This window comes from Paenibacillus sp. BSR1-1, from assembly GCF_030403775.1.
GTDB lineage: Bacteria > Bacillota > Bacilli > Bacillales > Cytobacillaceae > Neobacillus.
Map to the genome: position 1 here is coordinate 115343 of NZ_JAQMWQ010000004.1, position 115343 is coordinate 230685.

115 protein-coding genes, 1 tRNA gene and 1 other annotated feature (2 of these 117 running past the window's edge) are annotated in these 115343 nt (G+C 38.7%); of the genes, 26 read left to right on the top strand and 90 right to left on the bottom strand.

Going from position 1 to position 115343, the window contains the following annotated elements:
• The 4 genes in view from phnW to PH210_RS08510 are tightly spaced (at most 21 nt apart) and all read right to left on the bottom strand, a layout consistent with a single transcriptional unit that may run on beyond the window.
• A protein-coding gene (gene phnW / locus PH210_RS08495; protein WP_289984603.1) for a 2-aminoethylphosphonate--pyruvate transaminase crosses the window boundary here: on the bottom strand, nt 1-559 show its 5' portion. Its footprint begins 536 nt before the window's first position; the window shows 559 of its 1095 coding nt (coding positions 1-559); it begins with the start codon at nt 557-559; its stop codon lies off the left edge, out of view.
• 21 nt (nt 560-580) lie between these two features.
• Entirely contained in the window at nt 581-1570 is a 990-nt protein-coding gene (locus PH210_RS08500) for an extracellular solute-binding protein (protein WP_289984604.1), read from the bottom strand.
• The gene (locus PH210_RS08505; protein ID WP_289984605.1) at nt 1570-3243 is read right to left on the bottom strand and encodes an ABC transporter permease subunit; all 1674 of its coding nucleotides are present in this window, start codon (nt 3241-3243) and stop codon (nt 1570-1572) included. Before PH210_RS08505 ends, PH210_RS08500 begins: the two co-directional genes overlap by 1 nt.
• Entirely contained in the window at nt 3236-3988 is a 753-nt protein-coding gene (locus PH210_RS08510) for an ABC transporter ATP-binding protein (RefSeq protein WP_289984606.1), read from the bottom strand. The genes PH210_RS08505 and PH210_RS08510 overlap by 8 nt, the downstream gene beginning before the upstream one ends.
• 248 nt (nt 3989-4236) lie before the next feature.
• Here PH210_RS08510 and PH210_RS08515 point away from each other — a divergent pair, with 248 nt between their 5' ends.
• The 3 genes from PH210_RS08515 (at nt 4237) to PH210_RS08525 (ending at nt 6666) form a co-directional block, all read left to right on the top strand.
• Nucleotides 4237-4998: a DeoR/GlpR family DNA-binding transcription regulator gene (locus tag PH210_RS08515; protein WP_289984607.1), complete on the top strand. Its 762-nt coding sequence runs from the start codon at nt 4237-4239 to the stop codon at nt 4996-4998.
• 509 nt (nt 4999-5507) lie between these two features.
• Nucleotides 5508-5996: a DUF1259 domain-containing protein gene (locus tag PH210_RS08520; RefSeq protein ID WP_354669970.1), complete on the top strand. Its 489-nt coding sequence runs from the start codon at nt 5508-5510 to the stop codon at nt 5994-5996.
• Nucleotides 5997-6030: 34 nt separating this feature from the next.
• Nucleotides 6031-6666, top strand: a complete 636-nt coding sequence (locus tag PH210_RS08525; protein ID WP_289984611.1) for a DUF1259 domain-containing protein — start codon at nt 6031-6033, stop codon at nt 6664-6666.
• 62 nt (nt 6667-6728) lie between these two features.
• Here the strand turns inward: PH210_RS08525 and PH210_RS08530 are convergent, their stop codons facing one another.
• Both PH210_RS08530 and PH210_RS08535 read right to left on the bottom strand, forming a co-directional pair.
• Nucleotides 6729-7154 (bottom strand): DoxX family protein, encoded by a 426-nt coding sequence (locus tag PH210_RS08530; protein WP_289984613.1) that lies wholly within the window; start codon nt 7152-7154, stop codon nt 6729-6731.
• A 797-nt stretch (nt 7155-7951) separates the two neighbouring features.
• Nucleotides 7952-8215, bottom strand: a complete 264-nt coding sequence (locus PH210_RS08535; RefSeq protein WP_289984615.1) for a metal-sensitive transcriptional regulator — start codon at nt 8213-8215, stop codon at nt 7952-7954.
• Between the two features lie 194 nt (nt 8216-8409).
• On the opposite strand from PH210_RS08535, the gene PH210_RS08540 reads away from it, so the two are divergent.
• Together PH210_RS08540 and PH210_RS08545 are read left to right on the top strand one after the other, a co-directional pair.
• Complete coding sequence (locus PH210_RS08540; protein WP_289984617.1) at nt 8410-8676, top strand: ferritin family protein; 267 nt, start codon at nt 8410-8412, stop codon at nt 8674-8676.
• A gap of 35 nt (nt 8677-8711) precedes the next feature.
• Nucleotides 8712-9086, top strand: coding sequence for a spore coat protein (locus PH210_RS08545; RefSeq protein WP_483312091.1), 375 nt, complete (start codon nt 8712-8714; stop codon nt 9084-9086).
• 44 nt (nt 9087-9130) lie between these two features.
• Here the strand turns inward: PH210_RS08545 and PH210_RS08550 are convergent, their stop codons facing one another.
• The 4 genes from PH210_RS08550 to PH210_RS08565 are packed head-to-tail and all read right to left on the bottom strand — an operon-like array spanning nt 9131 to nt 11404.
• Nucleotides 9131-9742: a ferredoxin reductase domain-containing protein gene (locus PH210_RS08550; protein WP_289984619.1), complete on the bottom strand. Its 612-nt coding sequence runs from the start codon at nt 9740-9742 to the stop codon at nt 9131-9133.
• Entirely contained in the window at nt 9678-9932 is a 255-nt protein-coding gene (locus PH210_RS08555; RefSeq protein WP_289984621.1) for a flavodoxin domain-containing protein, read from the bottom strand. The genes PH210_RS08550 and PH210_RS08555 overlap by 65 nt, the downstream gene beginning before the upstream one ends.
• Before the next feature lie 46 nt (nt 9933-9978).
• Nucleotides 9979-10557 carry a GNAT family N-acetyltransferase gene (locus PH210_RS08560; protein WP_289984623.1) on the bottom strand — a complete coding sequence of 193 codons (579 nt, stop codon included), beginning with the start codon at nt 10555-10557 and terminating at the stop codon, nt 9979-9981.
• 43 nt (nt 10558-10600) lie between these two features.
• Nucleotides 10601-11404: an RDD family protein gene (locus PH210_RS08565; protein WP_289984625.1), complete on the bottom strand. Its 804-nt coding sequence runs from the start codon at nt 11402-11404 to the stop codon at nt 10601-10603.
• Nucleotides 11405-11517: 113 nt separating this feature from the next.
• Here PH210_RS08565 and PH210_RS08570 point away from each other — a divergent pair, with 113 nt between their 5' ends.
• Complete coding sequence (locus PH210_RS08570; protein ID WP_289984628.1) at nt 11518-12498, top strand: stage II sporulation protein M; 981 nt, start codon at nt 11518-11520, stop codon at nt 12496-12498.
• On the opposite strand, the gene PH210_RS08575 is transcribed toward PH210_RS08570, so the two are convergent.
• Genes PH210_RS08575 through PH210_RS08595 form a run of 5 tightly spaced genes read right to left on the bottom strand, consistent with a single transcriptional unit; the run spans nt 12476 to nt 17431 of the window.
• Nucleotides 12476-13834 (bottom strand): DUF58 domain-containing protein, encoded by a 1359-nt coding sequence (locus PH210_RS08575; RefSeq protein WP_289984630.1) that lies wholly within the window; start codon nt 13832-13834, stop codon nt 12476-12478. The two genes, PH210_RS08570 and PH210_RS08575, sit on opposite strands and share 23 nt — an antisense overlap.
• The gene (locus PH210_RS08580) at nt 13785-14714 is read right to left on the bottom strand and encodes an AAA family ATPase (RefSeq protein WP_289984632.1); all 930 of its coding nucleotides are present in this window, start codon (nt 14712-14714) and stop codon (nt 13785-13787) included. The genes PH210_RS08575 and PH210_RS08580 overlap by 50 nt, the downstream gene beginning before the upstream one ends.
• Complete coding sequence (locus tag PH210_RS08585; protein ID WP_289984634.1) at nt 14711-15838, bottom strand: DUF4350 domain-containing protein; 1128 nt, start codon at nt 15836-15838, stop codon at nt 14711-14713. Before PH210_RS08585 ends, PH210_RS08580 begins: the two co-directional genes overlap by 4 nt.
• Nucleotides 15835-16488 carry a DUF4129 domain-containing protein gene (locus PH210_RS08590; RefSeq protein ID WP_289984635.1) on the bottom strand — a complete coding sequence of 218 codons (654 nt, stop codon included), beginning with the start codon at nt 16486-16488 and terminating at the stop codon, nt 15835-15837. Before PH210_RS08590 ends, PH210_RS08585 begins: the two co-directional genes overlap by 4 nt.
• Nucleotides 16489-16516: 28 nt before the next feature.
• Nucleotides 16517-17431: a DUF7847 domain-containing protein gene (locus tag PH210_RS08595; protein WP_289984636.1), complete on the bottom strand. Its 915-nt coding sequence runs from the start codon at nt 17429-17431 to the stop codon at nt 16517-16519.
• 214 nt (nt 17432-17645) lie between these two features.
• Here PH210_RS08595 and PH210_RS08600 point away from each other — a divergent pair, with 214 nt between their 5' ends.
• Entirely contained in the window at nt 17646-18506 is an 861-nt protein-coding gene (locus PH210_RS08600; protein WP_289984638.1) for a TetR/AcrR family transcriptional regulator, read from the top strand.
• A gap of 111 nt (nt 18507-18617) precedes the next feature.
• Complete coding sequence (locus PH210_RS08605; protein ID WP_289984639.1) at nt 18618-20222, top strand: MDR family MFS transporter; 1605 nt, start codon at nt 18618-18620, stop codon at nt 20220-20222.
• Nucleotides 20223-20284: 62 nt separating this feature from the next.
• Here PH210_RS08605 and pepF (PH210_RS08610) read toward each other — a convergent pair whose 3' ends face one another.
• Entirely contained in the window at nt 20285-22072 is a 1788-nt protein-coding gene (pepF, locus tag PH210_RS08610; protein WP_289984640.1) for an oligoendopeptidase F, read from the bottom strand.
• Between the two features lie 171 nt (nt 22073-22243).
• Nucleotides 22244-23203, bottom strand: a complete 960-nt coding sequence (trhO, locus tag PH210_RS08615) for an oxygen-dependent tRNA uridine(34) hydroxylase TrhO (RefSeq protein WP_289984641.1) — start codon at nt 23201-23203, stop codon at nt 22244-22246.
• 180 nt (nt 23204-23383) lie between these two features.
• On the opposite strand from trhO, the gene PH210_RS29750 reads away from it, so the two are divergent.
• Together PH210_RS29750 and PH210_RS08620 are read left to right on the top strand one after the other, a co-directional pair.
• The gene (locus PH210_RS29750; RefSeq protein WP_354669971.1) at nt 23384-23923 is read left to right on the top strand and encodes a CBO0543 family protein; all 540 of its coding nucleotides are present in this window, start codon (nt 23384-23386) and stop codon (nt 23921-23923) included.
• Nucleotides 23924-24014: 91 nt separating this feature from the next.
• Nucleotides 24015-25187, top strand: coding sequence for a glycosyl hydrolase family 18 protein (locus PH210_RS08620; RefSeq protein WP_289985000.1), 1173 nt, complete (start codon nt 24015-24017; stop codon nt 25185-25187).
• Between the two features lie 37 nt (nt 25188-25224).
• Here the strand turns inward: PH210_RS08620 and PH210_RS08625 are convergent, their stop codons facing one another.
• Both PH210_RS08625 and PH210_RS08630 read right to left on the bottom strand, forming a co-directional pair.
• Nucleotides 25225-25635, bottom strand: coding sequence for an acyl-CoA thioesterase (locus tag PH210_RS08625; protein WP_289984642.1), 411 nt, complete (start codon nt 25633-25635; stop codon nt 25225-25227).
• 1 nt (nt 25636) lies between these two features.
• Complete coding sequence (locus tag PH210_RS08630; RefSeq protein ID WP_289984644.1) at nt 25637-26797, bottom strand: iron-containing alcohol dehydrogenase; 1161 nt, start codon at nt 26795-26797, stop codon at nt 25637-25639.
• Nucleotides 26798-27029: 232 nt separating this feature from the next.
• Here PH210_RS08630 and PH210_RS08635 point away from each other — a divergent pair, with 232 nt between their 5' ends.
• Nucleotides 27030-27377, top strand: coding sequence for a hypothetical protein (locus tag PH210_RS08635; RefSeq protein ID WP_289984645.1), 348 nt, complete (start codon nt 27030-27032; stop codon nt 27375-27377).
• Between the two features lie 83 nt (nt 27378-27460).
• On the opposite strand, the gene PH210_RS08640 is transcribed toward PH210_RS08635, so the two are convergent.
• The 5 genes from PH210_RS08640 to PH210_RS08660 form a co-directional block, all read right to left on the bottom strand.
• Entirely contained in the window at nt 27461-28399 is a 939-nt protein-coding gene (locus PH210_RS08640) for an MBL fold metallo-hydrolase (protein WP_289984646.1), read from the bottom strand.
• On the bottom strand, nt 28389-29438 hold the full coding sequence (locus PH210_RS08645) for an NADP-dependent oxidoreductase (RefSeq protein WP_289984647.1): 1050 nt from the start codon (nt 29436-29438) through the stop codon (nt 28389-28391). Before PH210_RS08645 ends, PH210_RS08640 begins: the two co-directional genes overlap by 11 nt.
• A 25-nt stretch (nt 29439-29463) precedes the next feature.
• A complete protein-coding gene (locus tag PH210_RS08650) occupies nt 29464-30444 on the bottom strand; it encodes an NADPH:quinone oxidoreductase family protein (protein WP_289984648.1) in 981 nt (326 codons plus the stop codon).
• Between the two features lie 164 nt (nt 30445-30608).
• Nucleotides 30609-31388, bottom strand: coding sequence for a dioxygenase family protein (locus tag PH210_RS08655; RefSeq protein WP_289984649.1), 780 nt, complete (start codon nt 31386-31388; stop codon nt 30609-30611).
• A gap of 22 nt (nt 31389-31410) precedes the next feature.
• Entirely contained in the window at nt 31411-32055 is a 645-nt protein-coding gene (locus PH210_RS08660; protein ID WP_289984650.1) for an alpha/beta hydrolase, read from the bottom strand.
• 147 nt (nt 32056-32202) lie between these two features.
• Here PH210_RS08660 and PH210_RS08665 point away from each other — a divergent pair, with 147 nt between their 5' ends.
• Nucleotides 32203-32742 (top strand): helix-turn-helix domain-containing protein, encoded by a 540-nt coding sequence (locus PH210_RS08665; RefSeq protein ID WP_289984652.1) that lies wholly within the window; start codon nt 32203-32205, stop codon nt 32740-32742.
• A 26-nt stretch (nt 32743-32768) separates the two neighbouring features.
• Here PH210_RS08665 and PH210_RS08670 read toward each other — a convergent pair whose 3' ends face one another.
• The 3 genes from PH210_RS08670 to PH210_RS08680 form a co-directional block, all read right to left on the bottom strand.
• The gene (locus PH210_RS08670; RefSeq protein ID WP_289984654.1) at nt 32769-33560 is read right to left on the bottom strand and encodes an alpha/beta fold hydrolase; all 792 of its coding nucleotides are present in this window, start codon (nt 33558-33560) and stop codon (nt 32769-32771) included.
• A gap of 83 nt (nt 33561-33643) precedes the next feature.
• Nucleotides 33644-33892 carry a hypothetical protein gene (locus PH210_RS08675; RefSeq protein ID WP_289984656.1) on the bottom strand — a complete coding sequence of 83 codons (249 nt, stop codon included), beginning with the start codon at nt 33890-33892 and terminating at the stop codon, nt 33644-33646.
• Nucleotides 33893-34020: 128 nt separating this feature from the next.
• The gene (locus PH210_RS08680) at nt 34021-34302 is read right to left on the bottom strand and encodes a DUF1292 domain-containing protein (protein ID WP_289985002.1); all 282 of its coding nucleotides are present in this window, start codon (nt 34300-34302) and stop codon (nt 34021-34023) included.
• 137 nt (nt 34303-34439) lie between these two features.
• On the opposite strand from PH210_RS08680, the gene yxiS reads away from it, so the two are divergent.
• Together yxiS and PH210_RS08690 are read left to right on the top strand one after the other, a co-directional pair.
• Nucleotides 34440-34739, top strand: coding sequence for a protein YxiS (gene yxiS / locus PH210_RS08685; protein ID WP_289984658.1), 300 nt, complete (start codon nt 34440-34442; stop codon nt 34737-34739).
• Between the two features lie 29 nt (nt 34740-34768).
• Nucleotides 34769-34852 (top strand) — tRNA-Val (locus PH210_RS08690).
• A gap of 49 nt (nt 34853-34901) precedes the next feature.
• Here the strand turns inward: PH210_RS08690 and PH210_RS08695 are convergent.
• The 8 genes from PH210_RS08695 to PH210_RS08730 form a co-directional block, all read right to left on the bottom strand.
• Nucleotides 34902-35951 (bottom strand): alpha/beta fold hydrolase, encoded by a 1050-nt coding sequence (locus PH210_RS08695; protein WP_289984660.1) that lies wholly within the window; start codon nt 35949-35951, stop codon nt 34902-34904.
• Nucleotides 35952-35975: 24 nt separating this feature from the next.
• Nucleotides 35976-36524, bottom strand: coding sequence for a hypothetical protein (locus PH210_RS08700; RefSeq protein ID WP_289984663.1), 549 nt, complete (start codon nt 36522-36524; stop codon nt 35976-35978).
• An 18-nt stretch (nt 36525-36542) separates the two neighbouring features.
• Nucleotides 36543-37157 (bottom strand): hypothetical protein, encoded by a 615-nt coding sequence (locus tag PH210_RS08705; protein ID WP_289984665.1) that lies wholly within the window; start codon nt 37155-37157, stop codon nt 36543-36545.
• 94 nt (nt 37158-37251) lie between these two features.
• Nucleotides 37252-38520 carry an MFS transporter gene (locus tag PH210_RS08710; RefSeq protein ID WP_289984666.1) on the bottom strand — a complete coding sequence of 423 codons (1269 nt, stop codon included), beginning with the start codon at nt 38518-38520 and terminating at the stop codon, nt 37252-37254.
• 143 nt (nt 38521-38663) lie between these two features.
• Nucleotides 38664-40568: an alkyl/aryl-sulfatase gene (locus tag PH210_RS08715; protein ID WP_289984668.1), complete on the bottom strand. Its 1905-nt coding sequence runs from the start codon at nt 40566-40568 to the stop codon at nt 38664-38666.
• A 144-nt stretch (nt 40569-40712) separates the two neighbouring features.
• Nucleotides 40713-41921: an iron-containing alcohol dehydrogenase gene (locus PH210_RS08720; protein ID WP_289984669.1), complete on the bottom strand. Its 1209-nt coding sequence runs from the start codon at nt 41919-41921 to the stop codon at nt 40713-40715.
• A gap of 45 nt (nt 41922-41966) precedes the next feature.
• Nucleotides 41967-43487, bottom strand: coding sequence for an aldehyde dehydrogenase family protein (locus PH210_RS08725; protein ID WP_289984670.1), 1521 nt, complete (start codon nt 43485-43487; stop codon nt 41967-41969).
• Nucleotides 43488-43556: 69 nt separating this feature from the next.
• Nucleotides 43557-45074, bottom strand: coding sequence for a long-chain-fatty-acid--CoA ligase (locus PH210_RS08730; RefSeq protein ID WP_289984671.1), 1518 nt, complete (start codon nt 45072-45074; stop codon nt 43557-43559).
• A gap of 134 nt (nt 45075-45208) precedes the next feature.
• Between PH210_RS08730 and PH210_RS08735 the strand changes: the two genes are divergently transcribed.
• The 4 genes from PH210_RS08735 to PH210_RS08750 all read left to right on the top strand — a co-directional run bounded on the left by PH210_RS08735 (nt 45209) and on the right by PH210_RS08750 (nt 50034).
• Complete coding sequence (locus PH210_RS08735; RefSeq protein WP_289984672.1) at nt 45209-46135, top strand: LysR family transcriptional regulator; 927 nt, start codon at nt 45209-45211, stop codon at nt 46133-46135.
• A gap of 236 nt (nt 46136-46371) precedes the next feature.
• The gene (locus PH210_RS08740) at nt 46372-47856 is read left to right on the top strand and encodes a spore germination protein (RefSeq protein WP_289984673.1); all 1485 of its coding nucleotides are present in this window, start codon (nt 46372-46374) and stop codon (nt 47854-47856) included.
• A 20-nt stretch (nt 47857-47876) separates the two neighbouring features.
• Nucleotides 47877-48962 (top strand): GerAB/ArcD/ProY family transporter, encoded by a 1086-nt coding sequence (locus PH210_RS08745; RefSeq protein WP_289984675.1) that lies wholly within the window; start codon nt 47877-47879, stop codon nt 48960-48962.
• Nucleotides 48955-50034, top strand: coding sequence for a Ger(x)C family spore germination protein (locus tag PH210_RS08750; RefSeq protein WP_289984676.1), 1080 nt, complete (start codon nt 48955-48957; stop codon nt 50032-50034). Before PH210_RS08745 ends, PH210_RS08750 begins: the two co-directional genes overlap by 8 nt.
• A 77-nt stretch (nt 50035-50111) precedes the next feature.
• Here the strand turns inward: PH210_RS08750 and PH210_RS08755 are convergent, their stop codons facing one another.
• The 7 genes from PH210_RS08755 to PH210_RS08785 form a co-directional block, all read right to left on the bottom strand.
• Nucleotides 50112-51230 (bottom strand): Ger(x)C family spore germination protein, encoded by a 1119-nt coding sequence (locus PH210_RS08755; RefSeq protein ID WP_289984677.1) that lies wholly within the window; start codon nt 51228-51230, stop codon nt 50112-50114.
• The gene (locus PH210_RS08760) at nt 51227-52336 is read right to left on the bottom strand and encodes a GerAB/ArcD/ProY family transporter (protein ID WP_289984678.1); all 1110 of its coding nucleotides are present in this window, start codon (nt 52334-52336) and stop codon (nt 51227-51229) included. Before PH210_RS08760 ends, PH210_RS08755 begins: the two co-directional genes overlap by 4 nt.
• A complete protein-coding gene (locus PH210_RS08765; RefSeq protein WP_289984679.1) occupies nt 52326-53804 on the bottom strand; it encodes a spore germination protein in 1479 nt (492 codons plus the stop codon). Before PH210_RS08765 ends, PH210_RS08760 begins: the two co-directional genes overlap by 11 nt.
• Nucleotides 53805-53927: 123 nt before the next feature.
• On the bottom strand, nt 53928-55301 hold the full coding sequence (locus PH210_RS08770) for a nucleoside recognition domain-containing protein (protein ID WP_289984680.1): 1374 nt from the start codon (nt 55299-55301) through the stop codon (nt 53928-53930).
• Nucleotides 55276-55992 (bottom strand): FeoB small GTPase domain-containing protein, encoded by a 717-nt coding sequence (locus PH210_RS08775; protein WP_289984681.1) that lies wholly within the window; start codon nt 55990-55992, stop codon nt 55276-55278. The genes PH210_RS08770 and PH210_RS08775 overlap by 26 nt, the downstream gene beginning before the upstream one ends.
• A complete protein-coding gene (locus PH210_RS08780) occupies nt 55982-56236 on the bottom strand; it encodes a FeoA family protein (RefSeq protein WP_223590403.1) in 255 nt (84 codons plus the stop codon). Before PH210_RS08780 ends, PH210_RS08775 begins: the two co-directional genes overlap by 11 nt.
• Before the next feature lie 172 nt (nt 56237-56408).
• Complete coding sequence (locus PH210_RS08785; protein WP_289984683.1) at nt 56409-58685, bottom strand: ATP-dependent DNA helicase; 2277 nt, start codon at nt 58683-58685, stop codon at nt 56409-56411.
• A gap of 126 nt (nt 58686-58811) precedes the next feature.
• Here PH210_RS08785 and PH210_RS08790 point away from each other — a divergent pair, with 126 nt between their 5' ends.
• Nucleotides 58812-59543 (top strand): YqcI/YcgG family protein, encoded by a 732-nt coding sequence (locus PH210_RS08790; protein WP_289984685.1) that lies wholly within the window; start codon nt 58812-58814, stop codon nt 59541-59543.
• Between the two features lie 20 nt (nt 59544-59563).
• Here the strand turns inward: PH210_RS08790 and PH210_RS08795 are convergent, their stop codons facing one another.
• The 3 genes from PH210_RS08795 to wrbA all read right to left on the bottom strand — a co-directional run bounded on the left by PH210_RS08795 (nt 59564) and on the right by wrbA (nt 63211).
• Entirely contained in the window at nt 59564-60805 is a 1242-nt protein-coding gene (locus tag PH210_RS08795; protein ID WP_289984686.1) for a glutamate-5-semialdehyde dehydrogenase, read from the bottom strand.
• Between the two features lie 7 nt (nt 60806-60812).
• Nucleotides 60813-61925 (bottom strand): glutamate 5-kinase, encoded by a 1113-nt coding sequence (gene proB, locus PH210_RS08800; protein ID WP_289984687.1) that lies wholly within the window; start codon nt 61923-61925, stop codon nt 60813-60815.
• 342 nt (nt 61926-62267) lie between these two features.
• Nucleotides 62268-62491 (bottom strand) — a binding site (T-box leader).
• A gap of 108 nt (nt 62492-62599) precedes the next feature.
• Nucleotides 62600-63211, bottom strand: coding sequence for an NAD(P)H:quinone oxidoreductase (gene wrbA, locus PH210_RS08805; RefSeq protein WP_289984688.1), 612 nt, complete (start codon nt 63209-63211; stop codon nt 62600-62602).
• Nucleotides 63212-63375: 164 nt separating this feature from the next.
• Here wrbA and PH210_RS08810 point away from each other — a divergent pair, with 164 nt between their 5' ends.
• The gene (locus tag PH210_RS08810; RefSeq protein WP_289984690.1) at nt 63376-64611 is read left to right on the top strand and encodes an MFS transporter; all 1236 of its coding nucleotides are present in this window, start codon (nt 63376-63378) and stop codon (nt 64609-64611) included.
• A 42-nt stretch (nt 64612-64653) separates the two neighbouring features.
• Here the strand turns inward: PH210_RS08810 and PH210_RS08815 are convergent, their stop codons facing one another.
• From PH210_RS08815 to PH210_RS08855, 9 genes are read right to left on the bottom strand one after another with little or no spacing between them, the layout of a single operon-like run.
• A complete protein-coding gene (locus PH210_RS08815; RefSeq protein ID WP_289984692.1) occupies nt 64654-66384 on the bottom strand; it encodes an AMP-binding protein in 1731 nt (576 codons plus the stop codon).
• Nucleotides 66385-66421: 37 nt separating this feature from the next.
• Complete coding sequence (locus tag PH210_RS08820; RefSeq protein ID WP_289984694.1) at nt 66422-67978, bottom strand: acyl-CoA carboxylase subunit beta; 1557 nt, start codon at nt 67976-67978, stop codon at nt 66422-66424.
• 40 nt (nt 67979-68018) lie between these two features.
• Nucleotides 68019-68981 carry an ABC transporter ATP-binding protein gene (locus tag PH210_RS08825; RefSeq protein WP_289984695.1) on the bottom strand — a complete coding sequence of 321 codons (963 nt, stop codon included), beginning with the start codon at nt 68979-68981 and terminating at the stop codon, nt 68019-68021.
• A complete protein-coding gene (locus tag PH210_RS08830; protein ID WP_289984696.1) occupies nt 68974-69987 on the bottom strand; it encodes an ABC transporter ATP-binding protein in 1014 nt (337 codons plus the stop codon). Before PH210_RS08830 ends, PH210_RS08825 begins: the two co-directional genes overlap by 8 nt.
• Before the next feature lie 12 nt (nt 69988-69999).
• Nucleotides 70000-70839, bottom strand: a complete 840-nt coding sequence (locus PH210_RS08835; protein WP_289984697.1) for an ABC transporter permease — start codon at nt 70837-70839, stop codon at nt 70000-70002.
• 15 nt (nt 70840-70854) lie between these two features.
• Entirely contained in the window at nt 70855-71802 is a 948-nt protein-coding gene (locus tag PH210_RS08840) for an ABC transporter permease (RefSeq protein ID WP_289984698.1), read from the bottom strand.
• Nucleotides 71803-71829: 27 nt separating this feature from the next.
• On the bottom strand, nt 71830-73395 hold the full coding sequence (locus tag PH210_RS08845; RefSeq protein WP_289984699.1) for an ABC transporter substrate-binding protein: 1566 nt from the start codon (nt 73393-73395) through the stop codon (nt 71830-71832).
• Complete coding sequence (locus tag PH210_RS08850) at nt 73382-75025, bottom strand: AMP-binding protein (protein ID WP_289984700.1); 1644 nt, start codon at nt 75023-75025, stop codon at nt 73382-73384. Before PH210_RS08850 ends, PH210_RS08845 begins: the two co-directional genes overlap by 14 nt.
• Complete coding sequence (locus PH210_RS08855) at nt 75012-75224, bottom strand: acetyl-CoA carboxylase biotin carboxyl carrier protein subunit (RefSeq protein ID WP_289984701.1); 213 nt, start codon at nt 75222-75224, stop codon at nt 75012-75014. Before PH210_RS08855 ends, PH210_RS08850 begins: the two co-directional genes overlap by 14 nt.
• 193 nt (nt 75225-75417) lie before the next feature.
• Here PH210_RS08855 and PH210_RS08860 point away from each other — a divergent pair, with 193 nt between their 5' ends.
• Both PH210_RS08860 and PH210_RS08865 read left to right on the top strand, forming a co-directional pair.
• On the top strand, nt 75418-77457 hold the full coding sequence (locus PH210_RS08860) for a helix-turn-helix domain-containing protein (protein WP_289984702.1): 2040 nt from the start codon (nt 75418-75420) through the stop codon (nt 77455-77457).
• Nucleotides 77458-77553: 96 nt separating this feature from the next.
• A complete protein-coding gene (locus PH210_RS08865) occupies nt 77554-78192 on the top strand; it encodes a hypothetical protein (protein ID WP_289984703.1) in 639 nt (212 codons plus the stop codon).
• Between the two features lie 42 nt (nt 78193-78234).
• Here the strand turns inward: PH210_RS08865 and PH210_RS08870 are convergent, their stop codons facing one another.
• From PH210_RS08870 to PH210_RS08985, 24 genes are all read right to left on the bottom strand, one after another.
• Nucleotides 78235-80478 carry an AAA domain-containing protein gene (locus tag PH210_RS08870; RefSeq protein WP_289984704.1) on the bottom strand — a complete coding sequence of 748 codons (2244 nt, stop codon included), beginning with the start codon at nt 80476-80478 and terminating at the stop codon, nt 78235-78237.
• A 101-nt stretch (nt 80479-80579) separates the two neighbouring features.
• On the bottom strand, nt 80580-80780 hold the full coding sequence (locus PH210_RS08875; RefSeq protein WP_289984705.1) for a helix-turn-helix domain-containing protein: 201 nt from the start codon (nt 80778-80780) through the stop codon (nt 80580-80582).
• A 158-nt stretch (nt 80781-80938) separates the two neighbouring features.
• Entirely contained in the window at nt 80939-81586 is a 648-nt protein-coding gene (gene deoC / locus PH210_RS08880) for a deoxyribose-phosphate aldolase (protein WP_223590917.1), read from the bottom strand.
• 174 nt (nt 81587-81760) lie between these two features.
• Nucleotides 81761-82024: a EutN/CcmL family microcompartment protein gene (locus PH210_RS08885; protein WP_289984708.1), complete on the bottom strand. Its 264-nt coding sequence runs from the start codon at nt 82022-82024 to the stop codon at nt 81761-81763.
• Nucleotides 82024-82299: a BMC domain-containing protein gene (locus PH210_RS08890; RefSeq protein ID WP_223590451.1), complete on the bottom strand. Its 276-nt coding sequence runs from the start codon at nt 82297-82299 to the stop codon at nt 82024-82026. Before PH210_RS08890 ends, PH210_RS08885 begins: the two co-directional genes overlap by 1 nt.
• A 3-nt stretch (nt 82300-82302) precedes the next feature.
• Complete coding sequence (locus tag PH210_RS08895) at nt 82303-82587, bottom strand: EutN/CcmL family microcompartment protein (protein WP_289984711.1); 285 nt, start codon at nt 82585-82587, stop codon at nt 82303-82305.
• Nucleotides 82588-82601: 14 nt separating this feature from the next.
• A complete protein-coding gene (gene rpiB, locus PH210_RS08900; protein WP_223590456.1) occupies nt 82602-83057 on the bottom strand; it encodes a ribose 5-phosphate isomerase B in 456 nt (151 codons plus the stop codon).
• On the bottom strand, nt 83057-83893 hold the full coding sequence (gene tpiA / locus PH210_RS08905) for a triose-phosphate isomerase (RefSeq protein ID WP_289984713.1): 837 nt from the start codon (nt 83891-83893) through the stop codon (nt 83057-83059). The genes rpiB and tpiA overlap by 1 nt, the downstream gene beginning before the upstream one ends.
• An 11-nt stretch (nt 83894-83904) precedes the next feature.
• Nucleotides 83905-84183 (bottom strand): BMC domain-containing protein, encoded by a 279-nt coding sequence (locus PH210_RS08910; protein WP_223590918.1) that lies wholly within the window; start codon nt 84181-84183, stop codon nt 83905-83907.
• A gap of 112 nt (nt 84184-84295) precedes the next feature.
• Complete coding sequence (locus tag PH210_RS08915; protein WP_289984715.1) at nt 84296-85723, bottom strand: aldehyde dehydrogenase family protein; 1428 nt, start codon at nt 85721-85723, stop codon at nt 84296-84298.
• A gap of 2 nt (nt 85724-85725) precedes the next feature.
• Nucleotides 85726-86025 carry a EutN/CcmL family microcompartment protein gene (locus PH210_RS08920; protein ID WP_289984717.1) on the bottom strand — a complete coding sequence of 100 codons (300 nt, stop codon included), beginning with the start codon at nt 86023-86025 and terminating at the stop codon, nt 85726-85728.
• A 14-nt stretch (nt 86026-86039) separates the two neighbouring features.
• A complete protein-coding gene (locus tag PH210_RS08925; protein WP_289984718.1) occupies nt 86040-86762 on the bottom strand; it encodes a hypothetical protein in 723 nt (240 codons plus the stop codon).
• Nucleotides 86763-86767: 5 nt separating this feature from the next.
• Nucleotides 86768-87427 (bottom strand): phosphate propanoyltransferase, encoded by a 660-nt coding sequence (pduL, locus tag PH210_RS08930; protein WP_289984720.1) that lies wholly within the window; start codon nt 87425-87427, stop codon nt 86768-86770.
• Nucleotides 87420-88382, bottom strand: a complete 963-nt coding sequence (gene deoR / locus PH210_RS08935) for a DNA-binding transcriptional repressor DeoR (RefSeq protein ID WP_289984722.1) — start codon at nt 88380-88382, stop codon at nt 87420-87422. The genes pduL and deoR overlap by 8 nt, the downstream gene beginning before the upstream one ends.
• A gap of 328 nt (nt 88383-88710) precedes the next feature.
• Nucleotides 88711-90066 (bottom strand): aspartate aminotransferase family protein, encoded by a 1356-nt coding sequence (locus tag PH210_RS08940; RefSeq protein ID WP_289984723.1) that lies wholly within the window; start codon nt 90064-90066, stop codon nt 88711-88713.
• Between the two features lie 42 nt (nt 90067-90108).
• Nucleotides 90109-91575 carry a CoA-acylating methylmalonate-semialdehyde dehydrogenase gene (locus PH210_RS08945; RefSeq protein WP_289984724.1) on the bottom strand — a complete coding sequence of 489 codons (1467 nt, stop codon included), beginning with the start codon at nt 91573-91575 and terminating at the stop codon, nt 90109-90111.
• A gap of 134 nt (nt 91576-91709) precedes the next feature.
• Nucleotides 91710-93326: a PucR family transcriptional regulator gene (locus PH210_RS08950; protein ID WP_289984725.1), complete on the bottom strand. Its 1617-nt coding sequence runs from the start codon at nt 93324-93326 to the stop codon at nt 91710-91712.
• Nucleotides 93327-93407: 81 nt separating this feature from the next.
• Nucleotides 93408-93641 (bottom strand): hypothetical protein, encoded by a 234-nt coding sequence (locus PH210_RS08955; RefSeq protein WP_289984727.1) that lies wholly within the window; start codon nt 93639-93641, stop codon nt 93408-93410.
• A 23-nt stretch (nt 93642-93664) separates the two neighbouring features.
• Nucleotides 93665-93880 (bottom strand): hypothetical protein, encoded by a 216-nt coding sequence (locus tag PH210_RS08960; protein WP_223590483.1) that lies wholly within the window; start codon nt 93878-93880, stop codon nt 93665-93667.
• 22 nt (nt 93881-93902) lie between these two features.
• Nucleotides 93903-95321 carry a dihydropyrimidinase gene (gene hydA, locus PH210_RS08965; protein ID WP_289984730.1) on the bottom strand — a complete coding sequence of 473 codons (1419 nt, stop codon included), beginning with the start codon at nt 95319-95321 and terminating at the stop codon, nt 93903-93905.
• Nucleotides 95322-95342: 21 nt separating this feature from the next.
• Complete coding sequence (gene preA, locus PH210_RS08970) at nt 95343-96629, bottom strand: NAD-dependent dihydropyrimidine dehydrogenase subunit PreA (protein ID WP_289984732.1); 1287 nt, start codon at nt 96627-96629, stop codon at nt 95343-95345.
• A gap of 16 nt (nt 96630-96645) precedes the next feature.
• Nucleotides 96646-97998 carry an NAD(P)-dependent oxidoreductase gene (locus tag PH210_RS08975; protein ID WP_289985005.1) on the bottom strand — a complete coding sequence of 451 codons (1353 nt, stop codon included), beginning with the start codon at nt 97996-97998 and terminating at the stop codon, nt 96646-96648.
• A 401-nt stretch (nt 97999-98399) separates the two neighbouring features.
• Entirely contained in the window at nt 98400-99206 is an 807-nt protein-coding gene (locus PH210_RS08980; RefSeq protein ID WP_289984734.1) for a uroporphyrinogen-III synthase, read from the bottom strand.
• A gap of 14 nt (nt 99207-99220) precedes the next feature.
• Nucleotides 99221-99889 (bottom strand): Rossmann-fold NAD(P)-binding domain-containing protein, encoded by a 669-nt coding sequence (locus PH210_RS08985; RefSeq protein ID WP_289984735.1) that lies wholly within the window; start codon nt 99887-99889, stop codon nt 99221-99223.
• A gap of 186 nt (nt 99890-100075) precedes the next feature.
• Here PH210_RS08985 and PH210_RS08990 point away from each other — a divergent pair, with 186 nt between their 5' ends.
• Nucleotides 100076-100372: a hypothetical protein gene (locus PH210_RS08990; RefSeq protein WP_289984736.1), complete on the top strand. Its 297-nt coding sequence runs from the start codon at nt 100076-100078 to the stop codon at nt 100370-100372.
• Between the two features lie 41 nt (nt 100373-100413).
• Here PH210_RS08990 and PH210_RS08995 read toward each other — a convergent pair whose 3' ends face one another.
• Nucleotides 100414-101181, bottom strand: coding sequence for a cobalamin-binding protein (locus tag PH210_RS08995; RefSeq protein WP_289984738.1), 768 nt, complete (start codon nt 101179-101181; stop codon nt 100414-100416).
• Between the two features lie 142 nt (nt 101182-101323).
• Between PH210_RS08995 and PH210_RS09000 the strand changes: the two genes are divergently transcribed.
• Complete coding sequence (locus PH210_RS09000; protein WP_289984740.1) at nt 101324-102376, top strand: metallophosphoesterase family protein; 1053 nt, start codon at nt 101324-101326, stop codon at nt 102374-102376.
• 12 nt (nt 102377-102388) lie between these two features.
• Here PH210_RS09000 and PH210_RS09005 read toward each other — a convergent pair whose 3' ends face one another.
• Nucleotides 102389-102865, bottom strand: a complete 477-nt coding sequence (locus PH210_RS09005) for a branched-chain amino acid aminotransferase (protein WP_289984741.1) — start codon at nt 102863-102865, stop codon at nt 102389-102391.
• Nucleotides 102866-102977: 112 nt separating this feature from the next.
• Complete coding sequence (locus tag PH210_RS09010; protein WP_289984744.1) at nt 102978-104507, bottom strand: DHA2 family efflux MFS transporter permease subunit; 1530 nt, start codon at nt 104505-104507, stop codon at nt 102978-102980.
• Nucleotides 104508-104692: 185 nt separating this feature from the next.
• Here PH210_RS09010 and PH210_RS09015 point away from each other — a divergent pair, with 185 nt between their 5' ends.
• Entirely contained in the window at nt 104693-105586 is an 894-nt protein-coding gene (locus PH210_RS09015) for a TetR/AcrR family transcriptional regulator (RefSeq protein WP_289984746.1), read from the top strand.
• 62 nt (nt 105587-105648) lie between these two features.
• On the opposite strand, the gene PH210_RS09020 is transcribed toward PH210_RS09015, so the two are convergent.
• The 4 genes from PH210_RS09020 to PH210_RS09035 form a co-directional block, all read right to left on the bottom strand.
• On the bottom strand, nt 105649-106149 hold the full coding sequence (locus PH210_RS09020; protein WP_483312092.1) for a PaaI family thioesterase: 501 nt from the start codon (nt 106147-106149) through the stop codon (nt 105649-105651).
• Nucleotides 106150-106161: 12 nt separating this feature from the next.
• Nucleotides 106162-107313 carry a lactate 2-monooxygenase gene (locus PH210_RS09025; RefSeq protein ID WP_289984748.1) on the bottom strand — a complete coding sequence of 384 codons (1152 nt, stop codon included), beginning with the start codon at nt 107311-107313 and terminating at the stop codon, nt 106162-106164.
• Between the two features lie 130 nt (nt 107314-107443).
• Entirely contained in the window at nt 107444-108136 is a 693-nt protein-coding gene (locus PH210_RS09030; protein ID WP_289984750.1) for an LrgB family protein, read from the bottom strand.
• The gene (locus tag PH210_RS09035) at nt 108120-108497 is read right to left on the bottom strand and encodes a CidA/LrgA family protein (protein WP_289984752.1); all 378 of its coding nucleotides are present in this window, start codon (nt 108495-108497) and stop codon (nt 108120-108122) included. Before PH210_RS09035 ends, PH210_RS09030 begins: the two co-directional genes overlap by 17 nt.
• A 235-nt stretch (nt 108498-108732) precedes the next feature.
• Between PH210_RS09035 and pepF (PH210_RS09040) the strand changes: the two genes are divergently transcribed.
• A complete protein-coding gene (pepF, locus tag PH210_RS09040; protein ID WP_289984753.1) occupies nt 108733-110547 on the top strand; it encodes an oligoendopeptidase F in 1815 nt (604 codons plus the stop codon).
• Nucleotides 110548-110599: 52 nt separating this feature from the next.
• On the opposite strand, the gene PH210_RS09045 is transcribed toward pepF (PH210_RS09040), so the two are convergent.
• The 5 genes from PH210_RS09045 to PH210_RS09065 form a co-directional block, all read right to left on the bottom strand.
• Entirely contained in the window at nt 110600-111925 is a 1326-nt protein-coding gene (locus tag PH210_RS09045) for an aspartate aminotransferase family protein (RefSeq protein ID WP_289984754.1), read from the bottom strand.
• Between the two features lie 44 nt (nt 111926-111969).
• The gene (locus tag PH210_RS09050) at nt 111970-112803 is read right to left on the bottom strand and encodes an ABC transporter ATP-binding protein (protein ID WP_289984756.1); all 834 of its coding nucleotides are present in this window, start codon (nt 112801-112803) and stop codon (nt 111970-111972) included.
• Nucleotide 112804: 1 nt separating this feature from the next.
• Nucleotides 112805-113602, bottom strand: coding sequence for an ABC transporter permease (locus tag PH210_RS09055; RefSeq protein ID WP_289984758.1), 798 nt, complete (start codon nt 113600-113602; stop codon nt 112805-112807).
• A 103-nt stretch (nt 113603-113705) separates the two neighbouring features.
• On the bottom strand, nt 113706-114698 hold the full coding sequence (locus PH210_RS09060) for an ABC transporter substrate-binding protein (RefSeq protein WP_289984759.1): 993 nt from the start codon (nt 114696-114698) through the stop codon (nt 113706-113708).
• Between the two features lie 20 nt (nt 114699-114718).
• A protein-coding gene (locus tag PH210_RS09065) for an iron-containing alcohol dehydrogenase family protein (protein ID WP_289984761.1) crosses the window boundary here: on the bottom strand, nt 114719-115343 show its 3' portion. 473 nt of this gene lie beyond the right edge of the window; 625 of the gene's 1098 nt are visible here — the last part of the coding sequence; its start codon lies off the right edge, out of view — the gene reads right to left on this strand; it ends in the stop codon at nt 114719-114721.

Genomic DNA, 115343 nt, shown 5'->3' on the forward strand with positions numbered 1-115343 from the left:
TTAAATAGTCAATTCCAAGTGCAGAGACATTGATTTCTATGCCGCCAAAACTGCTCATCGCATCAATAATTAAGGTTTTTCCATATTCCTTCGACAGTCTGGAGATCATGTCGAGAGGATTTAGAATTCCCGTTGTGGTTTCACAATGAACCATCACCATATGGGTAATCTGTGGATCTTTATCTAAAATTTTTCGTAATTCATCTTCATTTGGGTATTGATTATAATCCACTCTATATTCCAGGTGATTCAGCCCCAAATATTGGGCCATTTTTACAATTCGCTCACCATAGGCACCGTTCGTTACAATCAGAACCTTATCCTTAACTGAAATAGCAGTAGACATCACCGATTCAACAGCGAATGTTCCGCTTCCCTGCATCAGGACAGTTGTATATTCCTGTTGCGACGCAAAGGCTAACTGAAGAAGCTGTGCTCGAATCTTTTGTGTAATTTGTTTATAATCCTGATCCCATGTACAACGGTCAAAGAGCATTTCCTCTTTAACCGTTCTGGTGGTAGTCAGTGGTCCAGGTGTTAATAGCTTGTAATGATTCATGTTCCATCTCTCCCCGCTAATCTATTTTGCTGAATTGAAAAATTGCTGATGCTTTTCTAATAAGTCGACTGTCAGAGGTTTATCAAATTTCTTCGTGTTTGCTGGCTTATGAATATCACTAACAGTTTCACCTTGATAAAGAGCTACTGGATAATCTGCAATCAAATCTTTTCTAGCGTCTTTAATAATCACTTCTGCCATTTTCATCGCCAGCTTCGTTACAGCATCATCCTTTTTCACCACGGCAACCGATTCTGTAAGCGAGAAGTTCCCCTCGGTTGGATCAACATAATCAATCGGTAAACCGGACTTCTTATCTAACACGGCTTGATAACGCAACCCAAAACCAGCTGCTACTTCACCTGCTTCCACTTTCTTGATAGGACCTGAACCTGAACTTTCGAGGTGCGGACCGCAATTGGCAACTAAATCATGAAGAATTTGTTTGCCCTCTTCTTCTCCATATTTACTAATGATCGCTTGAACTAATAGCCAGCCTGTGGAAGAATCCATGATATTTGGAATGGAAACTTGGCCTTTAAATTCAGGCTTCGTTAAATCTTTAATAGAAGTTGGCATTGGTAAGCCTTTTTCTTTCATGACTTTCGTATTGACAAAAATCGCACCTGTATTCGCTAAAATGGGCGTGTAATAGGCTGGGTATGTTTCTATTGCATTCGTTTTAAACGATAAATTTTTGAACATGTCGTTTTTTTCTTGGGCACTATCGATAAAGTATGAACTCATGGTGACTAAATTGGCCTCAATATGATCCCCTTCAGCCATCAGCTTTCCGCCGAGTTCAGAAGTGCCGAACGTTTGAAAAACATATTTCCCATCATAGCCAGCATTTTTTAAGGCTTTTTCCATCGCTTGGACCGCAGCATCGTCACCATTTGTATAAATGACTACTTTTTCACCTGCATTTGCTTTGTCACTACTACACGCTGCTAAAGAAAATAGCAGGGTTAAAGCTAAAAGGGCCAACAACATTTTTTTTGCATGTTTCATCATAATACTTCCTCTCTTTGACTTATTTTTTTATTCAACCATCGTTTATCACGATGTTTGGATCTGTTTTTTTGAAAAAAATCACTTAAGAGCTTGATGAATAAATTACTAATGAATATCAGTAAAGATAAAACAAAGATTTCATTATATTTTTGAAAATGCTGCAAATCTTTAATTTTGCTGGCGACCAAAGAGGTCTCGGCTGTAACTAAAAAGATGATCCCGCTGATCGTCACCATGGAATTAATAAAATAGTAGCTTAGCATCTCCATTACGGTGGATGCCGAATTCGGGAGAATGACGCGATAAACCGTCTTGATCCAACTATCTCCCATCAACTCGCCTGTCGTTTCCCAAACAGGGTTCATTTTGGCGAGAGCGTTTTTTGCCATTAAATATGGCGTTGTAAATAAATGAACAATATTACATAAAACGATGATGGTGAATGTTCCTTTTAAACTGCTTTCATTAAAAAACAGTAAATAAGATAAGCCTAAGACCATTCCAGGTACTGTGTTCGTAATCATCGAAAGGATATCAATCAATAATTTCGTTTGTTTTTTCATGGCGGAACGGACATTCAGCATGGCTGCTCCATACGCAATGAATGTACCAAAAAACGCAGTCAATACCGCAATCCATATTGAATTTTTAAAGACCCGCGTTAAATCACTAGATTGAAAGACATCAATAAAGTGGTGAAAGGTAAATGTTAAATTATAAGGATAACTGTTTACAAATGGCGCCATAAACATCACGACAAAAACGGAAAGCATGCATAATACAACGATTGAAGAAATGATTCCCATTCCAATATCCCTGTATTTATGCGGAATCTGCTCGATTTGGCTCATCTTGTCATAATGAAAATTAAATTTTTCAAGATAGTTTAATAGGATAACCCCAATCATGGCAGGTACCAACATCAAAACAGCGATGACCGCTCCATGATTAAAATTAGGAAGAGCTCCTAACATGACTTGATACAGCTGAGTGGCAACTACGTTATAGGTCCCTCCCAATGAAGCCGGTATCCCGAAATCTGTAAAACTCATAATAAAGGAAAGAACAAAAGCACCGCCGATCGTTCCTACTAAAGGACGTACCGATGTATTGATAAAGCTTTTAATTGCCCGATCGCCCATTAACTTAGATACGATCGTCATTTTTTTATCTATGTATTGGAAGGAATTATTCATCAGAAGGTACGAAGCAGGCAATGTATAAATCATATAGCCAATTAATAATCCGTTAAATCCATAAATCTCGAATAAAGGTCTTCCAAATAATTTTGTTAGTAACCCTTGCTGACCAAAAGAGTACATAATCGCAAATCCATACGTGATGGTAGGGAGCAGCATCGGTACTAGAATTCCCGTTTTAATCACGGCTTTTATTGAACGATTAAGGTTCGTGCAATTGATCGTATAGGCAAGTGTAAAGGACAAAATCGTTGTGATGATAGCTGTCATTGTTGAAACCCGAATACTATTTTGAATCGCTTCAAATAAGTCTTTATTTGAAAACATGGACTGATAATTTACCAACCCAAACCCATGACTCGTTTCAAAGGAACGAACCAACAAAACAGCTAGTGGCAATAATAGAAAGACAATGAATAACAAAAATATAATGACAAGGATGGCTCGCATTTCTGGTTTTACTTTAGGCATATTTTTCACCAAATAATTTATAGATATTGTTTCTCTTGATGTGCAGCTGATTAAGGATAAATTCCTCAACAAAATCGTTATTCGGCTGACTGATGATTTCTTGCGGTGTTCCAAATTGGGAAATAGTTCCTTGATTAATAATTAGGATTTTATCGGATAAGGTTAGTGCTTCTTCCGGATCATGTGTCACGATAATCGTCGTAAGTTGAAATTCTCTTGCAATAGATTTAATTCGATCCTTAATGGATTCTTTAATCACCCCATCTAATGCACTTAAAGGCTCATCCAGCAACAATATTTTCGGCTTCATTACCAGCGTTCGAGCAAGAGCCACCCTCTGTTTTTGCCCCCCAGATAACTCACCAATTCTCTTTGTTAAATGCGGATTTAATTCTAAGAAATCAATATATTCCTGTAACTCTTGTTTCGTTATCGATCCCTTCTTATTTCTTAAACCATACACAATGTTTTCGTATGCATTTAAGTTAGGAAAGAGGGCATAATCTTGGAATACTATATTAAAGCCGCGTTTCTTCATTGAAAGCTTACTGATATCCGTTCCATCAAAGAAGATTTTTCCATGGTCCATTTGTGTTAATCCAAGGATGATATTTAATAGAGTCGTTTTCCCGCTTCCGCTTGGACCTAGTAACGAAACGATTTCACCAGCTTGTATGTCAAGATTTATATCCTCTAATACAACTTTCCCAGTAAAGTGTTTGCTAATATTTTGTAGTTTCAGCAAACTTTCCACCTCCTCTAGCACAAATTTAGTATAAATTGTGTTTGTAAATTCCATTACGGATTTATGTAAATCTAACGTAAATTTTGAACACGTTATATATAATTCATTAACAACTTTTGACTACTTTTATAAAACTTTGAACAAAACTTTACAATAAATTCATTGAATCTAACTAACATAATTAGTAAAATACAATTGATTCAATGTAATACAATGACAAATGAAAACTTTGAATGGGTGAATTAGATATGCTTCCAGTTGAAAGGCAAAAAAAAATAATGGACCTGTTAAAGATAAAAAAAGTCCTAAAACTATCTGAGCTTACGGAAAAACTCGAAATTTCCATTGAAACTCTTCGCAGGGATCTGAACTTACTGGACAAGCAGGGGAAAATTGAAAAGATCTACGGTGGAGTGAAAATGGTAGAAACTGCTTTTGGGGAATCCGAGATGTCAGAACGAATGGCAGGTCACATAGAAGAAAAAAGAAAAATCGGACAAGTGTGCAGTGAATTCATTAATGATGGTGATTGTATTTTTATCGATAGCGGATCAACCACCTTTCAAATTGCAAACTATATTAAAAATAAGAAAAATATTACGGTGATTACGAATTCCATCCCTGTGATCAGTGAACTATTGAATAGTGATATTGAAATCATTATCATTGGCGGGAAAGTAAGGCATAGTGAGCAGTCCGTTGTAGCTTATGATTATATTTTTAACTTTAGTGAATTAAATATTGTAAAAGCATTTATTTGCGCAGGCGGGATCACTATTGAAAAAGGAATCTCGGACTATAATTTGGAAGAAGCCATCACCAGAAAAAAAATTATTGAATTAGCGAAAGAAATCTATGTTACCGCAGACAGTACCAAGTTTGGAAAGGATGTCACCGTGAGTATTACGCAACTGGATAAAGTGGATTATATTATTACCGACCATAACCTAGATAAAAGCTGGGTCAATGGATTCGAAAAAACAAATACCAACTTAATCATTTCAGAATAAAAAAAACGGAAATTCATTTAGAGATTCTCATCTTCTAATTGAACTTCCGTTTTTTTGTTTTTATAAAATTATAATGATCAATTCTAAGATAAGGACATAAACTTGAGAAAGCTAGAAAAGGATATTACCTTTGCAAATCTGCTTTTCAAAACCAATGAATGGGCGGCATACCTTTCATTCTTGCTATTCAAAGCCAGTTCACATAATAAGAGTTGACTATTGATTTCAAGTTCATCATCTGCCTTTTCTACATAATGATATACCCCTTCAGAGTTCTGTTCACGTGCTTTGCAAATATCCTTCAACATTAGTTTCTATTCATTAGATGGTTCTACTTACCCTGTTAATCTATAAACAACTTACGGATTACAATCATTACATAATATTTTTTGTAATACTATCTCCTAAATATTCTTAAAAAGATATTCGTCCCCTGTCACTAATCCATTCTTGTCCAAATTCTCTGCATAAACTGTTAAGTGAGATTGGTTGGACAAGGAGGTGATAAATTGGAAAGAAATAATTTCAATAATGAAATGGGAGCAAGTTCAGTATGGCGTCCTGCACAAAGAAATAGTAACCGTAATTCTGTTGCAGGCATTAGTACATCAACATGCCAACAATTAGCCGATATTATTGGAGGTATGGTCATCGCGTCAACGCCAGTATGTGTGGTTCAGCGCCTTCGTAATATAAATGCTACGATTTTAGACCGCCACACTCAATCCCCATTAGCCCTGCCATTTGCTCTTTCCTTTGAAAACAATGTAAGAGGAAGAACCCTTAACCTCGGTGAAACTGTACTCCTTCAAAGAGAAGCTAATGCTTTGATGGATGCATTACAAAGAAGAGGTCTTATCGTTACTGCTTTCCATAACCACTGGCTGTTTGAAGAACCGCGGTTAATGTATATGCATTGGGAGAATGTTGGAGATCCATTTGAGTTTGCTAGAAATAGTTTTGAGGCTGTAAAAGAGGCAGGTTTTTTTCGAAAATAATGGTTTATTAGATTAGGACAAGGAGGTGGTTTTAATGGAAAGAAGAGACGTTTTTGAAAATTGGTTCAGATCTTTTAATAGTGATACTGATATAAGCTCTTTTGATAGAAATCAGTTGGAATCAGAAATGGAATTAGAAATGGAATCAAGCTCCAGGATGACTGGGCATCATTCAAACAGTCGCGTTAGCAATCAGATGGATATGGACATTGAATCTAGTTCAAACCTTACAGGGCATCACTCAAGCAAAAGAATGACAAGAACTTCACGTGGTGATGTTAGGGAAATAAGTGCTTCAACTTGCCAACGATTGGCCAATATTATCGGCGGCGAGGTTATTTCAGCAGCACCTGTGTGTACAGTGATGCGCCTGCGCGATATTAAAGCAACAATTTTAGGTCGCCGCACGCGTTCTCCGCTTGCACTTCCGTTTATGTTATCCTTTGAAAATAATGGTCTAAATCTTGGTGAATCAGTTGTTCTCCAAAGAGAACTTAATCGATTTATTGCAGCATTACGGAAAAGAGGCCTTATCGTAACTGCCTTTCATAACCATTGGCTGTTTGAAAATCCACGTTTAATGTATATTCATTGGGAGAATGTTGGCATGTCTGCAGAAGATTTTGCTAGAAATAGCATTGCTGCTGCAAGAGAAGCAGGACAGTTCTAAGAGGAAGAGGAAGCCATTTGTGAAAATAAAAATTCACAAATGGCTTAAATGTTTTTTCATTCTTATGCAGCTTTTTTTATTTCATTTGAATCCTTTTTAGAAAAAAATTGATCGATTGATATTAATTTACTACCGCTGATTACTAGAAAAACTGCTATTGCTAAAAATCCTAAATCTAATTCATATCCTGCCATTTGACCATTTCCTAAAAATCCAACAGAAAGTTTTACCTTTAGGATTGCCCCAATCATTAATATAGAAAATAAAGCAGAAACAATTCTTGTTCCCAATCCAATAATTAAAGCAATGCCCCCAATAATTTCAATCAATGCAACAGCATATGCCATAAATCCTGGCAATCCAATACTACTGAACCAACCTACAATGTTTTCAATTCCCCCCTGAAACTTTACAATCCCATGGATTAAAAATATTGCGCCTAATGTTACTCGTAAAATAAGTGCTCCTACTTCGTTTTTTAAAAACATAATGTGTTTCCTCCCTAATATGGTATTTTAGATGATCAAATTTATAAAAATTAGATTTTCAAATGGATACAATTAACGGATGGGTCTGAAATTGCCCCCTATGCTTTTTCGTTTTTTAATTTCATTGTTATTCCTCCCCACTTTATGGTTTTATTTATAAACCTCAAATTTGATTATTATTAATTCGAGATAATTAAGCAAAAAAATTTTTCCATAAAGTTTTCCTATATGAACTTTTGTTCTTTTATAAGATACCAAACATGCACATGGAATGTCAACGTATTTTTCATTAATATGAAATAAAGTTTTCTATTAGAAAACCATTTAAGAAATCTTGATTGAATAAACGATTCAACCACAAAAAAATGAGTGTCAAATTTATATACAATTTGACACTCATTTTTTTATCTATCACCGTTAATAATTAAACCCGAAGCACTTTAAATTGCCCGCCTCCGAATACGGAGTTAATATAGTCAATTTTAGCATTATCAAAATAGACCTTGTCCCTTTCATGGACTAAAAATTGAATTCCATCTTGTTCTGTGATTTCATCATTACCTAAAGCTGACTCCTCCAGAGTCAGACGAAGCTGTGGCCCCCCTCAGCCAATTCCCATAGCTAAGCGGATAAACGGCTTTTTTCCTTCGTCAATAACATCTTGAACTTCTTTTGTAATTTTTACTATTGCAGCATGTGTAATTTTAACCATGATTGTTCCTCCCTATTTCATTTAAGACATCGGGTAATTAATATTGGCACCGACTATCCCTAACATTCCCTATATAAAGAATGGATTATCGACTTTTAACCAAAAGGTTAACGGCTTCTTTCACTAAATCTTCAGCACTCTTTCCATCAGACTCTTCGGCTTTACGAACACATTCGACTAAATTTGAACTAACAATTACACCTATTGTTCGGTCAATTGCTGTTCTAGCCGCAGATAATTGAGTAATAACCTCTTTACAGTCCTTATCTTCTTCCATTAATCGTAAAATTCCTCTTAATTGCCCTTCAATCCGTTTTACTCTATTTTTAACCTGATCATTGTAATCCATAGTAATAGCCTCCAGATCCTGTTCCTTAATATTTTTTTCAAAACAAGGAACAACTTTGACATGCTTTATATTATACCCTAAAGGGTATATTGTCAAACAATCCAAATTCTTCTCATCCTAAGTATTATGTATAAACTTTCTTGTACGTAACACATTATGAATAGAATTGAATCAAACTTGAAAGGAGCTTTACTATGCAGACTAATCAAGTACCTATTCCCAATCCACCGCCTGCAATCACCACAAAAGATCTATCTTATATAAAGGATGCTTTATCCTGGGAGCTTTTAGCTTTTAAGAAATTTCATTTTTTAGCACAGAATGCAACCAATCCACAATTTAAGCAAGCTTTGGATAAAGCCGGACAAATGCATCAAAATCATTATCAAAGTTTACTATCCCATCTGCAGGTCGATAACAATTCGATATTAGCCAGCCTGCCTAAAACGCAGCAACAGTAATGGTAGCCGAATTAATAACTACGGAGGTTCAGTGAATGCAAAATCAACAAATGCCAAATCAGCAAATGCAAAGTCAGCAGTCGCAAAACCCAAATCAAATTGCGAACCCGCAAACCGGACAATTACCGACAGTAAAAAGCCCTGAGATGAACGACCGTGACTTCTTAAATGATGGACTCAGCACTTGCAAGTATTTAACGGACAGCTTAAACACTGCTGTACGTGAAGCTAGCCATGATAAGCTGCATGCTGATTTACTTCAAATTCTGAACGAAACGCACCAAAGCTGTCGGGAGCTGTATTTATTAATGTTTCAAAATGGCTGGTATAAGCTTGAAGCAGAGGAGCAGCAAAAAATTGATCAAGCTTATCAGCAATTCAGCAATTACTCTTCACAATTTCCATATTAAGTTGCAAAAGCCTGGTCAGGTTAAACCAGGCTTTTGCGGTTCTTTTAAGTTGTTATTCGGGGTAACTTATTCAAAGGCAGCAAGAGCGCCAAAAAATGTTCAAATGGCATTTCGCAAGCCTCATACTTTTCAAATAGGTCAAGCATCGTAACTTGATTCTCGACAATATGTTTTTCGTAAACCCCTTCGTGTACCAAAGCTTCCAATTCATATTTATGAGGAGGACAAACCGTATACGCAGCTAGTTCCAGGATTTGTTTGCGGCTCGCAGGTGCCTCTAAATTTACATATTGGCTCAGAAGCTCATGTAAACTTACAGGATAATTGAACGGCAAATGAGAAACTCCTTTTCTACTGGTTGAGATAACCACTTGTTCATCCCCATTGAATTGAAAACGTCGGAGAATGCGATTGATATTACTTTGTACGACATCGTACTTCATAGAAAAAGAAGAATCCTTTGAATTATGAATAAATTGAACCCTCAATTCCTTTCCCTCTGCTTCTCTATGTTTATTGAGAGTTAGCCCAAAAACCTTGCATGCATCCATCAATAATTGCGTTTTCCAGACTTCCACTTGTTTTTCAAATTCACCGCTTGCATCCGCTTCCTCGAATTGAAAATCTTTCAGCCCCTTTACTCGCAAGCTTTTCATCTATTAATCTTGGTATATCCTGATAGGTACTAGCCCAGTTACGGTCTCCGCATCCAAGCACTGCAAAACGAACTCCAGTTAATTCCCTTTCATCTATCTGATCCAGCCAATGAACAAATTTCCGTGCATTCCTAGGCGGTTTACCGTTATATGAGGAAGTGATGATAATAACGGCCCCATCTTTTGGCAAACTTCCTATGTGCTCGTCAGGAGGAGCTGCCTTGCTATTCCGGCAGCTATTCCAAATTATCTAATATATTTTCATTCTGAGAATCTTCTTTAAAGGTCAGAACCTCTTCAACAGGCTGATAGGACTCACCATAAAAGTATTGATCCTTATAAGTGTGAATCAAGTCATATGTTTTTTTCATCGCTTCAAAAATCATCTCTTCAGATTCATTGTTCGGCGCCCAATAGAGGATTTCCATTGCATTGATTTCATTGGTCGCCAGCGACCGCCTTCTATACCCGATAGAATGGGCATGCTCGAAGCCTTCCCGTTTATAATAACGCAGCCGCTTTTCTGTATCACTGTCTTCGTAGTTAACTGGCTCCACTTCAAGAATAATCGGTTTACCCTTTTGCTTCATTTTTTCCATCAGTTTATGACCAAGTCCCTGGCCGCGGGCATTTTTTGATACAAAAAGGTAATCGATAAAAACAAAATTGTCGAGTTCAACGTACATTAAAACATGATTGGGTCCCTCATCCTTATGATAAATATCGGAACGTTCTTTTAGCAGGGTTTCCATATGTTCTTTTGATTTCATTTCCTCAACTGGAAAGTATTGATTCAATTTTTCATACCAATGCATAGGTATACTTCTTTATGGAAAAATTTCATAAAAGAAGTATGTGTTAAATTTCAAACTCCCATTCGTCTCTTAAGATTAAATAGAGCACCAATAGAATGTTTTCTAATTCCCCTTCATCCTTCTCTTCCACACCTAAACCTATTTTCGGCAGCAAAATATCGGAAATCTGCTTTGTTAAAGCATTCCTTTCTGATACAGGTAATTGCTGAAAACGGCTGACGTATGTACTCAGTAGCTTCCAATCCTTCATACCGAATGATTTTAACGCCCATTCGTCAATCGATAGCTCATTTTTGGATAAGCCTCTGTTTTCTATTTCTTTTTCTATTGGTGAAAGCTTCTTTTTCCGTTTCGCCTTGCGCTCGTGAACGACAATTGTGCCCGCAACGAGATCGCCAAGTCTTTTATGCTTTGAATGGAAAAATACCATGATCATGCCAAGTAAATAAGCTGTTGGCAAGGAATCAATGATCCGCATCAAATTACGGATAAAGCTTGAGAGCAAGGTGATGCTATGGCCATTTTCCTGAATGACTCTAATTCCCAATATCTTTTTCCCTATCGTCCTTCCACCTAAAAAAAACTCAAAGGCAAAGAAATAGCCCCAATTAATAATAAACAAAGCAATGATCACAATGGCAATAGGGATTGTATTCTCGGCAAAAAATATCGGAAGAAAAGTTTCATTTTTCATGATAATTACTAAGATAATAATAATTACGGCGTTAACTGCCCATAAAATTAATTGATCAATTAAAAAAGCGGCTGCCCGGCTCCCTAAACCGGAAAGCTGAAACTGTAGTGATACATATTCTGGTGTTTTGATATCCATTTTGTCCTGATACAAAAGAAGTCCCCCTAAAACAAGGATGTTTTTTTCTATTTCTGTTCCTATTTTTCTACAAAATTACTATAATTAGGAATAGTAATCCAAGCCTGACTAAACGAGAAGGTGTCGAAATGAATCTAAAGCAATTTGTTAAAATGCATCGAGAAGATTGGAAACAGCTCGAACAGCTGATTTCAGCTTTAAGTAAAAGCAGAAAGTCCATTACAGGTGATAATATTACGCAATTTAATCGGCTTTACCAAAAAGCTGCACAGAATTTATCGTACAGCCAGACCTACTTCCAAAATGATGAAGTAACGCAGTATTTAAACGGACTTGTAGCTAAATCCCATAACCTTTTATACAAGGACCAAGTTTCAAGCTTTAAACAAATTCGTTATTTTTTCGGAACCAAATTTGTCGGCCTATTTTTAGAACAATGGAAATTCGTTGTTGTTGCGATGTTTCTATTTACCATTGGTGCTTTGGGGAGCTTTATTTCGGTCTATAATGATCCCCTCCACATTTATTCTCTAATTCCTGCCAATATCGCTCAAGGAGTTGACCCTGAACAAGTTGGCAGTGATCGGGGTGCAGTCGATTCCTCCCTGATGTCAGCAAGTATCATGACAAATAACATCAAAGTCGCGATCTTAGCTTTTGCCGGAGGGATAACCTTTGGACTCCTAACCATTTACTTGCTTGTCTACAATGGCATCCTTATTGGAGCGCTTGCTGCCCTATTCTGGCACCATGACAAATCCTATGATTTTTGGGCCTTTATTGTACCCCATGGCATGATTGAGCTTACAGCCATTTTTATTGCCGGTGGCGCAGGTTTATTAATGGGCTACAAGCTCTTTGTCCCGGGGCAGCTTTCAAGGGGTTACCAATTAAAAAATCAAGCCAAGCGTTCCGTTCAGCTTCTATTAGGGACAATTCCGCTTTTTGTTATTGCAGGTGTGATTGAAGGTTTTATCACACCCGCCGCAATTTCTTTAGAATCAAAATACCTGGTCGCTATCTTAACTGTTGTTGGCTTAATCCTTTATGTCGTCATTGGCAAGCTAAGAATTACGAAAACTAAAACTATAAAAGGTTTTGATTCATAATGTCAATATAATGGGAAACGGCCGTAATTGCTAATTTTTCTTCTTTGGCCTCAATCATTTGGAGGCCTTGTTTTTCCCACTTATTTTTCTCTCTTTTCTTTATTAGATTTTGCTGCTCAGCAATACTTTTTAGCATCGCTGTCTGAACATCAACTGGCTCCTGATTTATTCTTCGTTGTAATGACAGATCTTCAATTCCGATCATTAAAAACAGATGTCGTTGCCTCAGCTTTTTTAAATAGATAAGGGCACTTTCTTCATGGAGAAAAGTGCGAACATCACTAAATAACAGGAGCAGACTTCGTTTCTTTTGCACCATTTCTAAATATTGAAGGACAGCAGCATAATTGGATTCTGCAGCATCTACTTTCAAGTTGTAAATGGCTTGCAGGATTGTCTGAAGGTGAGCCATCCCCTTTGCTGGCGGGACATAAACTTTTATTTCTTTTGAAAAGGCCAGCACAGACACATAATCACCCTTTTGGAGAGCGGCCGCCGTGCAGGTAATTGCCGCCTCAAGAGTTCTTTCTAAGCGGTTTCCCTTCTTCAATTCAGCCCCCATCATTCTTCCGCAATCAATTAAGATGGTGATGTACTTGCCATGCTCCGGTTCATACTCATTTGTCATGACTTCATGCAGTTTGGCCGTTTGACGCCAATTAATTTTTCGCGGATCATCCCCGACCACATAGCTTCTTATTTTTGAAAAATCTCCCGCACCGCTTCTCTGTCTACGAATTTTCAATCCTTCATGCAGCAAAAATTGCTGGGCATTTTCTAAATATTGCTTTGTCTCAGTTAAATCAGGAATAACCTTTATTGTATCTGCTAAATCCACTGTTACTTGCTTTTCCCACAATCCCAAAAGACTGCGATAACGAAAATAAAGCTTTTGAATCTCATATTTACCTCTTTCCTTTGCAGTCGTTTCATAAGAAATCGTTGAGGCAGATTCCTTAGGGATTGATCCTGCAAGAGGAACTCCCTGATCAAAGGACTGTGGGAGTCCATCTATCAAGCGATAGGAAAAAGGATACACTGATTCATTCCTTACATTAATTTTGAAAGAATAGTTAATCCCTCTTTCCATTTCCTCTGAAAGGAAACGACTAAAGAAAAGCTGATTTTTTCTAGGTGAAAATAAAAGATCGGCTAGACTTGCCAAAAAAATAAATCCATTTACGAAAAAGACATATCCCCATGAAACACCCCATACAGAGCCAAGCATTAAAAAAAGGGAAAGTATCAAAAATAGGAGCAATAATCGTTGAGTCGGCAATATCCCTCTATCTTGGAACAGGAACCGAGCCCACAAGCTCTTCAATGATTTGGTCAACGGTTGCTCCCTCCAATTCCACATGCGGGGATAATTGAATACGGTGTCTTAGGGCCGGTTTGGCCGTGATTTTCACATCATCTGGGGTTACATAATTTCTCCCATTAAGGTAGGCCCAGGCTTGAGCCGCTTTTCCAATCGATATTCCTGCTCTTGTACTTGCCCCAAAACGAATTGATTCTGATTCTCTAGTTCTTCGGACAATTTGCATGATGTAATCGATCACACTTTCACTAAGCGTTACTTTCTCAATCTCTCTTCTAATCGAAACAAATGTATCCATATCCAGAACGTTAGTGATTAAAGTTTCATCAAAGCTTTTTTCAATGACTTTTTTTAGTACATCCTTCTCTTCTTCAAACGTAGGGAAGTCGATATGTAGTTTAAACAGAAAGCGATCCTGCTGTGCTTCTGGGAGCGGGTATGTTCCTTCAAATTCAATTGGATTTTGTGTGGCTACGACAAAAAATACTTCCGGCAGTTGATAGGTTTCACCTTGGATTGTTACTTGCTTTTCCTCCATCGCCTCCAAAAGAGCTGCCTGGGTTTTTGCAGGAGTCCGGTTAATTTCATCCGCCAATAGAATATTTGTAAAAATAGGGCCCTTTATAGTTTGAAACGTACTATCCTTCATATTGTATATCGTGCTTCCAGTGATATCACTAGGAAGTAAATCAGGGGTAAATTGAATACGGGTAAAACCGCCTCCAAGCAAACCTGCCAAAGTTCGAACCATTTGTGTTTTTCCTGTTCCTGGGACCCCCTCAAGCAAGACATGTCCTCCTGCTAGTATCGAAGATAAAAGGAGCTTTAGATTTAAACTTTGTCCTAATATCCTCTCTTCGTATTTTTCTAAAAAGGATGTTAACTCCGTTTTCATCCTGCCTCAACCTCTTTCCTCAATTGATCTAGCTTTTTTGACCAAAGCAAGTATTCCTGCTTGCTGATTCTTTCTTTTTCTAAAACGTGGGCCAATCCATTGATAAATGGCAGAATTTCACTAGTCGGTATTTGCTGCCACTTTCGCTCTAAATAATTAGGCAGATCCTGCCATTGCCGGCTGTAGGGAATCCCCCATCGTTCTTGGAGAAGGAGTTTTACATAGTCTGCTTGAATGATTATGGAATCATGATAGCGCCTGCCCTTAAGATACCAGGCTGTTAAGGCACGAATTCCTTCATCACTAAAGCGGACAGTTTCCTCCCTTGTCATGAAAATCGGGCCAAACCGCTTTCCCTTCAACCATAGCCAAAGAATGATTACTAATGCTCCTTGAAGGAAAATAAGCAACAACCATTTAGGAAAGGCTGACAAAAACCCTGTGTCATTCCATTGGCCATGAATGTACTCATCTAACAAAATCGCGTTTGAATTTCCTTCGTTTATTAATAGAAGGATTTGAGACAAATTATCTAACTTTAAGATATTTTGATTTGTCATCCATTCAGGTGTTACTCCAACAATTAATTGTCCCTTGCCAAGGGTCCGTTTTAACGCAATAGGACCTAAATGATCATAAAGAAGAATTTTGTCTTGGTCACTGGTTCTTAGGCGATGACTACTTTTCACTAATGATTTGACAACTCTATTTTCACTATCAAATATAGTGTTAGAAGCAGTATCCTTAGTGGATACGGTTTTAACGTCAAACATCCCTTTAGGATCGTCTTTTAATAACAAAATCGTGTTACCGTTCTCTATAAAAGAGACGTATTTTTGCATATCCTCTTTCGTAAGCTGAATAGATGGCTCGATCATAATAAGAAGTTTATTCTTTGTTGTATGGGGCAGCATTTCTGGCGGCTTCCCCCAAATGGCAACATCCGTTTCTTTATTTAAGTATGTATAAATAGCCTTTACACCGGTGGGAGAGGGAGAATCGGTCACATATCTTGGAAAGGACTGTGGCTTAGGTGAAAAGGTGAAGTAACTAATAAGGATAAAAAGGGTTAAAACCGAAATAAGCAAAAGCCAAGTTTTCCTGCTGGAATATTTATTTTTCAAAGGGTCTCCTCCCTCCCTGCTTCTTGACGCTCTTCAAGCAGCCAATTTCTAACGCCATTTTTAAATGGAAGGAACGCCTCTTTTTCAATTTTTTGTTCCCCATAAGTTACCTCATCGAAAAAAGATGCAAGGTTATAAAATTGATCCGCGATTTCCCTATTGACTTTTCGTAGTTCATCATAATAATCCCAATTCGTTTTCCACACTCTTGCTTCAAGCCAGCCCTTTTCATGGAAGTAAAGCAGTAAAGCTAAGAATAAATGGCGGGTTGCTAGTGTGTAATCTGCTATTGATTCTTGCCGCTTTGCTTCTTGTAAGTGCTGCTGAAACGACCAATTTATTTCCTGTATTGAATTGAGCGGTTTTTGCTCCCGATGCAGTCGGTTTCTCCTGCTATTACGGATAAGGAAAAAAGCAACAACCGCTAAACCTATTATAACGATAACAATGATGGCAATTAGGATTGGGCCAGATAATCGACTGGCAGATTCGATAGAAGGAAACAAGTTTTCAAGCTTGTTGCTTATCCATTCTTTCGCCCTTTCCCATAACGTTTCCAGAAAGCCCTTTGTATGATTGTTGTAAACATGGTATTCCTTCTTATTTAAAATATCTTTTAATGCATCTCGTGCCTTGTTAGCATCCAGCAAAACCATCACCTAACTTTAAATCGGTTATTTATTTCGTATAATAGTCTTCAATCATTTCTTTAAGATCATCAGCATCATGTCGAGTTTTCAAATCCAGATACATAACCGCATATCCGACGGTGAAAAACATAGTCGTAATGATGGTAATAAGGTTACTAATAATCGATAACAACACACTATTTCCTAATGAGAGTCCTAAACTCGCTTGTACTGCAAAACTTATACTAGAGATGATCAAGTAAAATACAATGTAGAGCCCCAGTAATGGCCAAGTCCGTTTCTTGGTTAGCCTCCAGCTTCTGGAAAGGCCTGGTGATTGGCGATCAAGTATGACAGAAGCAAAATAAAAGCTCCAGCGGGTTATAAGTAATCCCATTACCAATGCAAAAGCAAAAAATAGCAATACCCCTGTAAGAATTCCAACTATCGGATGCCCTATCGCCGAAACGCCGAAACCAGCCCCTGCAATGATAGCCACAGGGATTAGGATAATTCCAAATATGATTAGGCCAAATAACAGCGAGCTGCCTAGCATCGGCCAAAATCTTGAAAAAGCTTCTTTTATCACTAACCCAGATGAAAATTCTTCATTGTTTCTAATGTGATTTACCGCAAAAAGAACTGCAGCTTCCGCCACGGGAAACAGAAGGAAACTTACAATTGCTATCACAATTACTCCTATATCTGCACTTATACTGCTGCTATCAAATGTTCCTGACTCTTCAAAGCTTGAAAGCATTTGTTCAAACCAATCACTTCCCGTCCCAACCTGCCTAAAAAAGCTAGTCCCCGACATAAGCTGAAGGATGGCTTGAATTAAATAAACGGGTCCCATTAATATAATCAAAATCAGGAAAAACTCCTTAAAATGTTTTTTACATAAATTAAACGTGTGATCCAGAATTTCACCAAATCCTTTTGGTCTCGTAAATTTCGAATCCAAATCAATTCCCCCTATCTAATAGAAATATATAAGGTTTATTTTATCAGTATTCTGCCAGAATAAGTGTAAAAAGTTATTAAAAAATGGAAAATTTGGGTGTTTTGAGCAGATGCACTTTCTTTATGTTTATTGACAAATGAAATCAATTCGAATAGCATTTTGACTATACTATAAGAAATTCTGACCGGACAGTCATTTTTTTGGAGGGTTTATTTTGCGGGAAAAGGAAAAAATTATTATTGAGGCGGGGATGAAGTTATTTGCCAGCAAAGGCTTTTCTTCAACTTCCATTCAAGAAATTGCAACAGAAAGCGGCATCTCCAAAGGGGCCTTTTATTTACATTTTAAATCAAAAGATGAATTATTACTTGCTATTTTGGAGTATATCTTTGAAACGGTTAATTCTAGTATCTCCATTTATGAACAACAAAATTTGTCGCCTCGGGATAAATTTATCAAACAATTATCTTCGCTCTTTGGTACTTTCTTAGGGCATAAAGAGTTTATAATCATGCTTTCAAAAGAACAAGCCATTCCACGGAATGATAAAATTAAAAACCTTATGTTTAACAAGCACTATGAGAATCATCTTCTTTTTCGTGAAGGAATTTTATCCATTTATGGAAAAGATGTTGAAGCCTATACAGTTGATCTGGCCTTGATATTGGAAGGCTTATTTAATGCCTATATGAGATTGATGTTTTTTGAGCAACACGGGATCGATTTTGATGGGCTGACCCAATATTTAATGCGGCGATTAGATAGTATTGTGAAAGAAATTACGTTTGAAAAACCATTCTTAACAGAAGATAAGCTTAAAAAGGTGCTAAAAAAATCACAGGATTTGTTTGAAAATGTTGATATCCATCAAGTCGTTCAAAAGATGAAAGAGGAATTAAGTCACATAGAGAATAAAGAAGCGTTAGAAATATCACTGGATGTCCTTGAAGAGGAAATTAAAAAAGAAAGTCCACGAATTCCAGTAATCAAAGGAATGTTATTTAACTTTAAAGAAGTTGGTGCATTTAAAGAATATACAAGATGCATTGCGTCTTATTATGGTTTTGAGGATTAATCAAATCCATACTTTTGATTTATATTGACTGACTGGACATTCGGGGTGTATAATGACTCAGCGGTCAATAATTACTAAATCAAATAAACACTATGGATAGGAGAAATAAATATGGGAATCCAAGAAAAGGGGATTAATACCCGATTAGTCATAACCGGATTAATAATTGGTATGTTCTTTAGTGCCCTCGAGCAAACAATTGTCGGTACTGCCATGCCAACAATCATTGCTGAGTTAAATGGCTTCAAAATTTTTGCATGGGTAACAACTGCCTACATGATTACATCGACAACGATCGTACCAATTGTCGGAAAGCTATCAGACCTTTATGGCAGACGGTCACTTTATTTACTCGGAACCATCATTTTTATTATTGGTTCGGGTCTATGTGCAACAGCGACTAACATGGAACAATTAGTCCTCTATCGTGGACTTCAGGGAATTGGCGGAGGAATGATTATGCCGCTTTCACAAACAATTATCGGTGATATCTTTACGGCTGAACAACGAGCAAAATGGCAAGGTATCTTTGGCGGTCTGTTTGGATTAAGCTCAGTTATTGGTCCGTTCCTAGGCGGACTGATTGTCGATCATATTAGCTGGCATTGGATTTTCCTTATCAACGTGCCATTCGGCTTATTATCTGCGCTATTAATTTTTGCCGGATTGAAAAATGAAAATGCTGCAGCGAAAAAAGAAAAAGTAAACATTGATTATTTAGGAATTATCACCTTGATTCCAGCAATTGTCTTGTTATTACTTGGATTAACCTTTGGCGGCGATAAATTTGCCTGGACATCTGCAAAATCCTTCCTGATTTTCGGAGGAGCGATTGTCCTATTTATAATTTTTGGCTTTATTGAGAGAAAAGCAGTAGAACCTATTCTAGATTTATCCTTCTTTAAAAATCGTATTTTTGCCACAATGAATGGCTTAGGATTTTTGTTAGGACTTGGCATGTTTGGGGCGATTATGTTCGTACCAATGTATATGCAGGGAATTCTAGGGGTTTCACCTACTCAGGCAGGTTCTACGATGACTCCGATGATGATTGCTATGATTGCAGCAAGTATTATTGGCGGTCAATTATTGCTTAGATTTAGCTTCCGGTCGGTATTAACAGCGGGAATGGTGCTTGCCGGTCTTGGATTTTATTTAATGAGCACTATGGGATTGGATTCTAGTGAATTTACAGCGTATGCTTACATGGTCGTTCTTGGATTGGGAATGGGGTTAGTGATGCCTACGTTAATGATTGCGATTCAAAACGAATTTCCGAAATCCCAGTTAGGAACAGTAACATCTGCGTCGACCTTTTTCCGTTCCATTGGAGGTACGATTGGAATTACGGTTTTAAACTCAGTCATGAACCATTCTCTTGAAACACAAATGGCCGATGTTACAAAAAGCACAGACAACCCTGTCGCTCATGGAGCCTTACAAACTCTTTCTGATAAAACAGATGCCTTGTTCGGTCTTTTAATCAATCCAGGATTATTAAAATTACCTGGTGATATACAAAAAATCGTCATTCACGGCATCGAAACAGCATGGTCTGAATCCTTTACGACAGTCTTTTTAACCGGTCTCATTTTTATTGCAATCGGTGTATTGGTTGCCCTATCGGTCGGAAAAGGCCGTATTAAAAAGGACAATGAACTTAACCAGGAAAAGGAACAACAAGAAAAATCCTTTGGACAAGAAGCAACTGAATAAGTTCAAAATGGTAAATTACCAGTACTAACCCGCAGAAAATAATCCCGCGGGTTAGTTTTTGTTTATAGTGTTGAAAATTCTTCCACTAATTCGCTGAATTTTTTAAGAGAATTTTCGATCGGAAGTGGTGTTGTAAGGTCTACCCCTGTCTTTTTCAATAATTCAAGCGGATAATCGGAGCTGCCGCTTTTTAAGAAATCTAAATAAGAATGGAGCGTTTCCTCGTCTCCTTCAAGTATTTTTGTGGCTAAATGGATGGCAGAGGCAAAGCCCGTGGCATATTTGTAAACATAGAATGGCCGATAAAAATGCGGAATTCTAGACCAGCCATATTTTACTTCATCATCAAAAACGATCTCTTCTCCATTATATTCCCTAAACAACGCCTCATAGGTTTGATTGAACACTTCCACATTTAATGGATGGCCGTTTTCCGCCATTTCATGCGTCTTTTTCTCAAATTCTGCAAACATGACCTGGGTAAAAAAGGTTCCTTTATATTGATCAATAAAATGATTAACCAGGTGTTTACGTATATTTGCATCCTTCTCAGTATTGAGCAAATAATTAATTAGTAAAACCTCATTTACGGTCGAGGCTACCTCCGCCACAAAAATACTATAGCCTGCGGTGATTTGCGGCTGGTGCTGAGAGCTTAGCTTGCTATGGACACCATGACCGCATTCATGGACTAATGTAAATAAACTGTCCAAATCATCTTGATGATTAAGGAGAATATATGGATGAACACCGTATACGCCAAGATTATACGCTCCGGAGCGTTTACCCGGTGTTTCTCTAACGTCGATGTATCTAGCATCCTTAAATTCGTTTAAGATACTCAAGTAATCATCGCCAAGTGGTGCTAATGCTCTACACATTGTTTTGTAGGCCTCTTCATACGGGATAACCTGTTTTACACCGCTGATGAGGGGGACACTCATATCATATTGCCGAAGTTCCTCCAAACCTAACTTTTCCTTGCGGATCTGATTATAGCGATGAAGGGATGCGATATTGTTTTTGGTTGTCTGGATTAGATTTTCATAGACCTCTCTCGGGACTTTATCGCCGAATAATCCTTTTTCCAATGCAGAAGGATATTGGCGAATTTTCGATAAGGTCACATTATTCTTAATAGCTGCAGAAAGAGTTGCGGCAATGGAATTCTTTAATTGTACATAAGGTTGATAATATGCCTTATAAGCCTCCCTCCGCTTCTCGCGGTCCTCATCCTCGATTAATTTTGAATATAAGCCCCTTGTCAATTCAATCTTCTCACCGCTTTCAACGGTCACTTCGCCAAATTTGATATCTGCATTATTTATCATGCCATATGTATGGCTTGGAACTGAAAGCGCTTCACCCAATTGAGATAAGACTTCCTCCTGCTCCTTACTTAACACATGGGCTTTATAGCGGAACGATTCTAATAAATCCTCTTCAAAGTATTTTAGCCCCTCTTCTTCTTTTATATAAGTTTTTAAGGTTTCTTCTTTTAAGCTTAATAAGAAAGGCATGAAAAAGGATGTTGATGCACTAACCTTTACACTCAATTGTTTTGCTCGATCTAACAGGACTTGAGATTTGGTTTCCCTCGTATCCACATCAACATTTAACATCGCATAAGCATAAATCTTATTAAAAACAAACGATAATTCTTCACTTTGCTTCAAATACTGATATAAGGATTTCCCGTCGGTTATCTTACCATCAAATCCCTTAAGTTCAGTCGAGATTTTTTCAATCAAATGTAAATCATTTTCCCACTGTTTTTCGTCAGCATATATATCTTTTAAATTCCATTGCTCATGAATGGGCACTTCTTTTCTTGTCGTGTATGTTGTCATTCGTAATGCTCCTTTTTCAATTACTTTTACCTCAAATAGATTCCTTATGATAAATATATTCGAATTGATTCACCTAAATCCTTTAACATGGAGATAAAAAATTTCCATTTTCAAAAGTAATAGCTGTTAAATAAAAAAGCAGGCCATTAATATGACCTGCCACATCCTTGTTTATATAGTTACTTCTTCACCAATAGCCTTCAATCTTTCTGATACTTCTTCTTCGGTTAGACCATGTTGTGCAATATAGCGGTTTCTAGGGTGTACCCTGCATTCGTGAGAGCAGCTGCGTAAATGTTTATGTTCACTTTCCTCTGAGCAAAGGATTTTTCGATTACATTCTGGATTTGCACAATTAACATACCGTTCACATGGCTCGCCTGTATAGAAATCTTTACCTACGACAACATGCTCTTTGCGGTTAACGGGAACACTGATTCGCTCATCAAAAACATAAAGCTGGCCATCCCATAATTCCCCCTGTACTTCTGGGTCTTTTCCATATGTGACGATGCCGCCTTCCAATTGTGAAACATCTTCAAAGCCTTCCTTTCGAAGCCAGCCAGAGAATTTTTCACAACGAATTCCACCAGTACAATAAGTAAGAATCTTTTTGCCTTCAAACTCTTGTTTATTTTCTCTAATCCATTCCGGTAAATCACGGAAGTTGAGAATGTCTGGTCTTACTGCACCTCTAAAATGACCTAAATCAAACTCATAATCATTTCGTGCATCAATGACGACTGTATCTTCCCTTTGCATCGCTTCGAAAAATTCCTTCGGTTTTAAATGCTTGCCTGTAAGAACATGTGGATCCACATCATCCTCTAACCGGAGAGTAACCAGCTCTGATCTATGTCGAACACGTAATTTTTTGAAAGCATGCTCAGTAGCTTCATCTATTTTAAAAACAGTACCTGAAAAAAGCGGATGCTTATCCATCCATTTGATATAGGCATCAGTTTGTTCAATGGTGCCTGACACCGTTCCATTAATTCCTTCCGATGCAATGATGATCCGACCTAATAAACCTAAATCCTGGCACACTTGACGGTGTTCATTCACCGTTTCCTCCGGATTCTCGATTTGTACGTATTTATAATATAATAACACTCTATATTCTTGATTCATATTAACCACCTTACATTTAAAAAACTTATTAAAAATCTAACAATCAATTTTAACAAGGTTTAACTTAATTTTCAACCAACTGCCCCAAAGTGGATTGTGAAAAGAAACCTTCATATTTTCTATTTAATTGTAGACTCTATCTATAGTCAAGCGAAAATGGCTGTTTCAATGGGGGATGTTATGTTATACACATTTGCATCTTATTTAAGACTGAGTATTCCCTTTTTATATCTCCTTGCTGCCTGGCGATTTGGAGATTGGAAAAATTGGATAAAATATTATCCAACTATACTTTTTTTGATATGTGTGGACTTCGGTATGTCCATTTTCACCTATAAATATCCATTATGGACCTTTCAAAAATCATTAATGGTTCCTAATCATACTATTTCGGACTATTTAATTACCTTTTTTGGATTATCTCCTCTGATCTTTATTTTTCTTTCAAAATACCCTTTTAAGTCAAGTATGATTTGGCAAATTGTGTATGGCGCATGTTGGGTCATTTTTTCCGCTGCCATGGAAAGCTTTTTTAATGCAGCCGGACTAATAACATACCATCATGGTTGGAATTTTTTGTGGTCCATTTTAGTTTGGGTTTTCATGTTCTTTGGCATACGAGTTCATTTTAGCAAACCTTTTTGGGCTTGGCTTCTTTGCTTCGCATGTGTTTTTTTTATTAAACTATACTTTCAAATCCCAATCAGAAATATGAAGTAATCCTAAACAGGTCGATATTACCAACTCATTCTTCCCATTTTTTCTGTTACAATTTTTAAGGTACGTGAAAAATAGGGAGGAATCCATATTGATGAAAAAACGTAATCTCCTCCTTGGACTGGTAATTGCATTTACCTTTATTGGGGGAATTTTTACTGGAATATTATTCACTGGAGATAAGTCCGATTCAGACCAATCTAATAAGATTAAAATAGATAAAGCACCAAAGTCTTCCATAAAACCAATGGAAAAGGCACTGCCACAAGTCGATAAAACACAATCAAAAGTATTAATCGGGTATGTTCAGGATTACCGTGATCCAAATATAGTGGATTACTCCAAACTAACGCATGTGATCTTTTCTTTCGCCCATCCCACAAAGGACGGTGGAATATTGCTAAATGGAGATACTCCATTAAAAAACTTACGTACCATGGTAACAAAAGCAAAAAAACACAATACAAAAGTCATGATTGCAGTTGGCGGTTGGTTCCACATGAATGGCGGAGAATCCTACCCGTATTTTAAAGCAGCTATCTCTAATCCTGTATCCAGAACAAAGCTAGTTAATGAGCTTACTAGTTTCGCAGACAGGGAAAATCTAGATGGAATAGATATCGATTTTGAGCATCCCCATTCAGCAGCTGATGCTCAAAATTTAGCCGCTTTCGTCAAGGAGTTAAGCGAAAGGCTTCACCCAAAAAAGAAAGAATTGTCGATTGCCGTTTATGCAAAGATACATGCTGTCACCTTGAAGGAAACAGGGTTTGTCAATTATGAACCGTCCATGTTCCAATATGTTGACCATGTCAATATCATGGCCTATGACGGACAATGGGATGATGGTTACCATGCTGAGAATTTATCTCCTTACCCATATGCAGAAAAGATTGTCGAGTATTGGGCAAACTATTTCGATCAGCAAAAATTATCAAAAGAAAAACTGGTATTAGGCGTTCCCTTATATGCACAGCCTGTAGATCCAAAAATTAAGCAGGTTTCCTATTCAGCCATCGTTAATCAAAACCCAGCTAATGCTGCCAACGACACAGTAAAAATGAATGGCACCACCTATTATTACAACGGCGATGTCACGATGAAAAAGAAAACCAAACTCGCCCTTGACCATGGTTTCGGCGGGATGATGCTTTGGGAAGCAGGATTAGATGCCCAAGGCCCGAAAAGTTTAACTGGGTCAATTTATACCGCAATTAAGGATTCAAGCAAAGAACCTGTCAAATATTACACAGTGAAGAAAAATTAAAAGGCTGCCTCCTTTAATGAGGGCAGCCTTTTTTTTGCTATTCCAAGACAACTGTTTGATTATATAAATGTTTCTCTAATTCCATTCGAATTTTTTCTGGAATTGGCTCTGATTTTTGCTTTTGGACATTAAAGTTTACATAAAGGGCAGTTCCTTTTGCACATACCCGTTTATTTTGGTGAATTTCCTCATATAGCTCTAAGCTCGAATTACCAATTTTCTGCACCCACGTTTTAACTTCTACATTTTCACCAAAATAAATCTGGCTGACATATTCAACATTCATTTTAAGAATAATCATTCTCCAATTTTTAAATGAATGGTCAGGAGTAAATAATTTAAAAAGGGGATTACGGCCTGCTTCGAACCAAACTGGTATCGTTGTATTATTAATGTGACCCACTCCATCGGTTTCAGAAACTCTTGGCTCAATAGTAGTTATATACATGTTAAATCCCCGCCTTCACACCCTTAAATGCTTGCAGGTAAATTTGGAAAATATCCTCTTCTTTCAGAGTCCTCGGACTTCGGGCAAGCAGTCTTGTTTGTTTAACAGCATCCTCTGTTAACATACCAAGTTTTGATTCTGGAATTCCATATTCCTTTAATGTTGAAGGTAAACCAACACCCTCTACTAATTTATAAAAAATCCGCAAACATTCATCAGATGTTCGTTCAGCTCCTTGTTTCGTTAAAATGTTACAAACATTATTCATCTTTTTCGAACAGCTTGGGGTTATATAATTCATGACATATGGAAGTAATACAGCATTGGATTCTCCATGAGGTAATTTAAATTGGCTTCCTAATGGATAGGCCAGAGCATGGACTCCAGCAACCCCTGCATTGAAAAAGGCTAACCCGGCTAAATAGCTGCCATAGCTCATCGCTGTTCTTGCATCGATATCTTCTCCGTTTTCTACGACTATTTTCAATGAATCGCTAATCAGTTCAACAGCCTTCAATGCTAAGGAATCTGTTGCCTCATTGGCATTTACTGAAAGGTACGCTTCAACGGCGTGGGTTAAAGCATCAATGCCAGTTGCAGCGGTTATTCGTGCGGGAACAGAAATGGTTAGTTGAGGATCGACGATGGCGAGATTGGCGAGTAAAAAATCATGGGTGACTACATCCTTTGTCCCCTTGAGCGATAATACCGCAATATCGGTTACTTCACTACCCGTTCCTGACGTTGTTGGTATCAGTATTTTGGGGATACCCTTATGTACTAAGGATTTTGTTCCAGTCAAATTTAAATAATCCACAACCGTTCCTTCATTTTGTGAAATAACAGCAGCAAGCTTCGCTAGATCTAGGGCGCTGCCCCCTCCTAATCCAATCACACAATCAAATTCTCCCTGCCTGGTATACTCCACCAATTTTTCTGCACAATTTAAAGATGGCTCAGGTTCTACTTCTGTATATACATTAACAGCAAACTTTTCATTTAAGTGGGACAGATATTGATCAACGAGACCAATTTTAACCAGTGTTCGATCGGTTACAATAAGAATTTTACTAACATTCCAGTTTCGGAGTTCTGGTAATAGTTTTTCAATTGAACCTAAACCAATATGTGATCGCATCGGGAACCTTAATGTAGAAATCATTTTTTAACCTCCTTAGCAGTCTATTATTTGTATATTTCTACAACCCATTGATTATCCCTGCTTTTTAATAATAGGAAATATCATCTGTTAGTAGATGGTCAATAAGCAGTTAAATGACACCCATTTGTAATATATTCTGGAATTTGTCGAATCATTTCCCGAAGTTTTTGAAGGATTTTGTCGGATTACAAAGAAAAGAATAATGGAGTTGCAAAAAAGGAGGAAAAGAGAGATGAAGAAACTTCTACCATTACTATTCGGGGGCTTAATCGCGTTAACGTTGTTCGTTTCTACTGGGAATACAGCTAAAGCAGCAGAATGTGGTTGTGCAGTTACACCAATTTTAGGTGCCGAACGGAATAAACTTGTTGCTGATCTAATAAACAGTGAAGAATTTAAGAATATCAAAAAGGAGCTACAAAAAGAAGAGTTATCTTGGAGTGGTGCAGATACAATTGAAGTAATTAAATTTAATATTAGTGGTGAAATTTTAATTGCTGTACCATTTTTAGATGCAAATGGAAGTGGTTTTATGTATGTATTTTATAATGGTAAATTCGTTTATTATACACCTCTTTAATTTTTGAAACACATTGGAAAATAATAAATTCAATCAAACCCAACTAATTATAGTTGGGTTTGATTTTTTTTTACTTAATAATATTACTCAGAAAAATAATACCAAATCCCATTTTGATTTTCTTTTTTACATTGACCACTTTGATGAAGATACTCCAAATGAGCCAGTGTCTCTCCAATAGCAAATCGGGTTTCATGGGTGGTTAAATTTTTAAAGAGCTTTTGGCATATTTCATAGATGGTCGATGGTTTTTGGATAAATTTATATGTTGCATCGAGCCGCTCATGGTGATGGGCAATTAATTCCTCAATCCTCCTATTGGCATTTCGGAAAGGTTTACCATGTGAAGGGATGACATAATCGACGTCAAGTAATTCAATTTTTTTCAATGATTGAAAGAAAGCCTCTAACGGGTTCTCAATCCCGCGGAACCAATAGGAAATATTAGGTGAAATTTTCGGTAAAATGTGATCGGTTGAAAAAAGGATGCTGTTCTCTTTGTTGTACAAGCTAATTAATCCATCTGAATGACCAGGCGTGAAAATCACTTCATATTCATATTTTCCAAAAGGGATTTTCATTCCCTCCTCCAAATAATGAGTTACCTTAGGATAAGGTTTGACCCTTGGAGAAAAGCTTCCTTCATCACTTGTTAATTCAAATGAAATATTATCTGGCAGACCGCACATGTCATAATTCTTTTTAACAAACTCAAGTGAGCCCGGTTCCCAATATGTGAGTCCAGCTTCTTCATCAACCTTCGTCATCCACACATCAGCAGCGGTTAACTGTTGTAATGTACCAGCATAGCCAAAATGATCGGGATGATAGTGGGTAATAATGAGATCTTTAATATCATGCTTTTCAATTATTTGCTGCCATATATCCTGCGATACCGCATTATTTAATCCCGAATCAATTATCGTCCATCCCTCAGAACCTTCTCCTAAGAAACAATGAACATGATTTAATCGAAAGGGCAATGGAATCGTTACTTGTGTAACACCTATATCATTCAGCAAAAGTAGCCTCCTCCACTGAAGTAGGGGCAGCTGCTTCAGCGACCTTCACCAGCTGTTTGCCAATATTTTCTCCTCGAAAAAGTCCAAGAAAAGCATCTACGATATTTTCAAAGCCTTCAATGACATTTTCACGGTATTTGATTTTTCCTTCACTTATCCACTGTGATAAATTGGTGTAACCTTCTCTATTATGTTCCGCAAAGTCAGAAACAATGAACCCTTTCACCATGGAACTGGTTTTAAGTAGTTGTCCAAGAATCCTTGGCCCCATTTCTGGTTTTTCCAAATTGTATTGAGAAATTTGACCACAAATGACAATACGTGACTGAAAATTGATCAGCTTCATCACTTGGTCCGTCACCGTTCCACCGACATTATCAAAATAAACATCAATACCATTCGGGCATGCTTTTAATAGTTCCTTGTATAAGTCTGGTGATGTTTTATAGTTGATAGCTGCATCAAAGCCTAATTCTGCTGTTAGAAACTCACATTTCTCGTCAGCTCCTGCAATTCCAACTACACGGCAGCCTTTCAATTTTGCGATTTGCCCTACGATCGTCCCTACCGCACCCGAAGCTCCTGAGACAACGACGGTTTCCCCTTCCTTAGGCTGTCCGATGTGTAATAATCCGAAATAGGCGGTCAAACCAGGCATTCCGAGCACATGAAGGGCCGTAGAAATCGGTGCGGCTTCTGATTTGATTCTTCGGATGTTACTGCCATTGGAAACATTGTATTCCGCCCATTCCATCCTACCTTCGACAAAACTATTGACCTGAAATTTTGGATTCTTCGATTCGATCACTTGACCCACGATTCCTCCAATAAAGGGCTCCCCTACCTCATATGACTTAGCATAAGATTTTTCATCCGACATACGGCCGCGCATGTAGGGATCAACAGAAATATATAGGGACTTAATTAATACTTCTCCATCCACGATTTCTGGTACGCTTGTTTCAATCGTCGTAAAATTACTTTCATCAGGCATTCCAACCGGTCGGTATGCTAACAGGATTTTTTTATTTTTGATCATCGTTTTCAGCCTCCGTATGATTGATTTATACTTTTACTACAACTTTCCCCCACGTTTTCCTTGTTGCTAGTAGGTTTAAGGCATCCGGTACATCTTGAAAGTCAAACTCCTTATAAATGAGCGGTTTGATTTTTCCTTGTTCATATAAACTGATTAGTTCCTCATGTTCTTGATTCACTTTTTCAGGATATAGTCGATTAAAATAACCCCAGTGAACACCAACAACCGAATAATTTTTAACTAAAACATGATTGGCTGGGATGCTTGGAATCTGACCGCCGGCAAATCCAATTACCAGTATTCTTCCATCGAAGGCAATACATTTGCGAGAACGGTCAAAAACATCGCCGCCAACCGGATCATAAATCACATCTGCGCCTTTTCCATCTGTTTCTCTTTTCACTACTTCAACAAAGTCCTCTGTTAAGTAATCAATGACCACGTCAGCTCCAAGCTGCCTGCAGATTTCTGTTTTTTCCGAACCGCCCGCAGTTGCTATTACATATGCGCCTGCTGCCTTTCCTAACTGGATAGCCGCCGAACCAACGCCTCCTGCTCCAGCATGAACAAGTAAGACCTCGCCTTTTTGGATATTAGCCCGATTAAATAAGGCATAGTAGGTGGTATGATATGTAATAAACATCGAGGCAGCTTCATTCCAGCTCATTGATTCAGGAATAGGATAGACAGAAGCTTCGTCCACTGAAACATACTCCGCCAATCCTCCATGCGGCTTTTGTGGTAAGGCTAACACTCTTTGCCCCTCTTTAAACTTGCTCCCTTCTTTCACTTGAACCACTATACCTGATACCTCTGAACCAATCGAAAATGGCAGCGGTGGTTTCTCTTGATATTTCCCTTGGCATAAAAGAATATCAAAAAAATTAAGCGCAACCGACCTAACCTGGATTAAAACTTCGTTTTCTCCACGTTCCGGGTTTTCCACATTCTCCATTCTTAAAACATCGGATGGCTCCCCAAGTTCTTTAACTAACCAGCTTTTCATGATTTTTCCCCCTTCGTTATTACATTATTGAAAAGAATCGTTTACATTTATATGAATAATAACAATATTCATAATATTTTTCAATTTATTTAGTTCATCGAAAATTTAAAAATACAACAAAAAAAGGCCAGAAAACTGACCTTTTTACCTTTATATATATAATCTTACCCAAACTGCCAAACACTGTGGGCAAGATTTCCATAACGGAAGCTCCGTTGTAACAAGTTTGCTTTTTTCACATCGTCAGCTGCTCCCATGGCATAAAACAAAGGAATAAAATGTTCATTTCCATATGGAGGAACACTATATTCTGCATATGGTGCCAAAGAATCATACTTGAATAATGATTCTACATCCCACGTTTGCAGGTGATGGGCCAACCAATCTTCGAACTCAAGGGCCCATTGATCTACCTGGCCATTATCAGCCCATTTTAATGCCCTCAGATTATGAGATGTTCCTCCACTAGCAATAATCAAGACATCATTTGCTCTTAGATCGGAAAGAGATTTTCCTATTTTATACTGATCCCGTGGAGTAAGTTTCGGGTTTACGGACATGGCAATGACCGGAATATCGGCATTTGGATAAAGCATACGAAGGACAACCCATGCGCCGTGGTCTAATCCGCGTGAAGTTTCTACTTCAAACGGAACATCGTTTGCTTTGAACAACTCCTTAATTTCTTCTGAAATTTGCTGATCCCCTTTTGCTGGATATTTAATTGTGTAAAGGGCAGGATCGAATCCTCCGAAATCATAAATTGTGCTATATTCTTTAACTTCACTTACTTTTTGATGGTTAGACTCCCAATGAGCTGAAAATAATACGATGGCCTTTGGTCGTGGTAAGTCTTTGCCAAGCTGATTTAAGAAATCTGTATATTCATTGTTCTCAATTGCAAGTAATGGTGCACCATGAGCGATAAAGAAAGATGGCAGCATTTCAAATTCCTCCCTTTTAGTTTTATTTTTCTAGAATCACAAACAGCCATTTCATAAAATCCTGCTGATTTTGTAGTGAAACGGAATGACCCTCCTGATAGGTTTTAAAAGTTACATTGGCGCCTAATTCTCTAAAATATTCATTATTGGCTACTCCCCATTCAAAAGGAAGAACTTGGTCCATTTCCCCATGAGAAATAAATATGGAAAGGTTATTCACAGGTTTTATATCGTATTCTTCCTTAACAAAACCAGGAATATAGCCGCTAAGGGCAACGATGCCTTTAATTCGTTTACCTAATGCAAGACCAAGCGTCATGGAAAGAATGGCACCTTGGCTAAAACCTAATAAGAACAAATTACTTTGGTCTAATGGATATTCTGCGCAAGCATAATCAATAAAGGTTGTGAGTTTATTTATCCCTTCATCAAACACTTCACGGTGTGGTTTCCCATAACCCTGAATTGTAAAGAAGGCAAAACCAGGAGGCTGCGGCAGATGACCTCTTATACTGAAAATGTAAAATTGTCCTTCTAATTCCTTTACCAATGGCAGCATATTTTGTTCATTGCTGCCAATTCCATGCATAAGAAATATGGCTGGATACGTTTTATTCGGATCTATTTGATTTGGTCGACGAAGTTCATAAACCATTGGAGAAATCATTTTTGCAACATCCCTTCGTTAATAAAAATGTTTTCAAATATGAACCTTTGTTGTTTATAAGATAACAAAAAAACGAGTGGATTGTCAATTATTTATTTGCTAATATATAAATAAGTTTTTTATTAAGAAACTTATGAGGTGAATAATATGGATATTGGATCAAAAATTCGAGAAATCCGAAATCGAAAGAAAATTACGATTGCCCAAATGTGCGAAGGCACAGGTCTTTCGAAAGGGTTTATCAGCAATGTAGAAAACAATAATACTTCTCCGTCAATTAATACCCTTCAGACAATAGCCACCTTTCTAGGGGTGCCATTACCTTATCTTTTGTTGGAGAAGAAGCAGCATATGCGTGTTGTGAGAAAAAATGAACGAACCTACTCTTCCTTTAATCAACTAAAGATTGAGCATATCACTTCAAAAGGCGGCTTACGGATGATGAGTGTGGAGTTTCCACCGGGGGCTTCAATGGGTGAAGCCAATTCACACCAAGGGGAAGAATGTCATTTAGTGTTAGAAGGAAAAGTTCTAGCAGAACAAGGGGAGGATTCAATTATTTTAGAAGAAGGAGATTCCTTCAGTTGGAATGCAAGCGTTCCGCACTTTGTGAAAAATATTGGAAATCAAAAGGCAGTTGTCCTTATTTCCATTTATTCTGATACTGAACTGAATGACCTGTTTTAGAGGAACCATAGTGGTTCCTCTTTCCTTTAGCAGCAATCATGAATAGTAGATAAAAATAGCTTCATATCAGAAATAAGATCTTCTGGCTTTTCATACATACTCATGTGGCCAACATCCTTAATTAATGATTGTCTAATATTAGCCTTTCTTACGGAGAATGTTTTTTCAGCAGGTATTATCTGATCCCTTTCCCCAGCGATTAATAAAACGGGTAATTCTGTAGATTCTAAAACTTTATTTCGGTCTCCTCTGTCTTTCATTGCTAACAGTGTACTTTTAGCCCCTTGCGGCGAAGTGGAATACCCAATTTCCTTCGCTGTTTCTACATATTTTTCCTTTACATTATCCGGAGAAAAAAGTTTTGGGACTAATCCGTCAATTAAGGGTTGTATCCCTTCCTTGTTCACCTTTTCGACGTTGGCCATTCTTCCTTTTTTGGCTTCTTCAGAATCTGGAAAAGCGGTGGAATGAACCAAAGAGAATCCGTTCAACCGGTCACTATACTTTTCTGCAAAAGCAAGTGTAATATAACCACCTAAGGAATGACCAAACATAGAAACTTTTTGGACATTAAATTGGTCAATAAGTCCTTTTATCTTTTCAGCGAAATCTTCAATCGTGCATCCTTCATGCAATGAATCTGATTCTCCGTGGCCAGGCAGATCTGGAATAATTACTCGATAATTTTTTGAAAGTTCAGGTACTACATATTCCCAATACCCAGAGCTTCCGCAAAAGCCATGAAGAAGAATAATTGCTTCGCCCTTCCCTTCATCTAAATAGGCTAATTTCGAATTTTCAATTTCTATTGTCTTCATCCATTTTTCACTCCAAATCTATTTATAAAGTAAAAAAGCATTACCCTATGAAAAGTAATGCTTGAAATTGGATTTTATTACCTTTATCCAATCTGTTCCTCATCATGGTCCGCACTAAGTAAGGATCTTTTATTTGGAATTAGTGATAAATTTGATTTTTTTAATAAATAATCTAAATGCTCAACTGGCATAGATCCATAACCTTTGCCATCGCCAAGAGTAAATTGAATCGTGATACCGTTATTTGAGAGGACAGTTAACGACTCAGCAGAATTAAAATAGCTCTGAATACCCTGAGAAATTTGAAATTTTGTTCCTTCTTTAATAGACATTACGTCTCTCCTTTGATGATTTTTCTCTGTTTAGTATTCCGTAAATATACTTATTCATACATAATTTTTCCAATTTTAAAAAACAATCAAAAAAAGAGAGGCAATTTTCATTACCTCCCTCGAATATCTTATTCTTCCTCTTCCTCATCCATCATTTGATCAAAGGCAGCTGACACCTTATCAAACTCATCATCACTTTCAATAGCGGAAAAATCTCCGTCTTCATCAACTTTCAAAAAGAAGATATCAATATCATCGTCTGTTTCTTGTTTTACATCTTCTGCAAAAGCCACTGCGACAAAATCAGAACCTTCTATATTCATTACACCAAGTACTTCAACTTCCTGTTCATCGTCATTCTCGTCACTTATGGTAAATATTTCGCCTACTTCGATTTTACTCATCTCAATTCCGCCTCTCCTAATAGTGTAAATCATCCTTCAAACAGTATGTCTAAATTAGGAGAAAATCATTCTCCTGCACAAAATCAACATTTTTCTTAAAAACCTCTTATAATGAATCTATAACAATAAAAGGAGACTTCTTTATGAATCGAAAAATAATCGAAGAAAAAATCATTGAGAACTTCAAGGGTGAGGAGAAAATGATGATTCTCGTTTTTGCCCAATGGTGCGTGAATCATGACCTTGACCCAGAAGAGCTATATTTAAACGCTTACCCGAATCAGTCTTCAAACCCTGCTTTAAGAGAAGCAATTGAGTTAACCTTGCCAAAGGAAGAAGCTGGAGAAGTGGATGACCAGACCTTGCTCGGAGTTCTATCGTTGTTTGGGAATGATGACTTGGCATTTGTTGTGACTGAAAAAATTCGTAAAATGAATAAATAATTCCTTTCAATAAGGACATATTACAAACAGGACTTGTAGCTCAATGTAGAGCAACTAGCAGACTTTTACGAAGGCTGTTATGTATTTTGCGGGTTCGACTCCCGTCAAGTCCTTTGATTAAAAAAGCAGACATCCTCCTATAAGGATGTCTGCTTTTTTTATTTATGATCGTGCGGATAGCCAATTATCCCAAACTTCAGCGAATACCCCAGTCAATGCGAGGGAAACATGTCCTCCTTCATAAACCTCATACGTTTTATCTTTACTTGAAACAAGGTCCATCAATGGAAGACTTTGCTTTTCTAATATGATTGTGTCACGTGAGCAAGAGAAGACAAAAAGCGGGCAGTTTATTTTCTTTAAATCCACCTTCCTGCCGCCAATCACTAATTCTCCCTTTAAGAGTTTGTTCTCTTGATAGAGATCGTTAAACAATTGTTTGAATGCAGCACCTGCAAACGAAACAGAGTCCTTCGTCCACTTATCCATTCGGCGCCACTTTTCTACATATTTCTCATCATGTGCACGGGTGACAAGATTGATTGTAGAACTTGCAAAACCCGGTGATACCATCCTAAATATCAAATACATAACTTCTGATGGAATGGTCCCATGTGCATCGGCAAAACGGTCAAGATTTAGCTGCCCCGTTTGTAGTCCTTCCAGTAAATTATTAGGAAAGATGCCAATACTAAAATCGATTGGAACGGCTGCAAGGGATAAATTCTTAATTGGCAGATCCGTTATGGAAGCCAAGATGGCTGCAATGGTTCCTCCCAGACAGTAACCGGCAAGGGATATTTCTTTTGCATCTGAATGTCTTAAAGCTCTTTTAAGGGCATTCTCCAAATAATCAATGATATAATTTTCAAGGGTGATAGCAGAATCTTCAAGCCCAGGGGACCCCCAATCCAATAGGTAGACATCATAACCGCGCTCAGTTAGTCCGCCTACAACACTGCTTCCTTTACCGATATCAAGAATGTATGCCTTATTTAACAAAGAGTAGACAAGAAATACTGGAATGGCATGTCTTTTTTCCTTTGCGGGATGATACCATAAGGTTGCTTTATTTTTCTTCCAGACTATCTGTCTTGGTGTAGGGACAATCTCTGGCCTTGGCTCGGTCATAATTTTATAAAGCTGATTCCAACGTTTCATTTCTTTTTCTAAGTTTAAGCCTTGAAAAAGGTTTGTTCCTAATGCGTTCATTATTTATCACTGCTCTCTTCAATGTTATTTAATATTACCGGTGAGTACCAGTTCTTTATCCTGCTTTTTTTCTGGTTCTTTTTTCTGCTTCTCCCGGCGAATTTCGAAGAGACCTCTCTCTATTTCTTTCCGCAATTCCTGAAGGCCAGCATTTATTTTTTGAGTTTCCGCCACCGATTGGGCCATCTTTTGGAATTCATCCTTCATTTGCAAGACAATATTAACTACTTCTTCGAACATTCCTAAATTTTCTTTCGTAATGGAGCTTATACTGTCTTGCAATTTCCAAATTTGTTCTTCTAAAAGATCAATTTTTTCTTCTGTTTGAATAGAAAGCTTTGCGGCCTCAGCTACATCTTTTTTTGTCGGGATATTCATTAATGACGCAAAAAGCTCCTGGCTCTTTCTAAGTCGTTCTAGGTACATGGAATAGGTGTTAAGGCCGGAACTTGCTGTACGAACAAATTCTTTGTTGTCTGCCAAGTTATATAATAGGCCATTTAATTGTTGGTCCCACATTTCACCCAATTTGTTTAATCCAATAAATGGTTCAAAGATTTTATCATTTGACATGCTGCTGATCTCCTTCATTTAAGACTTTGTAAGTTCTTCAGTTTTTTCCAAATATTTATTTAACGGGAAAATAAGTTCTTTGAATGGTGTGGCAAACAGATTAACAAATCCTTTTTGAAATTCAAATAGCGGATTTCCAGCTTGTTTAACCATTTGGATAAATTGCAATCTTCCTTTTTTCCTAAGGTCTATATATTGATCAATCATTTCTTGGTATTTATTAATCGCCTGGCTGCTTTCAATGAACTGATATGGAGTACTTAAGAGTGACAATACTCCTTTTTGCATTTGATTCATTTGCGCATTCCACTCCTCATAAGACTGAATCGGAAAGAAATGCTGCAAGGTGGTGGTAGACATTAAAAATTCATCTCGTGCAGTCTTTTCCCATTCAGTAAATTCCTTTGTGAATTGCTCTGCAATTGCTTTTATATTTCCCTGATTCCGTTGTACACCTTCAGAGAGTCGTTTCGAGAAAACTTCGTCGCGATGTTCAGCACACTTTGCCCATTCATCTAATTCTTGGTATCCATATCTCCAGAGCAGGTCTAGGCTGGATAGCGATGCTCCATTTACGCCACCGACAGTGATTTCTTCTATTGATTTTTTTAGATTTTCTTTTTTTACAGCCACATTACGCACATCCTTAATAAAAATATATTGGGTTTAGTTTGAAATCTAGGTTCTTAATGATTCCGATTGAAATAATCTCTAATCAAAGTTGCCATTAGAGGTTCACTGTTCTTTTTTCATTCCTTGCACTTCTTTGTTTTGGCTTAGCGAACAGGAACATGCACATAGCTGAAACCACTAAAGCAACAGAGATTCCATATATGGATGAGCTAAAACCCGCTGCTGGATTTGCACCTGAACCTTGTATGAGCTTTCCAAAAATAATGGGAGCAAAAATACCTGATGATGTCATGATTCCATAATAAGTTCCTGTCATAAGACCTCGCCGATCAGGGAGTAAACTAATTATTACTGCAGGATTAAGGTTTCCAGCTGCAGTCACTAACGTATACACGATGGAGAGGATAATGATGATCGAACCCTTTCCAGTAACAAGAGGATATAACGCATATATAATGCCTGCTAGAATCAGGCTACTAGCAGAAAAAAGAATTCTCGACTTCCATAAATTTAGAGTTTTTTTGTATATTCGATCTGAAATAATTGCCAGTACTAATGCAAATATCGCGCCAATTAACCCAGAAATGGCAATAATATTTCCAGCTTGTTGTTCAGTGAACCCCTTAACTTTCATTAGATAGGCCGGATTAAAGGTAAGTCCAAAGACAATATAAGAAAAGCCGATACATGCAGCTAAGGATGTAAAAATAAAAATAGGAGATCGTAACGCTTTCCACTTGTCTTTCCCATTTGTCTCCAGCTTGTTTTCCTGTTTGCTTTCCTCATCTTTAAACGAAACATCTGGTTTCAATCTTCCGAGCCCAAGCCAGCCAATTAACCAGACAAAGCTAATAATGCCAGAAATAAAAAATGTTTTTTTCCAACCAAAATTTGACATTAAAAAAACAACTATTGGAGCTGAAACCGCTATGCCCACAACATTCCCAAAATTTAAGATAGATATGGCTAATCCACGTGTTTCCGGTTTAAACCATTTACTAATATGACTGGTTGCGGTTGCTTGAAAAGGACCTTCACCTATACCTAGTAATACCCTGCTAAACAAAAGTAGTGGAAGGCCAGAAACAAACATCACCAATGATTGCGCAATGGTCCAAATAATCGCCATAACAACCAATACTTTTTCAGTCCCATAACGATCTGATAAAGAAGCCCCTAATATTCCAGCTAATGGGAACAACCAAAAAAAACTGCTTCCAACCGTTCCAAATTGAGAGAAAGATAGATTCAAATCCTTCATAATATGAATTCCGGCTAACCCTGTAATGGATTTATCGGCAAAATTTACAATAGACAAAATAAAAAGTGCAAGTAAAATAACCCATTTCGTCCAACGCTGCATCCAAACTCCTGCCTCTCATCAAATCTATTAATATATTTAAATTACATTAGCTTTCATAGCTTAAGAGGAGAAACACCTGCCTTATCCGCCTTTGTAACGAACAAGGCAGGTGCTTTTTATAAAAAAATTCTTTTGTTTGTAAATTAAGGCGTTACGATATTTTGACAACGGTCGAAGTCATCTAAAAGGGATAAAAATTCATCCAGTTTTGTTTGCTCACCAGAAATCATTAATTTACCAGCTGCTACTGCCTGATCAGGTGAAAGAAGACCAAGCCCAATTCCATATAATGTTAATTGATCAAGAGTTAAGTTTACATCTGGATTAGCGTCTACCTTACCCACTTTATAAATCAAAACAGAATTTTCTAAATAAATTGCATATTTTTGATCAGAATCTGATAGTGTTACATTCAACGTTATTTTTCTACCATCAGCTTTTGGTCCGTTTAGTTTAATAGCGATCAACTTTAAGAATTCCTCTACTGGCATAAAGTGAATAATTCCAGAAACATCTAATGGGGTATTATCTTGATTTAAACCATTTCTTAGCTCGGATGCACCAACAAGATATATATTTCGCCAATTGGCTGATTCGGCTTGGTATCCCAATTGTTCATATGCATCTGCCAATAAATTTTTGGCTTCCATATTTTCCGGGTCAGCCATTACGACATTTTTTAATACTTGAGCTACCCAGCGGTATTCCCCATTTTCAAAATCGGCTTTTGCTTTTTCCAAAATAGTATCCGCGCCGCCCATATATTCTACATATTTTAGTCCTGTTTCCACTTGTGGTAATGGATCTAAATCTGACGGATGTGCACTATAATAGCCTAAGTAAAAATTGTATATTCCCTTTGAATTATGCTTTAAGGTACCGTAATATCCACGATTCCCCCAATACGTTTCTAATGATTTTGGAAGTTTAATCGTTTCAGCTATTTCCTCCATCGTAAATCCATGGTTAGCTAAACGCACTGTCTGGTCATGCATATATTTATACAAATCGCGCTGCAATTTCAAATGTCCTAAAGCACGATCTTTGCCCCAAACAGGCCATGCATGAATCATGAGCAAGGCATCAATCTCTTCATGTTCAAATAAATCAATGGTTTTATCAAGTGAATTCGCCCAATGCAGGGCATCCCTAGTTTTTGCCCCTCTAACCGAATAAATTTGATGCATCAATTGATTGGCGTTCTCCGATACAAATAATGCTTTGTAATCTCGGATATAAAAATGCATTTCAGCCGGAGCTTCCGTGTTTGGTGTTAATAAGAATTGAAACGTTATTCCATCGATGTCCATTGTTTGGATTTCGTTTTCTATTTCAATTGTAGGAAGCGCAAAACTCGTCGTTCCAGAACTCATTGTATTACCTATACCGATAGATACCGAACCTTCCCTGCCATCTGGTATATTTTTACCAAACTGGTACTCGGCACGGCGCGCCATTATGGTACCCAAAAGCACATTTTCACTTATCGCTTCTTTTGTAAAATGTTGGGGAACGATAATTGGAATTGACGGATTATCCGCATATTTTAGAACAGCTTGGATGCCTCCAAAATGGTCCGCATGACTTTGACTAATAATGATGGCTGAAACAGGCTTTCTTGGACGATGTTTATAGTATAATTCCATTGCGGCTTCAGCAGATTCAGTACTTCCTAATGCGTCACAGACAATAACTCCTTGTTTACCTTCAAAAAAGAAAGTGGTGGCGATGGATTGTCCACGAACTTGATAAATTCCTTCTACCACTTCAAACAAACCAGATATAGCCTGTAATTGAGCATTTCGCCAAAGACTAGGGTTCACTGTCTCTGGTGCAGTGTCGATTAGAAATTCTAACTTATCAATGTCCCAAACGACTTCCCCAGAATGATCTTTTAGGATTGTAGATTCTAAAGGGGCGATAAAACCGCGGTTCGCATCCTCAAAATCCTGTAAATCTTCAAAATTTAGAGATTCGTACACTGCTAGGTTTGCCTTTTTTGTAAATAAAGTGGCTGATTTAGATTGATTTAATAGTTTGCTTATCATATAAACCTCCAAGGATTGTTATTTTTTAAATTCACAAAAAAAGGAAAACACTTTTGACATCCTGCCATAATGTCTGGTCTTTGACCATACAAGAGCAGGAGGTTTTCAAGTGTTTTCCGTATTACAAGATTGCCAATGGTCGTGTTAAGCCTCTATTGCTTTTAACTCGAACACTTCATTTATCACTTTGGTGATAATAGGGGCTGGGATCTTGAAGAAAACTCCTGCAGGGTCATGATGAACAGCTTGTACCAAAAGTTTCAGCTTATCTTCGTTACATTCAAATTCAGCAAAAGTGTCAGGTAGATTTACCGCTTTGCGGAGATCTCTTATATATTCGATAACTTCCTCTAAACATTTTTCCGGTTTTTCTGATGGATTCGCGATACCTAGAGCTTCGGCAAATCCTGTGATTCGCGGCAAATAGTATGCAGGCAAAGATTCCATTACATTTGGCAAAAGCACAGCATTAGCCAGTCCGTGCGGGATATTGAATTTTGCCCCGATCGCATGTGCCATATTGTGGACGGGAACGGCATTCAGGCATAAGCAGAATGCAGAAATGGCCATAGAACTTGCCATCAGCATATTCGCTCTTGTAGAAAGCTCGTCCCCTTTGTGGACAGCAGTCGGTAAATTGTCTACAATCATTCGAATTGATTGCAGGGCATAGGCATCTGTCATTGGATTGGCCTTCGGTGAAAAATAAGCTTCCACTGCATGTGTCAAAGCATCAAATCCAGTAAATGCGGTGATTTTAGGAGGAAGTCCTACTGTTAAATCCGGGTCCAAAATCGCCATATCCGCATTGATGAACGGATGAATTAGGTTTGATTTAATTCCAAGATTTTCATTAAGGATAACAGCTACTGGTGATACCTCTGCTCCTGTTCCCGCCGTTGTCGCAATGGCTACGTGAGGAATCGGAATATAATTGGCTTCTGGCCACCACTCCATTACATTTCCGGTAAGAAGGGAATCACGAATATCATCCAATCCTTTATGAAGCATCCACTTGATGCCTTTTACAGTATCTAGTACACTGCCGCCGCCAAGAGCGATCAAGGCATCACCGTTGCACTCTTTAAAATAACGAGCACCAAGATTAATAATTCCACCCTTTGCATCCTGTTCGATATCATCAAACACACCGACTAGCTCAGGTGTACCAGGCATGATTTCAAACAATTCTTTAATTTTTTTTGTAATTCCGGCCTGTGTTAACCCTTTATCCGTGTAGAGCACTGCCCGTTTACCGCCAAGCCCTTTAATCATCTCAGGAAGCAAAGTTCTAGATCCCGCCCCGCTATTTACAACCGTTCGTACAGAAAATTGAAAAAAAGATGTCGACATAAGATCACCTGCTTTATTAGAATTGTATTAATATATGAATCTGGATTATCCCAAAAGAATTTGGTACCAAGGTCTTTGACTTACTTCAGGTACGAGTGAGCAGTGGACATGCTTGACTTGAGAATATTCATCCAATGCATGGCGTCCTAATTCCCGGCCAAAACCGCTTTGCTTGTAACCGCCAAATGGCGCATCACTTCGGAGCATGTGCCAATCATTGATCCAAATCGTACCCGCCTTTAATTCACGGGCGATTTGCATCGCTTTATTCACATCCTTCGACCAAACTCCACCTGCTAGTCCATAAATCGTATCGTTCGCTATTTCAATTGCCTCCTCAACAGTGGAGTAACGAATGACGGAGAGAACAGGCCCAAAAATTTCTTCTCTCGCAATCTTCATGTCATTATGAACATCGGCAAAAATAGTGGGTTCAACATAATATCCGTTTTCAAATCCTTCTACAATCCTGCGTTTTCCACCGCAAACCATTCGTGCCCCTTCCTGAATCCCAGATTCAATATAAGAGAGAACGGTTTCCAATTGCTGCTGTGAAACAAGCGGACCCATTCCTGTTGAGATATCTAAAGGATTTCCAATTGTAATGGTGCTTGCAAGTTCAGCTAATTGTTCAATTACTTGATCATAAATGGAATCATGTACGAGAACTCGAGTGCCTGATTCACAAATTTGTCCAGAGTGGGATAAGAATCCGAATAAAATGCCTGGAATGGTAATACTCAAGTCGGCATCCGGCAATACGATAGCTGGTGATTTACCGCCTAACTCAAGAGTCACGCGTTTCACCGTTCCTGCTGCCATTTGCATAATACGGCTGCCGACTTCTGTAGAACCAGTAAAAGCGACTTTGTCAACACTTGGATGGGTTACAAGTGCTTCTCCAATGCTTGCTCCTGGGCCAGATACCACATTGAATACGCCTGCTGGTATTCCTGCTTCAGCTGCCAATTCCGCTAATTTCAAGGTAGACAATGGCGTATTGGATGCTGGTTTGACTACAATAGAGTTCCCCATTGCCAGCGCCGGGGCCAATTTCCACATAGCCAAAATCATTGGAAAATTCCAGGCGGTAACGGCTGCTACAACACCAATCGGTTCCCGCCAGACCTGGTTATTGCTTGGTCCAGGGAAGGGTAAATTAGGAAGTGATTCGACATACGGATACTCTAAAGTGAACTTTGCTGTTTGTTGTAAGAGATCAACAATGGTTAGGATATCCATGTTTGAAATACGTCGAACGGTTGCTCCCGAACTAATAGATTCTAAGTACCCCAATTCTTCTGCATGTTCAATGATTTTGTTGCCAAATTGGACAAGTACGTTGGCACGTTCTTGTGGGGATTTTTTAGACCATACTCCCGAATCAAAAGCCTGTCGGGCAGATGAAACGGCCGCTTCCACATCTTCTTTACCAGCCTTTGCCACCTTTGCTGCGACTTCACCAGTTGCAGGGTTTACTACCTCAAAAGTTTGTCCGCTTAACGCAGGCTTCCACTCCCCATTTATAAAGAGTGGAAATTCCAATGTTTGCACTGCTGCTTTCATAGAAAAATTCCTCCTTTTATTAACTCTTTCATAATTTTCAAATGTATTTAAGAAATTTTCTCTAGCAAACTAATTAACTTCCACCTGTTCAACACGCAAAGCTCTTCTCAAAATTTTACCTGTGCTGTTCTTTGGTAATTCGCTCATAAATTCCACTTGTTTTGGCAGCTTGTACTTTGCGAGCTTGTCTTGGCAAAAATACTGGATGTCATCCGTCGTAATTCCCTCATCATTAGTGACCACAAAAGCCTTCACGATTTCTCCGTATTCCTTATCAGGAATTCCGATTACAACCGTTTCCACGATGGCTGGGTGTTGGTATAATACCTCTTCGACTTCTCTCGGATAGACATTGTATCCGCCAACAAGGATCATATCTTTCTTACGGTCAACGATATAAATGTATCCTTCTTCATCCATTCGGGCCAAATCACCGGTATAAAACCATCCATCTTTCAAAGCGGAAGATGTAGCTTCCGGCATTCCTAAATACCCCATCATCACATTGGGACCTTGTACAATTAATTCTCCAATTTCTCCTCTTGGAACTTCCACGCCATTCAGATCCACCACTTTATTCTTCACTTCCGGTATATCTATACCCACAGAGCCCGGTTTCCTTGTTCCCCGTAACGGATTGAAGGCTGTTACGGGAGCCGTTTCTGATAGGCCATAACCCTCTAATACGTGGACCTTATACTTCTCTTCGAATCTATGTAATAATTCAACTGGAATCGAAGCACCGCCTGAAAAACAAGCCCGTATTGATGAAAAATCTTCTGCCGTTGTGCCTGGCACCTGAAACAAAAAGCTAAACATGGTCGGAACTCCGGCAAATATGGTCGCTTTCTCTCTTCTAATCGTCTTGATCACTTCATTCGGACTGAATTTTGGAACTATGACTATGGCTGCCCCGCATGCAATAGGAATGTTGATGCAAGTCGCTATACAAAACACATGGAACATAGGAAGAACCGCAATGATACGATCTTCTTCAGTGAACTCACCTAATTGGGACATTGAAGCAGTATTCGATGCCATATTTCGATGGGATAGCATGGCTCCTTTTGGTTTTCCAGTTGTGCCAGAAGTATAGAGAATCACAGCCAAATCATCCTCATCTATGGAAGGGTTTTCAAAAACTTCTTTTGGATGATGAATTAAACGCTCCCAAGTCCATTCGGACTCGATTGAATCTGTGTAGATAACCAATTTCAAATTTTCTAGTTTCTCTCTCAATGGAGATATTTTCTGTTCTAAAAAAGAATGAGCAATCAATGCCTTTGCTTGACTATTTGATAAAATATAGGAAATTTCTCCAGAAGTATAAGCTGGATTTATCGGGACAACCACTGCACCAGCCCGAAGGATCCCATAGTAAGCAATTACAAACTCAGAACAATTTCCAAGCATCAAAGCAACTCTATCACCTTTTCTGATGCCTTCAGCTGATAACCCTGATGCAGCAGAATCTACTACTTTATCTAGTTCTGCATACGTCGTACTTTCATATAGATACGTATAAGCGGTATGATTTGGAAACCTAGCTGCACTGTTCTTTAAATTCTCATTCAAATTCAAAGTCATCCTCTTCCTTCCCTCCTTTTATTTTTTAGAAAATTAAGATTTTCTTGAATTTATTATATAAATAACTTACACTTAAATAAAACAACTGTTACTTAAGATAATATAAGCTATACTTCTATTTAAAGGAGACACCTATGCATATCGAACAATTAGAATATATTGTAAAGGTTGCGGAAACAGGATCTATTTCGGTAGCAGCAGAAAACCTGCATGTTTCTCAATCGGGAATCAGTCAATCCATAACTAGATTAGAGGATGAGTTAGGTGTTAAAATATTTAATCGCTTCAAACGACTTGGCGCCGTTCCAACGGATGAAGGTAAAATATTGATTAAAAAGGCCTATGAGGTATTAGTCAGACTTCAAGAATTTAAAGATGAAGCCCAATCATATAACACGGTAATTTCGGGAAATTTAAAGCTCTCATCGATCCCTGGCTTTATGCTGTTCCTGTTAGAACCTTTATCTTCCTATAAAAACGCTTTCCCAAATGTGAATATAGAAATCTCAGAAAGAGGCACTCAGCATATTATTGAGCTTGTCGAAAAACATCAGATTGATATTGGCCTAATAACCATTTACGAAGATTTAATAAAAAATAGAGAAGATTTAAAATTTGAAGTAATACTTGAAGGAAGGATGAAGGTGTACGTCAGTAAATCGTCTCCTTTAGCGTCTCAAAAATTTATAACTCCTGAACAATTGATGACTCAAAATGTTATTTTATATAATGGTGATTATGTGATACGATTTGCCAATGATTTAATTAATAAATTTGGGCCAATGAACATAGTATTTACCTCAGATAATACTGAAGTAATAAAAAAAGCGATATTAGAGGGATTAGGAATTAGTTTCGGGCCAGACTTTTCTAACCAAAATGATCCTTATGTATTAAGCGGCGAAATCGTACCTATCGAAATCATCAATTACGAACAGGAAAAGATAGGTGTAGGCTGGATACGCTCGGAGAATAATCATTTTTCTATTAATACAAAGAAATTTTTAGAGCATTTTAAATTCCACTCCCGAATGCTGACGCATTCATCTCTTCATGATTAATGTGAAAATTAAATATGAAAGGTATAATATATAAAATAATAAACGAAAGTCCTTTTGTATTAAAAAATTACCCTATTCAACAATTGAGTAGGGTAATTTTTTTTAATAAAAAAGCTATTTATATTATTTTCCATTATCCGTTTACCAAAATAAAGGAGACAGATTAAAATATGTTAATTTGAATAAAATTCCCTATTTTACACATAATGAGGAAAAATCATTTTAGAGGGATTTAGATGAAGATAAAAAATGGAGACAAGGAAAATAGTTCAGCCTCTAAACATTGTTGGATTGAACGTTTATCCAAATCAAATGATTTCGTTCACGAACATACATCACTAAGAGAGAATGAACCGTTCTGGCTTTCCTATTATCGCACTCTGATTTCATCAGATATTTTACATAAGGATGTATTGCCCTTTTTACAAGACCGGCTTTCCCTCGAAGAATTAAAAAGTAAAATCCCTGTTCAAGAGATTATTCTTTCTAACGATGCAGAGGAAATCATCCAAAGCATTATGAATGGATCGATAGCTATTCAAATTCATCAACTTGATGAAGACTGTTTATTAATCAATATTGCGAACAGTAAATTTCGCGATGTTAGCATGCCCATGCTGGAATCCTCTGCATTAGGCCCGCAGGTTGGATTTATTGAAGAATTAGATACCAATATTAATCTTATCCGTAAAAGACTGCCTGTTCCAGAACTGCTCGTCCATGAAATGAAGGTTGGCGCACTATCAAAAACTAGAGTAGCAGTAATATACATGGATGGAATTGCCGATCCGGAAAATGTAAACACGGTCATTCAAAGAATAAATGATATCCAATATGATCACATACAGGATAGTTCTTACATCTCTTCGATGATTGAGGACAATTCTAATTCTTTGTTTCCTCAATCGATTTCAACGGAAAGAACCGACCGTGTTGCCGCTGGACTAACAGAAGGTAAAATAATCATTGCAGTAGATGGATCACCAAATTTAGTCATTCTTCCCGTTACTTTAATGGAATCTTTTATTGCCATGGAGGATTATAGTTACTCCTGGATCATAGGAAATTTCTTTCGTTTATTACGATTACTCTCCGTATTTATCTCGGGTATGGTCACTCCTATGTATGTAGCCATCATGACCTATCATTATGAGTTGATTCCTGCTCGTTTATTGGAGACGCTTGTTGGTTCAAGAGCAACCGTGCCCTTTCCCCCATTTTTGGAGGCTCTTTTTTTAGAATTAATGATCGAAATGGTGAAAGAGGCTGGAATCCGCCTGCCGTTTAAAATTGGACAATCCCTTGGGGTAGTGGGTGGTATTGTAATCGGGCAAGCAGTGGTGGAAGCTGGGTTAACAAGTAATGTTCTGCTTATTTTAGTTGGACTCGGAACTTTAGCATCCTATACTTCACCTATTTATAAATTTAGCAATACCATTCGATTTCTTAAGTTTCCAACCATTTTTCTCGCCCAATGGTTTGGTTTGTTTGGAGTGTTTTTAACCTTCCAATTTATCCAAGTCCATTTACTGCGCTTAACGTCACTGGGGCGACCCTATATAAGCCAGTATCCAATACGTACTACTTCCTTTCAAGATTTATGGGTGAGACTTCCTTTTTCAATGCAAAAAGAAAATCCAAAAAACTTAAGGCCGCAAAAGAAGAGAAAATCAACTGGTACCGGAAAGAATCCAGAGCCAATGAACGATTTTTATGAATAATTCGTAAAGGAGAATTCCATTTGCAAGCGAATATTAGGCATCAAGTTTCTCCTTATTTAGTCTTCTTTATTATTTATAATTCTCAGGTTGGTGTTGGCATTTTAGGCTTCCAAAGAATCATTGCCGCGAAAGCAGGATATGATGCCTGGATTGGCGTCTTACTCGCCGGTTGTTTAGTCCAAGCTTTTATATGGATAGCTTATAAACTGCTTGGAAAAGCCGATGGAGATATTATTGATGTTCATATAAATCTTTTTGGCAATTTTCTAGGCAAATTTTTAAGCTTTTTCATCATCATTTATTACTGGCTGGCAAGTATTTCTGTTTTACTTGGGTTTATTGAAATCGTTCAAGTGTGGATGTTTCCTACTATACCGTCTTGGATTCTCTCTATTCCACTTCTACTTTTAATGTACTATTGTGTTTCTGGAGGATTTCGGACCATTGTCGGCATGTCTTTTTTATCGTTTGTTTTTCCGCAAATATTGTTAATCTACCTTTATATTTTCCCGTTAAAAATCGCTCATTTTGCCAATTTGCTGCCAATCATGAACCATTCCTTCATGGAAATAATGGATTCCATTAAAAGCTCGATGTATACTTTAGCGGGAACCGAGGCATTATTGATGTACTATCCATTTATAAGGGATCCTAAAGCCTCGAAAAAATTCGCTCATTTAGGAGTACTGTTTACAACTTTACTATATACAGTCTCTTCAATTGTTTCCTTTACCTTTTATAGTGAAAATCAGTTAAAAACGACGATATGGCCGGAACTTTCTTTAACAAAAATAATTAAGCTTTCGTTCTTGGAGCGTTTTGAATACTTGTATATTTCCATGTATTTAATTATCGTTACTTCATTACTCGGGCTTTTGTTTTGGTGCTCCAGCAGAGGTTTAAAGAAGATATTTTGTAGAAAACAAAAGTATACATTACTCATTCTCTGCATATTAAGTGTGGTACTTTCTCAATTCATAACCGAAACCTTCAAAGAAATGCTGGATAAAATGGTCACTCAAATGAACTTATACATATTTTACGGCTATATCCCATTACTCTTACTTGTTTTTACCTTTTTAAAAAGGGGTAATCAAAATGGTTAATCGGCTAGCAGTTTGGTTATTTCTTATTTTATTATTAACAGGATGTTCTTTCCTCCCTACCAATATTGTAAATGAAATCAATTTGATACAGGGAGTAGGATATGATCTGGCCGGTAAAAACAACATTAAGGGGACGGTTGTATTTCCAATTATAAAAAAAGGATCTTCCTATTCTGAAGTCAAAACAGCCTTCGGGCAATCTAGTAAAGAAATTCGCACTAAATTAAGTAACGAAACACGTTTTCGCTTAGTAAGCGGACAGCTCAGGCTAACGCTTTACGGTAAAACACTGGCAAAACAAGGGATTAATGATTTTGTGGATACCTTAAACCGTGATCCGTCAATTGGTAGTCTTATTCAATTGGCGATCGTTGATGGTGATACTAATGAGTTGCTAAAGATGAAAAAATATAAAGAAGAGAATATTTCTATTTATTTGCAAGAGATGCTAGACCAAAACATGGAATACGGAAGATTGCCTCGAACTGATTTACAAACCTTTTTATTACAACTATTTCAAATAGGACAAGATCCTTATTTACCTTTAATAAAAAAAGTAGATCATAACATCCAGATCACAGGAATGGCCATTTTTAATTATGATCAATACGTTACTTCTATTTCACTGGAAGAGCTTTTCATATTTAAAGCTTTGCTTGATCAAAACAGGAATGGTTTAAACCGGTTTATATTAAAAAATGGTGATAAGGTGGTTCTTGAAACACTTAATTCAAATACAAAGTATAAAGTAAAAATTGTAAACGGCAGACCAGAGTATATAATTCATCTTAAAATGAAGACAAAACTTCAAGAGTTCGCTCCTTCAAAGAAAAAAAGACAGGCTTTTGATAAAAAGAAATATCAAAAACAGGTTGAACATAAATTAGAAAAAAATGCCTTAAAAATGATCAACCAATTTAAAAACCATCAAGTAGACCCTCTCGGTTTTGGAGCAAAATATAAAGAACATTATCGCGGATTTAATGAAAAACAATGGAAAAAGTTTTATCCCAACGTAAAAGTTCGTGTTATTGCAAATGTAGATATCCGACAAACTGGAATTGTTGATTAGTGAACTCATAGGAATGACCCATCATCCGTGGAAAGTATTAATTACCTTCAACACGTTTGGATGGGTCATTTAAAAAGCTATTGAATAATCCCTCTATTAACTGTTTCCACTTTGACATTTATTTTAAAAGCCATGTCTGGATATTCCTTATCCCAATTTAATTTTTCCCACTCTTTATGGTGATCAGCTATTAAATAGCGGCCAATTCCAAAGGCATCACAATTAGCACTTTTAAGTGTATCAACCATTGCATTCGCTTCCTTCTCAATCCTTCGTGCCACCTTTTTATTGAGTGCAGATTCCTCTTTTTGCCCATATAATGATCCTTCGGGATATTCATTTATTTCGATAAACAGCTTAAGATTTATGGTTGCAGCTGGCTTACCTTTTACCATTTTTATATTCATATTTCTTTTAGTCTTTAAAACGGAAAAAGAGACAAAGTTTTTTACATTACGACCATCCTTGTTTTCTAATCTTTCTGTTAGCTTAATATCCTTACTCTTTTCTCCTTTTGCCATTAAAAATATAATTGGTTTGTTGCCTTTTAAAGTTTTGCCTGTAAAGCTTCTCCTGTGAAATAGAGCCACACCGGTAACCTTGACAGTGTCTTTATCTAATTTTTCCATATACGGAAGCGTAAAATCCTCTCCTACATCAAACATACTGGTTAAAATCGTTTGTTGATTTTCAACAGGAACAATCGTATGCTCTTCTGCACTTTTTAATAGATCAATCAAAGCTTCACTTATTAAGTTTTCCTTTAATTTTTTCATTTTGATAATTTCTGAAGCTTCACCTTTCACTACTGCAACTTTTGCAGCAAGTGAACTTCTTGGATCACGAAAAAAGACATCAAAGTAAGGATAAAGGTCTTTGCTTGCAATTTTGTCTCCAATCAATAAGATTCTTAATTTATTTTGTTCATAAACACCCGGAATTTGTTTGTCTACTTCCAATCTGGTTTCCCTGATTGTATTTGATATTTCTTCCACAATGTAATTTATAGATTCACTCTGACCGCCCGAAATGATTCTGCTTGTTCGGATTGCCGTAGTAGTTTTTACTTCATTGTTTTTCGCTAAATCAATGCCAATACTTAAGACAAGTGAACTATCTTTTAAAAGTTTTTCATCCCAACATCCTGTCAGGGCAAGCATAACGATGAATATAAAAAATCTTTTTCCTATCATCATTGAGGTTCCCCTTCATTCATGTCTTTCCGGTGGAAAAGGAAGGACAAAATGATAGCTAATAACGGTATTACTGATGAAAAAATGAAACTTAAAATGGTTATCAGTTTAAACTGAGTAACGATGGATTCTCTTGAAACCGGAATGAATAGAACAAGAAAATAAACAAGAACTGTTATGATAATTGTTGGAATGGTTCGTTTTTTTAAGTGGAATAGCGTACAAAATCCCATATTTATCAGATAAATATAGGAGACATAGCTGGTCATCATCATGACAATCCATAAGGAAACAATAATGAGATCGAGTCTCTCGATGACTCCAAAGAATGTAATCGATTTAAATAAATACAAAATGGGCTGTGGAATCAAAATCAATTCTTTCGAACTAAAAAATAAAATACAGGTTAACATCACATATATATAGGTGAAAATTATAAACACAATGGAAAACATAGAGGACTTAACCTTACTTTTCATAGTACCCTTTACAAAAGGTAAAATGATCAATAAGCTGTCAAACCCTAAAAACGACGGAATGCTTCTTCGACTTCCTTTTAAAATATCGGGAAAGCTGACTTCATTTACCGGAAATAAGTATTTCCAATGCAGGTAAGGAAAAGACCCTAGATTCATCAGCATAAGAAAAATAATAATCCAAAAACAAAGCTGAAAAAATCGTGTTATCATTCTTAAGTTTTCCTTGCCTAAATATATTCCCAGCATAAACATAAGAAATAAGATCACTGATGCAGGGGTAGAGGTTAGTATCCAGTTTTTAATTGTTTCCATGTATATCCGATTAATACTCATACAAATGAGGAAAAAATAAATCAGGTAGCCGACTATGATTAACCTTCCTACCCATTTTCCAAACATTACTATGCAAATTTCATAAATAGTTTTTCTTGGGAATCGACGATGCAAATAAAGGTATGTTAAAGCCAAAAATATAGCGATTGAACCCGTTATCAAAATCGATATCCACGAGGCTTGTCTAGCATCTTTAAAAACCAAATTTGGAAATGATAAAATGCCTTCACCTATGGTTGCCAATACAATGAAAAAGAACATCTGAAAACAAGAAATATTCTCCTTATTATTCTCCATCCTCCGCCCACCCCTTTTTCCCAGTGGATTGTTTTTCATTAATTGGTTTTGCTGTACTTGGCCTAGTCTTCATTTTCCAATATGGTACTCTTATTATTGTGTCTTTTAAATCTGAAAAACGAATTGGACCAAGAGGCGCAAAATATGGAGCACCGAAAGATTCTAATTTTACCAAGTGAATCATTAAAAACATAAACCCTACTACGATTCCCACTAAACCTAACAACGCTGCCGCAAAAATCATTGGAAAACTTAATAACCGAATCGATGAACTCATTTCATGAATGGGCACAGTAAATGAAGAAATTGCCGTAATGGCAATAACAATGATCATGGTGTTCGATACGAGATTTGCTTCCACAATTGCTGTACCGATTACTAATCCCCCTACAATAGCTACCGTTTGCGCCATAGAAGTAGGCAGCCGGATTGCTGCTTCTCTTAATAATTCAAGTGTAAGCTGCATAATCAAGGCTTCAACAACAGGTGGATATGGTACATATTCCAAACTCGATTTAATATTTGTTACTAACTCATATGGAAGGACCTCATAATGAAAGGAAACGATCGCAATATAAATGGATGGTAAACTAATGCTAATAAAGAAACCTAACAGTCGGATGATCCGTAAAAACGACCCTAAAATAAATCTTGTATTATAATCATCAGGCGATTGATAAAAGGAAAAAAAGGTAACGGGCAAAATTGAAACAGTAGCGCTTCCCTCAACCAGCACAGCAATTCGGCCATCCATCAAGTTCGCGGTAACTCTGTCCGGTCTTTCTGTTTCTAAAATTTGTGGAAAAGGAGAGAATGAGTTATCCTCAATAAATTCTTCCAATTTTCCAGGTGTAAGATTATTCTCAAGATTAATGGAAGAAATCCGTTTTCTTACGAGGTTAACCACATCTTGATTTGCGATATTCTCTAAAAAAAGGATAGAAACATTCGTTGTTATATCTCCTCCACCAACACTTAAAATTTCACTCTTTAGATTTGGTGTCCTAATACGATTCCTTAAAATATTAATATTTTTATTTAAACTTTCAACAAAGCCGTCATGAGAACCGCTTACAATTTTTTCGGAATCAGGTTCCCTTATGGACCGGGTTTCAAATAATCCGGTATCCACCAGGAAAGCGATGTTCGAATTTCCCTCAAATATTGCAACTTTACCATCCATAATACCAGAATAAATTTTTTTAAAGTTATCAGTTACACTTATATTTGCAACAGGAATATCGACGATGGAGTCCTTATAATCTAACTTATAAATTTCATTTACAATTCTACCGTTAACGATATCCTTATTCGTAATCGAATCGATATAAGTAATCCCAATCTTCCGTTCTTTTATTTCGAAGACTCTTGTTTTAAAATCATGTATGTTAGAAAATGTATTATTCATCGTTTGAATATTCAAATGAAAGTCCGAATGAATGGTATCTGCTAATGTTTCCTCTGACATCCTAAACCTCCACATAATAGGTAGTTATAGGTTTCTTCATTTACCTAAGACCTATTCATTCATTCATTCTTCAAGTAAATAAAAAAAGACACCACATTAATAATGTGATGTCTTTTCAGAATATTAAACCCAGCCAAAGAATCTTACTGTTTGCGTTATCACCAACGGAACAATGATAGCAATAACTGTTGGGATTAGAAATGCTAAGAAAGTCCATTTCTTACTCTTTGTTTCTTTATAAATATTCAGCAAAGTCGTTCCACATGGATAATGCAGTAGTGAGAATAACATCATATTCAATGCTGTCAGCCAAGTCCAACCGTGAGCTAAAAAGATTTTCTTCAAATCTACCAAGCTATCAACTTCAGTTAAGGAACCAGTTGATAAATATCCCATCAACAGGATTGGCAGTACAATCTCATTTGCCGGCAGCCCCAAAATAAAGGCCATTAGAATGTAACCGTCTAGGCCAAGCATTTTTCCAAATGGATCCAAAAAGTTTACTGCATACATCAAGATACTCGTATCGCCAATATAGATATTCGCAAACACCCATGTTAAAATCGCAGCCGGTGCCGCAACCTTAACCGCCCGGACTAAAACAGACCATGATTTCGTTAATGAAGAACGAATCACCGTGTCAAAGATTTTTGGCTTGCGATATGGCGGCAGCTCTAACGTATAATGGGTCGGAACCCCCTTTAGAGCGGTTTTCGATAATACCCACGAAACGAAAAAGGTCACAATGATTCCAATCATGACAATTCCAACAATGACACCTGTGGTAACAAGTGATGCCATTCCGCCTGTGAAACCTGCCGCCATAAATAACGAAGACAGTACAATTAAGGTTCCCCAACGTCCATTACATGGTACAAAGTTATTGGTCAAGATGGCGAGCATCCGCTCCCGAGGAGATTCAATAATCCTGGTTGAAATGACGGCAGCAGCGTTACACCCAAAACCCATTGCCATTGTTAAAGACTGTTTTCCATGGGCTCCAACCCTTTTAAATAAACGGTCCATATTAAAGGCTACCCTTGGCAAATACCCATAATTCTCGAGTAACGCAAAGGTTGGAAAAAAGATCGCCATTGGCGGCAGCATGACACTTATAACCCATGTTGTCCCTCGGTATAACCCTAGGACAAGAATTCCGTGAAGCCATTCAGGAGCATGAATAAAGGTAAAAAATTGGGTTATATAACCTTCCAAATAGCCAAAGAACTCTGCTATCAAGGAGGATGGAATATTGGCGCCCGCTATTGTTATATAAAACAATAATCCAAGCATCGCAATCATAATCGGAAAACCAAAGATCGGTGATGTAAAAATCTCATCCAGTTTTTCCGTCCTCGTATCCCGTTTTGATTTTGTATAGGAAATGCCTTCGTGGCACAATTTATGGCTGCGATCATAAAGCTGTTGAACAATATCATCCCTCAGCTTTGGTGTCGACAGTTCTTGAGCTTCAGCAAATATGTGTTGAATACTCATACTCTACCTGCCTCCCGGACAATCTCTGATTTATTTCGTTCAGTAAGGTTTCGTCTCCATCTAGCAATCTCAAAGAAACCCATCGAGAAGATAATTGACCGCCAATGATTTCACGAACTTTTGGTTCAATTTTCTTGATTTGTTCTTCAATTTCTTCGGAATAAACCATTCTAACCGGGTTACATTCAATGGCTCCAGTCACAATACGGTCAAGGGTATCTAAAAGCATCGGAAAGCCTTTTTTGTTACGTGCTGAGATCTTGATGACAGGAACCCCTAAGCGATTTGTCAGCAGGCGTTCATTTATTTGAATCCCTTGTTCTTCGGCAACATCAATGAGATTGATGGCAATGACGACGTTTTTTGTCATCTCTAAAACTTGTAAAGCGAGATTCAAATTCCGTTCTAAAGATGTTGCATCGAGAACTACGAGCGTTACATCGGGTTTTTCAAAAACGATATAATTTCTAGCAACCTCTTCATCCTTTGAATTGGAAAAGAGCGAATAGGTGCCAGGAAGATCGATAAGTTGAAACGTTTTATCCTTAAACTGCACTGTGCCTTGGGCAAGGGAAACCGTTTTGCCGGCCCAGTTGCCAGTATGCTGTCTGAGTCCCGTTAAAGCATTAAACAACGTGCTTTTTCCCGTATTCGGGTTACCTGCTAAAGCAATTCGATATTCAGTTCCCATCGGATACCAGCTCCCCTTCTATTTTAGAACTTTCTTCTTCCCTTAAAGCAATCGTTGTTTGGCTGACACGAAAGGCAATTGGGTCACCCAAGGGGCTTTTCCGTACGACCTCAACCAATGCGCCAGTTACAAATCCTAAATCTAATAATCTTCTTCTCATCACACCGTCCAGATTTAAAGAAGTAATTTTTATAATATTTCCTTTTTCACCATTCACTAATTTCATTGTTTTAGGTTTATCCATCTCTCTTTCCCCTCCTTCAAAGTTTTTACCTTGTGCAACTTTTTGTTAATTATATGACAAAGATTCCGATTTTGTCACCTTATTTACAAAAATAATTAAGAATTATTTTAAAAAACGTGAACCTTGTCCAAGCAAGAAAAAAAGCACGCTGCCAATTCAGGCAAAACGCGCTTTAAATAATTGTATACTCCCTCCATTCTTGGGGCAGCAGATTATAATATTGGGGTTGTAAAAAGCGATCATCAGCTAAAATGATCGTACCATGGTCGTCCTCCGAGCGAATTAATCTTCCTCCAGCCTGCAGCACCTTGTTCATTCCAGGATAAACATAGGCATAGTCATACCCATTTTTTCCTTGCGTGTCAAAATGATCCTTAATTAGATTCCGTTCAAAACATACCTGCGGCAATCCAACGCCGACAATCACAACACCATTTAAACGATCGCCAATTAAGTCGACCCCCTCGGAAAAAATCCCGCCAAGGACAGCAAAACCAAGCAAAGTTTTTTTTTGATTTGGGTTAAATGCTTCTAAAAAAGCTTCTCTTTCTTCTTCGCTCATGCCTGCTTCTTGTAAAAGTGTATTCGTTTCAGGATCTGCCAGTTTAAACCCCTCAAAAACAGAACGTAAATATTGATGGGACGGGAAAAAAATTAAATAATTGCCTGGCTTGTTTTTAATAAATGATTGAAGCATCCGCACTAACGGTTCTTTCGTCCTCTCTCGGTCCCGGTAACGTGTAGACACTGGCTTGATCAGAATGTCCACCTGTTCTTTTTTAAAAGGCGTAGGGATTGATAAGAAGTAATCTTCTTCCTGTCCGCCAAGGATATCCTGATAATAGGGAAGTGGCGATAAAGTGGCTGAAAAGAAAACTTTAGAGCGATATCCTTTCCCCATTTGCTTAAGCAATTTTGAAGGATCCATACAAAAAAGCTTCACAATTAAATCCGTTTTCTGCTTTTCGCCATAAATCATATAATGTTCGTCGAGTAAATCTGCAATTTTTAAAAAGTTGTTAACTTTGAAGTAGACTTCCAATAGATGATTAGATGCTCCAGTTTTTAAAAGTTCCTCTGCAGCATCCAAAAATTGGACAAGCTGAAGATGTAGGTTTTCATCCAGTTTTCGAATAGAAAACTCATTTTGATTGGCATGTTCTTTTTTTATGGAAATAAACCATGAATTCAGCCTGCTGGCCGCCTCATAAATCGCTGGGTTTACACCTTTGAAGTCTTTTTTTAATTGGAGGAACATCTCTTTGTTGATGAAAGCTGAAAACATTTCCCGCCCGCGGTCAACTAAATTATGAGATTCATCAATTAGTAAGGCTGTCGACTTTTTCTGATCCTCAAACAGCCGCTTTAACGAAACTTGCAGGTCAAATATATAATTGTAGTCACAAACAATTGCATCGACCGCATATGCCAGGTCAATTGAAAATTCAAAAGGACAGACTTTATGTTTTCTAGAATAAGTTTCAATTACAGCTCTTGTCATACCTTGTTCATTCGCTAGTATATCGAGTATGGCATCATTTATCCGATCATAATAGCCATCTGCAAATTCACAATGTTCTTTTTGACAGATGGTTTCCTCTTTAAAACACATCTTATCTTTCGCTGTGATAGTGACCGTTTTCAAACAAAGTCCTCTAGTTCGCATTCTGGCGAAGGCATCTTCGGCAGTGGTTCGAGTAATGGTTTTGGCAGTAAGATAGAAAACACGATTTAAGTGGCCTTCCCCCATCGCCTTAACTGCCGGAAATAAGGTGGAAATGGTCTTACCAATTCCTGTTGGAGCTTTGGCAAATAAATTTTTCCCTTCAGAAATCGTTTTATAAACAGCACCTGCCAATTTGCGCTGACCTTCACGATAAGTAGGAAATGGAAAGCTCAATTCCTTACAACTTACGTTTCGTTTTTCACGATGCTGTAATTGCAGCTTAGCATATGCTGCATATCCTTTGAGACAATCGAAAGCAAATCGCTCGAGTTCTTCAATAGTAAAGGTCTTTTTTATGTATTTTTTCTCTTCTGATTCGACATGAACATAAGTTAGCTGAACATTTATCTCACGTAATTGGTTGTCTCTGGAATAAATAAAGGCATACATTTTTGCCTGCGCCCAGTGAACTGGATATCCCTCTCCTTCAAGGAGGTGAAGCGGCTGGGAAAATGACTTGATTTCGTCTATTGTCACTTCTCCCTCTTTGAATAAAAGCCCATCACATCTGCCATCTATAATAAAGGAAATGTCCTCAAATGGAATTTCAATTCGGAGATATACTTCCTTTTGATCTCCCTCTTGATAGTTTTTTTGAATTTTTTGATGAATTCTTGTTCCATCTAGTAATGTCGCTTGTGATCGAAAACGAGAATCGATACTACCGCTGCGGTAAACATATTCAACAAGGGTCCTAACTGAAATTTGAACATCTTTTTTCACTAAATCACCAACTCGAAATAAGAATACATGTTTGTATTTTTATTTTAACAGAAATGAACAAAAAAGTTGAATTTCTCACCGTTATTTTCAATTTCTCATATCTTGAGATTGAGAGGTGGGAGCTTAGTGACTATCTATACAAAACAAACGCTTCAGCAAATGGCTTTAGAACCTTGGCAAAAGGATGCAATAGAAAAATTTGAAGCAAAGATGATGGATAAAACCAAACCCTTTCCATGTATTCCTGCCGCCAATGGGTACCAACTTCATCATTTTCGCTATGGTTTCGTAAGCAATTACAACGCAAAACAACTTGCCATTATGCTTGAAGACTATTCAAACTGCTATCAAAAGATGGGCGCCTTTACATCCTTAATTATTTTTTATGAACCATTATTCGAATTACCTGAAAAGACTCCAGTTGAAAAATTTGAGCAGCTATTTTGGGAACAGCTTAATGAACTTCATGCTTTGGATCAAAAGAAATGGCCAAATCATATACCCCCAAGTCCTCAAAATTCCTTATGGGAATTTTGCTTTCATGGTGAACAATATTTTATGTTTTGTGCAACACCTTCCCATAAAAATAGATTCAGCCGGCATTTCCCATATTTCATGCTTGCAATTACCCCGCGTTTTGTACTTGAACAGTTTTCTTCTAATGAAGCTAAGGCAGCTAAAATCAAAACATCGATTCGGAAACGTCTATCAGAATATGATACTATTGCCATTCACCCTAATTTAAATACTTATGGAAAGAACGATAACTATGAATGGAAGCAGTATTTCTTGCATGATGATGACACAACCTTATCCCACTGTCCCTTTCATTCAGTAAAAAAAACAAGTAAGGACTAACTAAGCCCTTACTTGTTCTATTATATTCTAATTTGTCCTGTTCCCTGCACAATCGCCTTTGTTGTCGTGATTGCCTTAAGTCCCATTGGGCCGCGGGCATGCAGCTTTTGTGTACTGATGCCAATCTCAGCGCCATATCCAAATTGTTCCCCATCGGTAAACCTTGTAGAAGCATTATGATACAAGACGGCAGCATCTACAGCCTGGAAAAATAAACGGACATTTTGCTGGTTTTCACTAATAATTGCTTCTGAATGCTTTGTACCATACTGATCGATGTGGTCAATGGCTTCGTTTATATCACTCACTAGTTTTATAGCTAATACTGGTGCTAAAAATTCAATTTGCCAATCTTCTTCAGACGCCAGACTGACAAACGAATATTTGGAAATTAATTCTTTATCACCCCGCAGCTCGACCTCTTTTTCATGCAACCTATTTATTAATTCAGAAATATATGGCCAATCTTTATGAATGAGAAGAGTTTCTGCTGCATTACAAACAGATGGCCGGTGTAATTTCGCGTTTAAGGTTATCTCTGTCGCCATTTTTTCTTGTGCTGATTCATCTATAAAAACATGGCAATTGCCGACACCCGTTTCTAACACAGGAACCGTGGCATTTTGGATAACCGATTGAATTAACCCTGCTCCTCCGCGGGGAATAAGAACATCCAAGTATTGGTTTAACTTAAACATTTCGGAAGCAGTCTCGCGGCTTGTATCCTCTAAAAGATGAACTGCGTCAGCAGGAATCGCTGTGTCAGCAAGGGCTTCCCGCATTACTTGCACAAGTGCCATATTGGAATGGAGGGCAGAAGAACTTCCTCTTAACAGAACCGCATTTCCAGCTTTTAAGCATAAAGTTGCGGCATCAACGGTCACATTGGGACGTGCTTCATACACCATGCCAATTACACCAAGCGGGACTCTTACTGTTTGAATATGCAAGCCGTTTGGTCTTTCCCAAGCCTCGGTGATCTCCCCGATAGGATCATCCAGTTTAATGACCTGATGGATGCCTTCAACGATTTGGTCAATTCGCTCATCCGTTAACAATAAGCGGTCTAATAATGATGACGAAATTCCATTTTCTTTACCGGCTGAAATATCCTTTTGGTTCGCAATTAAAATGCGTTCTTTTTCCATTAAAATTTGATCTGCCAGTTTGGCCAGCGCTCGATTTTTTTCTTCGCTGGTAATCATCCCCAATTTCTTGGAAGCTACTTTTAATTTTTTTGCTTTTAATAACAATTCGCTCATTGAACGTTCACTCCTTTGGCATAATGACCCAATTATCACGATGGATCACTTCTGCATGTTGATTTATCGAATAAACCTTCGATTGGTCACTTGGTAATCCCTTAACTTTAAGCAGGTCTTGAGAGGAATAATATACTTGCCCTTTCCCGACAATTTTTCCTTTTGGGTTGCGTACTTCCACTACATCCAGGGCATTAAATTCACCGGTTACATTCGTTACCCCTACAGGCAATAAGCTTTTCCCTCTTTGGACAATTGCCCGCTCTGCTCCTTCATCAATTTCGATGATCCCTCCAACTTGGGAATGATAGGCTATCCATTGTTTTCTCATTTGCATCTGTGTTTGGAAAGGTCCGCCGATATACGTTCCGTCGCCTTTGCCAGCAAGGATATCAACCAATTTTTCCTTCCCTGTCCCCGTTCCGACAAAAACACTGACACCAAGTGATAATGCTTTTTTTGCTGCTAACAGCTTGGATCTCATTCCACCGGTACCAACCATCGAACCGCTTTCGCCTGCGATTCCCATAAGTTGTTCAGATACTTCCGGGATAAAATGATATTTTTTTGCGTCTTTCGATACTTTTGGGTTACCATCATAAAGTCCATTTACATCTGTTAAGATTATGAGAGCATTTGCATGTAAAAACCCGCTAACAAGCGCCGAGAGCATATCATTGTCTCCGAAGGTCAGTTCTTCAATCGATACTGAATCATTTTCATTTATGATTGGAATGACACCTCTTTGGAGGAGCTCTTGTATCGTATTGAAAAGATTATGGAACCTTATTTGAGTGTAGAAGTCCTCTCGAGTTAATAAGATTTGTCCTGGAACAATATTAAACTCTTTAAATAGTTGAATATAATTTTGCATTAAGAGTGCTTGCCCGACAGCAGCTGCGGCTTGCTTCCCTGCAGTTGTTTTCGGACGGACTGAATATCCTAGTGAGCCAAATCCAGCAGCCACGGCACCTGAGGAAATTAAGATGACATCATGCCCTTGCTTTTTTAATAATGACAATGCCTCAACATGATCGCGGATTTTTTCCTCTGAAATCGCTCCTGAGGCATTTGTTAACGAGCTGCTTCCAATCTTCACAACCACCAGCTGTTTTTTCATTGTACTAACCCTCTTTTTTTAAAATTAAGCACCAAATATAATTGGAATTTCATCTAGATTCCACGCTCATTGAAGACAGTTTTACTAGATTTATAGGTAGTTTTTGTCTTCAATCGGACTTTTTGAGGACATTTCCACTAGTTTTCTAACCAGTTTTGTCCTTAATCTGGCTTTTTGAGGACATTTCCCCCAGTTTCCTAACCAGTTTTGTCCTTAATCTGGCTAATTGAGGACATTCTCGCTAGTTTTCTAGTGTTTTTTGTCCTCAATCCTGAGAATTATTATCATGGACACACTTTCAGTTAACGCCTAAAAAATAAAAAACGACTCTCCTGTCCTAAATTAAAGGACGGAAAAGTCGTTTCCGCGGTACCACCTTCATTGATGCTAAAGCATAACGTTCGCATCCACTTTCAACCCGTAACGTGGGGCACGGCTTATGTTTTCATAAGCAGCTTTACAAGGGCAGGTTCAATCCTCTTTCCGTGAGAAACCTTTCAGCCGGTGGGTTTCACTCTCTATCACTTTCCAAAGATTTACTAGTCCTTTACCATTACCAATTTAATTTTCTTTGATTATCCTTAGAAATGGCCAAAATGTCAATAGAATTTTTAGAAAATTTAGTTTAAAATAAAAAGAACTAACTGGAAATACCCAGTCAGTTCCAACTTTAGCTATTTATTTGCATTTTTTACCCATTCTGCAACTGTAACTGTCCGTTTTGCCTGATGCTTTACAGCAGCTTGTACATCTTCCACCATGTTTCCGCTCTGATCAACCGTTACACTTGTTCCATAAGGATTGCCTCCAGAACCGAAAATAACCGGATCGGTATACCCAGGAGCTGCGACTATCGCACCCCAGTGGTACATTGTCGTATATAAGGAAAGAATGGTTGCTTCCTGTCCGCCATGAGAGTTTTGGGCAGAAGACATCGCACTTACAACTTTGTTCACAAGTTTTCCATTAAACCAAAGCCCGCCTGTTGTATCTAAAAACTGCTTCATTTGTGACGGCATATTTCCAAATCGGGTTGGTACACTGAAGATTATGGCGTCTGCCCACTCCAAATCTTCCAATTTAACTTCTGGGACATTTGCGGTTGCTTCGACATGTGCTTTCCATACAGGATTGCCTTCAATAACTGATTGAGGTGCTAACTCAGGAACCTTTAATACCTTTACTTCTGCACCAGCTTCTTTAGCGCCCTCTTCAGCCCATTTTGATAACTGATGATTCGTTCCGCCCATGCTGTAATAAATAACGGCTAATTTCACATTTGTCATTGACATATTCTCCTTAGAAGATGAATTGAAAATCAAACATCAAAATTTTCTCCATTTTTATCTTCACTTATTCGTAACCGTCACACACTACATAGTATTTTCGATACCCGAAAGGAATAAGATGGTAATAAAGAAATATTATATAATCAAAGGGAGAGACTTAAATGGAAGCCACAAACCATAAAAGATTATGGGGTTATGCAATAATCGGAATGTTGACAACAATCGTCGTATTAGCATTTGCAAGACTTTCCTATGGAGTTATCCTTCCATTTATGAGAGAGGGTCTTCATATCTCTTATAAAGAGGCTGGATACCTAGGTACTACCACTTCATTAGGATATTTAGGCACCATCATCTTTGCAGGAATCCTCGCATCAAAATGGGGCAGTAAAAGGACCGTTTTACTAGGAATTTCTCTCGTTACATTAGGACTAGCTGGTTTATCCTTCACTTTTTCCTATCCTGTTACCTTTATATTTATGCTTCTCCTAGGCATTGGAACGTCCTTTACCTATACACCTTTTATCTCCTTGCTCGTTTCCTGGTTTCCGCAGAGAAAAGGATTTGTCATTGGCCTTACCACCAGCGGTGCTGGAATTGGGATTCTTCTTGCAGGAATCATCGTCCCCTACCTAAGCAGTATCAATGAAGCTATCGGCTGGAGAATCGCCTGGGGGATATTCGCTAGTATTGGACTTGCAGTAGTGATTTTAACGTTAATATTTATTAAAAATCCTCCCCAGGAAAACCCAGGAAATCAAAACCGCCAGCAATCTTCAGCTAAAGAAATTTACAAAAATCCAAAAGTAATTAATGTCGGTCTTATTTATGGAATAATTGGGATTACCTACATAGTCCAAATGATCTTTGTCATGAGCTACATGATTGATTCAGGAATCAGCGTTAAATTTGCCGGACAGTTAATGGCACTGAATGGCATCTTATCGATTTTTAGCGGGCCCATTTGGGGATTTATTTCCGATAAAATCGGCCGCCGAACATCCTTGATTTTAACGATGGGGCTGACTGCTTTTTCAATGCTTCTTCCTGTTATCTTTCCAACGGTCATTGGTTTTACCATTCACACCGTTATTTTAAGCTGTACATCTACAGGATTATTTACCTTAACACAAGCTTCCAGTATGGATCATGTCAAGCCTGTTGACATGCCTGTCGCCTTTAGTTATGTCACCTTCTATTTTGCTGTTGGGCAATTTATTGGACCCGCAATCGCCGGCTGGCTGATAGAAGATTTTGGGGGGTTTAAAAGTGCATTCCTTTTTTGTTCCATCTGTTTGCTTTTAGGTTTAGGTTTAACACTTAAGGTAAAGAACTCTGTTCAAAATCAACAGGCCAAAACAAACATAAAATCTGAATTAAATGAAGAAGTATTTTAAAAAAAAGGAGAGTACTAGTTATGAAACTAGCACTCTCCTTTTTTACACTTTTTCTGTTTCAAATTCTTTTATTAATTCCTGACGAATTTTATATTTCTCAATTTTATTCGTTGGAGTCCGAGGCAGGTCAATGGTAAAGCGGATATACTTTGGCCACATATATTTAGGCATTTTATCTTTCACCCATTCCCGTAACTCTTCCTCGTTTAAAGCGGCTCCGGTTTTTTTAACGACATAAACTGCGACATCATCTTCCTCTCCAACTTCTGCTGGGACAGGGAAAGCAGCACATAGGTCAATATCTGGATGACCGTTTATGATATCCTCTAATTGATACGAAGAAATCTTTTCTCCTCGGCACCGGATGACACTGCCAAGCCTGTCAACAAAATAGTAAAATCCATCCTCTCCGAGGTAACCGGCATCACCACTGTGAAACCATAGATTCTTAAAGGCCTTATTTGTTGATTCAGGTTTATTAAAGTATTCTGTTAATACGAGGTGAGGCAACCGCGGCCTAAATGCAATCTGACCTACCTGCCCGACAGGAAGTTCAATGTCATTTTCATCTAATACTTTCACTTCAAAATAAAAGGTGGGTTTCCCCATGAAGCCTTTTTTCAAGTCCTCCTCCCCATTAATGATGGGAATATTCAACTTATCACAGACAGTGATAATTTCCTGTCTGGAAAGACCTTTATATAATTCCTTCGGGGTCCCTTCACCCTCTTTTGTTTCAAGAATGACACTGGCAAGCGGATTCCCCGATTCCGTTTGCCCAAATCCGGCGGTCACATAATCAAATCCAAATCGCTTTGCTACCTCATGATGATATTTGGGAAGCGGCTGCATATGAACTTTATTAATGGTATTCAATCTATCGTCTTTTGACGGTTTGGCATTCATTAGCCAAGGAATCATCACATCTAGTAAAATTGCCGCAGTGGATCCGCTTTTTTCAATCCGCATCCAAAATTGATTAGGACTAAATTTATCCCATAATGCAACCGTACATCCCGTATACGCAGCTCTTGCAACATTGGCAAACGCTCCACCCACATGATAGAGAGGCAGATCATTATATACTACATCTTCAGGAGACATACAAGCCCTCATTCGTAGGGTATATCCATTAATCCAGCGATGAGATTGGACCACTCCTTTTGCTGGTCCTGTCGTTCCAGAAGTATAAATAATATTGGCTGTATCCCAATAGTTCAATTCTAGGTCGAGGTTTTTGGTCTCCTCCTGTAAAAATCGATCCAAGGAGATTTCGTTATAATTCAAATTCAAAGAAATTTCAGCAGTTTCTGCAATATAATCATGATCTCCTTCTTGTGGATTATAAACAGCGGTGCACAAATGGCCTACTTCGGAGGCAATTTCATTTAAAATGGGCACCATGGACCGCTCGGTAAAAAGCAGCTTGGGTTTTGTATCATTTAACTGATAACTAAGAAGTTTACCGCGATAATTAAAATTAATTGGACTAAATATCGCCCCGCATTTCCAGATTCCAAACATAACCATCGTGGTAATTAATGGGTTCTTTAAAAAGACAGATACACGGTCTCCTTTTTGGACTCCTTTAGATTTTAATGAATGTCCAATACTATTCGTCATTTCATTAAACTTTTGATAAGTGATTTGTTTATCAGATTCTCCATAGTATATAAAGGTTTTCTCTCCTGCTACCTTCGCCCAATGTTCAAGGCATTTAGAAACGACTTCCGCCTTAGAAGAAAACTCCTTTAACAAATCCTCCTGTTTCATCGAAGTCACCTTCCTTTTATGAATAATTATGAAAAAATCATGGCCTCATTCCATGGCGTGAAACGCCTAACTGTTGCGGGAGAAGTTCGTATGCATCTTTCACCCATTCACAGAGTAATGGACGGGTATCCCGGGGGTCGATGATTTCTTCAATGCCAAAAGCCTCTGCGGTTCGAAATGGGGATCTGACAGATTCCATTTTTTCTAGTAATTCTTTTAATAGTGCTTCTGGATTGTCACTAGCCTCAAGTTCACGACGATAAGCAACATGAACACCCCCTTCAACCGGCAGTGAACCCCAATCTCCTGAAGGCCAAGCATACCTCAGGTTCAACCCATGACCGTTTGACATTCCTGCACCGCCTACACCAAACACTCTTCGCATTATGATTTCAACCATTGGAACAGATGCTTGATAGATAGCGGAGATGGCACGCACCCCTTTTCGGATGGTTCCCTTCTTCTCTGAAGGAAGTCCAATAACCATGCCAGGCTGGTCAACCAAATTCACAATTGGCAAATGGAAGGTTTGGCACAGGTCGACAAAACGCTCTATTTTCTCAGAACTCTCTGCTGTCAGTCCGCCGCCATTTACAAATGGATCGCTTGCTAATACTCCAACTGGATAACCTTCAAGCCGGGCAAAACAGGTAAGGGTCCCTCCTCCGTAAAATCGTCCCATCTCGAAAATTGACTCTTTATCAAATATCATGGTGAGCAGTTCACGAATTTTATAAGGGGCTCTTCTATTTTTAGGTATAACTGAAATCAAACGTTCGTCTCTTCTGCCAGGATCATCCTCAGCTGGTTCAACAGGTGGCAGCTGCCAAACACTTGAAGGTAAATAGGAAAGGAATGTACGGATTTGTTCAAAAGCATCTTCCTCTGATTTGGCCATATTATCTACCGCCCCACTATTGCGGTGAACCTGCACACCTCCAAGATCTTCCTTTGTTAAATCCTGCCCCATGCCAAATTTTACAACTGGAGGTCCAGCTACAAATAGTTGGGATGTCTCTTCCACCATCACTGAAAAATGGGACGCAGCCACCCTCGCAGCACCTAGTCCGGCAACTGAGCCTAAGCAGGCTGCGACAACAGGGACCCGTTCCATATTGGCAACGACTAAATCCCATGCAGGGTTTACAGGAACGTATGTATGTCCCTCTAAGTCTAGGAATTTTACACTTCCACCTCCACCAGTACCATCCACTAACCGAATGATTGGCACCTGAAGGTCATGAGCCATTTTCTCTGCATAGATCTGTTTGCCGCGGATTGCTCCATCCGCCGCACCGCCTCGGACAGTAAAATCATCCCCGCCTACAACAACCTTGCGGCCATTAATTCGTCCCGTCCCTAGGATAAAATTTGCTGGTGTAAATTCTATTAAATTCCCATTTTCATCATATTTGCTTTTTCCAGCGATTGCCCCCCGTTCATGAAAGGTGTCATGATCAAGGAGTTTCTCAATTCTCTCACGTACCGTCAGTTTCCCTTGGGATATATGTTTTGAGACCCTTTCTTCTCCTCCCATTTGGCGTGCTAAAGCTTCCCGAAGGTGCAATTCTTTAATTTCCGGTTCCCAGGTCACTAGATTTCCTCCTTAAACTGTTTTTTTAAATCTATTATTCTTAATAAAAGCACGCTGTCCATCTTCTCTCCGCCACTTCTACAAGAGGTGGTTCTTCCCGTTGACATCGCTCTGTAGCTAAAGGACAGCGAGTATGAAAGCGACAGCCGCTAGGAGGATTGACTGGACTTGGGAGATCCCCGCTTAGAAGTATACGCTCGCGGTCACGCATCGTAGGATCAGGCTCTGGGACAGCAGAAATCAATGCTTTGGTATAAGGGTGAAGCGGGTTCTCAAATAATGAATCCGTTTCGGAAATTTCGACCACTTTTCCTAAATACATCACCACAATACGATCACTGATATGCTTTACAGCCTGAAGACCATGAGCAATAAAAATATAGGATAAACCCAAATCTTCTTGGATATCTTTCAGGAGATTTAAAATTTGAGCTTGAATGGATACATCAAGAGCGGAAACAGGTTCATCACATACGATCAGCCTAGGGTTTAATGCCAATGCTCTAGCTATGCCAATTCTTTGACGCTGCCCTCCTGAAAATTCTTCTGGGTAACGCGCGCCATATACAGAATTGAGTCCTACCCTTTCTAATAATTCATCTACCCGTTTTTTCCGCTCCATACTGGTCCCAATCTTATGCAGAACTAAGGGTTCTGCAATGATATTGGCAACACTCATTCTCGGATTCAGAGATGCATACGGATCCTGAAAAATCATTTGAATTTTTTTCCCTAAGTCCCGCTTACTTCGTCTTTTTGATAAAAGTGAACTGCCTTCAAAAAGAACCTCCCCATCCGTAGGTTCAAGCAGCCCTACGACCATCCGGCCCAGGGTCGATTTTCCGCATCCGGATTCACCAACAAGTCCAAGAGTTTCTCCTTGTTTCACTTCAAGGTCAATCCCATCCACCGCTTTTAACCATTTGGTTTTCTTTCCAAATAATCCACTGCCACTGGGATAATACTTTTTCACATTTTTAATGGAAACCAATGGTTCAAGCATGCTTTGTCACCTCTTCTATTGGCCTTTCCTGTAGATTCCAGCAAGCTGCCCATCTTTGGGGTCCTATATTATCCAGTGATGGAGCATTACTTCTGCATTGATCGTTTGCCAGACTGCAGCGTGAATAGAAATTGCAGCCGCCTGTAAGCTCTAGGGGGCTAGGAACTGTACCGGGAATGGCATTTAAGCGTTTTTCTGATTGTCCTCTTAACTTTGGAACACTTGCTAACAAGCCTTTAGTATAGGGATGCTTTGGGTCCTGGAAAATCGAATAGACGTCACCTTCTTCTACGATTTTTCCGCAGTACATGACAAGAACCCGATCCGCCATTTCCGCCACAACCCCTAAATCGTGAGTAATCAGAAGAATTGATACACCTGTTTCTCTCTGAAGTGATTTCATGACATTCAGAATTTGGGCTTGAATGGTCACATCTAATGCTGTGGTGGGTTCATCGGCAATCAGCAGAGATGGATTGCAGGCAAGAGCCATTGCAATCATAATCCTTTGCCGCATCCCTCCTGATAACTGATGGGGATAATCTTTGAGCCTGCTCTCAGCGTCAGGAATCCCTACCTTATTTAACAGATTAATGACCGTTTGCTGCGCTGTTTTGTAACTAACCCCTTGGTGGAGTTGGATTGGTTCTGCGATTTGTTTTCCGATTGGATGTAAAGGGTTTAAGGAAGATAACGGGTCTTGGAAAATCATTGATATTTCATTGCCGCGAATTTTCTTCATTTGCCTCTTTTTCATCGTAAGTAAATTATGGCCTTTAAACGAGATGATGCTATCTTTGCCATAAGTGATGGTAGGAGCATTCAGTCCCATAATCGATAATGCCGTTACACTTTTACCGCTGCCTGATTCCCCCACCAATGCAACAATTTCACCTTTTCCAATTTTAAAAGAAACATCATTAACCGCTTTTACAATCCCTCCAGTTGAAGGGAAACATGATCTAAGATTACTTACTTCCAAAAGTGGTTCAAACTGTTTACTCAAACCGCTTCCCTCCTAAGTTCGCTTGATTTTTGGATCAACGGCTATTCTTAATCCATCACCGAAAAAGTTACCAGCTAAGACTGAAAGTAAGATTGCCGCTCCAGGGAAAATCATCATAAATGGATTGACAAAAATCATACTGTAGGCTTGATGAAGCATGCCTCCCCAACTAATTTGAGGTGACTGTGCCCCCATTCCAAGAAAACTTAATGATGCTTCCACCAAAATCGCCAAACTAAAACTGAAGGATGCTTGAACAATGATCGGAGAGGCGATATTAGGAAGAATATGCCGATACATGATCCACAACGGACCAGCCCCAGAAATCTTTGCCGCTTCCACATATGGTTCACGCCGGACTTGAAGAGTTTGTCCTCTTGCCAATCTGGCAAATTGCGGAGTGAAGATGATTCCAATCGCGATCATCGCGTTCCATAGGTTAACCCCTAAGGCACCAGTAATTCCCAATGCGAGAAGAATTGCAGGAAAAGATAAAATCGCATCAACAACCCTCATGAAAAGATCATCGACGATGCCGCCAAGATACCCTGATAAAATTCCCAAGGGAACACCAATAAAAAGAGGAATTAAGATTGCGATAAGTCCTGCTTGTAAGGCAGCCTGTGATCCAAGAAGCAATCTTGTAAAAATGTCCCTACCCAGTTCATCTGTTCCAAACCAGTGCAAGCCATTTGGAGCAATCATCACTTGGTTCAAATCCTGTGCTTCTGGGTCAAAGGGGACAATGTATCGGGCAAAAACAGCAACTAGGACTAAAATGACCAAATAGATCAAACTGACGAATGCCAAGCGTTCACGTTTTACCCTTTGTAAAATAATTCGAAACTGCATGTTGTGCCCTCCTTTTTAATCAAATTCAATTCGAGGATCCAAAATGCTATAGAGTACATCTGTAACAAAGTTTATGATGAGGACCATCACAACCATTACTAGGACGACACCTTGAAGCATCGGAAAATCCCTTTGCAGTATTGAATTGACTGCCAGCTGCCCCATTCCAGGAATTGCGAAAACACTTTCAATCACAACCGTAGCACCAAGCATGTTCCCAAATAGAAGCCCCGCTGTTGTAACGACAGGTAAAAAAGCATTTCTAAGTCCATGCTTCCAAATAACTGGCCATAATGATAATCCTTTGGAATAAGCAGTACGAATATAATCTGAATCCATACTCTCAAGAAGTGAAGAACGTAATTGTCGTGTGATTTGTGCCGCACCAAATGCACCTAGGCAAAAGGCTGGGAGAAGAACACTTTGTAAAAAACCGCCCGAATTCTCAAAAATACTAACAAATCCTGTGGCAGGAAGCCAACCAAGCTTGACACTAAATACGGCTACCAGCAGCATCGCTAACCAAAAATTTGGAATGGCTGTCCCTAACGTGCCGAAAAACCTGGCCACATAATCCATCCAACTATTAGGCTTTAAAATAGAGGTAATGGCAAAAAACATCCCTATTAGAAAGGAAAGAATCATCGCAGAAATAACAAGCTGAATTGTAATACCCAGTCTTGAAAACACTGCATCACTGACAATTTCCCCGGTAAAAAGAGATCTTCCTAAATCTCCGTGTAAAGCATGTAATAGCCAATTCCCATACTGAATGAGCACAGGTTGATCCAAGCCCAGTTGACTTCTCAACTGGGCAAGTTTATCTGCGGTTGCATTATCTCCAAGAAGCGCAAGAGCAGGATCACCCGGTATAATCAGGATTAGGGAAAAGACCACCAAAGTCGTTACAATCAGCATGGGTATGACATACATCAAGCGGCGTAACAAAAATTTATAAAACATTGGCTCTCTCCCTTCCTATCCCCTTTATTATTGTTCCAGCCACAAGTAGGAGAACTTTGGTTTCCCTAGTAATGTTCCTTCAAAGCCCTTAACCTTTGGCGACATGGCTGCAGTAGAAGGAGTAAACATAATAGGAATCGTCATCGCTTCTTCTGTCATTGCAATCTCATTTATTTCACCATATAACTTTGCTCGCTCTTTTTGATCATACGAAGCAGCTGCCTTTGAAATCAATTCTTCTTTTTTAGGTGATGTCTCCCCGCCAACATTGTAGAAACCTTTTCCGCCAAGGAATAAGCTGACTGTTTGTTGCGGGTCGGGACGTCCTGTCCATGCCGTAAGATTTGCCGGTAACTGCTTTTCATTAAAGTAAAGAGCTACTCCCTTTGTGAGTTCCATTGGCTGTATGTTAATCGTAAAGCCCGCCTCTTTGACTTGCCCTTTTATGGCTTCCGCCAATCTTTGATAGAATGGTGCTGTTGGCACGAACATATCAAATTTGACATTTTCAACTCCAGCCTGTTTCAATAATTCCTTTGATTTTTTAGTGTCATAGTTAATTTTCATATCAGGACTTGCTGCCCAATAATCACTAGGAAATGTTTGATTAGCCGACTCGCCTTCCCCAAAGGTTAAAGCTTTTACAAGGGCATCACGATCGATGGCATATTGAAGCGCCTGCCTGACTTCCTTTTTATCAAATGGTGACATTTTCGTATTTAAATAAATATTATAGAACGCAACCTTCATTTTCGAATCTAACACTATATTCTTATCATTCTTTAAAACTTGACTATTGTCAGGTGAAACATTCCAATAGAATTGAACCTGACCTGATTTAAGTGCATTTAATCTTGTATTTTCATCAGGCATAATTTTAGCTGTTATTTTATCAAGGTATGGCAGTCCTTTTTGCCAGTAATCCTTATTCGCTTCAAACTGAATTTCTCCGTTTCTTACCCATTTAACCATCTTATAGGGACCTGTCCCCACTGGGTTTTGGCTGAAGTCAGCACCAAATTTTTGGACTGCTGCAGGCGAAACCATCATCCCTGAACGATCTGATAGGGCAAGGATAATGGAGGAATCTGGCTGTTTTAAATGTAATTTCACCGTTTGTGGATCGACAACCTCTACCGATTCTACATTGGATAAATCGGATACTTTTGATTCTTTGGATCTTACCCTTTCAAGGTTAAATTTAACGGCATCAGCATTAAATGGGGTTCCATCATGGAAGTTTACCCCTTTTCTTAAGTGTAGAATAATGGTTTTATCATCCGGGGTGTCCCATGATTCCGCAAGGCCTGGTTGAGGTTCAAGATTCGCATTATAATTTACTAATGTGTCATAAACTGGATACAGCAGTGGATGATCGTTCCCGGAATTGCCAAGGATGGGATCGTAGTTACTCACATCAGAGTCATAGGCAACAACAAGGGTGCCTCCATTCCTCGGTTCGCTGTTTTTTGCGTTTTCTGCCGTCTTGCCTGCTGTATTTTCACCAGCGGTAGAACTGTTTTTGGAGCAGCCAGCCACTAACAACAATGTGGCTATTAGGACAACGAATAAGACTTTGTTAATTTTTCTCATGGACAACCTCCTTATAATTTGCCTTCTCTTTTTCTTCATCTGCAAGCAGCCTTCGAAGCAATTTGCCAGTCCCGGTAACTGGCAGGCTGTCCCTAAACTCAACATAGCGGGGATATTTATAAGCAGCCATTTTTTCCTTGCTCCATCGGATAATCTCCTCTTCCGTAATCCTAGTTTGGAATTCCGGTCTAATCACCACAAAAGCCTTTACTGATTCGCCACGTACGGGGTCTGGCACACCAATCACTGCCGCTTGGGAGATGGCAGGATGGTTCATCAGCATAATTTCAACATCTTCAGGAAATACACTGTATCCAGAACACTTGATCATTTCTTTAATACGGCCGAGAAAAAATAAATATCCCTCTTGATCCAACTTGCCAATGTCACCTGTATAGACCCATCCATCGCGAAGCGTTTGGGCTGTTGCTTCCGGCTTATTCAAGTATCCTTTAAAAACACCGGGATTTTTAACAATAATCTCTCCCTTTTCCCCAATTGAAACCTCCCTCCGTGGCTCATCAATAGACATGATTTTTATTTCTGTTTCCAATACAGGCTTGCCGGTAGTACCAAATTTGACAGCTCCTTCGGACATCAGCGTATCGGCCGTATGGGTTTCACTTAGCCCGTATGCTGATTCAAATAATCCTACACCAGTCAGCTCCTTCCATTGATTCGAAATTTCCTCGGTTAATGGAATGCCAAAGCTGGTGCATGCATTCAATCTAAGAGAACGAAAGTCAACCTTATTGGCATCTGGATGCTTCATAATGGCTATATTCATTGGAACAACAGTCTGAGCTACTGTGACCTTGTACCGCTCGATAACTTCCATTGCCGATTCTGGAGTAAAACGATTAAGTAAGACCAAGGTTCCACCAGTAAAAATGACGACGTTCATGCCTAACATGCCGGCAATATGGCAAATTGGCATAATGGATAATGATATATCCTGTGCTGTTGTATTCCTTGTTTGCGCAACACAATAAGATTTATATAATGCATTTCGATAAGTCAGCATAGCCCCTTTCGGCTGTCCAGTAGATCCGGACGTATAGACAATAAGGGAAACATCATTTTCCACATCAATCTCTATTCTTGGAGGGGTTGCTATTTTTGATTGAAAAATCTGAATTAAATCGATGCAATCTGCTAAGCTTTTCTTTGGGGGTATTTTTTCTGGAAACTCTGGCTGTGGGATTTCTGGAAGAAAATCTATGTAGCTCGTTGTAATAACCAATTCAATCGAAGAATGATTTCGAACCTGGTCTACAATGGGATGCAATTGTTCCAAGGTGACGATTGCTTTCGCTCCTAAATCATTCACTTCATATGCCAATTCCCATTCCTTAAACATGGGACTGCATGGACCTACAATTGCTCCAATTTTCTGAATTCCAAAATGACAAATAATATATTGAGGACAATTGGGTAAAAAAAGCGCAACCTTGTCTCCTTTTTTAATTCCACAGGAATGAAGAAACATCGCGAATCGATCTGATAAATCATCCAGTTCCTGATAGGTAATCGTTTTTCCATAAAAGATGATCGCTTCTTTATTTGGTGTGATTCGTGCATAATGGCGAAGATACTCATGCAGCGGCTGGTTAACATTATTCCAACTCAATAATGATATCCCCCTCATTAACAAATTCTCCTTCTCTTACTTTCACATCCCTTATAACTACTTTTGACTCAACTGTTATCGGAATCTCCATCTTCATTGACTCAAGAATAACTACCTCATTGCCAGACTCGACAATATCACCTGGCTTTACCAACACTTTGAAAACAGATCCCGCCATATAGGATGAGATATATCCCAACCTTTCCACTCCCTCTCGATCTTAATGAAATGAATTTTCTTAACAAAAAGTAAGCGTTTACAACATTATAAAACTATTTCTGAAAATTCTGTATTTACAGAAAGTATATGAAATTGATAAAATGAAAACAATGTTGATTCTCATAGCTTTTCTTCTAATAAACTATGGAAGTTCACAGTGAGGTGATAAATCGATGTTAAATCTTGCACAGCTCCGATCCTTTTTTATCCAAAATCTAGGAATTTCATGTTATGAGATTTGGTTTTATACTCCTGTAGAACATCGATGGATTTTAACAGATAGACAGGGTATTCGTGATTTTCCTTCCCCAACCACCAAAGTGGGGGTTCAACCGTACAGCTTGGACAACCCCCAATTGTTAACACTGGATTATCCACAAGACTATAAGGTTACTATCCTCTATACTGAAACAACTACGCCATTAGAAAAAGGTAATATTAACCTTTTATACCACCTGATGTATCCCTTTTACACTGATCTCTTGATGAAAAGAAAAGGTATAGAATTGGAAAAGCTGATCGAGGGTGTGCAAAACATAACCGTTTCACTAGACCTTGATGAATTATTGGCGAAAATTTTAGATAACGTAGCCGCTGTAATTCCGGGATCGGAAGCCTGCGTTTTTTGGATGTATAGTCCGGCATTAGACCGTTTAGTATGTAAAGCTTATAGAGGATGGAAAAAAGAAATAGAAAAAGTACGATATAAAATTGGAGAATCCGTAACAGGCAAAACATTTCTTGATGGACAACCAAGAGTCTATTATTCATTTCGTGAGGCTAATGAAGCGATGGAAGGAACATCCGACGAAAATTACAAATATTTAAAGCATGCCTTTCACAACCACAGGGTAAAAGTATCTGTCACCATTCCGATAAAATTTCGGGATGAAATTATTGGAGTTTTAAGCATTCATCAAGATGACCGCGAACGGAATCTTACGGATTGGGATTTTCAACTTTTACAAGGATTAGCTGCACAAATTGCGATTGCAATGGAAAATGCACGGTTATTTACGGAAATTAAACGAAAGAATCAAGTCCTAGTGAAACGAAACGAAGTCGATTCAACACTTTCACAGCTCTCTGTCCAAAATAGAGGAGTTGAAACGATCACTCAAGAATTAAATCGAATGCTTGGTTTGTCATTAATATTTGTGGACATGATCGAAAGCGAACACTTTCCAAAGCAAAAAGAACTTCCTTTTTCGATGGATGAACTAACAAAACTCCTATCCAACCGAAAAGTTCCCATTTACGTTGAACTTTTCGATCAGGATGAAAAGGCATTTTACATTTACCCAATTTTAGTTGGATCTGTTTGTAACGGATGTATGATTATTGCTATCAATCGACCATTAACACAGCTGGAACATATCATCATTGATAGAGGGGGATCGGTACTGGCAATGGAATTAGCCAAAAAGAAGTCATTGGCAGATATCTATTATAAAAAGACCCATGAATTTTATAATGACTTATTATTAAACGATAACCCTGATTTACTAACCAAAAAAGCGATGAATCTTGGCTTGGATCTTAAATCAAACCTTTTCTCGGTTATTATTGCGATTGCTCATTTTAAAGATCTTCAAATACTAGATAGCATCGTTCATCGATTCATATCCCGAATTAAACAAGTTCTATTAGATCATAAAAAAATCGTATTTGGTAATCATAACAAAGTTACCATTCTATTCTCTCCTACGAACCCAGCAGACAAGCGTTCGGTAATGAGAAAATTGGATACTATTTTAAAAGAAAGTGAACTTAACGATCAAATCCATCTGTTTGTCGGGGTAGGTTCGGTTTATCATGGAATTGAATCTGTTGCCAAATCCCACAATGAAGCGAACAAAGCCGTCTCATATCTTATCTCACGCAATAAATCAGGTATGATCCATTTTTCCGATATAGGGATAAACCGCCTATTTATTAATCAGTCCTCCGAAGAAATTGAAAGGTTTCTTGAAGAAATTTTCACGCCTTTGAATTCCATTAAAGGGAATAATAATGATTTAGAAAAGACGCTCATAACGTATATACAAACAAATCGCTCGTCAGCTAAGACAGCTCAGAAGCTGCATATTCATGTAAACACACTTTACTTAAGGCTGAAAAAAATTGAAGAACAATTAGGCATGTCCCTCGAAGAACCTGAGAATTTTTTAAAGGTACAGCTTGCCTGCCATCTGCGTGAATCGTTTTTATAAATTGTCTGTCATCCTCCTTCTTTAGTTTTATCTTCTAGATGAATCTTCTTTGCATATCTTTAATACAAAAGGAAAAAAAGAAGGAGGAATACATCCTTGAGTAAACTGGAATTTTTAGAAGCTAATCAAAATTTCAAAAGTTACTATAAAACACTACGCGATTTGAACAATTTTTTAAGCAGCTCTCCCGAATTACAGACTGCAAACCAAACCATTACTCAATTAATCTTTGAATTTATTCGAGTTAACGGTGTGACTTTTAGGGAAATGGACCGCGGACAATTCGAAAGAGAATATCAGATTTTTCAAGAGGACCTTTTAAATATTATTCAAAACAGTGGTGAAAACAATGTTGATTTCAATGGGTTTGCTTCCCTTTTAGATGAAATAATCGTAATCGCGAATCTAAGGCAAGAGGCACTTGGAAAAATACAACGAACAAAACTAGAATCCCCATTAGGTAATGCTGATGAGGACGAAGACGAAAGCTCTGAGGAAGCCCTAGAAATTAATGTGGAAGCTCAAGCGGAAATTTCCGAAATACTCAACACGGCTGTAGAGGAGACCAATGAAGAGGATAATAATGATCCTGCATTAAATAGCAATAATGCTGTCAATGAATTTGAGAGCAGTGACGATTTTTCCGCCATCGCGGCTGATGAGGAAAGCAAAGAGGAATCAATAGAAAGCAGTAGTGATGGTGATAAATACAGAACTTATCGGAGATATCGTTAGCAGTGCAAAGGAAAAAGCATCGGTTGATGCTTTTTTCTTTTGCTACAGCCCAGTGAACTGACTTAACAGGTACTCTGATATCTTCGCTGATTCAAGCCGTGCTGCAATATATGGAGGCTTAATAGCCTTAATTCCCTCGATCATCATCCCAAGCCAAAAAATCTTCTTGTCGATCATAATAAAGGGAAATGGGATTCTCGCTTGTATTAACTGAGTTGGTCCTAAATCCGTCCAGTCCTCCTCCGAAAAAATAATGAAGGACGTTCGTTTATCTCTATTTTTCAATTTTAATTTCCAATCCTCCGACAATTCGGTGCCATCTGGTAGTGAGAGCATGATGGACAATCTGGCCGAATCAATATCCTGGAATACTTTTTCAAGCTTCCTAGCATGCATCCATTGTAATTTAGAATGCTGATTTTTGATCCAGGTACCAATTTCATTCTTTCTAACTGCTTGATTATGTCTCACTTGATGTTCGACTAACTGCCTTAATGTTTTCGAATGATATACATGTGTCTTTATAAACGCTTGATTGCTGATATGAATGAATTTTCCTTTCGTCCTGGTGATGGCAACATTTATTAATCGTTCACTATCTGCGCCAGTTAATAGCATGCCAGCACGTTCCTGCGGTTCACCATCAACTGTATCGAAAACCATCACATCCCTCTCACTGCCCTGGAATCGATGCACAGTTGCGGAAATAATATCTGCGTTTAAGCGTTCTTTTTCATATACATCCTCTAATAACAATTCCATCAAATTAGATTGAGCCCGGTACGGTGTTACAAAACCAATAGAACGTGCTCCCCCTAAATAGGATTCATGAATTACCTGAAAAGATAGCAGCAGCTGCCATAGATTTAGCCGTGAATTAGAGTTTTTTTCTGATATGCAATGTGCTCCAGTAAAGCTTGAATCTACTAAAATAGAAGCACGTCCGGGAAATGGTTGATTTTCAACAATTGCATTCCGTGATTTTCGAACACTTTCATGGTCACCCACAAGCGAATGATAAATGTATTGATTGGTAAAGGATGAAATGTCCGGATGCATTCTTCGCTGTTCTTTTAGTAAAAATAAATGCGGATGCAGCTTGCCTTCCTTAACCCACTCAACCACACCGGCCCGATGAAATATATCTTCCTTCAACCATTTGGTTACTAAAGCATCTCTGGATGCAGCAATCGACGGCAGCTGCTTAAAATCACCGCAAATGATGACTCTTTTTCCTAATGATGCTGCAAATCCGGCTTGAGGAACATATGCCATGCTTGCCTCGTCGAGAATGACTACGTCAAAATCCTTATCATGTATCACGGGATCACTTGCTGCTTTAGCTAGTGTAGCACCTACAATATACGCATTCTTGACAAACTCAATCTCCTTTTGGCGAATTTTCTCAAGGACTTTCGCAATCTTGATCTCTAGCTCCAGCAATGAATGGGTGTCTCTTTTACTAAAAGAACGGGCTAAATCTTGTTTAAGCTTCCTTCTTTCCTCAACTAAAAGTTCTTTGTCCGCTGCAAGCTCTGGGTCTTGTTTCTCGAGCAGTTGGCTGGTTGTAACTGTATCATGATTGGCAAGCTGTTCACCGGTCAGAAACCCATAGCGAAGGATATCCCCTTCATTAAATCGATTTTTCTTGGTAACAAAGCTTGAAATCTCACCTATCAGGACATCGACTGCTTGGTTACTATGTGATAATATGAGCACTCGCTTTTCCTGGAAATATTTATTAGCGGCCACTCTTGCAAGGGTATACGTTTTACCAGTTCCCGGAGGCCCCCAGACAAAAGTGACAGGATTATATTTTGATCTTAATAATAACTCATGGACGTTACTTTTGATTTTTTCCTGCGGGTGCTTTGCCGGCATAGAGGGATCCATCAAGTTCTTTATCCGGAGACGTTTCTGCTTATTTTTTTTTATTTCATCCAGGCGCTGAATTAGCTGTTCGAGTAATTCCCAAGGATCATGAATTAGATAAGCCTCATCTACTAAATCGCCGAATGATTTCTCTAAGGATAGCATGACACCTTTACCCTCAGAAGACAGGACACGTCCTGATTGCTTCATACTGCCCCATTCTAGTTTAATTGCTGTACCTACTGGTATCCGTAAATTACCAGATGTATCAAAATAATAGGTATACGAACCTTCGGTAGAGAGAAGCCTTCCATTTGTAATGAGGTATTTATTACTGCCGTATTTTTTTAAATAGTTTATTTCATTTTGCAGTGCCTGCTGCCATTCTTTGATATAAGCTTTTGTTGATGTCATATTTCTCTTCCTTCTAAATAAAAAAAGCTCAATCATTTAAAGATTGAACTTTTTGCTAATGGAATTACTATACCATGTTGTCTATGGGTATTCCAATATTATTAGATAGATACTTCACCAATTGAGAATGTGCAATTTAATACATTGGATATTTTTGCTAATATAGAAACCTGTACATCCTGATCGCCTTCTTCAATGGCAGCGATGGTTTCAGCATTTATGCCTGATAATAAGGCAAGTTTTTCTATTTCTATTTCACGATTTAATCTAATTTTCTTTAATTGATGTCCAATATTGTTCATTCGAAACACCCCTTGTGTATGTAAGCGATTACATTCATTAATATCATTATAGTAAAATATCTAAAAATTATCAATACTTTTAAAATAGGAATATAAGAAAAATGAGTTTTTCATATAGAGAAAAACTATATGAAAAACTCAATCTTTCACGGATCATTTTAATATCCAGTTCCTTGTCCGCCAGTAATAATCGCAATACTTGAACTAGCACCAATTCTTGTCGCGCCAGCTTGAATTAGTTTTCGTGCTGTATCTAAATCTCTTACACAGGCTGAAGCTTTTACGCCCATATCTGGTCCAACTGCCTCACGCATTAATTTGATATCTTCCGCTGTTGCACAGCCTGGTCCAAAACCGGTTGATGTTTTAACAAAATCAGCACCGGCCATTTTTGCCAAAATACAAGCCTTTTTCTTCTCTTCAATTTCTAGCAGTCCTGTTTCAATAATAACCTTAACTGGAGCATGACCTTTAGCGGCTAATACAACACCTTCAATGTCCTTTTTAACGGTTTCAAAGTCACCGGATTTTAGTGCCCCAACGTTAATGACCATGTCGATTTCAGTTGCTCCGTTCGCAATCGCATCACGAGTTTCTGCAATTTTTACAAATGTGCTTGTCGCTCCTAATGGGAAGCCAACAACTGTCGTAATACCTACACCAGAGCCTTTAAGTTCTTTTGCCGCAGTCTGCACCCAATACGGATTGACGCAAACAGTTGCAAATTTATGTTCCTTTGCTTCTTCACATAGCTTCACAATTTGATCCTTTGACGCTTCTGGCTTTAATAAAGTATGGTCGATCATTCTTGCAACAGATGGACCAGTAATAATGTTGGAAGAAGAACCTTCTTTATAGGTTACGTTTCCGGAAACAACAGGTTTTGCTTCCTTCAACTCTTGTTTATTGGTTAATTGCTGCATAATTTGATTGGTAATTTGTTCCACTAATGCTTCGATTTGCATCTTGCTCACCTCACGTTATTCTAATCGATCAACGATTCCGGCAATGACGGCATCAAACGAACCCTTAGGATCTTCTAATATGTCACGTGCCGAACCACCTTCCTCAAGTAAAAGCACATAATCGCCAACCCCGGCATGGAACCGATCAAATGCAATGATCGGTTCACCGATTTCTTTACCCGCGGCATCAACCGGAATGACAACCATTAGTTTTTTGTTTTGATGGCTTGGTGTCTTTATCGTTGAAACGACATTCCCAACAACCTTTGCTAGTTTCATTATTTTACAACTGGAAGAATTTTTTCGATATCTGAATGTGGTCTTGGGATAACGTGTACTGATAAGAATTCGCCTACACGCTGTGCAGCATCTGCACCTGCTTCTGTTGCCGCTTTAACTGCACCAACATCTCCGCGAACCATGACACAAACTAAACCGCCGCCAACATTTACCTTTCCTAGTAAAGTTACGTTTGCTGCTTTTGTCATCGCGTCTGCTGCTTCAATTGCCCCTACCAAACCTTTTGTTTCGATCATTCCTAATGCGTTGCTCATTTATTATTCCTCCATTCGTTTCGTCACATTATAGTAATCAATGATTCCTAAAATCCCAGCATCTGATGGGACTAAATCTTTGTTAAGCGGTAAGGAAGACTCCCGGCTTTTTGCCAGATAAACTAGTTCTCCTTCCCCCGACTGTCCAATCGTATCTATAGCCACAAGTGGTTTGCCTTTATCCTTCAACTGGTCATCAACCGGTTGGACAATCAGAAGCTTTAAACCTCTTAAATTATCATTTTTATGAGTACAAACAATATTTCCAATCACTTTGGCTACGAACATAGTTTAACCTGCCTTTATCTGTGTAAAAACCGACTTTCAATTTCCATGATTTTAGTAACGCGGCGATCATGACGGCCGCCGGCAAAATCAGTTTCCAGCCAGGTTTTCACTAATTGCTTAGCTAGGCCTTCACCGATAAACTGCCCGCCTATCGATAAAACGTTGGCATTATTGTGCTCTTTGCTGTTGATAACTGAGGATAAATCCCAGCACACTGCACCGCGAACACCCGGTATTTTATTTAAAACCATGCCGCTGCCTACACCGACACCATCAATCATGATTCCAACGTAGTCATCATTTGTGGCAACCGTTTCACCCACTAAAAAAGCGATATCGGGATAATCTACTGATTCGTTTGCCTTACAGCCAAAATCAAGATATTCATAGCCTAATTCCGTCAAGTAGGCCTTTAACTTTTCTTTCAGTTCGTATCCACCATGGTCACTGCCAATCGCAACTTTTTTCATTACCTTTGTTCTCCTTTGGCAAATACATTGATAATTCCATCAAAAGACTGGGGATTTAAGCTAGCGCCTCCAACCAGGACACCATCAATATCCGGCATCGTACTGTATTCGGCAGCATTGCTTTCATTAACAGAACCACCGTATAAAATCGAGATACTATCTGCGTATTCACCCAGTATATTTTTTAAAACAGAACGGATATAAGCATGAGTTTGTTGAGCCAAATCAGCGGTTGCTGACTGCCCTGTTCCAATCGCCCATATAGGTTCATAGGCGATAATAAAATTGCTGGAATCTATATCTTTCAGGGCTCCATTTAGTTGAGTCGATAAGACATGTTCTGTTTGCATCGAATTTTTCTGACCCAGCGTTTCTCCAATGCAGATAATCGGAATGAGTCCGGCTTTGATTGTCTGCTTCACTTTTAAATTCACTAAATCATCATCTTCACCCGCATATTGTCTTCTTTCGGAGTGGCCGATTATCACATATTCACAGCCAACATCCTTCAACATATTTGTGGATGTCTCACCAGTGTAGGCACCTTTCTCAGCCCAATGGACATTTTGTCCACCAAGATGAATCGGTTTTCCAGATTGTTTAATAAAAAGATGAGCAGGATAAAGCAGCTGGGAAGGCGGACAAACTACCACTGAAATGTCCATGCTGCTGTTTATTTTTTGAAAAAATTCAGCTGTCGTACTAAGTGTATTGTTCATTTTCCAATTGGCAATAACATAGGTCTGCCGATCGTTTTGGATTTGCAGCTCACCGAGTGTGTGAACAATCGTGTCCCTTACGAGATTTTTGATAAAGCTTTCAATGGATTGTTCCATTTCGCTTCCCCTTATTCACTCTTTGGCAGGATACCTTCAACATCGCCGTTTGGACGTGGAATCACGTGTACTGAAAGAAGTGTTCCAACGCGCTGAGCTGCTTCTGCTCCAGCTTCAGTTGCGGCTTTAACTGCGCCTACATCCCCGCGAACCATAACGGTTACAATACCCGCACCGACTAATTCTCTGCCGACTAATGTAACATTTGCAGCTTTAACCATCGCGTCTGCTGCTTCGATTGCACCTACTAAACCTTTTGTTTCAATCATTCCTAATGCTTCTTGACCCATGATATTTCCTCCTTTAGGAACCTCTAATTTTTGTTTTATTTGCTTCTTTGTTTTTTCTGATTGTGAAGTGACGGTCTTTTCATCTTTAGATTTTGCCAATTAACACACCCCACTAGATAATTCTAAATCCATCTACTAAAACGCAGCGGCGCTGACGTGTAAATGTTTTTGCGCTGGTTAAGCCTTCACCGGTAGGACCGGCAATTGTCAGAGTCGTGAAGCCCTCACTTTCAAAGCCTAATCCCGAAACAGATGGACCATTTTTCACAAAAATAGTTGCTTGAATTTCCTGTGCCATTTTTGTCAAATTGGTGATGTTTTGTGAATGCATAATCGCAGTGTGACGATTGCCTTTTTCAGCGATTACCGCTAATTCAATGGCTATATCAACGTCAGGGACCCTGACGATTGGTAAGATTGGCATTAACATTTCTGTCATCACTAATGGATGATCCCTATTGGTCTCTGCAATAATCAATCTCACATCAGGACTGGCCTGAATGCCGGCTGCTTGTAAGATTACATTCGCATCCTTACCGATAAATTCACGGTTCGGATAAAACTTATCACCTTTCTTAACAAGGACTTTTTCAAGCAGCTTTTCGAATTGGAAGCCCTTAAGCTCAATCGCCCCGTTCTTCACCATTTCAGATTTAAGGACATTTGCTACTTTTTCAACAACAAAGACCTCTTTTTCAGCCGTACATAAAACGTTGTTATCAAAGCTTGCTCCCTTGACAATATCAGCTGCTGCCTTTGAAATAATCGCTGTTTCATCGACGACGACTGGCGGATTTCCAGGACCGGCAGCAATGACCTTTTTGCCTACAGCCATCGCTGCCTTTACCACAGGACCGCCGCCTGTAACAACCAGTGCATTTACCTGTGGATGGTTCATGACCTGTGCCGACGTTTCCAGATTTGGCGCCGCTACCGAGGTCAAAGTATTTTCTGGTCCTCCCGCAGCCACAATAGCTTCGTTGAGCAGCTGCATCGTCTTAATCGAAACTCGTTTTGCACTTGGGTGCGGGTTGTAAACAACCGTATTCCCTGCTGCAAGAAGAGAAATCGAGTTATTTATAATCGTTGCAGCCGGGTTTGTGGAAGGAGTAATTGACCCAAATACACCAATTGGTGCATATTCCACAAGCGTTAACCCATCATCACCTGAATAAGATGTGCTGATTAAGTCTTCCAAGCCAGGTGTTTTGTTCGTGGCTAGTAAAATTTTCGCAACCTTATCTTCCACTCTTCCAAGGCCCGTCTCTTCAACAGCCAGCTTAGCCAGTTCATTGGCATGCTTGCGGCTTACTTCACGTATGTTCTCAATCATTTGTCTTCTTACAGCCACTGGAAGCTTGCGAAGCTTTTCCCATGCAAGTCTTGCTGCTGCGGCTGCTTCGTCAACAGTGGTAAACACACCATTTCCAAAGCTGACTTCTGGAAATGAAGAAACCGGGCTGCTGTCTGGCTGACTTTGACCTAATTGCTGCAGCACTTGTTCAACCATTTTTTTGATATCGGTTTCATTAATTTGCAAAATTAGCTCTCTCCTTTGTTAAAGGTTAAGGATCCTTGTATTTCTATTTGATCGACAATCCCTACAATAGCCGCATCAACCGGGACACCGTTGGTAATTTCTGTTTGTCTGGCCGAGCTGCCGCTGACAAGCAGGACCACTTCACCAACACCAGAACCTACCGTATCTATCGCCACTAAAGGTTTTCCGTCTTCCTCAATCGTTTTCATATCCAAAGGCTGTACAATGAGGAGCTTTTTCCCTTTAAGCTTTTCTGCTTTGGTGGTTGAAACAATGGAACCAACCACTTTACAAATGATCACGTACGTCCCTCCTTTCAAGGAGAAGTTTTTGTAATTTGAATTTTAAGTTCCTTTGCTAAGTCCTTCGCAGAAGGTGTTACCCTGCTCTTTTCAGGAACAACGATTTCCTTAAGTCCATCCTGAAATGCTTTTTCCACATGTTTTGCAAGAATGAGAGACTGCTTTTCCTTGTATGCCGTTTGCTGAGAATCGACCGTTAGTGCAAGTTTACTGAGCGGCACCCATTTCACCTGATCCGCTTGAATTTGCCTAATGTAGGACTGCAAGCGTTCTTGAACGGAATGGGGCGCATGAATTTGCTGGTATACAGTAGGTTCAATATAATCTTTAGCTATTACAACGGGCTTACCAAGCAATTGATATTGTAGAGCGAGCCATACGGCCAATTCATCATCCATTGTTAAGGCAAGCTTAGATAATAAGCGATAAGAAGCGACCGGGACAACCAGAGTACTGCAACTCTCAACAATTCTATTTAATTCCTGCTGTGAGGTCTGATCTAACAAAACATATGGCTTCCCACTTAACGCAGCATGCGAAGGCAGCCAATCTTTTGATAAAATCAATGTCACTTCGTAGGAATCGATTAGCGGGGTAACCGCTTCCAAAACCACTGATGGATTTTGAGATTGATAGCCTAAAAGAATGGCGATTTTTTCTTTTTCTCGCAGTTGTTCTTTTAAGTAGGCTTCGACTACCTGCTGGACAAGCATTTTCACCTTTGTTTTGACATCCACCAGATTCAGCCTCCGCTCACTTGATTTCGACTTTCAACAGCTACAATTTCACCTAATTGTCCATTTTTGATGTTGGCGGCATTGGCTTCATCAAGGTCGATATGCATCTCAAGCTTGTATTTAGGCGATACCCGAATAAGCACATTTGAAAAAATAATGCCGCGTGGACCGTCGACGTTAACTTGTACCACATCGCCATCTTCCACACCAAAGGCTTCACCATCACTAGTATGCATATGGATATGGCGCGCCGCGCAAATTAACCCCTCTTTAATCGTAATTTGGCCGCGCGGTCCCTGAATCGTAATAGATTCAGAACCTTTTAGATCACCAGAATTACGTATCGGCGGCTTAACTCCCAATGTGAAACCATCAAATAAAGAAACTTCCACTTGTGTATTTCCTCTTGCCGGTCCAAGAACACGGACGTTTGGAATCTTCCCCCTAGGCCCGATCAAAGTCACGGTTTCCTTTGCGGCAAATTGATTCGGTTGTGACAAATCTTTAAGTTTATTTAACTGATATCCGCGGCCGAACAATCTATCAACATGTTCTGGTGATAAATGGATATGCCGATTGGAAGCAGCAATTGGTACCTGCTTTGCTTTTTGAAGCATATCTTTGACAATTTCTTGGACTAGTTCCCTAATTTTCTCATTATCCATTTATGTTATCACCCCCCATTTCGAGTAAGGCTTTTGCAGTGTACTGATCGGTTATTAGGACATTGGCGTGCCGGCCGTGAAGGGCACCATAAATACCGTCCACTTTTGAATTTCCACCTGCAATTAAGATGCCATATTCTTTTTCAGATAAATGGGAGAGTTCAATCCCAATGGTACGGTCATTTAAAGCCTCGTGGCTTATTTTCCCTACGATATCAATAAATCGAGAACAAATATCACCAACAGTTTGATTCTTCCGTAAAATTTCAATGTCATTATCTAAAAAGTACCCTGCATGCATCAGCGTTGATTGTTCACCCGGTTCCCCTACCGTGAAAATGGCAATATTAGCCTTTTGACCTAATTCCATAATTTTTTTCACATGCCGATCCGCAACAATCGCTTGCTTTACGACAATATGATCAACTACCGCCGGTACGGGCAGGAAATGTGGAGTAGTATGAAAGGCATTTGCCAAACCGTTTATGATTTCTGATGCATACGTATTAGATTCCGAGTAACTCACCCCACCGTTAAGCTGGACTATCGTAACATCCTTTACATTCTTTGGCTGAAGTTTTTTGACGAGTTGATAAAGGGTTGTTCCCCAAGTTATTCCGATGGTATCGCCACTTTGTACAATTTTATGCAAGTATTCTGCAGATACTTCTCCTAGTTTCTCTTTTATTAGTTCGTCCTCATATTCAGGGATTGAGGCGACAATACAATGCTTTAATTGGAATTTTTCCTTTACCAGCATTGCGAGCTCCTGGACATCTTCGGCCGGATCGCATATTTTGATATGGACAACACCTTCTTGAACAGCTTGCAAAAGAAGTCTTGAAACGGTGGGGCGGGAAATACCTAACTTTTTCGCGATTTCTTGTTGACTGTAGTCTAATTGATAATACATTTTCGCTACTTCAACAAGGCGCATAATTTTTTCATCCGCCATAATCAAGTCACCTTTTTAATAAAATTATGAAGATTGCAGTCTTCTATTTTTAAAAAGAAAACGGTTACAACCTTTTATAAAAAAATATTTTTACTTTAGTTTGCCTGAAATGAAATTATGTAAATATTCAATGAACGTTTGTTAAGTTCATTATAACCTTTCAAATCTATCTGTCAATTACTCTATCGAAAGATTTCGACATTTTTTCACTGATTTCACAGAATTTAAGCAGAATTGACAATTTTTTCGATTTTTTAACTTTTAAACATGAAAAAAAGAGCATTTATCATTTACAGAATGTAAAGACAAATGCTCTTATACGTATTACCTAAAGTATTTTATTTAGAGATTCAGTAAGCGTCTTAATTAAAAAGTTCAAATCCTTTTGTTCAATATTTAACGGTGGTGCCAAGGTGAGCACATTATTGTATCCTGCTACCGTAGCTCCATTTTTTCCGATGATAATGCCTTTTTCCTTACAGTTTGTAATCACTTGATTGACAAGTACTGGATCTAACGGTTCTTTCGTCGTTTTATTACTTACAAGCTCAATCCCTATTAATAGGCCCTTTCCACGGACATTTCCTACATATGGATGGTCTTGTAAAAGAGTAGTTAAATCATTTAGAAGCTGTTCGCCTAAATCACGGGAACGATCAAACAGATTTTCTTTTTCCATGATTTCGAGGTTTTTTAACGCCAGGGCACATGCCGCGGGATTTCCTCCGAACGTGTTCACGTGACGGAAATAATCGTATTCTTCGGATCCTTTAAACGCTTCGTAAATATCCTTGCGAACCGCGGTCGCGGATAATGGCAAATAGGCACTTGTAATCCCCTTGGCCATGGTAATGATATCCGGTTTCACACCATAATTCATGAATCCAAATGGTTTACCCGTACGGCCGAAGCCGCAAATCACTTCATCAACGATTAGGAGAGCTCCGTGTTTTTCACAAACCTCTTTAGCTGCCTTCATATACCCATCTGGTGGCATAAGCACTCCGCCGCCGGTAATGATTGGTTCCATAATCATGGCCGCAATGGTTTCACTTAGTTCCCAAGTCATTGTACGGTCAATTTCTTTAATGGAAGCTAATTCCTTTGGATCTGTCACATTGGTGTCATCACGATAGGAATCGGGAGGTGATACATGGATAAAGCCTGGTGCCAGCGGCTCATATTTATATTTTCGCTGCGCCTGTCCTGTTGCTGCTAGTGCTCCCATAGAATTTCCATGGTAGGCACGGTAGCGGGAAACAATTTTAAAGCGGTTATGCTCTCCCTTTTGCTGATGGTATTGACGAACAATCTTAAAGGCTGTTTCATTCGCTTCTGAACCGCTGTTCGAGAAAAAGATGACGTATTCATCGCCGAGCATTTCGTTTAATTTTTCTGCTAGTTTGATAGCAGGAACATGGCTCTGTGATAGCGGAAAATAAGCCATCTCTTTTAATTGTTCGTACGCTGCTTCCGCCAATTCCGTTCTTCCATACCCAACATTCACACACCATAGTCCTGACATTGCATCTAAATAACGTTTGCCATCCACATCTGTTACCCATGAACCCTCAGCCTTTTCTACAATAACTGTAGCGTTGGGATTATAAGGCTTCATCGAATGCCAAACATACTTATCATCTTGCTCTTGAAACGTGTCTTGGGGACGACTTGTTTGAACCATACCGTAATTTCCCTCCATTTCCGTATCGGTGCCTGCACCATTTTATGCGTCAAAGCGTGAAGTAATCATTTTTTTGCGAGTATAGAAGTTTACACCGTCTTTACCATTTACGTGCATATCACCGTAGAAGGAATCCTTCCAGCCAGAGAAAGGGAAAAATGCCATTGTTGCTGGGACACCTACGTTGATGCCTAGCATTCCTGCGTCCGCTTCTTCACGGAACTGTCGGATAGCCTTTGCATTGTTTGTATAAATGGTTGCTCCATTACCAAATCTAGATTTACGGATATATTCCAACCCTTCATCTAAATCGTTTGCACGAAGTAGACTTAATACTGGTGCGAAAATTTCTTCTTTTGCAATTGTCATATCCGGTGTAACGTGATCGAATATCGTTGGTCCTAAGAAATTTCCTTCAGGAAGTTCATCCATTTCTTTACGCCCATCTCTAATTAAGTCTGCGCCTTCCTCTAAGCCTTTTTCAATGTATCCAAGAACTTTATCGCGGTGTTCCTTCCGGATGACTGGGGTTAACAGTACTTCTTCATCCATCCCGTTCCCAATGATTAATTCATCTGCCTGTTTCTTTAATGCGTTTACAAATGGTTCATTATCACCGACTACGACGACGGCACTACAAGCCATACAACGCTGGCCGGCACTTCCAAAAGTCGAGCTGATGATATGCTGAACGGCCTTATTCATATCGGCATCCGGCATTACAATATGATGATTTTTCGCTCCGGAAAGGGCTTGAACCCGCTTACCAGCTGCGGCAGCACGCTCATAAACATATTTGGCAACCGGCTGTGAACCGACAAAGGAAATGGCGGCAATATCCTTATGCTCAAGCAGGCCATTTACAACATCATGGGCACCATGGACGACGTTTAACACTCCTGGAGGTGCACCAGCTTCAGTAAATAATTCTACTAATCTATTGGCTAAAATTGGGGTACGCTCAGATGGCTTCAGCACAAACGTGTTACCACAGGCAACTGCTAGAGGGAACATCCATAAAGGGACCATCATAGGGAAGTTAAACGGTGTAATCCCGCCAACTACTCCTAGTGGGTAACGGAACATTTCGGAATCAATATCCTCAGCAATGCCAGAAAGAGTTTCACCCATGATCAATGTCGGGGCACCCGCAGCAAATTCTACGCACTCAATGCCGCGTTGAACTTCACCATACGCTTCCTTATAAGCCTTTCCATTTTCCAAAACGATTAATCTTGCCAATTCCTCATGGTTTTCTGTTAATAGATAGTGGTATTTAAAAAGAATCCTTGCACGCTTTGGTACAGGCACGTTTTTCCACTTTTTAAAGGCTTCTTTCGCTGCTGCAACCGCAAGATCAACATCTTCTTTTGTGGAAACAGGGACCTTTGTTAAAATTTCATTCGTCGCTGGGTTTGGCACATCCAAAGTTTGCATACTATTTGAGCTCACCCATGCTCCGTTAATATAATTGTTTAAAATAGCAGTGTCCTTTTTTGTTACGCCCATCTATATTCCTCCTTATTTATAAAACAATTGTAATTACTATCATTATCTCGCATGTATGAATCGCTTTCATTAGACATACTGTAAAATGTCTGCGAAGATTTCTTCGACAAATTGAACATTCATTTAACATTTCATCATCGGACTTCATTTATTGCACCAGGTTTTGCTCCTGATAAATAATCATGGACTAGCAGCATAAATTCGATCGCCACTCGCTTTTCATGATCCATAAAATCTTCTCCCAGCAGGTTTTCAAGCTTTTGCAGACGATGGTATAGCGTTTGTCTTACAATGAAAAGCTTGTTCGAAGTTTCCTGCTTTGAGCCGTTACACTCTAAATAGGCTTTTAATGTTTCTAAAAGCTTGCCATTATATTTTTGGTCATATTGAATAACTGGATAAAGGTATTCCGATGCAAGCTCCTGTAAATCCGTATACTTGCTCATTTGTGATATGAGACGATATAAATGTAAATCCTCATAAAAATGGTAGATTTGTTTATTAGTCATTTTTTGTTGGATTCGAATCGTTTCCTTGGCTGTTTGATAGCTTTTATGTACATCCCTTAAGGATTCGGTAAACTTACCGGCAGCAATGATAAACTTTGCAGAACTTTGTTTTCGGATAAACTCGGATTCTTGAAGAGAATCCACTGCTTTTTTGATTCGTTCCTTTAGATTCTTTTTCGCCCGGCTATTTAATAGGATAAACGTAATCTCATTTCGTTTTTCAACAGAAAAAACCACAAAACCATTCTGTTCAAAAACAGAGCGAAACAGTAATTTCAGGTATGTCACATCATTGATTGATTTATCTTTGATTGGAAAAAGTTTCGTTATCAGAACTACTGCATCGCTGGTTTTCGTTTTTATCCCATTCTCTATTAGATATTCCTGAATGCCTTCTATGGAATGTTCTCCCTCCAGCCAGCCGTGCAGCCATTCGAACTCTTCTACCCGCTTTTTTTCCTCAACATATAAATCTCTTAAAAGATGTTGCGCTAAAGCTGTACCCGTCCTGTCTAAAATTAATAAGTCGTATTCGCTGATCGGAATATCCTTCGAGTAAATGATTAATTCTGCATACTCTTGACCGAACAAAAAGATGGGTGAAATGGCGATTTGCTGACTTGGATGTTGTTTGGCCTCATCAATCTTAGAAGGAATAACCGCTTCGTCAGTGCGATTGATTTCTGGGACAAATTCGTATTCCTTGTTCTTCATTCGAAAGATGATTTGCACGTCAAGAGCAGAAAAAATAAATTGCAGAATATCCTCGTATGTTTCAATGGTAAGCAGTCTTTTATTTAAACTTTGCGAGTAATCCTCCAGGTCCGCTATTTTTTGATATTGCTGATTAATGATAACCGAATGAATATCCTGCGTGATTTCCACAAATGGAACTTCTTCCTCGAAAATAATGATTGGAAATTGATTTTCATTCGCAAACTCAATCACTTCAGCAGGAATTTCTGACACATAGGTCCCCATTTCAATGCAAAGGCCTGCCGCATTATTTTTGTAAAATTGTTTCACCATCGAGATAAAGAAATTCACATTTTCTTTCCAGGCTACACCAGTGGATAAAATTAGCTCATGACCGTTTAATAGGTTTCGAATACTTGTTGCCTCTACGACATGAACCCATTTAACAATCCGTTGAACGCCATCATGCCCGGCAATAACGCGGGCATTTTCAAAGTGCTTTCTATTTAAAATATCCGCTACTTTTAGTTGAAAATGTTCTTTCATCGTTTAGCTCTCCTAATAGAAAGGAAATTTTTTTAAGAAAAAGGATTGGTTCTACAACCAATCCTTTTCTGTTATCGTGGGTTAATGAATAATCGGCAGGTATATTTTGATTTCATTTAGCATGAATTCAAACTCTTCGGGGTCTAGAAAATCATCAGATTTCCAATTTTCCCTGATCCATGCCACTAATTCTTCGGGAGAATTAAAATACTCACCGCTTGAATCCGACTTTCTAATCATATAGCGCCCGTTATCTTCATCGATTGTGACTTCACATGGATAGAAATTATCCTTTGATTTTAAATAGAATTCCATTCTACCCACACCCTTTATCGTCACTATTTTCCTTGATTTTGTTTGATTAATAGACTCGAAAAATACTTCCTGCCATTAGCCGTTCCAATTAAGAGAGTCTCGGTAACATTACCATTCGGATGTAAAAAATCAACAGTGGCTCCGTTTAAATGTTCATTAACTCCATTAATTCGATATCCCTTCCCGATGAAAAAATCAATTTTATCTCTTTCATCTTGAAATTGCTGATATTCTGACATTTAACCCCCACCTTGGATTTTATTAGATTGATAATTTTTCATTTTGATTCAACGGTGTATTCAAGCTATACTTTTCCCGCTTCAAATACTGGCCAGATCCTGGTTTACCAACAAACTGCTTGTCACGGATAACATAATCACCGCGAACTAATACTGAAACTGGCTCACCAGTCACTTTCATTCCTTCAAACGCGTTATAGTCAACAGCCATATGATGAGTTTCTGCTGATATCACACGTTCAACATTTGGGTCAAAAATGACAAGGTCTGCGTCCGCACCAATGGCAATCGTTCCTTTTTTCGGGAATAAGCCAAACAGCTTGGCAACCCTGGTTGAAGTTAAATCAACAAATTGATTTAGACTGATTCGTCCTTTTTTCACACCTTCAGAGAATAATATCGTTAAACGATCTTCAATAATCGGACCGCCGTTAGGAATTTTTGTAAAATCATTGCGCCCAAGTTCCTTTTGGCCTTTAAAATCAAATGAACATTGATCAGAACCAAATGTTTGCAGTGTGCCGTTTTTCAAAGCATTCCAAAGGACCTCCTGATTCCATTTCTCCCTGAGCGGAGGAGACCACACATATTTAGCTCCTTCAAAGTTCGGTTTTTCTAAATAGCTTTGGTCTAGGACTAAATATTGCGGACAGGTTTCGCCCCAGACATTAAAGCCTTTGCTGCGAGCTTCAGCAATTTGTTCAACTGCATCTGAGCAAGATACGTGGACTACATATAGCTGTGAATTGGCAAGACCAGTGAGTCTAGCGGCGCGTCCTGTTGCTTCCCCCTCTAATTCTTGCGGACGTGTTAAGGCGTGATAGATTGGTTCTGTTTTTCCTTCTTCGAGGGCCTTTTTCGTTAAATAATCGATAACATCGCCGTTTTCTGCGTGAACCATGACTAAACCGCCATGTTCTTTAGCCGTGACTAGAGTCCGGAAAAGCGTTTCGTCATCTGCTTGCAATACATTTTTATATGCCATGAACACTTTAAAGGAAGTAATTCCTTCTTCATTAATTACTTGAGGAAGTTCGTTCAATACCTTGTCATTGATTTCCCCAATCATTAAGTGGAAACCATAATCAATAACAGCTTTATCTTTTGATTTGCCATGCCAGGTTTGAATCGCGTCTTTAAGCGGTTCGCCTTTATTCGTTAAGCAGAAATCAATAATTGAAGTCGTTCCGCCAAATGCTGCCGCGATCGTACCTGATTCAAAGTCATCCTTGGTAATTGTTCCTCCGAAAGGCATATCTAGGTGAGTATGTGGATCGATTCCTCCTGGAAAAACTAAGCAGCCTTTTGCATCAACGATTTCAGCACCAATGGCTGAAAGGTTTGTGCCAATCTGCGCAATTTTCCCATCCTCGATTAATAGTTCCGCCTGATAAGTATCTGTTGCAGTGACAATCGTTCCGTTCTTAATAATTTTCTTCATTTGAGTTTCCTCCTATTATATCTATTTAGTAACGTCAACTTTGCAATCTGCAGCAACTTTAAGTGCAGCTTGGCGTTCATTCCAAGTCATCACTGGCAGTTCGCTTGGTACTTCTATCATGTCAATTGCTCCGTCCACAGGACAAACGATTGAACATAAATTACAGCCGACACAGTCTTCTTCACGTACTTTTAAATAGCTTTTTCCATTCGTGTCTGTCAGCATGTCGATACATTGGTGAGAGGTATCTTCACAGGCAATATGGCATTTATTGCAGTTGATGCATACATCGGTATTAATTTTGGCAACGATATTATAGTTTAAATCCAAGTTCCCCCAGTCCGAATATTTTGGAACAGACTTACCAATAATCTCAGAAACGGTAGAAATACCCTTGCTATCTAAATAATTGCTCAGTCCTTCAATCATATCCTCAACAATGCGGAAGCCATGGTGCATTGCGGCGGTACAGACTTGAACGCCAGTGGCACCCATCAACATAAATTCCACAGCATCTTGCCAATTGGAAATACCACCTATTCCTGATATAGGGACATTAATATGCGGGTGTCTTGCGCATTCGGCCACCATGTTGAGTGCGATAGGTTTTACGGCTGGGCCACAATAGCCGCCGTGTGCTCCTTTACCAGCCACATGAGGAATCGTGTTCCAAGTATCGAGGTCCACCCCCATTAAGCTGTTAATTGTATTTATCATACTTATGGCATCCGCACCTCCATTGCAGGCTGCTTCAGCCGTTGCAGTAATGTCTGTAATGTTTGGTGTTAACTTTACGATAACAGGAGTTTTTGCCACTTCTTTAACCCAATAGGTTTGCCGTTCTACAAGTGCAGGCACCTGTCCGGAGGCTGATCCCATGCCGCGTTCCGCCATACCATGAGGACAGCCGAAATTTAATTCAAGGCCGTCAACTCCGACATCTTCAACGCGTTTGACAATTTCATGCCATTTTTCCTGTTTCGGCTCTACCATTAAGGAAGCAATAATCGCATGGTTCGGGAACCGCTTTTTCGTTTCATAAATCTCCTTTAAATTAACTTCTAACGGCCTGTCGGTAATCAGCTCAATATTATTGAAACCTGCGACCCGCTGGCCATTAAAGCTAATCGCCGCAAATCGGGAAGATACGTTTAAGATTGGGTCACCTAACGTTTTCCACACTGCTCCACCCCAGCCGGCTTCAAAGGCTCGCTGAACCTGATAACCGGAATTGGTAGGAGGTGCTGAAGCCAGCCAAAACGGGTTAGGAGATTTAATCCCTGCAAGATTAATACGTAAATCAGCCATAACTATTCCCCCTTAATTAAACTGTTCCAACAGCCGAAAATTGCTTATGAATTGCGTATGCAACATCTTTTCCCTGCTGTGCGGCTGTTACGACCATGGCATCACCCTTACCTTTGCCAAAAATAACGTCGCCGCAGGCAAAGATTTTTGGATTTGAGGTTTGAAGCGTTTCTTGATCGACCTTTACAACTCCACCTTCATGTTTAAGGCCTAATGATTCTATCAATTCCAAGTGTCTTGTTTGCCCGATTGCTTTTACTACGGCCTCTACTGGAATAATATGTTCAGATCCTTCAACAGCAACAGGCCGGCGGCGTCCATCCTTTTCCGGTTCACCGAGCGTCATTTTAATACACTCAATTCCTGTTACCTTTCCGGCTTCGTCCCCGATAATTCGTTTAGGTGCAGTTAACCAGCGGAACTCCACGCCATCCTGTTTGGCAAATTCATATTCAAAATCATAAGCAGTCATCTCTTCTTCCGTCCTGCGGTAAAGGATTTTAACATTTTCAGCCCCTAACCGGACAGAACAGGTCGCACCGTCAATCGCGGTATTACCAGCACCAACGACCACCACTCGCTTGCCGATAAAATCTTTTGATAATTGGCCGCTTTTCGTGGCCTTCACAAATTCAATGGCATCATAAACCCCATCTAACTCTTCTCCATCAATACCAAGATCAGGTACATTTGCCATCCCTACTGCTAAAACGATTTTATCGTAATTATTCGTTAATTCTTCAATGGATACATCTCTGCCTACCATTGTGTTTGTTTTAATCGTGACGTTTAACTTCTCGACTTGCTCTACTTCCCAATAAGAAATTCGCTGAGGCAAACGGAAAGAAACAATTCCAAAGGTATTCAATCCTCCAGCTTCCTTCGCTGCTTCAAAAATGGTCACGTCATAGCCTAATCTGGCAAGCTCCCTTGCTGCAGATAATCCGGCTGGGCCGCCGCCAATAACAGCCACTTTGACACCATTGGGTTCACCTGGCTGGAAAAGTGTTTTCTCATTTTGGATTGCCCAATCTGTCGCATATCGCTGCAGATTGCCAATCATGATTGGTTTCGTTGAATGGTTTAGAACACAAGCTCCTTCACAAAGCTCTTCAGTTGGGCAAACCCTCGCGCAGCTTGCACCAACTGGGTTTGAGGACATAATCGTTTTGGCTGAACCAAGGAAATTTCCTGAAGCTATTTTTTTAATAAAAGTAGGTATATCAATACTTGTTGGACAGGCTTTAATACATGGGGCATCATAACAATAGAGGCATCGATTTGATTCTTCCAGAGCTTCACGGTTTGTTAATCCTCGTTCAACCTCTTGGAAGTTCTTTTCAAGATGGGTTAAGGAAATGCGCTGCATTTTTTCATTGGCCAAAGAGAAACCCTCCCTTTTCAATTAAAGGTAAATATTAATAAAATAAAAATGAAAGCGCTTTATTAAAAATTCAATATTAACTATCCATCCTCCTTCTTCTTTCTTATGTACTTCGCAGAAAATTCTGCCTTATTTTTATTTTACAGACTGTAAAAGACCATTTCACCTTACATTCTGTAAAATGATGCAAACATTTGATTACCCAATATGTAAAAAGAAATGATGTGGAAAGATTGTACATTTTTTCTGAATTCTTTTTCAATTTATCATAACTAAATTAAAAAGAATGTAAAAAAATGGCGAAGTGTCAAATTTTCTTACATACTTTTTTTGATATTTGAGCATAAAAAGAGTGCACCTCTTCACCAGGTACACTTTTTCCAAAATTAGCGCGCATAAAATTGAGCCAGCTCGACAATCATTGCTCCCATTCTTTCGTTTTCTGGTACAAGGAAACGGTTAACTCCCTCTTCTCTTAATGCTTCAGCAGTAACCTTTCCAACAGCTGCAGCTAAAATATTTGTCGTAAAACATTGAACAATCATTTCGTGTATTTTATTTTCCCTTGCAAATTCGAAAAGGGAACGAACTTGAGTGGCAGTTGTAAAACAGACAGCATCACACTCATTGTTCTGGATCTCCTCACATAATTGTTCAAGAGTCTCTTTTTCAGGGGCTATGTGCTGATATGGAAGAATTTTATGTACCACTCCACCTTTATCTTCAAAAAACTTAGTTAATACAGGTGCTGTTTCACCATGCAGTTGAATCATAATTCGCTTCCCTGAGAAATTATAGCTCTCGAGAGCAAGGGCTAATCCCTTGGTTGTTCCATCTTCGGCTACAGCCACTGGTGTGATTTCTAATTTTTTCAATGCGGAAAGTGTTTTATAACCCCTTGATGCAACTTTTGCTTTTTGGATTTGGTTTAAGAAATCTTCTAACAATCCTAGCTTGTCTGCAAGTGTGACCAGAGAATCTAGTCCGATTCCCGTTGTGAAGATCACCCAATCCGCACCATTTTGAACAAATTCCAATATATCAGGCTCTACTTCCTTTTCTGCTAAAAAAACGGTACCTTGAAGCGGCCTAACTAGAGGCACTCCACCTTGTTTTTCTATTAATGTACTAATTTCTTCAGTTTTTCTTGATCCACCTATGACCACTTTTTTTCCTGATAAACCCTTTTCCATAACACAAATCCTTTCTAATGCTTATCTGCTATTCGTTGTATTTCATTGGAGTAGAATATACTTACACCCGTTTTGTTTGAAGCAGCAATCGCAGCCATTGCTTTTGCTACCGATTTTGCATGAATAGCTTTATAGGAGCGTAACGGCCCCATCATTAATGTATTTAATAACCCACTTGCCTTCTCCGCGATTTTTTCTCCTAAACGGAATTCATTTCTTTCTCCTAACAATAAAGATGGTCTAAAAATGTTCAGGGAAGGTATATTTAATGTTTTCAGCGACATTTCTACCTCTCCTTTAACTTGATTATAAAAAAAGAATGATTTCGAGTTAGCTCCCATAGCCGTGATAATGAGAAATTTTTCTGCCCCGCTTTGTACGGCTAATTTGGCTCCCTCTATGGGATATTGGTAGTCAACTTTTCTAAAGGCCTCTTTGCTTTTTGCTTTTTTAATGGTCGTTCCTAAGCAGCAAAATACATCAGTAACCTTAAATAATTTATCATATTTCCCCAACTGTTCAAAATCAACTATATGAGGTTCACATCTTGAATCAGTTATTTCAATCGGTCTTCTTAATAGCAAATGTATTTTTTTATAATTATTTTGTTCGAGAAGGATTTTTACTAATTCGTTCCCAACAAGTCCACTTGAACCTAGAATTAGTGCTGTTTTTTCACCCATATTCATTCTATTATCTACATTCTCCCTTCTTGCCTTAGTCGGTTTTTTAATAACATTTAAAAAATTCCCATAATATTAAATAGATGAATATAATGAGTTAAAGGTTTTTTATGAGTTTCATGTACATTGTTTATTAATCCTTGGACATACTGAAGGATGTAAATTTATGACAAGGAGGAATTTATGATGAGTGACAATCAATTTAGCAATTTTATAAATGAACTTTCCATCCAAACTAAAATGGAAAATGTCTGGAGTTATACTTGCGGATCCTGGGAAAATTGTAGTGAAGCGACCATACAATCCTTCCTGGCCCAATGCCTTGATTATAATATCGACCCTCAGTTCTGCATGAGCTGGGTTGAGCAGCATAAAGCGGAAATTCCAAATTGGAATGCAGTTTCCGAAACATCTCTTGGCTGGATCAATCAACATACCTCCAGCGGATCAGCGATTTCGGTTAGTGATGAGGGCCTTAGTTAATACTACTTTTTACTGTCCCATGATTTCCCCATGGGACAGTTTCATTTATGAATAATATTATAGAGTTTTTCCAATCCATCTAGCAATCTAGGAGATGGTCTGCAATACAGTTCTTCCTCTAAAATGAGTATGTGATCATCACTTTGATAATTCAGCTTTTGGAAGCCAGGTCGCTTTTTTACCACGCTTTTTTGAACTTTTGCTTTACGAACCCCAACCCATGCAAGGCAAATATAATCTGGTTTTCTGCTCAAAACATCCTCCCAATCTGCCATTATACTTGCCATATCAACATCTTGAAAGATATTGACGGCGCCTGCCGCTTCTGAAATCTCCGTCAGCCAGTTAATTTTCCCCGGCGTAAAAATTGGCTTCGGCCACCATTCCCAATACAAAGTTGGCCTTTTACTAGTATTCCTGCTTTGTTGTTTCACATTATCAAGCCGGGAACGAAATTGCCTGGCAGCATCGAGCCCTCGTTCTTTGTCTCCTAAAACTTCCGCTGTTTTAATTAAATCCTCTTCGATATCTTTTAATGATTGCGGATTCAAGACAATATGGGGAATTCCACGTTGCTGTAAAGCTTCAACATTTTTCTCCATGCCTGGTACACTTAATGAAGCCAGAACCATATCCGGCTGTAATTCCTCAACAAGGTCCATATTAATGGATAAATCCGGCCCCAGCCTAGGAAGTCCCGCAATCGCCTCAGGCCAGTCAGAAAAATCATCTACCCCTACTAATAAATGAGTTAATCCTAAATATTCTAATAGTTCTGTGTTACTCGGACACAAAGATATAATCCGCATTGGAGCTCACTCCCCTTGTTAAAAACCAGGCATTGCCTGGTTTTTTCTTTTTTTGTCCAACCTCCATTTAAACTTAATAAAAAGTTAAGGTTGTTTAATTATTATCAACACATACTAATAATGTTCGAAAGAGGTATTAGAAATGTTAAAATTCATCATATCGATTTTCCTGGCAATGGATGTATTCGGCTTCCACCAAGTTCCTTCAGAGCAATCACAAACTAAAACAGGAACTCAACAGCAGAAACAATCCACTGAAACAACTGAAAATGTTCAACAGGTCGTCGCAAAACAGCAGGATGAAACTGATGATACCAATCCTGATCTGCAGCTTGCAGTCATTAGCGATACCCATATATCAACAACAAAACAAAGTGTGGTTAAGAAATTTGAAACAGCATTACAGGACCTAAACACGGTAGCTCCAGAATATGATGTTTTGGCAGTTGGCGGGGATATGACCGACCATGGTTTATCTTCCGAATACGATTTATTTAATTCGGTTTTAAAGGCAAATATGAACCAGAATGCAAGTACATTTATGGTCATCGGAAACCATGAATGGATGGAGAAAAAAGTTAATCGTAATTCTAATGTGACAGACAGTCAATTAATTGAAAGATTCAAAAGCAAAATGAATGTTCCTGGCATTTATTATGATCAATCGATTCAAGGCTATCATTTCATTACAATAGCCGGTGAAAAATCAGAGTCAACGATGTTATCGACCTATAAGAATGAAGCTGATGCGGATTCCGCTTATATTTCAGATGAACAATTTAATTGGTTAGAACAAACCCTTGCTAACGATGCTAAGAGTACTAAACCAATTTTTGTTTTCCTACATCAGCCAATAACGGGTACTGTATATGGAAGTGAGTGGGGTGCAGGGCTTGAAGATCAAAAAATATTAGCACTCTTAAAAAAATATCCCCAAGTTATACTATTTAGCGGTCATTCTCACTATCCTTTAAATGATTCGTCTAGTATCGTCCAGGACGGAATCACTATGGTCAATACCAGTTCTGTAGCCTATACCTACACAAAAGGAACTGGAAAAAACACAGTGCAATCACAGGGATACGTTGTAAATGTTTATGATGACAGAGTAGAGTTTAAAGCAAGAGAATTCAGCACTGGAACCTGGATCAAAACCGTTACAATACCTATTTCAAAAGCTAACCAGCTAAACTAGCTGGTTAGCTTTTTATGCTGCCCCATTTACCTCAGCAACTAGCTTAGATAAGAAACTGTAAATTAGCTGAAAGGCTTCACTAATGGTCATTTCCTCTTGAAACCCGGCAACAAAGTTCAGAGTAAAATTTAAATTCCAAAGACCATCTTCCGGACTAAACATTAAATCAAATTTGGCCCCCTTACCATTTAGATTCGAATTTAAAAATTCCTTTATGTTTTTTTCATATTTCTTCTGCAGCTTTAAACCTAACATCACATCATAGGTTCCAAATACATCATCCACTTCTAAGGAAACCGCTTCAACCTTTATTTCTTCAAACGAACTCAATTCCATATAAATAAACTCGTTTTTATGTAATTTTAAATAAACAATTGGTTCGTTTAAAAAGCTGGAAGACTCTTCTGCAATCATCGTTTCTGTATCCTTGCTGCAGCGTTCTATGTAAGCATTAGAAAAAAGTGTTAAGGGATCTTTTTCTGTTATCATATTCAATTCTCCTTTATGGCAAATATCTTAAGTTAATATTGATGGATTGTCTTTAAAATAGCAAATTTTCGAATCGAAAAAAAGAGGTGACCATGATAGTCACCTCTTGCTATTAATTTTCTGCTAATTTACCTGTTACCTTATTACTTGCTGACTGTTTATCGCCAGAATCTTCTGCTTGTTTTGCCCGTTTAATAAATAATGCTAGGACTAAAGCAAGACCAGCGATGAAGACGGACACATAGAATGCATCATTAATACCTTCGAGCATTGCTTTCATCATGATTTGCTGTTTCATTTCAGCAATTACCTGAGGTGTCGGCTGCTTCGTCAAATGTTTCATTGCTGCGGCACCAATTTCAGTTGCATGTGTTTTTGCCCGAGTGGACATGACCGTAACCAGTAAGGCAGTTCCGATAGCACCAGATACTTGCTGCATCGTACTATTCATGGCTGTTCCATGCGGATAGAATCGTGCAGGCAATTGGTTTAATCCGTTAGTCGTTACCGGCATATTGACCATCGACATCCCAAACATCCGGAACGTATATAACATAATTAAGTGTGGGTATGTTGTGTCCAGCGTTAATTTACTTAACATGTAACTAGTAACTACTGTAATTGTTAACCCAATAATCGCTAATAAACGACCGCCAAACTTATCAAATAATTTTCCTGTTATCGGCATCATGATGGCCATAACAATTGCTCCTGGCAGCAACATCAATCCAGCATCTAAAGGAGAAATACCGCGAATCGTTTGAACATAAATAGGCAGAAGGATCATCCCAGAAAACATCGCCATTGTAACAACCATGGAAATTGCTGAAGCAAGCGCAAATGCAGGATACTTATAAATCTTAAAGTTAAGCATCGGACGCTCTTGTTTTAATTGACGTATAATAAATACAACTAGGGAAACAACTCCAACTGCAATCGTTCCATATACTTCTGGACTATCCCAGCCTTCTTTTCCGGCTGAACTAAATCCATATAAGATTCCCCCGAAGCCTATGCTTGATAATAAGAGTGATAAGAAGTCAAGACGATTATACGTTTTTTCCTTCTTATCTTTCAGCTTAAAAAGTCCAATCAACATGACGATGATTGCAATTGGTGTAATGAAATGGAAAAGCATTCTCCAATCATAGTGTTCAATAATCCACCCTGATAAGGTTGGACCAATGGCTGGAGCGAACATTAATACTAATCCGAAAAACCCCATCGCTGTTCCACGTTTTTCAAGCGGAAAGCTTGTTAACATAACATTCATTAGCAACGGCATCATAATAGCTGAACCAGAAGCTTGAATCATCCGGCCAGCTAATAATATCGGAAACACATGGGCAAAACCTGCTAAAATTGTTCCTATTGTAAATAAGCCCATCGCTGTTAAAAATAATTGGCGGACAGAATATTTTTGAATTAAAAATGCTGTTGTTGGTATGAGTATTCCATTTACTAACATGAAACCAGTTGTCAGCCATTGAACAGTCGATGCTTCAACATCTAAGTCTTTCATGATCGATGGCAGCGCGATATTTAACAATGTGTTATTTAAGAATGCTATAAAAGCTCCAATCATCAAGACGGCAATAATTCCGTACGGTGGACGATTAGTTTGTTTATTTGATTGTTCCATTGTATTCCTCCCTGTATACCCCTTGTTCATTTTTTTATACCCCTGTTTCACACTTACATAATAATATACGCATGGTTCAATTTTTGCAATAAAAAAGTTTGCTAAATATTAAGGTTTGTAAAGAAAACGTTTTTCATGTACTATATTTTTGTACTCTAAGTACAATATGAAACCAAGGTGATTTTATGAATGACCGAAAGCAGCATGTTGTAAAGGTAGCACACCAGTTATTTATCGATAAAGGATTTCAAGCCACATCAATCCAAGATATTTTAGAATATAGTGGAATTTCAAAAGGTACTTTTTATAACTACTTTTCATCGAAAAACGAACTATTAATGGCCATTTTCAAAACAAACTATTCCGAATTGGAAAAAGAACGGAATGAATTATTAATTGGTCAAAACCGTTCAGATATAGAGATTTTTATAAAACAAGTGGAAATACAATTAAAGACAAATAGAAAGAATAACTTAATTTCATTATTTGAAGAAGTAATGGTTTTAAATGATTCAGATCTTAAGGAATATATGCAACAAGGCCAATTAAAAAATATAAGTTGGATATATCATCGGTTAATCGACATTTTTGGTGAAAAAAGGAAACCTTATTTATTGGATAGTGCGATAATGTTTATGGGGATTCTTCGTGAAAATCTAAAATATCATCATAGGGCAAATGAATCAAATGCAAATATTGGTCATGTGGTCCGTTTTTCTGTTAAGCGCTTGGTGAAAATAGTAGATGAATTAGTGGAATCTGATGATCAATTAATTCAGCCAGAGCTATTTGAAAGCTGGCTGCCTGACTGCAGGAGACCGAATCACGCATTTCAAAAAAAGCTCCATCATACTATTTTTATACTGAAAAGTACTTTTATTCAAAATGAGAAACAATCAAAATCCACCGAGTTATTAGATTTTATTGAAGATGAATTGATGGACTCAAAGAATCCACGTAGATTCCTCATCGAAAGTGCCATCCTTTCATTAAAATCATTTGGAAGAAAAGAACTTGAAAAAGACCTGCAACAGCTCGAACAGTTTGTTGAAGAATATTTTGGAGAATCATCTTTTTAGGTTCCAAAAAAAAGCGCCAGTGAACATCAAATTTTGATGACCTGGCGCATTTCTTTTATAAATTATTTGTTTAAAAAAGTACTCGGCATGACCACTGCAACGACTTCTCCGCGGGCACAGAGGGTATCCTCCGCATAAACTTCCGTTTCCACTTTAAATTTCTTCGGGTGAATCTCGGTCACAGCTCCAATCGCTTTTAACGGTACACCATGGGGGGTTGGCTTTAAAAAATTAACATTTAAAGAAGCTGTCACAAAACGCGGCGGTTCAGCTTCATCCCCTGGTTCATGACCATTTTTCCGATGCAGCGCCAATGCGGCAGACCCTGTCCCGTGGCAATCAATGAGCGAGGCAACGATTCCGCCGTAAACAAACCCAGGAAGTGCCATGTGCCGCGGTTCAGGTGTATAAATGGTAATGGTTTGTTCCCCATTCCAGCCTGTTCGGAAATGATGCCCCTCTTCATTCATTCGGCCGCAGCCATAACACCACGCAAAATCTTCTGGATATTCATCTTGAATGGCCATTAAAACCTTTTCTTCCAAGGTGCTCCCTCTTTTCATCGTTTGATAATTTTATATTTCCTTTAATAAATCTCGATTTAGCTGATCCACAGAACGTTTCCCAGATAAAGCCAATGTTAAATCAAAATCAGCAAGCAAATTTCTCAAAACCTGTTTAACCCCATCTTCGCCAGCTAAAGCAAGTCCATACATGAATGGGCGGCCAATTAATACCGCTTTTGCACCTAATGCTAATGCCTTGATCATATCTGAACCTCTGCGAATGCCGCTGTCCAGTAACACAGGGATTTCCCCCTTAACAGCATCAACGATATCTGGTAAAGCATCAATAGCAGCAATGGCTCCATCCACTTGTCTGCCGCCATGATTGCTGACAATAATTCCATCAACTCCATGTTCGACAGCAAGTTTTGCATCATCTGGATGCAAGATGCCCTTTAACAGGATTGGCAGCGATGTTTGACTTTTAATAAACTCTAAATCATTCCAGGTTAAGGTTGGATTCCCAAAAACGCGGGACCAGAGCGTGATGGCCGATTTCATATCCTCCTGAGGAGATCTCTCCAATCTGGAGCAAAAAACAGGATCCTCAAGATAATTTCCAATTCCCTTTGCCTCCAAAAACGGCAGATAAGCATGCTCAATATCCTTTTCCCGCCATGCCATCATTGGTGTGTCAAGTGTGATCACAATCGCACTATAGCCAGATGCTTCTGCCCTTTTGACCATACTTGCGGCAATTTCTCTGTCATTACTCCAATAAAGCTGGAACCATCTTTCCCCTTGTCCTGCTTCTGACGCTATATTTTCCAGGCTGTATGTAGAAGCTGTACTTGCAATAAAAGGAACGTTCATCGCTGCTGCGCCGCGAGCACTTGCCAACTCCCCTTCTGGGTGCACAATTGATTGAACTCCAACCGGTGCAAGCAATAGCGGATAAGCGAGTTTTTTGCCAAAAAGCTCAATGCTTAAGTCCCTTTTAGATGTATCACATAACATTCGAGGAACGATTTGCCATTTTTCAAAAGCTTTATTATTTTGTTTGGCTGTAATCTCGGCACCTGCTGAAGCAGCTACATAGTAATAGGGTTTTGCATCCAAAAGCGCCTTCGCCTTTGCTTCTAGCTCTTCATAAGAAACTGGAATAATATTTTCCTCCAACTGCTGGTACACCTTTAATTGAACATGATTACCAAAATTCAAATTTCATTCCTCCCCCTTAACTGCAAACGCTTACCTTTTTATGATACCATTGAAAAAAATAAAGGGTCAACGAATAGACGAAATATTATAAAAATAAGGAAGTGAATAGACTTCACTCCCTTTCTCCATCTTAGAGATAAAAATAAATGAGAAATGGTGCAATCAATGACATACACAGTGCTGCTGTGATCATAGCGATACTTCCCATCGCACCTTCTACTTCTCCCCAATCAAACGCCCGTTTCGCTCCAATTGCTTGAGCGGATGTTCCCAAGGCTAACCCCTTAGCAACTTTACTCTTAATTCGCGTGTATTTTAATAACCCCGGTCCAATAGCCAGTGAAAAAATGGCTGAAACAAAAACAAAAGAAACTGTTAAGGATGGAATCCCTCCTAGTGATTGTGAGATAGAAAGGGCAATTGGAGCAGTAACAGATTTGGGAATCATCGAAATCATCATTTCTTGATTCATATGCAATACCTTAGTTAACAATACTATGGACGCCACACCTGTCAACGTACCTGTCATTACTGCACAAACAATTATGAAGAAATTTTTTTTAATCAAAGCAAATTGTTTATATAAAGGTACAGCAAGTGAAACCGTTGCTGTTCCCATTAGCAGTGAGAAGAGATCAGTTCCAGAAGTGTATCCAGTAAAATTGAGATGAAAAAGAGTCAAAACGCAAATAATAAAAACGGTACAAGTATATAACGGATTAAGCCAAGCCTTTTTAAATTTTTGAAAAACCATCACCCCCATTAAGTAGCTTGCAACTGTAATAAAAGTACACAATAGAATATTATCAATCATTTTCTCCATTTCGTTTGCCCCTTTTACTATTAGTTTCAATGATTTCTGCAATTATGGCTGTTATAAACAGTACAACCAGACTACTAACTGCTAATATCGCAGAAAGCTTTACCCCTTCATTTCGAAAAATCCTGGTAAAATGCCATATTCCTACAGCAAAAGGAATAAAAAGAAGAGTTATATGTTTGATATGCAACTGAGCAACTGACTCCACCCATTTTAAATCACAAACCCCTAATATCAAGGCTATGAATAGCAGTACCATACCGACAATACTTCCAGAAAGCGGGAGACTAAACCAAGTTACCAACCCATTTCCCAATAAATAAAAAACGAGGATTGTTAAAAACTGAGCAAAATATCGAACCATTCTTTTGCACCTCCAATACCTATGGAAAAAGCAAGAATCGTTTTCCTTTTTGTAAGTATGTCATACCAAAAACGGAACTTCAGTATTGTTGTCAGGATTCCTTACTAAGAAATTTGATTAAGATAGAGAAATGTCAGAAAAACTTACATTTTTTATGCCCAACTTCTAGTTGACTTAATTTTCAAATATTATAAGATAAAATTTAGTAGTCCGAAATAAATTAGGGGGCAAAACGATGGAAAAAACAGTTGAAAAACGGCTAAACCGCTCAGAAATACCAGAGGAATTGACTTGGAATCTTGATGATTTATTCCCATCAGAGCAGGCATGGAAACAAGAATTAAACGTAATTGAACAGGATATTTCACAATTTGATAGATATAAAGATACCTTACATACTGGATCTAAAGCCTTATTAGATTGTTTAGTCGCACAAGAACAACTTTCGAAGAAAATTATTAAAGCTTGGACTTTCGCGAGTTTGAAACAATCTGCAGATGGAACTGATCCCAATCATCAAGCCAATTTGGCTAACTTCTTTTCCTTACGAACAAAAAGCGTTGCTGCTCTGTCCTTTATTGATTCGGAAATTCTTGCCCTTGAGGATGGTATGGTAGAAAAATACCTACAGCAGGAACCTGAGCTCCAACCTTTTCGTAAAAATTTATTAGAGCTGCTTGAATCGAAAAAACACAAGCTATCGGCAGAAACGGAGGAAGTACTGGCTGCACTTGGTGAGCTGCAAGGTGCCCCGTACCAAATTTATCAAATGAGCAAATTAGCGGACATGGAGTTCGCACCTATTCAGGACGCGAATGGAAGCGAATGGCCTGTATCGTTTGCCTTATTTGAGAACCGTTATGAATTTTCACCAGACACTGAGATTCGCAGAAAAGCGTATAATTCTTTTGTTTCCACACTTAAGCAATATAAAAATACAATGGCAGCAACATATTCTGCGGAAGTCATAAAACAAGTCACCCTTTCCCGCATGCGGAAATATGATTCCGTCACCCATATGCTGTTAGAGCCGCACCAGGTATCACTAGAAATGTATAACAATCAAATTGACATTATTTATCAAGAGCTCGCCCCGCATATGCACCGCTTTGCCCAACTGAAACAAAGACATTTAGGTCTGGACAAAATGCTTTTCTGTGATTTGAAAGCGCCATTAGATGCGGATTTCAATCCATCAACCACCTTTGAAGAAGCAAGCCAATTAATCTTAGAATCCCTTAAGGTCATGGGGCCTGAATATAGCGAAATCATCGAACGGGGAATTAAGGAAAGATGGGTCGACCGAGCCGACAATGTTGGAAAATCAACTGGTGCCTTCTGTTCGAGCCCATATGGTTCCCATCCATATGTTCTTATCACATGGCAGGATAATATGCGCGGCTGTTTCACCCTGGCACATGAATTCGGACATGCCGGACATTTTTATTTAGCCAATAATAATCAACGAATTATGAATGTCCGCCCATCGATGTATTTTGTTGAAGCCCCTTCCACCATGAATGAAATGCTTTTGGGGCAGCACTTGCTCTCAAATACAGAAGATAAACAAATGCGGCGCTGGGTGATTCTGCAATTATTAGGAACGTACTATCATAACTTTGTTACCCATTTACTGGAAGCCGAATATCAACGCCGTGTGTATGCGTTCGCTGAAGAAGGTAAAGCCCTAACAGCCAAAACATTAACTGAAATGACATGTGAAGTCCTTACCGAATTCTGGGGAAATACAGTTGAGATCGATGAAGGTGCAGGACTTACATGGATGCGTCAACCTCATTATTACATGGGACTATACCCATATACCTACTCTGCTGGCTTGACTGTTTCTACTGCTGTGGCCCAAATGATACAAGAAGAAGGTCAGCCAGCTGTTGATCGCTGGCTTGAGGTACTTCGTGCTGGCGGCACCATGAAACCGCTTGAACTCATTAAGTGTGCGGGACTCGATATGTCGACTCCTGACCCAATCCGTAAAGCTGTTGCTTATGTGGGGTCACTAATAGATGAACTGGAACAGTTATATAACTAACTTAAAAAATAAGAAAACCCATGAGATACCATTTCATGGGTTTTCTTATGACTTAATATTCTACAAGGTTCATAATTGTGGCTTCATATTCAGACAATGCCTCATCTAGAATTTTTAATCCCTCATCAATTTGTTCTTTTGTAACGATTAACGGTGGAATCATTCTAATTACTTCGCTATGATTTCCGCATAGGTAAAATAAAACACCTTTTTCAAGCGCCAAATCAAGAATTTTTAACAACGCCTTGCCATCCGGATCCCCAGTTTTTGGATTAACAATTTCAATTCCTATCATAAGACCAACAGCACGAATGCTGCCGATAACAGGATGCCTTTCTTTAATCTGCTCAAGCTGTTCAACTGCATACTTCCCCATATTCCTTGTGTTTTCGAGAAGGTTTTCCTCTTTCATCACTTCCAAGGTAGCAAGTCCAACTGAACATGCAATTGGATTCCCGCCAAAAGTTGTCCCATGACTTCCTAGCGGCCATTGCTTCATTAAATCACTCGATGCGACAGTTGCACTTAATGGGAGACCAGAAGCAATCCCTTTTGCAATTGCCATTATGTCAGGAGTGACATCAAAAGTTTGTGCCGCGAACCATTCTCCTGTACGTCCAAATCCAGTTTGGACTTCATCAAAAATGAGTAAAATGTTATGTCGGTCACAAATTTCACGGACTCTTTTCAACCAGCCTTTTGGTGGAACGATATATCCGCCTTCTCCAAGAACTGGTTCTAAAATAACACATGCCACTTCTTCCGGAGTAACTTGATGACTAAATAAGCTAGCAAAATCTTTTTCTAATTTTTCAATAACAAATGCTTCCGGATCTTTACCTTGCGGACACTCTTTGACATTGGCATAAGGAATTTGATAGGTTAGACCGGATGGCTGCATAAATTTCCGATATTTACTTTTTGATGTGGTGACACTTAGAGCTCCTAATGAACGGCCATGAAAACAACCTGTAAAAGAAATTACATATGGCCGTTTTGTAGCGTATTTAGCGAGCTTAATCGAACCTTCGATTGCTTCTGCGCCACTGTTTGCAAAGAAAAAGCAATCTAGGTCCCCCGGTAAAATTTCGGCAAGCTCATCTGCTAAACGTAAAATGGATTCATACATAATGACACCAGAAGGTCCATGCATTAAACCATCAGCTGCATCTTTTATCGCTTGAACAATTTTTGGGTGTCGGTGTCCAACATTGGTAACGGCAATACCTGATGTAAAATCAAGATATTTTTTGCCATCAACACCGTAGTAATAACAGCCCTCTTCTTTCACAACAGGTAAATTCGGATGATCCTTCGCCATACTAGGAGCAAGACGATTTGGCATATTTTTTATAAGATGTTCCCAATTTTTCCCCATTTATTGATCCTCCCATAAGTAATACATCACTTGTTAAAATTTTATTATTTGATAGATTTTAAACTTTCTTCCCTAATTAGAGACAGTAATTCTTCCTTATATTCTGCAAATTCCACAGTCGCCTTCACGCTGAAATCTCTCGGTCTTTCTAAAGTAATCGGAACCTTTTTCTTTAATCGTCCTGGTCTTGCCGTCATTACATAAACAGAGTCTGCTAAGAAAATAGATTCATCTACATCATGGGTAATGAATAAAATCGTCTTTTTTGACTCTTCCCATGCTTTTAACAACACTTCCTGCATGATGTTCCTCGTTTGAGCATCTAATGCTCCAAATGGTTCATCCATTAATAAAATTTTCGGATCGTTTGCTAAGGCGCGGGCAATTGCCACACGTTGTTTCATACCGCCTGATAATTGAATCGGATAATGCTTCTCAAAGCCTTCCAAACCAATTAATTGCAAATAATGACGAGCCACATCGTCCCGTTCTTTTTGCGAAATTCCATTTAACTTTAAACCAAAGGTAATATTCTCTTTAACGCTTAACCAAGGGTACAAGGTATAGGATTGAAACACCATTCCTCTGTCAGAACCAGGTCCCTTTATTTCCTCTCCATCTAGGAGAACTTTACCTGATGTTGATTCTTCCAATCCCGCCACAATTCGCAAAACGGTAGATTTTCCACATCCGGATGGACCTAAAATCGTCACAAACTCCCCTTCTTCAATCGAAAAGGACGTCTTTTCTAATGCTGTCGTTTCTCCGCTTTTTGTTTTAAAGATTTTACCAACTTCTTTAATTTCTAATTTTGGTTTACTAATGTTAGGAATTATCAGTTTAACTCTTTCTATTTCTTTAACAACAGGAGTGACCATCCTACAAACCATCCTTTCTCATCCACGAAAACGAAGCGCGGTAAATGGCTTTAAAAATAATATCGGTTATTAAGCCTAATAAACCAATGATTAAAATCCCTACGATGATTTTATCTGGCTGTAAGAACCTTGATGCTTGCATAATCATGTAACCCAATCCACTTGATGCTCCGACAATTTCAGCTACAACTAGATAAGTCCACGCCCATCCAAACGTAATCCGAAGGGTGTCGACAATTCCCGGCAAGGCAGCTGGAAGAATTACCTTTGTAAAAACCTGTGCTTTCTTGGCCCCTAAAGTATAGGAAACATCCACCAAATCATTTTGAACGTTTTTTGTCACATCCATAATCATTAGTGTAAGCTGAAAAAATGTTCCTAAGAAAATAACACTCATTTTTTCAGCCTCTCCAAGACCAATCCATAAAATCAATAAGGGGATGAATGCTGAAGCTGGCATATAACGAATAAAGCCGATGACAGGCTCAAATGCCCCTTCCATAATCCTTAATGATCCCATTAAGATTCCTAATGGAATCCCAATAATGGCTGCAATAAGAAATCCCATTAACACCCGTGAAAAACTAATTCCGATATCTGAAAGAATGTCTCCATTGGCGAATAAATCAACAGCTGTAGCTAGCACTGCTGACGGACTAGGTAAAAATAGTGGATTCACCAACTTGCCGTAGCTTAGTACTGACCATACCAATAATAATAGAAGAAACGTAAGAAAGCCTGCTGATGTATAAAGTGGTTTCGATATTTCTTTATTAGGAGTTAATAATTTAGCTAACATTAAATCACCTATTTTCTCTATTAATCTTTTTAAAAAAGCCTAACCAATGAGGCCGGAAGAACACCTCAAGAGTCAGGCTTCATTTACATCTATTTTCTATTTTCTATTTTTGAAAGCTTGGATTGATAACATTATCCACTTTTGGTTCTTTGTCAATTATCTTTTGATCTTTGTAAAACTTAATTGCATTTTCAGCTGATTGATAAATGTCACCTTTTGCACTTTCCGTTCCGAAAAGTTTTTGATTATCCTCTTTGGAGAAAAATTTTAATCCGGTTACTGTTCCTTCAAATTCTTTTAAATCGATTTTTAGACCTTTGGCCATAATTTCATTTGCTTCTTTCTCATGCTCTTTCCAATATGTCATTGCTTCACCCATCGCCTTAACAAATGCTTTTACATCTTCCGGACGGTTTTTGATAACATCTTCCTTAAAGCTGACCGTATCTACAATAATTCCAGGCAGATCCTTTGTTGTTAACAATACTTTTCCATTTGCTTGTGATCCCTTTGTTAACCAAGGCTCCCATGTTACCGCTGCATCAACTTTACCCGCAGCAAAAGCGGCTCCTGCATCTCCTGCTGACATTTGAACGACTTGGACATCTTTTTCGGTTAATCCGCCTTGTTTTAATGCTTGCAGGGCGAGCATATGGCTTGTTGAGCCTACTTCAAATGCAACCGTTTTTCCTTTTAAGTCTTTAACACTATTAATATTATTTTTCACCAGAATCCCATCTCCGCCGTGGGAATCATCCAATAGCCAAACTACTTGAACCGGAATATTTGATGCCGCTAAAGAAACCTGAACATCGAGTGCCGTTGCCATTCCATCAATTTTTCCACTTGCTAACGCTTGTTTTCTTTCGCCTAATCCTTCTACAATGGAAAGATCCACATCAATACCATTCTTTTTGAAAAAGCCTTTTTCCTTGGCTAAAAATAATGGGCCATAACCTGTCCAAGTAGGCAGCGTCACTTTCAATGGTTCAGACGACTTTCCATTCTTGGAATTGCCGGAAGCTTCCTCTTTTCCACATGCCGCTAATGCTAGTAATAACATCAATGAACAAACAACCATTAACCATTTTTTCATTACTATTTCCCCCTTTATATTTATAATGAAATACTTAAAAACTCTCTTCCTATTCCATCCGCTTGTTTTACAGCTCTTATCACCATTTCCGGTGTAACTTTAAATGGCATGTTTGCCATATCTTCAATCGTGACGGTTATTTCACCTAGCTTATTCCATTCATTATCGGTTAACTCACTTATACCCATTTGCTCCAAAGTAAAGGGAAGTCCGATTTCCTGATAATAACGAATTAAGTTGGGCAGCTCTTCATCCTTTGATTCCAAACATAATTGCGCAAGGATTCCGAAGGCGACAATTTCACCGTGATACGATTGATGACATTCCGGAAATATTGTTAAGCCAGAATAAATGGCGTGGGCTCCTGCTGTCCTACAATCATCCCCACCGTACCCGCTCACACTTCCGCTAATTAAAATAATCGCATCGACAACATCTTCAAATGCTTTCGTTAAAGTGAGGGATTCAACAGATTGAATTGCTTCATGACCAATTTCATGTAAAGTTTTATAAACTTGAGCCGCTATCGCAAAGGCCGTTTGATTTAACGCAGTCGGATTTGCTTTTTGTATAGTAGCCCTTGTTTCAAACCATTTTGCCAGCGTATCACCAATCCCCGCTATTAAAAAGCGAACGGGAGCTTTT

Bases quoted from the DNA above. Each gene is read 5' to 3' on its own strand.
- PH210_RS08635 (WP_289984645.1), top strand. From the start codon at position 27,030: ATGAAGAAACTTCTACCATTACTATTCGGGGGCTTAATCGCGTTAACG.
- PH210_RS08505 (WP_289984605.1), bottom strand. From the start codon at position 3,243: ATGCCTAAAGTAAAACCAGAAATGCGAGCCATCCTTGTCATTATATTT.
- PH210_RS08500 (WP_289984604.1), bottom strand. From the start codon at position 1,570: ATGAAACATGCAAAAAAAATGTTGTTGGCCCTTTTAGCTTTAACCCTG.
- PH210_RS08655 (WP_289984649.1), bottom strand. From the start codon at position 31,388: ATGCTGCCATCTTTCTTTATCGCTCATGGTGCACCATTACTTGCAATT.
- PH210_RS08715 (WP_289984668.1), bottom strand. From the start codon at position 40,568: ATGATAAGCAAACTATTAAATCAATCTAAATCAGCCACTTTATTTACA.
- PH210_RS08525 (WP_289984611.1), top strand. From the start codon at position 6,031: ATGGAAAGAAGAGACGTTTTTGAAAATTGGTTCAGATCTTTTAATAGT.
- PH210_RS08845 (WP_289984699.1), bottom strand. From the start codon at position 73,395: ATGAGAAAAATTAACAAAGTCTTATTCGTTGTCCTAATAGCCACATTG.
- PH210_RS08945 (WP_289984724.1), bottom strand. From the start codon at position 91,575: ATGGGCGTAACAAAAAAGGACACTGCTATTTTAAACAATTATATTAAC.
- PH210_RS08670 (WP_289984654.1), bottom strand. From the start codon at position 33,560: ATGAAGACAATAGAAATTGAAAATTCGAAATTAGCCTATTTAGATGAA.
- PH210_RS08875 (WP_289984705.1), bottom strand. From the start codon at position 80,780: ATGAACAATATTGGACATCAATTAAAGAAAATTAGATTAAATCGTGAA.
- PH210_RS08750 (WP_289984676.1), top strand. From the start codon at position 48,955: ATGGTTAATCGGCTAGCAGTTTGGTTATTTCTTATTTTATTATTAACA.
- PH210_RS08540 (WP_289984617.1), top strand. From the start codon at position 8,410: ATGCAGACTAATCAAGTACCTATTCCCAATCCACCGCCTGCAATCACC.
- PH210_RS08780 (WP_223590403.1), bottom strand. From the start codon at position 56,236: ATGGATAAACCTAAAACAATGAAATTAGTGAATGGTGAAAAAGGAAAT.
- PH210_RS09005 (WP_289984741.1), bottom strand. From the start codon at position 102,865: ATGATAACAGAAAAAGATCCCTTAACACTTTTTTCTAATGCTTACATA.
- PH210_RS08985 (WP_289984735.1), bottom strand. From the start codon at position 99,889: ATGGGTGAAAAAACAGCACTAATTCTAGGTTCAAGTGGACTTGTTGGG.
- PH210_RS08950 (WP_289984725.1), bottom strand. From the start codon at position 93,326: ATGAAAGAACATTTTCAACTAAAAGTAGCGGATATTTTAAATAGAAAG.
- deoR (WP_289984722.1), bottom strand. From the start codon at position 88,382: ATGGCGGATGAAAAAATTATGCGCCTTGTTGAAGTAGCGAAAATGTAT.
- PH210_RS08700 (WP_289984663.1), bottom strand. From the start codon at position 36,524: ATGTCAAATGATAAAATCTTTGAACCATTTATTGGATTAAACAAATTG.
- PH210_RS08630 (WP_289984644.1), bottom strand. From the start codon at position 26,797: ATGATTTCTACATTAAGGTTCCCGATGCGATCACATATTGGTTTAGGT.
- PH210_RS08940 (WP_289984723.1), bottom strand. From the start codon at position 90,066: ATGGTTCAAACAAGTCGTCCCCAAGACACGTTTCAAGAGCAAGATGAT.
- PH210_RS09060 (WP_289984759.1), bottom strand. From the start codon at position 114,698: ATGAAAAAATGGTTAATGGTTGTTTGTTCATTGATGTTATTACTAGCA.
- PH210_RS08560 (WP_289984623.1), bottom strand. From the start codon at position 10,557: ATGCATTGGTATGAAAAATTGAATCAATACTTTCCAGTTGAGGAAATG.
- PH210_RS08545 (WP_483312091.1), top strand. From the start codon at position 8,712: ATGCAAAATCAACAAATGCCAAATCAGCAAATGCAAAGTCAGCAGTCG.
- hydA (WP_289984730.1), bottom strand. From the start codon at position 95,321: ATGAAGAAAATTATTAAGAACGGAACGATTGTCACTGCAACAGATACT.
- trhO (WP_289984641.1), bottom strand. From the start codon at position 23,203: ATGAATCAAGAATATAGAGTGTTATTATATTATAAATACGTACAAATC.
- rpiB (WP_223590456.1), bottom strand. From the start codon at position 83,057: ATGAAAAAAGTTGCGATTGGCAGTGACCATGGTGGATACGAACTGAAA.
- PH210_RS09030 (WP_289984750.1), bottom strand. From the start codon at position 108,136: ATGGAGAAAATGATTGATAATATTCTATTGTGTACTTTTATTACAGTT.
- PH210_RS08530 (WP_289984613.1), bottom strand. From the start codon at position 7,154: ATGTTTTTAAAAAACGAAGTAGGAGCACTTATTTTACGAGTAACATTA.
- PH210_RS08535 (WP_289984615.1), bottom strand. From the start codon at position 8,215: ATGGATTACAATGATCAGGTTAAAAATAGAGTAAAACGGATTGAAGGG.
- PH210_RS08840 (WP_289984698.1), bottom strand. From the start codon at position 71,802: ATGTTTTATAAATTTTTGTTACGCCGCTTGATGTATGTCATACCCATG.
- PH210_RS08860 (WP_289984702.1), top strand. From the start codon at position 75,418: ATGTTAAATCTTGCACAGCTCCGATCCTTTTTTATCCAAAATCTAGGA.
- PH210_RS09050 (WP_289984756.1), bottom strand. From the start codon at position 112,803: ATGGTCACTCCTGTTGTTAAAGAAATAGAAAGAGTTAAACTGATAATT.
- PH210_RS08665 (WP_289984652.1), top strand. From the start codon at position 32,203: ATGGATATTGGATCAAAAATTCGAGAAATCCGAAATCGAAAGAAAATT.
- PH210_RS08645 (WP_289984647.1), bottom strand. From the start codon at position 29,438: ATGATCAAAAATAAAAAAATCCTGTTAGCATACCGACCGGTTGGAATG.
- PH210_RS08725 (WP_289984670.1), bottom strand. From the start codon at position 43,487: ATGAAAGCAGCAGTGCAAACATTGGAATTTCCACTCTTTATAAATGGG.
- PH210_RS08765 (WP_289984679.1), bottom strand. From the start codon at position 53,804: ATGTCAGAGGAAACATTAGCAGATACCATTCATTCGGACTTTCATTTG.
- PH210_RS08675 (WP_289984656.1), bottom strand. From the start codon at position 33,892: ATGTCTATTAAAGAAGGAACAAAATTTCAAATTTCTCAGGGTATTCAG.
- pduL (WP_289984720.1), bottom strand. From the start codon at position 87,427: ATGGATAATGAGAAAATTAGGGAACTAGTCCAAGAAATTGTCAAAGAT.
- PH210_RS08770 (WP_289984680.1), bottom strand. From the start codon at position 55,301: ATGAGTATTCAACACATATTTGCTGAAGCTCAAGAACTGTCGACACCA.
- PH210_RS08810 (WP_289984690.1), top strand. From the start codon at position 63,376: ATGGAAGCCACAAACCATAAAAGATTATGGGGTTATGCAATAATCGGA.
- PH210_RS08980 (WP_289984734.1), bottom strand. From the start codon at position 99,206: ATGGAAAAGGGTTTATCAGGAAAAAAAGTGGTCATAGGTGGATCAAGA.
- PH210_RS29750 (WP_354669971.1), top strand. From the start codon at position 23,384: ATGTTATACACATTTGCATCTTATTTAAGACTGAGTATTCCCTTTTTA.
- PH210_RS08955 (WP_289984727.1), bottom strand. From the start codon at position 93,641: ATGGAATTCTATTTAAAATCAAAGGATAATTTCTATCCATGTGAAGTC.
- PH210_RS08710 (WP_289984666.1), bottom strand. From the start codon at position 38,520: ATGCAGCGTTGGACGAAATGGGTTATTTTACTTGCACTTTTTATTTTG.
- yxiS (WP_289984658.1), top strand. From the start codon at position 34,440: ATGAATCGAAAAATAATCGAAGAAAAAATCATTGAGAACTTCAAGGGT.
- PH210_RS08735 (WP_289984672.1), top strand. From the start codon at position 45,209: ATGCATATCGAACAATTAGAATATATTGTAAAGGTTGCGGAAACAGGA.
- PH210_RS08835 (WP_289984697.1), bottom strand. From the start codon at position 70,839: ATGCAGTTTCGAATTATTTTACAAAGGGTAAAACGTGAACGCTTGGCA.
- PH210_RS09010 (WP_289984744.1), bottom strand. From the start codon at position 104,507: ATGGAACAATCAAATAAACAAACTAATCGTCCACCGTACGGAATTATT.
- PH210_RS08870 (WP_289984704.1), bottom strand. From the start codon at position 80,478: ATGACATCAACAAAAGCTTATATCAAAGAATGGCAGCAGGCACTGCAA.
- tpiA (WP_289984713.1), bottom strand. From the start codon at position 83,893: ATGGAACAATCCATTGAAAGCTTTATCAAAAATCTCGTAAGGGACACG.
- PH210_RS08660 (WP_289984650.1), bottom strand. From the start codon at position 32,055: ATGATTTCTCCAATGGTTTATGAACTTCGTCGACCAAATCAAATAGAT.
- PH210_RS08960 (WP_223590483.1), bottom strand. From the start codon at position 93,880: ATGTCAGAATATCAGCAATTTCAAGATGAAAGAGATAAAATTGATTTT.
- PH210_RS08990 (WP_289984736.1), top strand. From the start codon at position 100,076: ATGAGTGACAATCAATTTAGCAATTTTATAAATGAACTTTCCATCCAA.
- pepF (WP_289984640.1), bottom strand. From the start codon at position 22,072: ATGACAACATACACGACAAGAAAAGAAGTGCCCATTCATGAGCAATGG.
- deoC (WP_223590917.1), bottom strand. From the start codon at position 81,586: ATGATCGACCATACTTTATTAAAGCCAGAAGCGTCAAAGGATCAAATT.
- PH210_RS08740 (WP_289984673.1), top strand. From the start codon at position 46,372: ATGAAGATAAAAAATGGAGACAAGGAAAATAGTTCAGCCTCTAAACAT.
- PH210_RS08730 (WP_289984671.1), bottom strand. From the start codon at position 45,074: ATGACTTTGAATTTGAATGAGAATTTAAAGAACAGTGCAGCTAGGTTT.
- proB (WP_289984687.1), bottom strand. From the start codon at position 61,925: ATGAAAAAACAGCTGGTGGTTGTGAAGATTGGAAGCAGCTCGTTAACA.
- PH210_RS08515 (WP_289984607.1), top strand. From the start codon at position 4,237: ATGCTTCCAGTTGAAAGGCAAAAAAAAATAATGGACCTGTTAAAGATA.
- PH210_RS08550 (WP_289984619.1), bottom strand. From the start codon at position 9,742: ATGAAAAGCTTGCGAGTAAAGGGGCTGAAAGATTTTCAATTCGAGGAA.
- PH210_RS08620 (WP_289985000.1), top strand. From the start codon at position 24,015: ATGAAAAAACGTAATCTCCTCCTTGGACTGGTAATTGCATTTACCTTT.
- PH210_RS08815 (WP_289984692.1), bottom strand. From the start codon at position 66,384: ATGAAACAGGAGGATTTGTTAAAGGAGTTTTCTTCTAAGGCGGAAGTC.
- PH210_RS08720 (WP_289984669.1), bottom strand. From the start codon at position 41,921: ATGTCGACATCTTTTTTTCAATTTTCTGTACGAACGGTTGTAAATAGC.
- PH210_RS08580 (WP_289984632.1), bottom strand. From the start codon at position 14,714: ATGAAAACGGAGTTAACATCCTTTTTAGAAAAATACGAAGAGAGGATA.
- PH210_RS08825 (WP_289984695.1), bottom strand. From the start codon at position 68,981: ATGCTTGAACCATTGGTTTCCATTAAAAATGTGAAAAAGTATTATCCC.
- PH210_RS08650 (WP_289984648.1), bottom strand. From the start codon at position 30,444: ATGAAAAGCTGGTTAGTTAAAGAACTTGGGGAGCCATCCGATGTTTTA.
- PH210_RS08910 (WP_223590918.1), bottom strand. From the start codon at position 84,183: ATGGGTCAAGAAGCATTAGGAATGATTGAAACAAAAGGTTTAGTAGGT.
- PH210_RS09020 (WP_483312092.1), bottom strand. From the start codon at position 106,149: ATGAAAAGAGGGAGCACCTTGGAAGAAAAGGTTTTAATGGCCATTCAA.
- PH210_RS09000 (WP_289984740.1), top strand. From the start codon at position 101,324: ATGTTAAAATTCATCATATCGATTTTCCTGGCAATGGATGTATTCGGC.
- PH210_RS08775 (WP_289984681.1), bottom strand. From the start codon at position 55,992: ATGGGAACTGAATATCGAATTGCTTTAGCAGGTAACCCGAATACGGGA.
- pepF (WP_289984753.1), top strand. From the start codon at position 108,733: ATGGAAAAAACAGTTGAAAAACGGCTAAACCGCTCAGAAATACCAGAG.
- PH210_RS08760 (WP_289984678.1), bottom strand. From the start codon at position 52,336: ATGGAGAATAATAAGGAGAATATTTCTTGTTTTCAGATGTTCTTTTTC.
- PH210_RS08895 (WP_289984711.1), bottom strand. From the start codon at position 82,587: ATGTTCGTAGCCAAAGTGATTGGAAATATTGTTTGTACTCATAAAAAT.
- PH210_RS09015 (WP_289984746.1), top strand. From the start codon at position 104,693: ATGAATGACCGAAAGCAGCATGTTGTAAAGGTAGCACACCAGTTATTT.
- preA (WP_289984732.1), bottom strand. From the start codon at position 96,629: ATGGCTGATTTACGTATTAATCTTGCAGGGATTAAATCTCCTAACCCG.
- PH210_RS09035 (WP_289984752.1), bottom strand. From the start codon at position 108,497: ATGGTTCGATATTTTGCTCAGTTTTTAACAATCCTCGTTTTTTATTTA.
- PH210_RS09055 (WP_289984758.1), bottom strand. From the start codon at position 113,602: ATGTTAGCTAAATTATTAACTCCTAATAAAGAAATATCGAAACCACTT.
- PH210_RS08995 (WP_289984738.1), bottom strand. From the start codon at position 101,181: ATGCGGATTATATCTTTGTGTCCGAGTAACACAGAACTATTAGAATAT.
- PH210_RS09045 (WP_289984754.1), bottom strand. From the start codon at position 111,925: ATGGGGAAAAATTGGGAACATCTTATAAAAAATATGCCAAATCGTCTT.
- PH210_RS08885 (WP_289984708.1), bottom strand. From the start codon at position 82,024: ATGAAACTAGCAAAGGTTGTTGGGAATGTCGTTTCAACGATAAAGACA.
- PH210_RS08695 (WP_289984660.1), bottom strand. From the start codon at position 35,951: ATGAACGCATTAGGAACAAACCTTTTTCAAGGCTTAAACTTAGAAAAA.
- wrbA (WP_289984688.1), bottom strand. From the start codon at position 63,211: ATGACAAATGTGAAATTAGCCGTTATTTATTACAGCATGGGCGGAACG.
- PH210_RS08755 (WP_289984677.1), bottom strand. From the start codon at position 51,230: ATGATGATAGGAAAAAGATTTTTTATATTCATCGTTATGCTTGCCCTG.
- PH210_RS08605 (WP_289984639.1), top strand. From the start codon at position 18,618: ATGGGAATCCAAGAAAAGGGGATTAATACCCGATTAGTCATAACCGGA.
- PH210_RS08890 (WP_223590451.1), bottom strand. From the start codon at position 82,299: ATGAGCAACGCATTAGGAATGATCGAAACAAAAGGTTTGGTAGGGGCA.
- PH210_RS08570 (WP_289984628.1), top strand. From the start codon at position 11,518: ATGAATCTAAAGCAATTTGTTAAAATGCATCGAGAAGATTGGAAACAG.
- PH210_RS08975 (WP_289985005.1), bottom strand. From the start codon at position 97,998: ATGCAGCGCATTTCCTTAACCCATCTTGAAAAGAACTTCCAAGAGGTT.
- PH210_RS08795 (WP_289984686.1), bottom strand. From the start codon at position 60,805: ATGAGCGAATTGTTATTAAAAGCAAAAAAATTAAAAGTAGCTTCCAAG.
- PH210_RS08625 (WP_289984642.1), bottom strand. From the start codon at position 25,635: ATGTATATAACTACTATTGAGCCAAGAGTTTCTGAAACCGATGGAGTG.